Origin of the sequence: Pseudomonas sp. PSPC2-3 (assembly GCF_049898265.1) — a bacterium.
GTDB lineage: Bacteria > Pseudomonadota > Gammaproteobacteria > Pseudomonadales > Pseudomonadaceae > Aquipseudomonas > Aquipseudomonas veronii.
On the sequence record NZ_JAFCXJ010000002.1, the window covers coordinates 1 to 114,940 of the forward strand.

Consider the following 114,940-nt stretch of genomic DNA (forward strand, 5'->3'; position numbering starts at 1 on the left):
GGGACGACTAACCCGTTCCCATGGATGAGCGAGATCATGGACTTGAAGAAAGAGAAGAATTTCTTTGAGACCCGTGTGATCGAGTACCAGACTGGCGGTGCGTTGAGCTGGGATTGATTGAAAAAAACGGCCCCTTCAGGGGCCGTGTTGTTTCACCTGTCGATGTTTTTTTATGCCCAATCAAACCATCAAGACCCCCTGCGTCGGCCTGTGCTCCACCGTTTACGGTGATCTGGTCTGCCGCGGGTGCAAGCGTTATCACCATGAAGTCATCCAGTGGAATGGCTACAACGCCGAGGAAAAACAGGCGGTGTGGCTGCGCCTTGAGCAACTGCTGGTGCAGGTGATGGCCTCCAAGCTGGACGTGTTCGACCCACAGCGCCTGCGCCAGCAACTGGAAAGCCGCAAGATTCGCTTTATGCCGCACCAGTCGCCGTACTGCTGGGCCTACCAGTTGATTGCCCGGGGTGCGCGGGTGATTACCAGGCTGGACGCATATGGCCTGGTGTTGCTGCCGGAATTTCGCGAGCACAGCCTGGCGGATTTGCGCGATGGAATTGATCGCGAGTTTTTCCTGCTGTCCGAGGCGCATTACCAGCGGTATATCGCCCCCGTGTTCTTGAAAGAGGCCTTTGGGCCAGCCCTGATCGCCACGCTCTAAATGTGGGAGGGGGCTTGCTCCCGATAGCAGTGTGTCAGTCAGCTTATATGTCACTGACCCGGCGCAATCGGGGGCAAGCCCCCTCCCACATTTAGGTCCAGGACGCTGCACGCTCCGCCTGGAGGCCATAGCGTTCAATCGCCTGCTGGCATACCTGCCGATCCAGACTGCCCTGCTCCGCCAATGCCGTCAGCGCGGCCAGCACGAGGTGATGGCGATCGACCTCAAAAAAATCCCGCAACGCCGCCCGTGTATCACTGCGCCCGAAACCGTCGGTGCCGAGTACGGTGTAGGGGGAATCCAGGTACGAAGCAATCATCTGCGGCACCGCCCGCACGTAGTCCGACACCGCAACCACCGGGGCGCCCTTGGGCAAGCAATCATTCACATGACTGACGCGCTGGATCGCCTGCGGATGCAAGCGATTCCAACGCTCCACCTCCCGCGCCTGCCGTGCCAGTTCGCTGAAGCTGGTCACGCTGTAGACCTCACTCGCCACCTGCCAATCGTCCGCCAATAGCTGCGCAGCCGCCTGGGCTTCACGCACCAGCGTACCCGAACCGAGCAGGCGCACCTGGGCGTCAGGCGCGCCCTGCAAGCAGTACATACCTTTGATGATCGCCGCTTCCACCCCCTCGGGCAGGCTCGGCTGCGGGTAGTTTTCGTTCATCAGGGTCACGTAGTAGAACTCGTCGACATCATGCTCCAGCATCTGGCGCATGCCATGGTCGAGGATCACCGCGAACTCCCCGGCAAACGCCGGGTCGTAGGCACGGCAGTTGGGGACGCTGGCGGCGCTCAGGTGGCTGCTGCCGTCCTGATGCTGCAGGCCCTCGCCGCCGAGGGTGGTGCGGCCGGCAGTGGCGCCCAGCAGGAAGCCACGGGCGCGCTGGTCGGCGGCGGCCCAGATCAGGTCGCCCACGCGCTGAAAGCCGAACATCGAGTAATAGATGTAGAACGGCAACATGCGCAGGCCATGCACCGAATAGCTGGTGGCCGCCGCGACCCAGGAGCTGATGGCGCTGGCTTCGCTGATGCCCTCTTCGAGGATCTGCCCGTCGGTAGCTTCGCGGTAGCTGAGGATCGAGCCGATATCTTCCGGCTCGTAGCGTTGGCCGACGCTGGAGTAGATGCCGATCTGCTTGAACAGGTTGGCCATGCCGAAGGTACGCGCCTCGTCGGCGACGATCGGCACGATGCGTGGCCCCAGGTGCTTGTCCTTGAGCAGGTTGGTGAGCATACGCACGAAGGCCATGGTGGTGGACATCTCCTTACCCGCGGCAGCCGTGGCGAAGCCGGCGTAACCGGCCAGAGGCGGCACACTGACCGGCGCGGCGGCCTGGCAACGACTGGGCACGTAGCCGCCCAGGGCGTTGCGCCGTTGATGCAGATAGCGCAACTCCAGGCTGTCAGCGGCCGGTTTGAAGAAACTCAACGACTCGGTCTGCTCATCCGTCAGCGGCAACTGGAAACGATCGCGGAAGGCGATCAGCGCCTCGCGATCGAGTTTCTTCTGCTGGTGGGTGGTCATCTTGCCCTGCCCGGCTTCGCCCATGCCAAAGCCTTTTTTGGTCTGGGCCAGGATCACCGTGGGCTTGCCCTTGACCCGCCGCGCCGCGTGGTAGGCGGCGTGGATCTTGACCATGTCGTGGCCGCCGCGCTTGAGGCGGTCGATCTGTTCATCGCTCATGCCCTCGACCAGCCTGGCCAGGGACGCGCTCTGGCCGAAGAAGTGCTCGCGGTTGTAGGCGCCGTCCTTGGCGGCGAAGGTCTGGAACTGCCCGTCCACGGTCTGCGACAGCGTATTGACCAGGGCGCCGTCGCTGTCCTTGGCGAGCAAGGCGTCCCAGTCCGAGCCCCACACCAGCTTGATCACGTTCCAGCCGGCGCCGCCGAACAACGCCTCCAGTTCATCGATGATCCGCCCATTGCCACGCACCGGGCCGTCGAGGCGTTGCAGGTTGCAGTTGACCACCCAGGTCAGGTTGTCCAGGCCTTCGCGAGCGGCCAGGGTCAGGGCCGACATGCTTTCCGGCTCGTCCATTTCGCCGTCGCCGAATACGCCCCAGACGTGGCGCTCGGTGGTGTCCTGCAAGCCGCGGTGCTGCAGGTAGCGCATAAAGCGCGCCTGGAAAATCGAGCTGATCGGGCCGATGCCCATGGAGCCGGTGGGAAATTGCCAGAAGTCCGGCATCAACCACGGGTGCGGGTAACTCGACAAACCGCGCGCGCCGACCTTGGCCCCGCCGATTTCCTGCCGGTAGTGCGCCAGGTCCTGCTCGCTCAGGCGCCCCTCCAGGAACGCCCGCGCATAAATGCCCGGCGCGGAATGCGGCTGGTAGAACACCAGGTCGCCGCCAAAGCCCTCGTGGCGGGCACGGAAAAAGTGATTGAAGCCCACTTCGAACAAATCCGCCGCGCTGGCGTAGCTGGCGATATGACCGCCGAGTTCGCCATACGCCTGGTTGGCGCGCACCACCATGGCCAGGGCGTTCCAGCGCACCAGCGAGGCCAGGCGTTCTTCGGTGGCCAGGTCGCCGGGAAACGCCGGCTGCTGCTCGACGCTGATGCTATTGATATACGGGGTGCCGTGACGGGGTTTCCAGTCGATGTGCGGGGCGCCGCCTTCACGGGCCAGCACGTCGAGGATCTGCCGCGCCCGCGCGGGGCCGGCGTTGGCCACCAGCGAGGCCAGGGCGTCGCGCCACTCGTCCTGTTCGATTTGATCACCGGCGAGCTGATCCGTTGTGGTGTGATTCACTGCGCTCGCAAAACCGTTCATGGGCACCTCCAGGCTTTTTTTCCAGTTTATGTCGATGACTGAGGATTTTTTGCCTGATGTCAGGCGTGCCAAAGCATATTTTGAGCATGAATCGCTGCCAATCAGACGTTTCCCAGCACGTTGTGCTCTAACCCCCCGAAACCTCGCCATTGTGTTTAAAATGCCGCCCGCTCAACGAACGACGCTCAACGATGAACCCCGACGCCCTCGCCACACTGCACGCCCACCTGCTGACCGCCCTGGCCACGCCACCGACCGAAACCCGGCGCCTGTTCCACGGGCGCGGCCGTTGCTGGCCGGGCCTGGAGCAACTGACCGTGGACTGGCTGCAGGGCGTGGTGCTGGTCGCGCTGTTCAAGGAGCCGGAGGCGGCGCACCTGGTCGCGCTGAAACAGCTGCTGGTTCAGTTCGAATGGGCGCAGTCCGGCGCCCACACGGTAGCCCTGCAGCACCGCTACCTGCCGCAAAGCACCACCGAATGGCTGGTGGGCGATGCGATCGATGAGCTGACGATTACCGAAGGCGGCCTGCGCTACCTGATCGACCTCGGTAAAAAACAGAACAGCGGGCTGTTTCTCGACATGCGCTACGGCCGCAACTGGGTGCGCGAACAGGCCAAGGGGCTGCGGGTACTCAACCTGTTCGCCTACACCTGCGGGTTTTCCGTGGCGGCCATCGAGGGCGGTGCCGAGCATGTGGTGAACCTGGACATGGCCCGCGGCGCCCTGAGCCGGGGTCGCGACAACCATCGCCTGAATGGGCATGACCTGAGCCGCGTTACCTTTCTTGGCCACGACTTGTTCAAGTCCTGGGCCAAGGTCATCCACAGCGGCCCCTATGATCTGGTGATCATCGACCCGCCGTCCTTCCAGAAAGGCAGTTTCCTGCTGACCAAGGATTACCAGCGCGTGCTGCGCCGCCTGCCGGATTTGCTCACGCCACAAGGCACGGTGCTGGCGTGCATGAATGACCCGGCGTTCGGCGAGGACTTCCTGATCGACGGCGTGACCCGCGAAGCACCGGGCCTGCGCTTTGTCGAGCGGCTGGAAAACCCGCCGGAATTCCCGGATATCGATCGGCAAAGCGGCTTGAAAGCCTTGGTGTTCCGCCAAGGCTGATGCCGAAACGTCCGACGCTTGCTACGCTAAGCAATCACCGGGGTGGTGAACCTTATCCTCCCCTTCCCGGTCGATACCTGCATCCCCTGGCCAGACTCGACGCTGCCACAGCGTCGGCTGCCCCGTTTCACCCTTTGGAGAACCGCCCGTGATATCGACCCTGCATGTAGCCAGACTGAAAGCCTGGGGCGCCCACGGCTTCACTGCCACCGGAGTGGTGTTGGCCTTCCTGGCCACGCTGGCCTTGCTGGAGAACTCACCCAAGGCGTGCCTGCTGTGGCTGGGCCTGGCACTGGTGGTCGATGGCGTCGACGGTTCCCTGGCCCGCCGCGTGAATGTCAGCACGGTACTGCCCAGCTTTGACGGCTCGGTGCTGGACCTGGTGATCGATTACCTGACCTATGTGTTTATCCCGGCACTGTTTATCTACCGCTATATCGACCTGCCGGACTTTACCCACCTGTTCACGGTGTCGGTGATCCTGGTGTCGTCGCTGTTCTGCTTCTGCAACGTGAACATGAAAAGCAAGGACAACTACTTCGTCGGCTTCCCCGCCGCCTGGAACGTGGTGGCCCTCTGCGTGTATATCATCCAGCCCGACGCGTGGGTGACGTTGCTCACGGTGATTGGCCTGGCGCTGCTGACCGTGACGCCGATGAAGTTCCTGCACCCGTTCCGGGTCAAGCGGTTCATGCCGATCAACATCGCGGTGACCACGCTCTGGTTGCTGTGCAGCTTCTTGATGGTGGTGGATTACCCGAACACCAACCCGTGGACGTTTGGGTTGTGGTCGCTGATGTCGGCGTACTTCCTCGGGATCTGCATCTGGCGCACCGCGCTGGAGTGGCTGGGCACCCACAAATAGCCAGGCCGGCACCGTTTGAATGTGGGAGGAGGCTTGCGCCCTCCCACATTTGGATTTGCGTACATCGGGCAGGTAAGATGGCCGCCTTTCGCATAGCGCCCTGCCAACCATAAGCCCTGCCCATGCCCTTCGAACTCAGCGTAGACCTCACTACCCTCGCCATCCTGGCCGTCGTTGCGTTCATCGCCGGCTTCATCGACGCCATCGCCGGCGGTGGCGGCTTGCTCACCACCCCGGCCCTGCTCACCGCCGGCATGCCGCCCCATTTGGTACTGGGCACCAACAAACTCAGCTCCACCTTCGGCTCGGCCACCGCCAGTTTCACCTTTTACCGACGCAAGCTGTTTCACCCGCGCCAGTGGGTACATGCCATCGTCGGTACGTTTATCGGCGCCCTTGCCGGCGCCATCGTCGCCCACTACCTGCCCGCCGAAACCCTGAACAAGATGCTCCCGGTGATCGTCTTCGGTTGTGGCCTGTACCTGTTGTTCGGCGGCACGCCCAAGGCGCCGCTGGAGGGCGACGCACCGATCAAGAAGAAATGGCAGGCCACCCAAGGCTTCGGCCTGGGCTTCTACGACGGCGTGGCCGGCCCCGGCACCGGCGCGTTCTGGACGGTGAGCACGATGCTGCTGCACCCCATCGACCTGGTCAAAGCCAGCGGCGTGGCGCGCAGCATGAACTTCGTCAGCAACGCGGCGGCGCTGTCGGTGTTTATCATCAACGGTTCGGTGGACTGGATCGTCGGGCTGGCCATGGGCGTGTCGGTGATGGTGGGCGCGTTCTTTGGCGCACGCAGCGCAATCAGCGGCGGCGCCAAATTCATTCGCCCGGTGTTTATCACCGTGGTCCTCGGCCTGACGGTGCGCCTAGCCTGGCAGCACTGGTTCAGCGTGGCCTAAGCGGCGGGCCACGTAGAGGTCGATCAGGTAACGCGCAATCGAGCGTGACGCCGGCAACGGCGGCAAATCGTGGATGTTGAACCACTGCGCGTCCTCGATCTCATCGGCCTGGGGCACGATATCGCCACCGGCGTACTCGGCATGGAAGCCCAGCATCATCGAATGGGGAAACGGCCAGCACTGGCTGCCCACGTACTGGATATTGCGGACTTCCAGCTGCACTTCTTCGTGAACTTCGCGGATCAGGCAGTCTTCGGCCGACTCACCCGGCTCGGCAAACCCAGCCAGCGTGCTGTAGACCCCGGGGACAAAGCGCGGCGACCGCGCCAGCAGGATCTCGTCGCCACGGGTCACCAGCACAATCATGCTCGGCGAGATGCGCGGGTAGCTGCGCAGGTCACAAGCTTCGCAGAACATCGCCCGCTCCCGAGGCACCTGGACCATGGCCTGGCCGCAACTGCCACAAAAACGGTGTTCCCGCGCCCAGGTGCCGATCTGCGCGGCATAGGCCAGCACTTTGTACAGCCGGTGATCGCCTTGCAGCATGAAGCCGCGCAGGCCTTGCCAACTGCATCCAGGCACGTCGCTGGCGGCATTGAGTTCGAGCAGGTACACCGGCTCGCCGTCAAGATGGCCGATACCGTGTTCGGCGAACACCGCCAGGTCCTGGCGCTTGAGCCATTCCCGCGGGAACAGCGCGCCATTGGTGTCGTGTAAAAAACCCTCGCGGCTGCGCGCGACGGCCCAGCCGCCGGGGGTTTGGTTGTCCAGCAGTGTGGTGGTAATCCAGCCTGGGGTCATATCAGTCAATCCACGAATTCGGGTTTCTGCTTGCTCATATGGGCCGCGATGGCCACGCGCAAGTCGTTGGATTGCAACATAGCCGCGTTCCAGGTGGCAACGTATTCCAGACCGTCATTGACTGTATGGTCACGCATGTAGCTGATCATGGCCTTGGTGCCGGTCACGGCAATCGGCGATTTGGCGGCGATTTCCCGGGCGATGTCCAGTACGCCGGCCAACAGGCTTTCCTGATCGGGATACACGCGATTGACCAGGCCGATGCTGCGCGCTTCCTCGGCGCCGAACTGGCGACCGGTGTAGGCCAGCTCGCGCAGCATGCCATCACCGATGATGCGCGGCAGGCGCTGCAGGGTGCCGACGTCGGCCGCCATGCCGATGTCGATTTCCTTGATGGAAAACTGCGCGTCCTCGGCGGCGTAACGCATGTCGCAGGCGCTGATCAGGTCGATGGCGCCACCGATGCAGTAGCCCTGGATCGCGGCCAGCACCGGCTTGCGGCAGGTGTCGACGGCGTTGAACGAGGCTTGCAGTTCGAGGATTTTGCGCCGCAACAGGCGTGCATTACGGCCCACGTCCTTGCCAAAATCATTGGCCACCGAGGCCAGCATCATCAGGTCGATGCCGGACGAAAAATGTTTGCCGGCACCGCTGAGCACCACGGCGCGCACGGCGTCGGTGTCGTCGACCCAGCGGAAGATATCGATGATCTCGGTCCAGAACGCCGCGTTCATGGCGTTGATCTTTTCCGGGCGGTTGATCTGCACATGGGCAACGCTGCCAATGAGCTCGACGACGAAGGCTTGGTATTCGGACATGGCAGTGATCCCTGACTGGCGAGTAATAAGAGCCGAACTATAACAAGGGTGAGCCACGGCGCATCAGCCAAAAACGGGACTGCTAAAATTCATCCGGGACGGGCCGTCGGCCTTGGAAAAGGCTGGATAAAAACCGCCTCAGGCGCCATCCTTCGCGCTTTAAGCCGCTGCCGCAGCGGCGCTCGACGTTTAAAGGATACGCCCCATGCTCACCCAACCTCTGGCCCCCGCCGATTTCGACCTGATCGAAGAAACCCTGCTCAAGTACGGTGACGACCACTCGGTGCTGAACCTCGCCGAACTCGATGGTTACTTCTGCGCACTGGTGTCCAGCCCGGCACCGGTGGATATCGCCGAGTGGTTCCCGGCGATCTGGGGCGGGCAGAACCCGCAGTGGGAAAGTGCCGAAGAAGCCAAGCAGTTCCTCGAACTGTGCGTTCGCCACATGAACGCCCGCGCCGCCCAACTGGCCACCGACGCCAAAGGTTTCCGGGCGCGCTTCGACGACACGGAGCATCAGGGCCAGACCCTGACCCTCGCCGAAGAATGGTGCTTTGGCTATATCCGTGGCGCCGCTATCGGCAACTGGCCTGAACTGCCCGCCGAACAGGCCGCACTGCTGGAGAAAATCTCCTGGTGCGCCGAACAGGACAACTTCGAACTGCCGGCGGACCTCGATGTACAGGCGCATCAGCAGCGCGTCAGCGAGATCGAACCGGCGGCGCGGGCGCTGCATGATTACTCGCTCGCCCAGCGCTAAGCCTCGACAAGCGTGACGTCTATGCCCGATTATTCGGGTCCGCCCGTCGGCCACTCCGTGCCACCTTGCCTTGAATCAGGAGCCTTGTACCTTGAGTTCGCAGAAAACCGTGACCGTTACACCGCCCACTTTCCCCCTCAATGGCAAGGTCGCGCCCCCCGGCTCCAAATCCATTACCAACCGCGCGCTGTTGCTCGCCGCCCTGGCCAAGGGCACCAGCCGCCTCAGCGGCGCGTTGAAGAGCGATGACACCCGGCACATGTCGGTGGCCCTGCGCCAGATGGGCGTGATCATCGACGAGCCGGACGACACCACCTTCGTGGTCACGGGCCAAGGCCAGCTGCAATTGCCTGCGCAGCCGCTGTTCCTCGGCAATGCCGGCACCGCGATGCGTTTTCTCACCGCCGCCGTCGCCACCGTGCAAGGCACCGTGGTGCTGGACGGCGACGACTACATGCGCAAACGCCCGATCGGCCCGCTGCTCGCCACCCTCGGCCAGAACGGCATCCAGGTCGACAGCCCAACCGGTTGCCCGCCGGTTACCGTGCATGGCGTGGGCAAGGTCCAGGCCAAGCGCTTTGAGATCGACGGCGGTCTGTCCAGCCAATACGTATCGGCCTTGCTGATGCTCGCGGCCTGCGGCGCAGCGCCGATTGAAGTGGCGCTGACCGGCAAGGACATCGGCGCCCGCGGCTATGTGGACCTGACCCTCGACTGCATGCGTGCATTCGGCGCGCAGGTCGAGGTGGTCGACGACACCACCTGGCGCGTCGCTCCCAGCGGCTACACCGCCCATGACTACCTGATCGAACCGGACGCCTCCGCCGCCACCTATCTGTGGGCGGCTGAAGTGCTGACCGGCGGGCACATCGATATCGGTGTCGCCGCACACGACTTCACCCAGCCGGACGCCAAGGCCCAGGCGCTGATCGCGCAGTTCCCGAACATGCAGGCCACAGTGGTGGGTTCGCAAATGCAGGACGCGATCCCGACGCTTGCCGTACTGGCCGCGTTCAACAACAGCCCGGTGCGCTTCACCGAACTGGCCAACCTGCGGGTCAAGGAATGTGATCGCGTGCAGGCGCTGCACGACGGCCTCAACCAGATCCGCCCAGGCCTGGCCCGCATCGAAGGCGATGACCTGCTGGTGGCCAGCGATCCGGCACTGGCAGGCACGGCCTGCACTGCACTGATCGACACCCACGCCGATCACCGCATCGCCATGTGTTTCGCCCTGGCCGGGCTGAAGGTCTCGGGTATTCGTATTCAGGACCCGGACTGCGTGGCCAAGACCTATCCTGACTACTGGAAGGCACTGGGCAGCCTGGGTGTCGCCCTGCGCTACTGAGTCCGCGACGTCGAGATGGGGAGGGCTTGATCATGAACATTCGCCAACCCTGCCCGCCCGGCGCCTGTGTCTGTGACCGCGAACAGCTGCTGCAAACCCCAGGCGCCGACCTGCGCATCCTCAACCTGACGCGCCAGGAAGAAAAACGTCTGATCGAACGCCTGGAAGACCTGCAAAGCCTGCAAGACCTCGAACACATGCAGCAGCGCATGTACGCGCTATTGGGTATCCGCGTGCAGATCGCGCCGGGGCACACCGAGGTCAAGAGCATGCGCGGGATTCAGATCGTCATCGACGAACTGCCCGGGCTGTGCCGCAAGACCCGGCAATCGATCCCGGCGGCGATTCGCCGAGGCCTGGAGAAACGACCGGAGATTGCCTACCGGCTGCTGGATGCACATGACCTGCTTGGACTCTAGTCGGTCCTTTCAGTGCATCGCCACCAAGCTGCTGCTCCAGGCCTGAGGCGTGCCGCAACTAACGTAGTTACCAGATGAAATTATCGCCGCCTTTCACGCCATGCCCATTAAGCACGTCTTGGTAAGACATAGTGGGATACTTGATAAGCCTGTCCACTTGCTCGGAGTTCAAATCTTGAACTTCTCTAGGCGATATATTTGGAAACTCTTTCCCATGTGCATCCACCACTTGCTGAAAGTTCATATTGGGATATTTATCGAGCGTATTGTGTTGATCAAAGGTCAAGTTTTGCAGGTCGCCATTCGATAGATTTGGATACGGACTGTCTTGGTTCGCATTGTTTTCCTGCTCTTGTCTCACTTGATCTTGTGTGGGTTTTTCCTGGGATGTGTCAATGGGAGGAGCAATCAGTGCGGATCCAGATGCAGCAGAAATTGAAGTCATTATCAAATCTCCAGTGATTGTGAACGCCTTGATTGGTTGTCCAACGGTTTCTGGTTCCCTGCTCGCAACGAAATCATCCGGCGACCGTCTCGGTTTCGAACAGACCCTGGCCCACTGCCTTGGCGTGATCCAGATGCACCTGCACCTGGCCGCTTTCCGACTCCAGCAGCAACGCTGACGTCAGCACCTGCGCGCCACAGTAATCGAAGATCCCGTAATCGATCTGCGTGTGCATGGCCTTGGCATAACCATGGCGCTCAAACGCGCTTTGATCGGCAGCACCGAGGGCCAGCAGGTGAACCTGCAAGTGCCGCAGTTTCTTCACCACCGGAGTGTCGGGGCCGTAGTCGATCGCCCAGCCGTTGACGAACACGCGGTCGATCCACCCCTTGAGCAGGCCTGGCAGCGACCACCAGTAAATGGGGAACACCAAGACCAGGGCGTCGGCGCGGTCGATGCGGGCTTGTTCGGCGACGACGTCAGCCGGCGGTTCGGCGCGGGTGCGATGTACGCGCTGGTCGGCAGCGTTGTAGCGCGGGTCGAAGCCTTCGGCGGCAAGGTCGGCGATTTCGAACGTATGGCCAGACGCGCTCAGCCCGGCGGCGACTTGCGCGGCGAGGCTGTGGGTGAGGGATTGCGGGTCGTGATGAGCTGCAACGATCAGTGCGTGCATGACAGTGACTCCCATTGGGTTTATGCTGGGCTTAAGTTACCTTTGGTAAGTTACTTTTGGTATATAAGCATGTCAAGCAGTGAATCCCCTGCCCCGCGTCGTCGCCTGTCGCGTGAAGATCGTCTGCGCCAATTGTTGGACGTGGCCTGGCAACTGGTGCGTGAAGAAGGCACCGAAGCCCTGACCCTAGGCCACCTGGCGGAACGAGCGGGCGTGACCAAGCCGGTGGTCTATGACCATTTCGTTACCCGCGCGGGGTTGCTGGCGGCGTTGTATGAGGATTTCGATGGGCGCCAGAATCAGGTGCTTGCCGACGCCCTCGAAGCCAGCAGCCCGACCCTGGAAGATCGCGCGTGGGTGATCGCCTCATCCTATGTCGACTGCGTGTTGTTGCAGGGCCGGGAAATTCCGGGGGTGATCGCCGCGCTGAGCAGCTCACCGGAGTTGGAAAGCCTCAAGCGCAAGTACGAAGCACTCTTTCTCGATAAGTGCCGCGACGTCATGGCCCCCTTCGCGCCGGGCGGCAGCGTGTCCCAGGCGGGGCTGCGGGCCATGCTCGGGGCGGCGGAGGCCTTGTCTCATGCGGCGGCCAGCGGTGAGCTCAGCCGTGAAGAGGCGCAACAGGAGTTGCTGGCGACCATTCTGGCAATGGTCAATCGCGGGGCGCACAGCGCCCGTTGAGAGGCGTTTTTCAGCCTCGCCCCTGCACAAACAAGCGGACCTTGTGCGCCAGTTGATCCAGGTGCCGGTCGCGTTGCTTCTCGGCATCCACCATGGCGCGCTTGCCATGTTTTTGCAGCAGGTAGGTATGAATCTGCCGCACTTCCAATGAGCTATAGATAGCGGCCACATCCAGCACGCCCATCAAGCCATCGGTGGCGTAGGCGCGGGTGTTCATCAGCACCTGCGTGCCGCGCGCGCCGCGCACCTGAAAGCCCATCGCCGCGAAGGCCGGCACTTTGTCCACGGCGCAGGCCAGTTCGGCGTGAGGGTAACGTGCCAGCACCTCTTGCATCATGCCCCGCGCCACGCCCTGGCGCCGGCTGCCTGCCTGTACGGCCATGAACGCCACACCGCAGGCTTCTGGGTCGTCCTTGACCGGCAAGTACAGCAAAAACCCAATGACTTTTTCCGGGTCTTGCGCAGACGTCGCGACGATCAGTTCGACCGCGATCCCCTTCGACCCGTCCAGCGCCTGCAGGTACAAATGCACCTCAAAGCCGATGGCATATTGGTAAATGTTGTAGAGCAGGTTACTCGGCGGCAGCGCGACGCTGCTGATGTCGGTGAGGTTGTCGACCACCATCTGCAGGATCTGGCTGTTGATCGGTTCGGGGCACGGCGTGGTGTAGCGGGTAAGGCTGAACATGCAAATTCCTGGAGTTTCGCGTCAAGGCAGATGGGATTGTACCTGTTGCAGCAGGTTCGGGATCGATAGGCATACCCGCCATGATCTGCATGCCTGGCGGCTCGCATGCACATCGCCCCGGGGACGGGCCGCACTGTCATCGTCCGCACACCTCACGCAAACACCCGCGCAACCAACGATGGGCCAGATCGGCGTCCAACCGTGGGTGCCAGAGCATTGCCACGGTAAACGCGGGTAACGCCACCGGCAGCGCAAAACAGAACAGGTCGCGCCGGTCTGGGGTATAGCGCTCGGGCACCGAGGCAATCAGGTCGGTGTTGCGTGCCAGGGCGATGGCGCTGGAAAAACTGGCGACGATGCTGCCGATCTGCCGCGTCAGGCCCTGGGCTTCGAGGACGTCGTCGATCTGGCCGCGGTCCTGGCCGCGCCGCGATACGTAGAGGTGTCGGCCCTCGGCAAACCGTGCAGCGCTGATCTCGCCTTGGCTCAGGGGATGGCCGCTGCGCACCACGCCGATCAGGCGATCGCGAAACAGCGCCTGGGTCAGCACTTCAGGGCTGGCCGTGGGGTCGACCACGCCGATGTCCAGGTCGACGCTGCCTTCGCGCAGTTGCGCAGTGTCCTTGTTGGTCTTGCTGACGAAGCGCAGGCGCACGCCGGGCGCGTCCTCGGCGAGACGGGCGAGCAACGCCGAACCGAAGCCTTCGACAAACTCCTCGCTGGTTCGCAGGGTGAAGGTGCGGACCACGTGGGCCATCTCCAGCGCCTGTGCCGGGCGCAACACCGCCTGGGCGCCCTGCACCAGTTGGCTGACCTGTTCGCGCAGTGCCAACGCCCGGGGCGTCGGCACCAGGCCACGGCCAGCGCGGACCAGCAACGGGTCGCCGGTGGTCGCACGCAAGCGCGCCAACGCCCGGCTCATGGCCGAAGGGCTCAACCGCAGGCGCTTGGCCGCACGGGCGACACTGCCTTCGGCGAGCAATACATCCAGGGTGATCAGCAAATTGAGATCGGGCATCAGCGCTCCATGGCAGGCGTCATATGCAGGTATTTAGTGCAACTCATGCGTCTTCCGCCATGTTAGGTCACGCCGTAGATTTGCGACAGTTACGTTCATTCAAGGAATCTTCCATGCATACCTCTTCCCGTGGCGGTCTTGTCAGCCTGTGCCTGTCCATGTTGCTGGCCGCCCTTGGCACCAGCATCGCCAATGTCGGCCTGCCCAGCCTCGCGCAGGCCTTCAATGCATCCTTTCACGCGACGCAATGGGTGGTGCTCACCTACCTGCTCGCGATCACGGCAGTCATCGTCAGTGCCGGGCGCCTGGGCGATCGGCTGGGGCGACGGCGGCTGTTGATCGCTGGCTTGCTGCTGTTCGCCTTGGCCGGCGGGTTATGCGGTGTCGCGCCTGGCCTGCGGTGGCTGATTGCGGCGCGCAGCCTGCAAGGTTTGGGCGCGGCGATCATGATGGCGATGACGTTAGCGATGGTCGGCGACACCGTCCCCCAAGCACGCATTGCGCGTGTCATGGGCTTGCTCGGCACGATGTCAGCCGTCGGTACCGCCATGGGCCCCGGCGTGGGCGGCCTGTTGCTCAGTGTGTGGGGGTGGCGCGCGCTGTTTCTGGTGGGGATGCCGCTGGGCTTGCTCGCGGCCGCCCTCGCCTGGCGCTACTTGCCGGTGGATCAGCCACCCGCGCCACTGGTCGGCGGCGGTGGCGTTTGGCGCTTATTGCAGTCGACCTCGTTGCGCGCCGGCCTGGTGATGAGTGCGTTGGTGTCGGCGGTGATCATGGCCACCTTTGTCGTCGGGCCGTTCTACTTGTCCCGAGGGCTTGGGCTCGATCCGGCCGGGATGGGCCTGGCAATGGCCGTCGGCCCTGGTGTCGCGGCGCTCACCGGCATTCCGGCCGGTCGTCTGAGCGAACGCTTTGGCAGCCACGTCATGACACTCGTGGGGCTGGCTGTCTGCGGCAGTGGCGCCCTGTCGCTGTGCCTGGCGTCCGGGCTGGTCACTTATCTTGCCTCATTGATTACGCTGACGGCGGGCTACAGCCTGTTCCAGGCCGCCAACAACACTGCGGTGATGAGCGAAGCCGATGCGGCACGCCGAGGCACGATCTCAGGCCTGCTGAACCTGTCACGCAACCTGGGGCTGATTTTCGGTGCGTCGGCATTGGGCGCGATGTTTGCCTGGACCACTCCCGATGTCACCCACGCCACGCCGCAATCCGTGGCTGACGGTCTGCACGCAACCTTTACCGCGGCATTCGCTTTGATCCTGCTCGCCAGCGCCATGGCATGGCGGCGGCAGCCCGCGCGTCAGTTGGCGTGAGCCGAATATCCTCGCTCATGACGGGTTGATCAGCCTCGCCATGCCGGCGCGGCGGGTGGTGGCGTTTGCCTTGTATGACCAGGGCCGTGAACATCCGGCATTCAAAACCCGAGGAAAAAAGTTCGGACCAACGGGTGCATGGACGCCCCTACATCGCGCATCATGGGCACTTTCAAGTTCAAGGGTAACGTCCATGCGCGTGCTGTCATTGATGATGGGTCTGACGACGCTGGCCGCCAGCCTGGTGTTCTGCGCCAGCGCGATGGCGAATGAAGAAAGTCAGTTGGTGCAACAGATCAACGCTTACCGCAGCCAGGTGCAACGCTGCGGCGACCAAGGTTCCCAGGAACTGCCACCGCTGGCCAGCGATACGCGCCTGGTGCTGCCGGCCAGTAATGTCGGCGACTTGCAGCAGGCCCTGGCCCGCGCGGCGTACCCGATGGTCAACGTGCAGGCAATCAGCCTGTCCGGGCCCAAGGATGCCCAGGCGGCCATGAAAGCCGTGCGCGAGAGTTTCTGCCGCGTGGTGCTGGACCCGCAATTCGTCGACATCGGCGTGAGCAACAGCGGCCAGGACTGGCGCATCGTGCTCGCCCGCCCGCTGCTGTCCAGCGGCCTGGGCGATTGGCAGACCGAAGGCAGGCAATTGCTGAACCTGATCAACGCCGCCCGCACACAACCGCGCCAATGCGGTCCCCAGGCGTTCACCGCGACCACGCCACTGTCGTGGAACGACACCTTGGCCAGTGCCGCCAACAGCCACACACGCAACATGGCCAACGGCAATTTCTTCGACCATCTGGACCACGATGGCCGCACCCCGGGCGACCGTGCCGAGCTGGCCGGGTACAGCGCGAAGAACATCGGCGAAAACATCGCGGCCGGCCTCGACACCCCGCGCAAAGTGGTGGACGGCTGGCTCGCCAGCCCCGGCCATTGCGCCAACCTGATGAACCCGCAATTCCGTGAATTGGGCGCCGCCTACGCCATGGACCCGAAGAGCGATGCAGGCATTTATTGGACAGCGGTGTTCGGAACACAACAGTAAGTGAACACCCGCGATGAGATCTATCCCAGCGGGTGAAGCATCAAAGTGCCATCTCATGGATAATTGCGCTGAACCGGCAGCAATCATTTCTGTCTGTTGCTTATTGGCCTGACGCATCAGGCATCCAAACAGACCGTGGCAAACAAGGTGTTCACCCGATGATGAATTGGCTGCAAAGCAGCAGCGACATGGCCGAGCGGGTACGCCAGCACGACTGGGCCAGTACGCCCCTGGGTCCGCTGGAACACTGGCCGGATGTGCTCAAGACCACCGTGGCGCTGTGCTTTGCTTCAAGTTTCCCCCAAGCCATCGTGTGGGGGCCTCAATTGACGACCCTCTATAACGACGCATTCATTCCGATACTGGGCAATAAACCCTATGCCCTGGGGCGTCCGTTCAGCGAGATCTGGAGCGAGGTCTGGGACGACATCAGCCCCATCGCCGATGCGGCTTTCCAGGGCCATGCGACCTATATCGAAAACTTCCCGCTGGTGATCGAACGCGGCGCGGCGCCGGAACAAGCGTACTTCACGTTCTGCTATAGCCCGATCCGCGACCCGCGGGGCCACGTCGTCGGCATGCTCGACACCGTGACCGAAACCACCGCCACGGTGTTCCTTTCGCGCCGCCTTGCGGTGCTGGATACCATCGGCAGCACGGTCGCCAATGCCACCGATGCCGAAGCCATCATGACCGCCACCACGCACCTGCTGGCGCAGCACCTGCAAGTGTCCATCTGCGCCTACGCCGATATGGACGCCGATGAAGACGGCTTCACCATCCGTGACAACTGCACGGCTCCCGGCTCGCCCAGCATCGTCGGCCACTACCGCCTGCAGGCCTTCGGGCAAACCGCGGTCAAGTGCCTGCGGGCCGGTGAGCCGCTGGTGATCGGCAATAACCGGCTCGAACTGCCCGCACAGGAAGCCGCGGCGTTCCAGGCCCTGGGCATCACCGCCACGATCTGCATACCACTGATCAAACACGGTCGCCTTACGGCCTTGATGGCGGTTCACAGCACAGCAGAGCGGACCTGGTCGCCGTATGACCTGGCGCTGTTGGCCGAAGTCACCGAGCGGTCCTGGGCGCACATCGAACGGGTGCGCGCCGATGCCGCCGTGCGCGAAGGGTTGGCGGCCTTTACCGAATTGAACGCCACCCTCGAGCAGCGTGTGGAAGAACGCACCGCTGCGCTGGCCCAGGCCGAAGCGGCGTTGCGTCAATCGCAGAAACTCGAAGCCATCGGCCAATTGACCGGCGGCGTGGCCCATGACTTCAACAACCTGCTGACCATCATTCGTTCGTCGGTGGACTTTTTGCGTCAGCCCGGGCTGCCCGAAGAACGGCGCCAACGCTACATGCGCGCAGTGTCGGACACCGTCGAGCGCGCCAGCAAGTTGACCAGCCAGTTGCTTGCGTTCGCGCGCCGCCAACCGCTGAACCCGGAAGTCTTCGATGTAGCGCAGCGGGTCAAGGACATTGGCGAGATGCTCGAGAGTGTCACCGGTGCGCGTATTCATGTGCAGGTTCAATTGCCCGAGCGGCCGTGCCATGTCCGGGTCGACTCGAGCCAGTTCGAAACCGCGCTGATCAATATCGCACTCAACGCCCGCGATGCCATGGACGGCCAGGGCACCCTGACCCTGCGCGTGGGCACGGTGGACGCGATGCCGCGCATCCGGGGCGATGCCCAAGCCTGCCAGCCGTTTGTCACGGTGGCCCTGGCCGACACCGGCAGCGGCATTCCGGGGGAAACGTTCGAGCGCATTTTCGAGCCGTTCTTTACCACCAAGGCCGTGGGCAAAGGCACGGGCCTGGGGTTGTCACAGGTGTTCGGCTTCGCCAAGCAGTCCGGTGGCAATGTCGACGTGGCCAGCCGTCTTGGCCAGGGCACGGTGTTTACCCTGTACCTGCCCGAGGTCGAGCCGGAGGACGCCCGCCACGAGCCCTCCCCTAGTGACCCGGCACCGCCCCACGACACGAGCCTGCGCAATATCCTGATCGTGGAAGACAACCTGGACGTAGGCCGTTTCGCCAACCAGATCCTCCAGGACCTCGGTTACCAGACCACTTGGGCGACCGATGCCGAACAGGCGCTGGCGCTGGCCGGTCCGGATGCCGCGGCTTTCGACGCGATTTTCTCCGACGTGGTGATGCCGGGCATGACCGGCGTGGCGATGGCCAAGCTCCTGCGCCAACGTCGCGCCGACCTGCCGGTGGTGCTCACCTCCGGCTACAGCGAAGAACTCGCGGAAAGCGGCTACGAAGGGTTCGAGTTCCTCGCCAAGCCCTACTCCGCCGACCAGGTGGCGCGGGTGCTGGCCAAGGCCATGTTCAAGGACTGAGCCCTACTCCGCCACGACCACTTGATTACGGCCGAGGGCCTTGGCGCGGTACAGCGCCTTGTCGGCGGTGTTCATCAACGCGTGCAGGTCGCCATCCAAGGTGCAGGTCGACGCCACGCCGAGACTGGCGGTCATGCCCTGCACAGGTTCGGAAGCCATGCAGGAGATGGCCTTGATCAACTGCTCAGCGATACCCCGGGCGGTTTCCAGCGAGGTATTGGGCAGCAACACCGCAAACTCCTCGCCCCCCAGGCGACCGTACACATCGGCCTGGCGAAACGACGCGGTGATCACTCCGCCGATCTGCCGCAATACCTGGTCGCCGGCCTGGTGGCCGTAGGTATCGTTGATTTGCTTGAAGTGGTCCATGTCGATCATCAACGCGCACAGCGGCTGCCGGTTGAGACGGCACTGCGCGTACAGCAATTGTGCATGTTCAAAAAACGCGCGACGGTTCATCAGCCCGGTGAGTTCATCGGTCTGTGCGGCGCGCGCGGAAATAGTGTGGGCGCGTTCCATCTGCCTGGTCAGGCGGAAGGCTTTTTCCAGGGCGCCGGACAACTTGCGCGTGGCACTGACCACAAACGAGGAAAACACCAGCACCGCAATCGCCACGCCGACCTGCATCGATGACGGCTGAAACAGCAGCCACAGCGTACACGGCAGCAACACCAGGCCCATGGACACCATGGTCATGTAGCGATAGGCCGAATAGCACGAGACAGCGCTGACGGACATGCCCACGGTAAACAACATCACCAGTACTTGGGACATCCGGTCGTCGCTGGGCATTACCGCAAAGGCACCGGCGCCCCAGATGCTCGCGGACAGTATCAAGGTGAGCCAGTAACGGCGCTCCCAGCGTTCCGGCGTGCGCTCGCTGTGGGGGCTGCGAAACCACTCGAGGAACATTTTCACCCGCAGCAGCGATGACGCCGCCAGCACCGCCAGCCATACCTGCATGACCTGGTGGTCAAAACGGTCCCAACACAGCCAGCAAAGCATCGCCGCCGCGAAATAACTGCCGAAAATGGCGGCAAATGACTGACGAAACAGCTGATGCAAACGGTCGGTTCGCACCTGCCCCTCAATAACGCAATCCTGGTCTTGCTCATGCCCAAGGCCATTCATGAAAACCGCCTGATTCAACTGCCGCGACAAAGGTGCCATTGTGGCACCCTGCCACTAGCGCGGACAATAGACGCCAGCACCTTAGCGCCGTTAACTGTCTTGCGGACGCAAAATCAGCACGCCCAATGGCGGCAGATTCAACGACAGCGATACCGGTTGACCATGATGCGGTTCATCCTCGGTGAAGACCCCTCCGCCATTGCCATAATTCGAACCGGCATACGTGTCCGCATCGCTGTTGATCACCTCGCTCCAACGCCCGGCGAACGGCACGCCGACCTTGTAGGCTTCACGGGGCACCGGGGTGAAGTTGGCCACCACCAGTACCGGCCTGCCGTCCTTGCTCCAGCGCAGCCAGGCGTAGACGCTGTTGATCGCATCGTCGCCGATCAGCCACTGGAAGCCCTGGGGCGCGTCGTCCTGTTCATACAGGGCCGGTTCCTCGCGGTACAGGCGATTCAAGTCACTCACCAGCTTCTGCACCCCACGGTGTTCGGGGTATTGCAGCAGGTACCAGTCCAGTTGCTGGTCGTGGTTCCACTCGCGCCATTGGCCGAACTCGCAGCCCATGAACAGCAGCTTCTTGCCCGGGTGCGTCCACATGAAACTCAGGTAGGCGCGCAGGTTGGCGAATTTCTGCCAGCGGTCGCCGGGCATCTTGTCGATCAGCGAGTGCTTGCCGTGGACCACTTCATCGTGGGAGATCGGCAGGATGAAACGCTCGGACCAGGCATACACCAGGCCAAAACTCAGTTCATTGTGATGGTGGGCGCGGTACACCGGGTCTTGCTGGATGTAATGCAGGGAATCGTTCATCCAGCCCATGTTCCACTTGTAGTTGAAGCCCAGGCCGCCCTGTTGGGTTGGCTGGCTGACGCCCGGCCAGGCCGTGGATTCTTCGGCGATCACCAGCGCGCCGGGGGCTTCGAGGGCGACCACGTCGTTCAAGTGCCGCAGGAAGTCGATGGCTTCGAGGTTCTCGCGGCCGCCATGGCGGTTGGGCACCCATTCGCCGGCCTTGCGCGAATAGTCGCGATACAGCATCGAGGCCACGGCATCGACGCGCAGGCCATCGACGTGGAAGTGTTTGAGCCAATGCAGCGCCGAGGCCAGCATAAAGCCATGTACTTCGGTGCGACCCAGGTTGTAGATCAGTGTGTCCCAATCCTGGTGGAAGCCTTCCAGCGGGTTGGCGTATTCGTACAGCGCCGTGCCATCGAATTGCGCGAGGCCGTGGGCATCGGTGGGAAAATGCGCCGGCACCCAGTCGAGGATCACGCCGATGTCGGCCTGGTGACAGGCATTGACGAACTCGGCGAATGCCTGCGGCGAACCGAAGCGCGCAGTCGGCGCGAACTGGGACAACGCTTGATAGCCCCAGGAACCGCCGAACGGGTGTTCCATGATCGGCATCAGCTCGATATGGGTAAAGCCCAGCTGTTGCACATACGGAATCAGCCGCTCGGCCAGTTCACCCCAGCCGTACTGGCGCGAAACCTCTCCGGCCTCGTCCAGTTCGCACTGCCAGGAGCCCAGGTGCAACTCATAAATCGACAGCGGCGCCGTGGGCTTCTGCTTTTGCGCACGCGCCTGCATCCACGCGTGATCCTGCCAGTCGACCAGCAACGGCGACGCGACTTTCGATGCCGTGTCGGGTGGCATCTGGGTGGCCAGGGCCATCGGGTCGGCCTTGAGCGGCAAAATGCCGTGGGCCCCGAGAATCTCGTATTTGTAGGCCGCGCCCGCTTGCAAGCGTGGGATAAAGATCTCCCACACACCGGCCGGATGGCGCAGGCGCATCGGGTGGCGGCGGCCGTCCCAGATATTGAAGTCACCGACCACCGACACGCGCCGGGCGTTCGGTGCCCACACGGCAAACCGCACGCCCTGCACGCCATCGACCGTGGTCAACTGGGCGCCCAGGCAACTGCTGAGGTCACGGTGATTGCCTTCGGCAAACAGGTACAGGTCCATTTCCCCCAGCAGCAGTTGCTGGAAACTGTAAGGGTCTTCGGTGATCTGTTCGCCACCGGCCCATTGGATCTTCAACAGGTAGGCCTGGCGACTGCTGAAATGCCCGATAAACAGACCCGGCACCTGGGTCGCGTCGAGGCTGCCGATCGGCTCGCCAGTGTCGCGACTCAGCAGCTGGACACTCAAGGCCTCGGGCAGGAACGCACGGACAAACTGGCCGCCCTGCTCGTCATCATGGGGCCCGAGAATCGAGAACGGATCATGGTGTTCGGCGCGCACCAGCGCTTCGACGTCGTTGGACGCCGGCATTGCTGTCAGTTTCGGCTGCAGCGGTTCTTTATTCGTAAAACTCATGACGTCTCCCCACCGCGTACAGATTTCGATCCAGGTATGAGCCCGCTGAGCAAACCGTGCAAACCCTGCAAGGGCACCGGCAGCCAGGTCGGGCGGTTTTCCGCTTCATAAGCCACTTCATACGCGGCCTTTTCCAGGCTGAACAAGGTCAGCGCTGCGTCCTGGCCTTTGGCATCCTGCCAGTCATGCGCCAGTGTAGCCGTCGCCGCGTGATAAGCCTTGATAAATGCCAGGCGCGCCTCAATCAGGTAGCGCTCGGTCACACGCTGGCGCGCCGCGTCCGCTGCGGGTGAGTGGTCCACACCTTGCACATTCAGGGCCATGGCCGCCGCGTAATCAAACGAACGCAGCACGCCGCTGACGTCTTTATACGGGCTGTGCTTGCCGCGCCGTTCGTGCAGCGGCCGCGCCGGTTCCCCTTCAAAGTCGATCAGGTAAGCGTCGCCTTTCACTACCAGCACCTGGCCCAGGTGCAAGTCACCGTGGACGCGAATGCGCAAGCCGCCCAACGTGGCCAGCGCCAACGCCCGGACCTGAGCGCCGATGGCTTTTTTCTGCTCCAACAATTCACTGACCCGCGCCTGATCGGCCGGGTTCAATTGGTTTTGATGCAGTTTGAGCAATTGCAGGGCGCGCTCGATCTGCGCCGCGATGTCCTTGGCCCAGGCCTCGGCATCCTTGGCGGTGGTGACTTCGGCTTGGAAGTCTGGGTTGGCCGTCGGCGCCGCCAGCACGCCGTGCATCTCACCCAGGCGCTGCCCGAGTAAAGCGGCAAAGTCGGCCAGCTCGCCCAAGGCGTTGTAATGCTGCTCCTGTTCGGACATCGCTTCGGCCTGTTCGTCGCGGATCGCGCGCTCCAGGTTGTTCTGGGTCCAGCCCCAGGCGTCGCCCTGGTTGCTCAGGTAGCCCTGGGCAATCATCAACAGGTTGTCCTGGCCCTGGCCGTCACGCCGAATCATCGAACCGAGCAACGGCGAAATGTTCGGGTAACCGGCTGCGGTCAGGTAGGCGCTCATCTCCAGCTCCGGATGGACCCCGGCGCTGACCTTGCGGATCAACTTGAGCACCAGGCTCTCGCCCACCACCACCGAGCTGTTGGACTGCTCGGCGGCCAGGTAGCGCACGGGCGACTCATCGGTCAGCGGCAGCCTGGCCAGCTGCGGCGTGGCTTCAAAGCGCAGCTCGCCCTCGCTGCTGTTCAACACGGTGCCGGCCTGCAAGGCCTGGATCACCGCGCGGATAAAGTGTTCCAGGCTGAACGCATCGGTCACCAACCCCACCTGACGCACGCGCCGCACACGGGCCAGGGCCAGTTGTTGCGGCAAGGCGCTGGTGAACTGGTCTTCGCCGAGAAAGCCGAACGGCAACTGGTAACGGCTGACCTGCCCCCCGGCGCTCACCTCGATTTCGCTGAGCAGCACCGGGTGCTGCAGGTCGCCGAACCGCACGCCGTAGGCGATATGCACGCTGTCGATGGCCGTGTCCTTGCCAGCGAACCAGCGGCGCTTGGGCAGCCAGGCCGGCAGCGAGGTGTGCTCCAGGACGGCGCGACACGGTGCGTCGAGCAGCTCCTCCATGCGTTTTTTCAGAACCAGGGTGGTGAAGTCCGGCATGCTTTGCACCGGTTCCACATGCCAGCTGGGCATCTGGTTTTCCGCCGCCAGCACGAACCAATAGAAGCCATACGGCGCCAGGGTCAGCAGGAAATTCAACTGGCCGATGGGCGGGAACGCATTACCGCCGAGCATCTCCACCGGCACCATGCCAGCGAAGGCCGAGAGGTCCAACTCGGCCGCCTGGGCGCTGCGCGAGACGTTGGCCACGCACAGGATGATCTCGGTGCGGCCGTCGTCCCCGGTGAATTCGCGGGTATAGGCGAGGATGCGCCGGTTGCTCGGCGAGAGCATCTTCAAGCTGCCCCGGCCGAAAGCCTTGGACTGCTTGCGCACCGCGAGCATGCGGCGGGTCCAGTTCAGCAGCGAATGCGGGTCCTGGGCCTGGGTTTCGACGTTGACCGACTGATAGCCGTATTGCGCGTCCATGATCGGCGGCAGCACCAGGCTGGCCGGGTCGGCGCGGGAAAAGCCGCCGTTGCGGTCGATGGACCACTGCATCGGCGTTCGCACGCCGTCGCGGTCGCCCAGGTAGATGTTGTCGCCCATGCCGATTTCATCGCCGTAATACAGGGTCGGCGTGCCCGGCATCGACAACAGCAGGCTGTTGAGCAGTTCGACGCGACGCCGGTCACGCTCCATCAGCGGCGCCAGGCGCCGGCGAATGCCCAGGTTGATCCGCGCGCGACGGTCGGCGGCGTAGTAGTTCCACAGGTAGTCGCGTTCTTTGTCGGTGACCATTTCCAGGGTCAGTTCATCGTGGTTGCGCAGGAAGATCGCCCATTGGCAATTGGCCGGGATTTCCGGGGTCTGGCGCAGGATGTCGGTGATCGGGAAACGGTCCTCCTGGGCCAACGCCATGTACATGCGCGGCATCAGCGGGAAGTGAAAGGCCATGTGGCATTCATCGCCGTCGTCGCCCTTTTTGTCACCGAAGTACATCTGCGTGTCTTCCGGCCACTGGTTGGCTTCGGCCAGCAGCATGCGGTCGGGGTAATGAGCGTCGATCTCGGCGCGGATCTGCTTGAGGACGTCGTGGGTCTCCGGCAGGTTTTCGTTGTTGGTGCCGTCGCGCTCGATCAGGTACGGGATCGCGTCCAGGCGCAGGCCGTCGATGCCCATGTCGAGCCAGAAGCGCATCACCGACAGCACGGCTTTCATCACTTGCGGATTGTCGAAGTTGAGGTCGGGCTGGTGCGAATAGAAACGGTGCCAGAAGTACTGGCCGGCCACCGGGTCCCAGGTCCAGTTGGACTTCTCGGTATCGAGGAAGATGACGCGCGTGCCGTCGTACTTCTGATCGTCGTCGGACCACACGTAGAAGTCCCGCGCCGCCGAACCGGGCTTGGCCTTGCGTGCGCGCTGAAACCACGGGTGCTGGTCGGAGGTGTGGTTGATCACCAGTTCGGTGATCACCCGCAGCCCGCGTTGGTGGGCTTCGGCGATAAAGCGCCGGGCGTCGGCCATGGTCCCGTAGTCGCTGTGCACGCCGCGGTACTCGGCGATGTCATAACCGTCGTCGCGACGTGGCGAGGGGTAGAACGGCAGGAGCCAGATGGTGTTCACACCGAGGTCGGCGATGTAGTCGAGTTTGGCGATCAGCCCGGGAAAGTCACCGATGCCGTCGTTATTGGAGTCGAAATAGGATTTGACGTGAACCTGATAGATCACCGCGTCCTTGTACCACAGCGGGTCTTTGATAAAGGTGGCAGCCTTGGGTTTCTTCGCCATTGGAAACTCCTGAAAACTCGAGGATTCTTGCAGACTGAAGCGGGTCGATGCGCGGGGGCTTGCGCCCGATAGCGGCAGGACAGTCACTTGATCCATTGGCTGGCATAGCGCTTTCGGGAGCTAGCCCCCGCCCACATGTCGCTCCTTAGTACGTGGTGATGCGCCAGATCCCGAACGGCATCTGCGGCTCCAGCCGCATCCATTGGGTCTTGCCGTACCACGTCCAGCGATGGCCGTTCATCAAATCTTCGCCCTGGGTGTGGGCGTCGTCCGGCAGGCCCAGCTCCCACAGCGGCAATTCGAATTGCGCTTCCTGGGCATTGAATGGGTCGAGGTTGACCGCCACCAGGATGAAATTGCTGCCGTCTTCGCTGCGCTTGCCGAAGTACAGGATGTTCTCGTTCCAGGCGTTGTAGAGCGTCAGCCCCAGATGCGTGTGCAATGCCGGGTTTTGCCGGCGGATGCGGTTGAGTTGGGCGATCTCGGCGATGATGTTGCCGGGTGCGGTGAAGTCCCGCGGGCGGATCTCGTATTTTTCCGAGTCCTGGTACTCTTCCTTGCCCGGCACCGGCGCGGCTTCGCACAGTTCGAAGCCGGAATACATGCCCCACAACCCCGAGCCCATGCTCGCCAGCGCGGCGCGGATCAAGAAACCCGGGCGCCCGGACTCATGCAGGAAAGCGGGGTTGATGTCCGGGGTGTTGACGAAGAAGTTCGGCCGGTAGCACTCGCGCCAGGGCGACTCGTTCAATTGCGCCAGGTACTCGCTCAGCTCGGCCTTGGTGTTGCGCCAGGTGAAATAGGTGTAGCTCTGGGAGTAACCGACCTTGCCCAGGCGCGCCATCATCGCCGGGGTGGTGAATGCTTCGGCGAGGAAGATCACCTCCGGGTACTTGGACCGCACATCGCTGATCAGCCATTGCCAGAATGGCAGCGGCTTGGTGTGAGGGTTATCGACGCGGAATGTCTTCACGCCCTCCTCGACCCAAGCGAGCACGATGTCACGCAGTTCAGTCCATAGGCTGGGGATCGCATCGGCGGCGTAGAAATCGACGTTGACGATGTCCTGGTACTTTTTCGGCGGGTTTTCCGCGTATTTGATCGTGCCGTCCGGGCGCCAGTTGAACCAGCCCGGGTGCTGCTTGAGCCACGGGTGGTCCTGGGAGCACTGAATGGCGAAGTCCAGGGCGACTTCCAGGCCATGGTCGGCGGCGGCCTTGACCAGGCGCCGAAAATCATCGCGGCTGCCCAGTTGCGGATGAATCGCGTCGTGGCCGCCCTCCTCGCTGCCGATCGCGTAGGGGCTGCCCGGATCGTGCTGCTCGGCCCTCAAGGCATTGTTTTTGCCTTTACGGTGGCTGCGGCCGATGGGGTGGATCGGCGGGAAGTACAGCACGTCGAACCCCATGTCATGGATCATCGACAGCCGCGAATGCACGTCGAGGAACGTACCGTGACGCGCTGGATGATCGGTGATAGAGCGCGGAAACAGCTCATACCAACTGGCAAACTGCGCACGCTCGCGCTCCACGTCGAGCGGGTACGCGGGACTGATGCTCAAATAGGCGCGGTGATCAGCCCGGGTCATCAGGTACGCACTGTCTTCGTGCAGGAACAGCGCAACCTGCTCGGTTTCCAGCAGGCCAGAGAGCTCGTGGTGCAAGCGCATCAGGCGCTCGCGCAGCTCACTGTCACTGCGCTCGGCGGCCAGCAGCACCAGGCTGCGGCCTTCCTGCAACTCAAGGCTGACCGGCACGCCAGCCTCATGTTTCTTGCGCAGTTCGTAGCAGAAGCTGGCAAAGGTATCGATCCAGGCTTCGATGCAATATTCATGGGGCCCTTGGGCGGTGACGGTAAACGCGCCCTCCCAACCGTCGTTGCCGATATCGGCCATGACCTCGCTGTGCCAGCTTTCATCGTGCAAGGCGCGCCAGCGGATCAGCACCGCAAGCGTGTCGTGGCCGTCGGCGAACACCTTACTGGTGACATTGATGCGTTGGCCCACCACGGCCTTGACCGCAAATTCGCCGCCGTCGATCACCGGCATGGTGCTTTCAATCGCTATGCGAGGCAGCAATAACGCCTGGGACAGCGGCAATACACAATCGTCTGGAGTCAGTGTTTCAGCAGTCATCGAGCATCTTCCCCTTACGCCCTGTGGACGCTCTTTGCTTGATCCGAATTCTGATACGGCACCGCTCTCCCTGAGCGGGACCACATAAGGTCCGAGCCCGGGGCCGGGTGAAAAGTTCAGGTGGATGTGCCGCCATCGACGGGGGGGAATCAATTCCCCCGGGCGGCTGTCCACCGATAGAGCAAAGCACAAAGGAGGCCACACCGATGAATATCCCGATTCCCGCGCAAACGCCCGATCCGAATATCGACAAGCCGACCCTGCCGCCCACCGAACCGGCCGCGCCGCCTGAGGAGGAACCGCCGCAAGACCCGCCCGTGCGGGTGGAGGAACCCTCAGCCCAATGCTATCCCCTCACCATCACCAGACGATGACAAGGAGTTCACCATGCCTGTACGTATCGAAAACCAGATCTGCTACTTCACGGTCGATGACAACGGCCAGGAACAAAGCCTGCCGGCGTCCCAGGTCACCGTCAGTACCGACAGCGAAAAATCCATGTCTTTTGTGGCGCTGAACGACGACCGGATCTACATCACCGAGGTCGAGGCCGACGCGCTGACCGTCGCCGGCGCCCAGGATGGGCGCAAACACCTGAAGGCCAGCGACAGTGATTCGGTGATTTGATTGATCTGTATCAGCACACGCTGAATCGAGCTGCGCCCCAGGCGCCACGGGGTGCAGCACATTGTCGCAGCAGGGCCTTTGCAGCGCATCTGATCCGCTTTTTATCGCCACACCTGAGTCTGTTATGCAAACAGCACGACGAGCATAGTTCACCGGCCTGATGGAGGCTGATGAGCAAACGACCATGAGCGAAATGATCCCCGTCCGAACCGTGGAAATCCACGAGCCTGCGCACCCGAAGAAGGTGACGGCCAAATCCAGCGATAACCAGATCCATACCCGTAGCTTCACCGGCCTGTACCGCACCTTGCGCGTGGCCGGTGCAGGCTTTCTGTTCCTGGCGTTTTTCGGCACGGTGTGGCTGAACTGGGGCGGTCGCCAGGCCGTACTGTGGGACCTGGCCGAAAGCAAGTTCCACATATTCGGCGCCACGTTCTGGCCGCAGGACTTCATCCTGCTGTCGGCGCTGTTGATCATCTGCGCCTTCGGCCTGTTTGCGATCACCGTGTTCGCCGGCCGGGTGTGGTGCGGCTACACCTGCCCGCAAAGCTCGTTCACCTGGCTGTTCATGTGGTGCGAAAAAGTCACCGAAGGCGAGCGCAACCAGCGTATCAAGCTGCAAGCGGCACCCTGGAGCCTGAACAAACTGGCACGGCGCTCGGCCAAACATACGCTGTGGCTGAGTATCAGCGTGCTGACCGGGTTGACCTTTGTCGGTTACTTCACACCCATTCGCCCGCTGGCCAGCGAACTGCTGACCTGGCAGATGGGCGGCGTGAGCCTGTTCTGGGTGGTGTTTTTCACCGCCGCCACTTACCTCAACGCCGGCTGGCTGCGCGAAGCGGTATGCATGCACATGTGCCCGTATGCGCGGTTCCAGAGCGTGATGTTCGACAAAGACACGCTGACCATCTCCTACGATGCGGCCCGTGGCGAACACCGCGGCCCGCGCAAGCGTGAAGCCAAACCGGCGGACGTCGGCCTCGGCGACTGCATCGATTGCCAATTGTGCGTGCAAGTGTGCCCCACCGGCATCGATATCCGCGACGGCCTGCAAATGGAATGCATCGGCTGCGCGGCGTGCATCGATGCCTGCGACTCGATCATGGACAAAATGGGGTACGCCCGCGGCCTGGTGAGCTACACCAGCGAACATCAACTGCAAGGCGGCAAGACCCACCTGCTCAGACCACGCCTGATCGGCTACAGTGCGGTGCTGCTGGTGATGATCGCGGCGTTGGTCGTGGCACTGGTGCAACGGCCGATGGTGTCGCTGGACGTGACCAAGGACCGCGGTATGTTCCGCGAAAACAGCCAGGGCCTGATCGAAAACATCTACAGCCTCAAGGTCATCAACAAGACCCAGCAACCCCAGGACTACCGCCTGGAACTGGTGGATGGCGAAGGCTTCCAGCTGCAAGGCAAGACCCAGATCAGCCTGGCCCCGGGGGAAATCAGCGACGTGCCGGTGTCGGTGGCGTTGCTGGCGGACAAGCCGGCGAGCAGTTCGCAGATCCTGCGCTTCAAGGTCACCGACGTCGACGAACCATGGGTCTACAGCGCTGCCGACAGCCGTTTCGTGGCACCGTTGAACCGCTGAGGGTTGGCCGGCATAAGAGATCAAATGTGGCAGCCGCTAAGCCGGCGGCCACATTTCGCCCTGCGTACATCTTGAGAAGATTAATTTGGCTACCATGAAACGCTACGAAAAATTCGCCGACGACATCGCAGAACTGATCCGCTCCGGCGTGCTCGGCCCTGGCCAGCGAGTGCCTTCGGTGCGCTATGCCAGCCAGACCTACGGCGTCAGCCCGTCCACGGTGTTCCAGGCGTACTACCTGCTGGAACGCCGCGGCCTGATCCGGGCACGACCGCGTTCCGGCTACTTCGTCAACACCCATGCGCCCAGCCCGTTCTCCGAACCGGTGGTGAGTGAACACGTGCATGAGTCCACCGAAGTCGATGTGAGCGAATTGGTGTTCTCGGTACTCGAGTCCATCAAAGACCCGAATACCGTGCCGTTCGGCTCGGCCTTCCCCAGCCCGATGCTGTTCCCGCTGCCCCGCCTGGCCCGCTCCCTGGCCAGCGCCGCCCGTGAGATGGACCCGCGCCTGGTGGTCACCGACATGTCGCCGGGCAACCCGCAACTGCGCCGGCAGATTGCCCTGCGTTATATGGTCGGCGGCCTGATGTTGCCGATGGAAGAGCTGCTGATCACCAACGGCGCCCTCGAAGCCCTGAACCTGTGCCTGCAGGCCGTCACCGAGCCGGGCGATCTGGTGGCCATTGAAGCACCGGCGTTTTATGCCTGCCTGCAAGTGCTCGAACGCCTGAAACTCAAAGCGGTGGAAATCCCCGTGCATCCGCGTGACGGCATCGACCTCAACGCCCTGGCGCAAAGCCTGGAGCGCTACCCGATCAAAGCCTGTTGGACCATGACCAGTTTCCAGAACCCCATGGGCGCCACGCTGCCGGAAGCGAAGAAACAGGAATTGGTGGAGCTGCTGCGCCGCCATCAGGTGCCGTTGATCGAGGACGACGTCTACGCAGAGTTGTACTACGGACAACAGGCACCGAAACCCGCCAAGGCCTTCGACACCGAGGGCCTGGTGATGCACTGCGGCTCCTTCGCCAAGAGCCTCGCACCGGGTTATCGCATTGGCTGGGTGGCGGCCGGGCGCTATGCGCAGAAGGTCGAGCGTTTGAAGCTGATGACCTCGTTGTGCCCGTCGATGCCCGCCCAGGCGGCGATTGCCGACTACCTGCAACATGGCGGCTATGACCGGCACTTGCGCAAATTGCGCTACGCCCTGGAAGAACAGCAAAGCGCCATGCTTGCGGCCATCGCCCGGTATTTTCCGGCGCAGACGCGGGTCAGCCAGCCGGCCGGCGGGTATTTCCTCTGGCTGGAATTGCCGGAGCAGACGGATTCATTGAAGTTGTTCCAGATGGCCTTGGCCCAGGGCATCAGTATCGCGCCGGGGCCGATTTTTTCGGCGACCCAGCGTTTCAGGAACTGTATCCGCCTGAACTACGGCAGCCCGTGGTCGGAAGCATCGGAAAAAGCGATGGAGACGTTGGGACGCATTGTGCGCTCGTTTTGACGCGGAACCAGATCGACGCACGTACCACACAGGACACTCACTATTCCTGGTTCGAACCGGAGGTTTCCTATGAGCGTTTCTGTCCCCCCAAGGCCTGCACCCCTGCCCATCCCGCCCAACTACATGCGTGCCGTCGAACAAAAGCAGGTTCGCGGGATGTACGCTCCGCTGGACCGACCGGCCGGCGACCTGCGCTCGGCACAGCAGATCATCGACCAGAGCCCGGTCATGACGCACTTCCTGCAAGGCCGCGACAGTTACGCGATCGCTGATGATCTTAAGCAGCAGGTCGGTGACTGGACCCCATCCAACGCAGACCCGGATGCGCGTGCTGACGCGGCTTACAACCTGGAAAAAGTGCTGCAGTTTCTCGACAACCTTGACGACCGCACCTTGAATGGCAGCCATGCCCGCAACGGGCGTATCGACGGTTTCTTCAACGACGGCTACAGCACGCTGGAAAACTCCGAAGCCAGCCGGCTCAAGGCGTTTTCCTTTAAAGGCTATGAAGTGCTGCGCCATCTGCCGAGCTGAAGGCCGAGGGCCTCAACGACCGCCGCCCAGGTCAACGAACGTCCCGGTGGCATAGGACGCCTTGTCCGACAACAACCAGACAATCGCCTCCGCCACCTCGTCCGGCCGGCCGCCACGGGCCATGGGAATCCCGGACTCCAGCTTACTGACCCGGTCCGGATCACCGCTCAGGGCATGGAAGTCGGTGTAGATATAGCCGGGGCGCACCGCGTTGACACGAATGCCCTCGCCCGCCACTTCCTTCGCCAACCCGATGGTAAAGCTGTCCAGCGCGCCCTTGGAGGCGGCGTAGTCGACATATTCACCCGGCGAACCGAGGCGCGCCGCCACCGACGACACATTGACGATGCTGCCGCCCTGCCCGCCATGCCGGGGCGACATACGCAGCACCGCGTGCTTGGCGCACAGAATCGGGCCGAGCACGTTGGTCTTCATGATCTTCAGAATGCGGAACTCGGACATTTCATCGACACGGGATTTATGCCCCACAGTGCCGGCATTGTTGACCAGTGCCGTCACCCGCCCCAACTCGTTGTCAACACGATGGAACAGCGCGATCACCTCATCCTCGATGCTCACATCGGCGCGCACCGCAATGGCCTGGGCACCCAGCGCGCGGACCTGGTCGAGCACGCGATGAGCGGCCTCTTCGTCCGACTGGAAGTTGATGCAAATGCGATAGCCCTGGCGAGCCGCCAGCAATGCCGTCGCGGCGCCAATCCCACGACCGCCCCCGGTGATGATGAGGACTTTGTCCATGCCTACGCTCTCCTGAATCAACCAAATGTTTAGAGTTGGCCCCAAGAATACCCGTCAAGCACGCTGCTTGTCAGGCGCCAGCGCTGCTTGTGCACGCAGGATGTCGGCCATGAAGCCATCCGCCGGTAACGGATGCCCGAGCAAATAGCCCTGCAACGCGTTGCACCCCAGGCGGGTGAGGAAGCTCTGCTGGACATCGGTTTCCACCCCTTCGGCGACAATCCGCAGCCCAAGAGCCTGGCCCAGGGCGACGATGGCCGAGACAATGGCGGCGTCGTCGCCGTCGTGTTCCAAGTCTCGCACAAAGCCACGGTCGATCTTCAGTTCGTTGGCCGGCAGGCGCTTGAGGTACATCAGGCTGGAATAGCCGGTGCCGAAGTCATCGATGGACAGATCGACCCCCATTTCCGACAGCTGCTGCAACACCGTCATGCTCGCATCGGCATCGCTCATGGCGGTGGTTTCGGTAATCTCCAGCGTCAGGCTGTTGGCCGGCAACTGGTGGCGATCCAACGCGGCGGCGACACTCTTGACCAGGCCGGCGTGGCAAAACTGCAACGCCGACAGGTTCACCGCGATTCGCCAGTCTTCATAACCCTGGGCGTACCACACGCGCATCTGACGGCAGGCTTCGTCGAGCACCCACTCGCCAATCGGAATGATCAGCCCGGTCTTTTCCGCCAGCTCGATAAAGGCCGCCGGCAGCAACAAGCCCTCTTGCGGATGCTCCCAGCGCAGCAAGGCTTCGGCGCCTATCGGGGCACCGCTGACGGCGTCGAACTTGGGCTGGTAGTACAAGCGGAACTGCTGCTGCTCGACTGCGTTGCGCAAGTCCTGCAACAACTGCAGTTGCTTGCGCGCGTTAGAGTTCATCGACACATCGAAGAAGCTGTAGCCATTCTTGCCCATGCCCTTGGCGTGGTACATCGCGGCGTCGGCGTTCATCAGCAGTTCCTGGGGCGTACTGCCGTTGCCCGGGAACATCGCGATACCCACGCTGGCTGAAATTTTCAGCACGTGTTCGGCCACCTGGAACGCGCGATTGATCAGCACCACCTGGCGTTCGGCAAGGCCCAGGGCATCATTGGGCTGCGTCAGTTGCACCAGCAGCACAAACTCATCTCCGCCGATGCGCGCCAGGGTGTCCTGGCTGCGCAGATCTTCACGCAGGCGCTGGCTGACTTCGCGCAACAACTGGTCGCCCATGTGATGGCCGAAGGCATCGTTGACCGGCTTGAAGCCGTCCAGGTCGATAAACATCAGGGCCAGGCAACCGCCCTGCTCTTTCACCGCCTGCATGGCTTGCTGAATCCGGTCGGCGAGCAGGGTGCGATTGGGCAGGCCGGTCAGGGTGTCGTGCAGGGCCAGGTGGGTCAGTTCCTGATTGGCCAACGTCAGCGAGTCGGCCAGCACCGCGGTACGCGCCTCCAGGCGCGCGTCGAGCAACGACGTGAGCAGCGCGATAACCAGCACGGCCAGGCTGGTGACCAACACCAGGTTATCCAGGCCCTTGCCGCTCAAGCCGGTCAGCGCGGCGCCGCAGAAACTGTCGTCGGCAAAACGCGCCGCCGCCATGCCGGTGTAGTGCATGCCGACGATGGCCACGCCCATCACCACGGCGGCGCCACCGCGCGCCAGACGCACATAAGGCGTGTTGCGCCGCAGATTGAAGGCGATCCACAGTGCCGCGCCAGACGCCGCCACCGCGATCAGCAACGAGGCGCCAAACAACGCGGGGTCGTAATCGATGCCCGGCAGCATCCGCATCGCGGCCATGCCGGTGTAATGCATGCTGCTGATGCCGGCGCCCATGATCAGCGCGCCAAACCCCAGTTGCCACATAGGCAGGCGCTGCTGGCTGACCAGCCACAAGGCAAAGCCGCAGGACAACACCGCGATCAACAGCGACAACGCGGTAATGTCCAGGTCAAAACCCAGGGCAAACGGCAGCCTGAGCGCCAACATGCCGATAAAGTGCATGGACCACACGCCCACGCCCATGGCCAATGCCCCGCCCAGCATCCACAAGTAGATGGCGCGACCCTTGGCCGTGGCAATGCGACCGGAGAGGTCGAGCGCGGTGTAGGAAGCAAGCACCGCGACGAACAGGGAGATCACGACCAGAGAGGGAGAATAACTACCGATGAGCATGGAACTTCTCGAGAGCGACGGGTTGTAAACACCCGCCCCGGGTGGCAAAGCCGCGGATTGTAGCGAGAATAATTATTGAACAGGCGATTAATTATAATAGGACCAGCACCGGCATTTTGAGGTCAATCTGCCCATTCAAAAAGGCCCGGACTTCACTCCTTTTCCGCCACTTGAGTCTGCCCATCCCAACCACCGCCCAACGCGGCGATCAGTTGCACACTGGCCACCAATCGCGTCTGCAGCAAGGTCAGCACGGTGCGTTCGTTACTCAGCGCCGTTGCCTGCACGGTGACCACATCCAGGTAAGCGATCAGCCCCGCTTTGTATTGGTTCTGGGTCAGGCGCAGCGATTCGCGAGCGGCCTCCAGGGCTTCGTTGCTGACCACGGCTTCGTCTTCCAGCACCTTGAGCTGGACCATATAGTTTTCCACTTCACGGAAACCATCCAGCACGGTCTGGCGGTACTTGGCCACGGTTTCATCGTAACTGGCCACGGTGCGGTCGACTTCCGCCGAGCGCTGGCCGCCGTCGAACAGGGTCATCGCCAGTTTCGGCCCGACCGACCAGAAGCGGTTCGGCAGGCTGATCCAGTCTGAATAGGTGCTGCTGGAATAACCGCCAGCCAGGCTCAGGCTCAGGTCCGGGTAATAGGCGGCCTTGGCCACGCCGATATTGGCGTTGGCGGCGATCACCGAGCGTTCGGCCGAGGCGATGTCCGGGCGCCGTTCGAGCAATTGCGACGGCAGGCTCACCGGAATCTGCGGCAAGGCCGGAATGTCCTTGCTCACAGCCAGGTTGAAGTTGGCCGGTGCCTCGCCGATCAACACGGCGATGGCGTTTTCCAGCTGGGCACGCTGCCAGATCAGGTCGATCAGGCTGGCCTGGGTGGACTTGAGCTGGGTTTGCGCCTGGGCCACGGCTTCCTTGCCGGAGACGCCGGCGCGGTATTGGTTTTCGGTCATCTGCAGGGAGCGCTGGTAGGTGTCCAGCGTGGCTTGCAGCAACCGGGTTTGCTCATCCATGACGCGCAGTTGCAGGTAGCTTTGCACCAACTCCGACTGCTGGCTCAAGCGCATCGCGGCCAGGTCCGCCGAGCTGGCTTCGGCGCTGGCCTCTTTGGCTTCCAGGCCCCGGCGCAACTTGCCCCAGACATCGGCTTCCCAGCTCACGCCCAACTGCGCGTTGAGGGTGTCGCGGATGCCGCTGCTGGAACTGCTGAGGCTGGCGTTGCTGCTGCCGGTGCCCTGGCTGGCGCGGGTTTTCCCGACGCTCAGGTCCACCGTCGGGTAAAACGCCCCACGGGAACTGCGCACCAGCGCCTGGGCCTGGCGGAAGCGCGCTTCGGCCTGGGCGACGGTCTGGTTGGCGTTGTTCAGCCGGACCACGAGGTCATTGAGCTGACGGTCGCCGTACAGCTCCCACCAGGCGCCACGGGCCAGCGCATCGCTCGGCGTAGCCTGGCGCCAGCCCTGGGCTTGCTTGAACTGCGCCGGCTCGATGACCTCCGGGCGCGTGTAGTCGGGGCCGACGGCGCAAGCGCTGAGCAACACCCCGCAGAGCACCAGGCTGGCGACGCGGGAACCACGGGGCATGGCCAATGTGGCGAAAATTGAATCGGTCATAGCGCAGTGTCCAGGGCAGCATCGGTACGCACGCCGCGCCAAGCGTTGAAACGATGGCGCGCGCGGTCGAGATAAAGGTAAACCACCGGGGTGGTGTAAAGGGTCAGGATCTGGCTGAAGACCAGCCCGCCGATAATGGTCAGGCCCAGGGGCTGGCGCATTTCCGCACCTTCGGCCCTGCCGAGCAACAACGGCAAGGCACCGAGAATCGCCGCCAGCGTGGTCATCAGGATCGGCCGCAGACGCAACAGGCAGGCGCTGCGAATCGAATCCAGCGGGCTCAGGCCATCATTGCGCTCCAGTTGCAGCGCCAGGTCGATCATCAGGATCGCGTTTTTCTTCACCACCCCGATCAACAGGAATAAGCCGAGCAAGGAGATCAGGCTGAACTCGCCGCCCAGCAGGTAGATGGAGAGCAAGGCTCCGACGCCGGCCGACGGCAAGGTCGAGAGGATCGTCAGCGGGTGGATATAACTTTCATACAGAATACCCAACACCAGGTACACCGCCACCAGCGCGCCGAGAATCATGAACGGCTGGCCCTTCTGGGTCGCCGCAAAGGCATCGGCGGTGCCGGCCATCTTGGCGATGACGTCCTCCGGCAAGCCCACCTTGGCAATCGCCCGCTCGATGGCCGCAGTGCCCTGCTCCACCGTCACGCCGGGGGCTATGTCGAAGGCGATGTTTTCCGAGGCGAACTGGCCTTCGTGGCTGACCCGGTCGTCCGCCAGGCTGTTCTCATAATGGGCAATGGTCGACAACGGCACCCGCGCGCCTGTGGAGGTGATCACCTGCATCTGGTTCAGGGTGATCGGGTCCTGGGCGTATTTCGGGTTGACCTCCATCACCACCTGATACTGGTTGAGGCTGTCATAGATCGTGGAGATCTGCCGCTGGCTGTAGGCGTTGTTCAGCACCGCGGTGACCATGTTCATGTCGATACCCAGGCGCTTGGCCTGGTCGCGGTCGACGACCAGCGTCACCTGGGCCGCGCCCCGGCCTTCGCGGGCGTCGATGGCGGTGAGTTCGGGTAACGCACGCAGTGCGGCCACGACCTTCGGGTACCACAGGCGCAGCGCAGACAGATCACCGCTTTGCAGGATGTAGGAATACTGCGCACTGGTCTGGTCACGCCCGCCACCGAATTGCAGGTCCTGGTCAGCCATCAGGAACAGCCGCCCGCCCGGCACCAGGGGCACGTTCTTGCGCAGACGCTCGATCACCGCCTGGGCGGAGACCTTGCGTTCGCTGATGGGCTTGAGTCGAACCAGCATCACCGCGTTGTTGGTGCCGCTGTTGCCGCCGATGAAACCGGCCACGCTGAGCACCGCCGGGTCTTGCAACACGGCCTTGCGGAAAATCTCCATCTTCGGCTGCATCACGCTGAACGACAGCCCGTCGTCGCCGCGCACAAAGCCGATCAATTGCCCGGTGTCCTGCTGGGGCATGAAGGTTTTCGGCACCACCACATACAGCGCGATATTCACCCCCACCGTGATCAGCAAGCTGAGCAAGGTCAGGCGCCGATGGCGCAGCACCCAGTCCAGGCTGGTGGCGTAGGCCGAGACCATGCGGTCGTTGACCTTCTGGCTCCAACGCTGCAAACCGGTCAGTTGGCCTTTGATATGAGGCTTGAGCCAACGCGCGCAGAGCATCGGCGTGAGGGTCAGCGAGACCACCAGCGACACGATGATCGCCGCCGACAAGGTGATGGAAAACTCACGGAACAGGCTGGTGACGATCCCGCCCATGAACAGGATGGACAGGAACACCGCCACCAGCGACACGTTCATCGACAGCAAGGTAAAGCCGACTTCCTTGGCGCCCAGGTACGCCGCCTTCATCGGCGGCACGCCTTCGTCGATATGCCGGGAAATGTTCTCCAGCACCACGATGGCATCGTCCACCACCAGGCCGGTGGCGAGGATCAGCGCCATCAGCGAGAAGTTGTTCAGCGAGAAACCGAACAGATACATCACCGCGAAGGTGCCGACCAGCGACACCGGCACCGCCAGGGTTGGAATCAGCGACGCTCGGAAGTTACCGAGGAACAGGTAGACCACCAGGATCACCAGCCCAACGGCAATCAGCAAGGTCATCTCGGCCTCGTGCAGGGTAGCGGTGATCACCGGCGAGCGATCCATCGCCAGGCTCAGCTTGACGCTGGACGGCAGCACCGCCTGCAATGCCGGCAACTGCGCCTTGATCTGCCGGACGGTCTCGATGATGTTGGCACCGGACTGGCGGTTGATCACCAGCAGCACGGCCGAATCGTTGTTGAAGAAGCCGCTGTTGTAGCGGTCTTCCACACCGTCGCTGATCTTCGCCACATCGCCCAGGCGCAGGGCCGCGCCGTTCTGGTAGCGGATCAGCAGCGGTTCATAGTCCTTGGCTTTTTCCAGCTGGTCGTTGGCCTGGATCTGCCAGTTGCGCTCGGCGTCTTCCAGGGAACCCTTGGGCCGACGCTGGTTGGCGTTGGCGATGGTGTTGCGCACATCGTCGAGGGCCACGCCGTACTGGTCGAGGGCCTTGGGTTCGAGTTCGATCCGCACCGCCGGCAGGGAACTGCCGCCGATCTGCACTTCACCCACGCCCGGCACCTGGGACAGGCTTTGCGACAGGATGGTCGACGCCAGGTCGTACAGCTGGCCCTTCTGCAATACGTCCGAGGTCAGCGACAGCACCATGATCGGCGCCTGCGACGGGTTGATCTTCTTGTAGGTCGGCATGCTGCGCATACCGCTGGGCAGCAGGTTGCGCGAAGCGTTGATCGCCGCCTGCACTTCCCGCGCCGCGCCGTTGATATCACGGTCGGAATCGAACGCCAGGATCACCCGGGTCGAACCCTGGCTCGACGAACTGCTCATGGTGGTAATACCGGCAATCGCGCCGAACGAGCGCTCCAGCGGCGTGGCCACGGTGGACGCCATCACCTCGGGGCTGGCGCCGGGCAGGCTGGCCGACACCACGATCACCGGGAAGTCGATCTGCGGCAGCGGCGACACCGGCAGCAGATTGAAGCTGACACCGCCCAGCAACATGATCGCCAGGCTCAACAGCATGGTCGCGACCGGGCGGCGAATGAAAGGTCCGGACAGGTTCATGACTCAACCGGCTCCAGGCGTTGCGGCTCTTTGCGCCAGCGCCGCCCCAGGCGATCGAAGTACAGGTAGATCACCGGCGTGGTGAACAGGGTCAATACCTGGCTCACCAGCAAACCGCCGACCATCACCAGGCCCAGGGGTTGACGCAGCTCCGCACCGGAACCGGTGGCCAGCATCAATGGCACCGCGCCGAACAGCGCGGCCAGGGTGGTCATCAGGATCGGCCGGAAGCGCAACAGCGCCGCCTGATAGATCGCGGTCTGCGGGTCAAGGCCCTGGTTGCGTTCGGCGTCGAGGGCGAAGTCGATCATCATGATCGCGTTCTTCTTGACGATACCGATCAGCAAAATGATGCCGATGATCGCGATCATGCCCAGGTCATTGCCGCTGAGCAGCAACGCCAGCAACGCCCCCACCGCCGCCGAAGGCAGGGTCGAGAGGATGGTAACCGGGTGGATGTAGCTCTCGTAGAGCACGCCGAGCACGATGTACATGGTGACCACCGCCGCCAGGATCAGCAGCAAGGTGCTCGACAGCGAGGCTTCGAACGCCTGGGCCGCGCCCTGGAACTGGGTCTGCACGCCGACCGGCATGCCGATATCTTTCTGGGTCTGGTTGATCAACTCCACGCCCTTGCCCAGTGCGACGCCAGGGGCCAGGTTGAACGACATCATCACCGCCGGGAACTGGCCGATATGCGCAATCGCCAACTGCGCCTGGCGCTGTTCCACATGGGCCAGGCTCGACAGCCGCACCTGGCCACCGTCGGTGGTCTTGACGTGGATCTGGTTCAGCGCATCCGGCCCCAGGGTCTCGCCCGACTGGGCCTGCAACACCACGCGGTATTGGCTGGCCTGGGTGTAGATGGTGGAAATCTGCCGCTGACCGAAGGCGTCGTACAGCGCATCGGTGATGGTCGACACGTTGACGCCCAGGCGCGAGGCCGCATCGCGGTCGATCACCAGGTACACCTGCAGGCCCTTGTCCTGCAGGTCGCTGGCGACGTCGGTGAGCTGCGGCAACTGGCTCAAGGCATGGACCAGCTTTTCACTCCACAACGCCAGCAGTTCGGCATCGGGTGACGACATGCTGAACTGGTACTGGGTGCGGCTGACGCGGTCTTCGATGGTCAGATCCTGCACCGGCTGCATGTACAGGCGGATGCCCACCAGTTTGTCGATTTGCGGCTGCAGGCGGGTGATCACCTGGGCCGCGCTCAAGTTCCGCTGCCCATGGGCCTTGAGGTTGATCAGCAAGCGACCGCTGTTGAGGGTGGCGTTGTCGCCATCCACACCGATGTAGGACGACAGGCTTTCCACCGCCGGGTCGGCCAGGATGATCTTCGCCAACTCCTGCTGGCGCTGGCTCATGGCCGCGAAGGAAATCGACTGCGGCGCTTCGGAAATGCCCTGGATCACCCCGGTGTCCTGCACCGGGAAAAAGCCCTTGGGCACCACCAGGTACAGCACCACGGTGAGGCCCAGGGTGGCGATGGCCACCAGCAACGTCAGCGGCTGGTGCTTGAGCACCCACTGCAACTTGCGCCCGTAGGCCGCGATCAACCAATCGATCCAGGCGCCGCTGGCCTTGTAGAAACGGCTCTGTTCTGCTTCCTCGGGCTCACGCTTGAGCAGGCGCGCGCACATCATCGGCGTCAGGGTCAGGGACACCACCAGGGAAATCAGGATCGCCACCGCCAGGGTGATGGCGAACTCGCGGAACAGCCGCCCGACCACATCGCCCATGAACAGCAACGGAATCAATACGGCGATCAGCGACAGGGTCAGGGAAATCAGGGTGAAGCCGATCTGTTTGGCGCCCTTGAGCGCGGCGGCCAGCGGGGTTTCACCTTCCTCGATATAACGCGAGATGTTCTCCAGCATCACGATCGCATCGTCGACCACGAAGCCAGTGGCGATGGTCAGGGCCATCAGCGTCAGGTTGTTGATCGAGAAACCCGCCAGGTACATCACGCCAAAGGTACCCACCAGTGACAGTGGCACGGCGATGGACGGGATGATCGTCGCGCTGACGCGGCGCAGGAACAGGAAGGTCACCATCACCACCAGGGCAATCGCGATCAGCAATTCGTGCTGCACGTCGGTGACCGAGGCGCGGATGGTCTGGGTACGGTCGGTCAGCACCGTCACATCCAGGCCGGCCGGCAGGTTATCGGTGATGCTCGGCAGCAGGGCCTTGATACGGTCGACTACCTCGATCACGTTGGCACCGGGCTGGCGCTGGATATTCAGCAGCACGGCCTGGTTTTCGTTGGCCCAGGCGGCGAGGCGTTCGTTTTCGGCGCCGTCGACGATCTGCGCGACGTCCTTCAGACGCAGCGGCGCGCCATTTTTGTAGGCCAGGATCAATTCGGCGTATTGCTGCGGCGACACCAGTTGGTCGTTGGCGTCGAGCATCGACACGCGGGTCGGCCCGTCGAAGTTGCCCTTGGGCTGGTTGACGTTGGACGCGGTAATCAGCGTGCGTACATCCGACAGGTTCAAGCCGTTGGCCGCCAGGGCCTCGGGGTTGACCTTGATACGCACGGCCTGGCGCTGGCCACCGGCAATGCTGACCATGCCGACGCCGCTGATCTGCGCGATCTTTTGCGCCATGCGTGTGTCGACCAGGTCATTGAGCTTGGGCAGCAGCATGGTCTTGGAGGTAATCGCCAGGGTCAGCACCGGGGTATCCGCCGGGTTGACCTTGTTGTACACCGGCGGCGCCGGCAAGTCCTTGGGCAGCAGGTTGGTCGCGGCGTTGATCGCGGCCTGCACCTGTTGCTCGGCGACATCCATATTGATATCGAGGTTGAAGCGCAGGGTCAGCACCGAGGCCCCGCCGGAGCTGGTGGAGGCCATCTGGGTCAAGCCGGGCATTTGCCCGAACTGGCGCTCCAGGGGCGCGGTGACTGCGCTGGTCATCACATCCGGGCTGGCGCCGGGGTACAGGGTCATCACCCGGATGGTCGGGTAGTCCACCTGGGGCAAGGCCGAGACCGGCAACAAGCGGTACGAGATGATCCCTGCCAGGACAATCGCCAGCATGCTCAGCGTGGTAGCGACCGGGCGAAGGATAAACAGCCGCGACAGGTTCATGAACCGACCTTTTGCGCCTTGCCGGCGTCAGCGCCGGTCTCCCCTTTGGCCGCGGGCTTGCCTTGCAGGTGCTCGGTCGGCGTGGTCGGGACTTGGCTGCTGTCGTTGACCACTTCGACTTCACTGCCGTCCTTCAGGCGGTCGGTGCCTTCCAGCACCACGCGATCGCCGGCGACCAGGCCTTGCTTGATCACGGTGTTGTCGCCATCGCTATCGCCGACCACCAGGGGCTGGACCTTGACCTTCTTGTCGCCGTCGAGCTTGTAGACAAAGGTGCCGGCGTTGCCGAACTGGATGGCGGCGGACGGTGCCAGTACGACGTTGTGCAGGGTGTCGGCGAGCAGATGCACGTTGACGAACTGATTGGGGAACAGCGCCTGGTCTTTGTTATCGAAGCGCGCCTTGAACTTCAAGGTGCCGGTGGTGACGTCGATCTGGTTATCCAGGCTCTGCAGCACGCCGGTGGCTTGGCGCTTGGCGTCGCCGCGGTCCCAGGCTTCCACCGGCAGCTTGTTGCCGGCGTGGTAACGGGCGAGCACGGTTTCCAGGCTGTTCTCCGGCAGAGTGAAGGCCACGCTGATCGGCTGGGTCTGAGTGATCACCGCCAGCGCCGTGGTGTCGTTGGCGGCCACCAGGTTACCGACGTCGAGCTGACGCAGGCCGACGCGCCCGGTGATCGGCGCGCGGATCTTGGTGAATTCGAGGTTGAGCTTGGCGTCATCGACCGCGCCCTGGTTGGTCTTGACCGTGCCCTGGTATTGCAGGACCAGCGCTTCGGCGGTGTCCAGGGTTTGCTTGGCGATACTGTCCTGGGCATACAAGCCGCGATAACGCTCGACATCGACCTGGGCGTTTTTCAACTGGGCCTGGTTCTGCATCAGCGTGCCCTGGGCCTGGAGCAAGGCGTTCTGGTAACTGCGCGGGTCGATTTCCGCCAGCAGGTCGCCGGCCTTGACCATCTGCCCTTCTTCAAAGGCGATCTTCACCAACTCGCCGCCCACCCGGCTGCGTACATTAATAGTGTTGAGCGCGGTGACCGTCCCCAATGCCTTGTAGTACACCGGGAACTCCCCCAGCACCGCCGGCGCCACGCGCACCGGCACCGGGCCGGTGGAGCCGCCGAAACCAGGGCGCGCCATGCCCGTTTTACCGGTGCGGCCGGCTGGCGCTTCTGGATGGGGCGCGCCGGTGGGCCAGAATTTCCAGCACAGGCCGGCGATAACCAGCAGCACGAGCAGGCCGAACAGCCAGCGACGGGAGTTGCGGGGGGAGGATTGCATGGAGTGATCAACCATTGGGCGCGAGGGCTTCTTCTTTGGGAGGCTGAAAGATAAGCACTGGGGCGCGTTAAGAAAAGCGCCTTTACCGGCTATTTACCTTGGGCTTACAACTTTTAACTTTTGAGCTTAGTCCACCGGCTATTTCGCTAAACATCTGACCAGCAAATAAAAACGGCCTGGACTAGGCCAGGCCGCAATTATGTACCGCGCAGTGTTACTGCATAACGACAGTAATGCGCAGAAACAGTTACTTCAAAACAGCCAGGGCTGCTTCGTAGTTTGGCTCTTGGCCGATTTCAGGGACCAGTTCGCTGTGCAGCACATTGTCGTTTTCATCCAGCACAACGACGGCACGGGCGGTCAGAGCCCGGAGCGGGCCGTCAGCAATCGAAACGCCGTAGTCAACGGCGAAATCAGCGTTGCGGAAGTCCGACAGGCTCTGCACGTTGTCCAGGCCTTCGGTGCCGCAAAAACGCTTCTGGGCAAACGGCAGGTCGGAGGAGATGCACAGCACCACGGTGTTGGCCACTTTGTCGGCCTGGGCGTTGAACGTGCGTACCGACGTGGCACAGGTCGGGGTGTCGACGCTTGGGAAGATGTTCAACACTTTACGCTTGCCGGCAAAGGTGGCCAGGGTCACGTCCGACAGATCGCCGGCGGTCAGGGTGAAGTCTGGCGCCTTGGAGCCGGTTTGCGGCAGTTCGCCTTCAACTTGGACGGGGTTACCACGAAGGGTGACTTGAGCCATGAACGGAATCCTTATGCTGGGTTTGGTTAAACGAATTCGAGAGGCGGAAGTTAACCACAAAGTGCCGTGGCGACCTACCGCCAGACACAAATTGTCATGTCTCGCCGGGCACGCGGGCGGTTGTGGTTTAATTGCGCGGTTTTCGTCCCCGCTCAAGGAATCTGTTGTTGATGAATCAGCCCGCCACCAAAGTCCTGGTCATTGGTTATGTCTGGCCGGAACCGCGCTCCTCGGCTGCCGGCGGGCATATGATGCAGATTCTCGAAACTTTTCTTACACAAGGTTGGGATATTACCTTCAGCAGCCCGGCGACCATCGGCGAGCACAAAGCCGACTTGCCGGCACTCGGTATCACCGAGTGCGCCATCGAACTCAATAACAGCAGTTTCGACGACTTTATCCGCGAACTGGCCCCGGACATCGTGCTGTTCGACCGCTTCATGATGGAAGAACAGTTCGGCTGGCGCGTCGAGAAGCACTGCCCCGCAGCGTTGCGGGTGCTGGAAACCTCCGACCTGCAAAGCCTGCGCGACGCACGCCAGCAGCGGCTCAAGGACGACCTCAAGGCGCAACCGGGCAACGATGACTTCAGCGCCTTGTTCGCACCGGGCCTGGAAGACGAGTTCCAGCGCATGGCCGACACCGACCTGGCCAAGCGCGAGATCGCGGCCATCTATCGCTGCGACATCAGCCTGATGATCTCCGACGTGGAAATCCGCCTGCTCACCGAGCACTTCAAGGTGCCCGCCGCCCTGCTCCACTGGTGCCCATTGATGCTCGAGCCGCCAACCGAAGCATTCGCCCCCTTTGACGAGCGCGCGCACTTCCTCAGCATCGGCAACTTCCGTCACGCGCCGAACTGGGATGCCGTGCTCTGGATGAAGAACAGTGTGTGGCCGTTGATCCGCCAGCAACTGCCAGGCGCCCAGTTGCATATCTACGGTGCCTACACCCCGCCCAAGGCGACGGCCCTGCACAACGCGGCCCAGGGGTTTCATGTGATGAACTGGGCCGAGGATGCCCTGCAAGTGATGACAGCGGCGCGCATCTGCCTGGCGCCGTTGCGCTTCGGTGCGGGGATCAAGGGCAAGCTGGTGGATGCCATGCTCTGCGGCACGCCGAATATCACCACACCGGTCGGCGCCGAAGCCATGGGCGACGAGCAACCGTGGCCGGGGGCAATCGCCCACAGCGCCATGGCGTTGGCCGATGCCGCCGTGAGCCTTTACCAAGACCGCGAACGCTGGACCCAGGCCCAGGAGCACGGGCGCCAACTCCTGGCCCGCCGGTATGACCAAAACATCCACGGCCCCGCGTTGGTGGAATGCCTGGAACAGTGCCGCAACGACCTCGCCGCCCACCGCCGAAATAATTTCACCGGCGGCATGCTGCGCCACCATGCCCACAAAAGTACGCAATACATGTCGCAGTGGATCGAGGCAAAAAACCGTAACCTTTAGCGCATCGGGAGCGTGAATATCGTAACTTCGACGTGCCGCCGCTGCGCGGCACGTCACTCGGGGCAGCCCTAAACCTTAACGTCCCCAAACATACCTCACCTCATCCAGCGACACGCCACCACGGACCAGCGTGCGACGGCTGCCAGGCTCTTCTCTTCCGCCGAGCCCCTGATAAAAGCGAACAGCTCTTTCGTTTGCAGATAAAACCCATAAGGTAATATTTTTATAACCTTGATCAAACAAACGGTTTAAACCTGACTCCCACAATTTGGCACCGATTCCTTTACCCCAATACGCTGCCAAAATATAGATAGCCATGACCTCTCCCGACTCCGCTGCGGGCTTGTCTTCATCACGGCAACGGCCCACTGAAATCCAACCGACAACGTTTCCATCCACCTCTGAAACTAAAACGTCAGAGTCTTTGCTTTCGATTGCCTGAGCCCAATAAGCCTCCCTTTTTGGCAATGTCGCAGTCAGCGAGGCCAAAAAATCAGCCGGCATCAGATTCGCATAAGCGTGTTGCCAGCTACTGACATGAACATCAGCAATGCTCTTCGCGTCCTTGGGCAGTGCATCACGAATCATAACCAACTCCTTGTTCGTGTTCTGTTTCAGATAAAACGCTTCTTTGCTCCTAGCGACCATGCCCTCTCGATTAGCACGACGCCTGCTCGTAAACGCTTTTGTTAATAGCACAGGCCAGTGAAATATATTAAGTCGCCGATAACCCAAAACGGCCTTCAGGGATGCTCCAACCAACTTGCCGCTGGCAGCGACAGCACACAAGGGGGCATTATTGCGAAGCACAACCACAATAAAGCGACGGCAGCATGACCCGAGCAACGCGAATCACCGACCCTTCCTACGAGCTGATGGACGATCACAACGGTCTGTCCATCATCTATCGCCAGCACGGTTTCCCTTGCCCGTTGGTGCGCTGGCATTTCCATAAGGAATACGAGCTGCACCTGATCGTCGCCAGTTCCGGCAAGGTGTTCATCGGCGACTACATCGGCAACTTCTACCCGGAAAGCCTGTTCCTTACCGGCCCCAACCTGCCTCACAACTGGATCAGCCAGGTCGAGGAAGACGAAGTGGTGCCCAAGCGCGACATGCTGGTGAATTTCACCGATGAGCTGCTTGAGAACGGCAGTCACATTTTTACTGAGCTCAAGACCCTCGCGCCGCTACTGGAGCGGGCGCAGTCCGGCATCGAGTTTCGCTGCAAGAAGACCATCGCCCAGGCCATGACGCTCATGCAACGCATCGAGGACGCCCAGGGCATGGCGCGCCTGGGGCACTTCTTTATCCTGCTGGACGTGTTGAGCGCGTGTGAGGACTACCAACTGCTGTCCGGCGTGACCACGCCGCAACTGGCCGACGAACACAGCATCGACCGCACCAACCGGGCGGTGGACTACATCTTTGCGCATTACGCACGGGAGTTGTCACTGGAGGAAGTGGCCGATTACCTGGGGATGAAACCGACGTATTTCTCGCGGGTGTTCAAGCAGGCCACCGGGCGCACGTTTATCGAATTCGTCAATCGCCTGCGCATCAGCAAGTCCTGCGAACTGCTGGCCGATGGCGACAAAGCCGTCACCGATGTGTGCTTCGAGTCGGGGTTCAACAACATTTCCAACTTCAATCGCCGCTTCCAGCAACTTAAAGGCATGACGCCTTCCCACTACCGGCGCCTGGCGGTGCAGCGGCTCACCGAACAGAACCTGGCTTAATCGTTTCGGCTTTTGGTGAGCGAGTACAAAAAAGTATCAGTCCCAGTGCGCCCAAGGATTTGTCACACCCCCCATTTGAGGGCTGTAATCAACGCACACTCTTCCTGGCTCCGCGTGGGAAGACACAACAACAATAACTGTCCTTCTGCAGCCCCTGGGCGCAGAAAAGGAGTGCGCGATGAAGTTCACAGCAAAAACACTGCTTGCCTGTTCTTGCATGACGGCATGCATGACCCTCAGCGCCGTCAGCCTTGGCGCGCAAACCCTGACCATTGCCACCGTCAACAACAGCGACATGATCCGCATGCAAAAGCTCTCGAAGACCTTCGAGGCCGAGCACCCGGACATCAAGTTGAATTGGGTGGTGCTCGAAGAAAACGTCCTGCGCCAACGCCTGACCACCGACATCGCCACCCAGGGCGGGCAGTTCGACGTGTTGACCATCGGCATGTACGAAGCCGCACTCTGGGGCGCCAAGGGCTGGCTGGAACCGATGAAGGACCTACCGGCGTCCTACGACCTCGACGATGTGTTCCCTTCTGTGCGTGACGGTTTGTCCGTCAAGGGTTCGCTGTACGCCCTACCGTTCTATGCCGAAAGTTCGATCACCTATTACCGCACCGACCTGTTCAAGGACGCCGGGCTGAGCATGCCCGAGCACCCGACCTGGACGCAGATCGGCGAATACGCGGCAAAGCTCACCGACAAAACCAAAGAACAATACGGCCTGTGCCTGCGCGGCAAAGCCGGTTGGGGTGAAAACATGGCGCTGATCACCACCCTGGCCAACGGCTATGGCGCGCGCTGGTTCGACGAAAAATGGCAGCCTGAATTCAATGGCCCCGAATGGAAGGACGCGCTGAACTTCTACGTCGACAACATGAAGAAATCCGGCCCGCCGGGCGCTTCGAGCAACGGTTTCAACGAAAACCTCGCCCTGTTCAACAGCGGCAAGTGCGCGATCTGGGTCGACGCCAGCGTGGCCGGCTCGTTCGTCACCGACAAGACCCAAAGCAAGGTGGCGGACCACGTCGGCTTCACCTTCGCGCCCCACGAGAAGACTGACAAAGGCACCTCGTGGCTGTACTCCTGGAGCCTGGCGATCCCGACCAGCTCCAAAGCCAAGGACGCCGCCAAGCTGTTCACCAGTTGGGCGACTTCCAAGGAATACGGCGCCCTGGTTGCCAAGACCGACGGCATCGCCAACGTCCCACCAGGGACGCGCAAGTCGACCTACAGCGACGCGTACATGCAGGCCGCGCCGTTCGCCAAGGTCACCCTGGAATCGCTGAAAGTCGCCGACCCGACCCAGCCGACGCTCAAGCCGGTGCCGTATATCGGTATCCAACTGGTGACCATTCCTGAGTTCCAGGCGATCGGTACCCAGGTCGGCAAGTTCTTCTCGGGTGCGCTGACCGGTCAGCAAACCGTGGATCAAGCCTTGAGCGCCGCGCAGACCACCACCGAGCGTGAAATGAAGCGGGCCGGTTATCCCAAATAACCCCCGATTCTGTAGGAGCGAGCTTGCTCGCGAAAAAGGTACATCCGACGCCGACATGCGCCTGAAATACCTTCGCGAGCAAGCTCGCTCCTACAGGAGTTTTGCGCACCTGCCTCTAATCGGTCTTGATCACCATGAATACAACACGCAAAAGCCGCCTGGCCAACCCCGGCTGGTTTCTCGTCAGCCCCTCGGTAGCCTTGCTGCTACTGTGGATGATCGTGCCGCTGGGCATGACCCTGTACTTTTCGCTGATCCGCTACAACCTGCTCTACCCCGGCGAAAACCAGTTCGTGGGGCTGGAGAACTTCACCTACTTCATCACCGATTCGGGCTTCCTGCCCGGCGCCACCAATACCCTGTTGCTGGTGGGCAGCGTGCTGCTGATCAGCGTGGTGTTCGGCGTATTGATCAGCGCCCTGCTGGAGGCCAGTGAGTTCTTCGGCCGCGGCCTGGTGCGGGTGTTGTTGATCTCGCCGTTCTTCATCATGCCCACCGTCGGTGCGCTGATCTGGAAGAACCTGATTTTCCACCCGGTGTCGGGGATTCTCGCCGCCGTGTGGAAGCTGTTCGGCGCGCAGCCGGTGGATTGGCTGGCGCATTACCCACTGCTGTCGATCATCATCATCGTCTCGTGGCAATGGCTGCCCTTCGCGATCCTGCTGCTGATGACCGCCATGCAGTCCCTCGACCAGGAACAAAAGGAAGCCGCACGCCTGGACGGTGCCGGCGCCATCGCGATCTTCTGGCACCTGACCCTGCCGCACCTGGCGCGCCCGATTGCCGTGGTGGTGATGATCGAAACGATCTTCCTGCTCTCGGTATTCGCCGAAATCTTCACCACCACCAACGGCGGCCCCGGCTACGCCTCGACCAACCTCGCCTACCTGATCTACAACCAGGCGCTGGTGCAGTTCGATGTGGGCATGGCCTCGGCCGGCGGCTTGATTGCCGTGGTCATCGCCAACATCGCGGCGATCATCCTGGTGCGGATGATCGGCAAAAACCTGACTGACAAGCCTTGAGGGCCGCGCCATGACGCTTCAACAATCCCGCCGCCTGCAAAGCCTGCTGCTCGGCACCCTGGCCTGGGCCATCGCGATCCTGATCTTCTTCCCGATCTTCTGGATGGTGCTGACCAGCTTCAAGACCGAGATCGACGCGTTCGCCACGCCGCCGCAGTTCATCTTCACGCCGACGCTGGAGAACTACCTGCACATCAACGAACGCAGCAATTACTTCAGCTACGCGTGGAACTCGGTGCTGATTTCGTTCAGCGCCACCGCCTTGTGCCTGCTGATCTCGGTGCCGGCGGCCTACTCCATGGCGTTCTACGAGACCCAACGCACCAAGGGCACCCTGCTGTGGATGCTGTCGACCAAGATGCTGCCACCGGTGGGCGTATTGATGCCGATCTACCTGCTGGCCAAGAGCTTTGGCCTGCTGGATACGCGTATCGCGCTGATCATCATCTACACCCTGATCAACCTGCCGATCGTGGTGTGGATGGTTTACACCTACTTCAAGGACATCCCCAAAGACATCCTCGAAGCCGCCCGCCTGGACGGCGCCACCCTGTGGCAGGAGATGGTCCGCGTGCTGCTGCCGATCGCCAAGGGCGGGCTGGCGTCCACGGTGCTGCTGTCGCTGATCCTGTGCTGGAACGAGGCGTTCTGGTCGCTGAACCTGACCTCGTCGACTGCCGCGCCGCTGACCGCGCTGATCGCCTCCTACTCCAGTCCCGAAGGCTTGTTCTGGGCCAAATTGTCGGCCGTGTCGACCCTGGCCTGCGCGCCGATCCTGATTTTTGGCTGGATCAGCCAGAAACAGCTGGTGCGCGGGTTGTCCTTCGGCGCCGTGAAATAACGACTTCTCTCTAACAAAAACGAATTCAGAAGCGGAGGCCCATCCCATGGCCAACCTGAAAATCAAGAATCTGCAAAAAGGCTTCGAAGGCTTTTCCATCATCAAGGGCATCGACCTGGAAGTGAACGACAAGGAGTTCGTGGTCTTCGTCGGCCCGTCGGGTTGCGGTAAATCCACGCTGCTGCGGCTGATCGCCGGCCTGGAAGAAGTCAGCGAAGGCACCATTGAGCTCGATGGCCGCGACATCACCGAAGTCACCCCGGCCAAGCGCGACCTGGCGATGGTGTTCCAGACCTACGCGCTGTACCCGCACATGAGCGTGCGCAAGAACATGTCGTTTGCCCTCGACCTGGCCGGCGTCGACAAAAAGCTGGTGGAGAGCAAAGTCAGCGAAGCGGCGCGCATCCTCGAACTGGGCCCACTGCTGGAGCGCAAGCCCAAGCAGCTGTCCGGCGGCCAACGCCAGCGCGTGGCGATCGGCCGGGCGATTGTGCGCAACCCGAAGATCTTCCTGTTCGACGAACCGCTGTCCAACCTCGACGCTGCGCTGCGCGTGCAGATGCGCCTGGAACTGGCGCGCCTGCATAAAGAGCTGCAAGCAACCATGATCTACGTGACCCACGACCAGGTCGAAGCCATGACCCTGGCCGACAAAGTGGTGGTGCTCAACAGCGGCCGCATCGAGCAGGTCGGCTCGCCACTGGAGCTGTATCACCAGCCGGCCAACCTGTTTGTCGCGGGCTTTCTCGGCACGCCGAAAATGGGCTTCCTCAAGGGCAAGGTCACGCGGGTCGAGGGCCAGGGCTGCGACGTGCAACTGGACGCCGGCAGCTTGATCAGCCTGCCGCTGAGCGGCGCCACCTTGAGCGTGGGCAGCGCGGTGACCCTGGGCATTCGCCCGGAACACCTGGAGATCGCCGCACCGGGCCAGGCCGGCCTGACCGTCACCGCCGACGTCGGCGAGCGCCTGGGCAGCGACACCTTCTGCCACGTCATCACCGCCAACGGCGAGCCGCTGACCATGCGGATTCGCGGCGACATGGCGAGCCAGTATGGCGAGACGCTGCACCTGCACCTGGACCCGGCGCACTGCCATCTGTTCGACACCGACGGCGTGGCCGTCACCCGACCACTGCGCGCCGCCGCCTGATTTCGCGAGAGTTATGATGAAACTGAATAAACACAACCTCACCCAATTGGCGCCGGAAGTGAAAATCCCGACCTACGCCATTGCCGATACCCGCCAGGGCATCGCCCATATCGGCGTCGGCGGTTTCCACCGCGCGCACCAGGCGTATTACACCGATGCGCTGATGAATACCGGCGAGGGCCTGGACTGGAGCATTTGCGGCATCGGCCTGCGCAGCGAGGACCGCAAGGCCCGCGACGACCTGGCCGGCCAGGACTACCTGTTCACCCTGTATGAACTGGGCGACAGCGACGACACCGAAGTGCGCGTGATCGGCTCGATCAGCGACATGCTGCTGGCCGAGGACGGCGCCCAGGGGCTGATCGACAAACTGGCCAGCCCGCACATCCGCATCGTCTCGCTGACCATCACCGAAGGCGGCTACTGCATCGACGACAGCAACGGCGAGTTCATGGCCCACCTGCCGCAGATCCAGCACGACCTGGCACACCCGCAGGCGCCGAAAACCGTGTTCGGCTTTATCTGCGCCGCACTGACCCAACGTCGCGCCGCCGGCACGCCGGCATTTACCGTGATGTCCTGCGATAACCTGCCGCACAACGGCGCCGTCACGCGCAAGGCCCTGCTGGCCTTCGCCGCCCTGCACGACGCCGAACTGCATGACTGGATCCAGGCCAACGTGACGTTCCCCAACGCCATGGTCGACCGCATCACGCCGATGACCAGTACCGCGCATCGCCTGCAATTGCACGATGAGCACGGCATCGACGATGCCTGGCCGGTGGTGTGCGAGCCGTTTGTGCAATGGGTGCTGGAAGACCGCTTCGTCAACGGCCGCCCGGCCTGGGAAAAGGTCGGCGTGCAGTTCACCGATGACGTGACGCCCTATGAAGAAATGAAGATCGGCCTGCTCAACGGCAGTCACCTGGCCCTGACTTACCTGGGGTTTCTCAAGGGGTATCGGTTCGTTCACGAGACCATGAATGACCCGTTGTTCGTCGCGTACATGCGCGCCTACATGGACCTGGACGTCACGCCGAACCTGGCGCCGGTGCCGGGCATCGACCTCACGCAGTACAAGCAGACCCTGGTCGATCGCTTCTCCAACCAGGCGATTGCCGACCAGTTGGAGCGCGTGTGTTCCGATGGCTCGTCGAAGTTTCCCAAGTTCACCGTGCCAACGATCAACCGCCTGATTGCCGATGGGCGTGAGACCGAGCGCGCAGCGTTGGTGGTGGCCGCGTGGGCGTTGTACCTCAAGGGTGTCGACGAGACTGGCGTGGTCTACAAAATCCCCGACCCGCGCGCCGAGTTTTGCCAGGGACTGGTGAGTGACGATGCGCGAATCAGTCAGCGCCTGCTCGGCGTGGAGGAGATTTTCGGCACAGCTATTCCCAAGTCGGCTGAGTTTGTGGCAGCGTTCGAGCGGTGCTATGCGAGCCTGCGCGACAACGGCGTCACAAAAACACTGCAGCAACTCCTGAAGAAACCGGCTTAAACCTGTGGGAGGGGGCTCGCCCCCGATAGCGGTGGGTCAGTAAAGAACATTTACACTGAAACACCGCCATCAGGGGCAAGCCCCCTCCCACATTTGAAGCGCATTTACAATCCAACAACAATGCTGAGCAAACCCTCATGACCCAGCAAAACCTGTTCCTCGGCATCGACTGCGGCACCCAAGGCACCAAAGCCATCGTCCTCGACGCCTCCAGCGGCAAGGTGCTGGGCCTGGGCGCCGCGGCACACACACTGATCAGCGGCGCCAACGGCCGGCGCGAGCAGCACACCCAGGAGTGGCTGGACGCCTTTACCGAAGCCACCCACCGCGCCCTGCAACAGGCCGGCGTGGACGGCCAGGATATCCTCGGCATCGGCGTGTCCGGCCAGCAACACGGCCTGGTGTTGCTCGATGACAGCGGCCAGGTGCTGCGCCCGGCCAAGCTGTGGTGCGACACCGAAACCGCCGCCGAAAACGAGCGCCTGTTGCAATACCTGGGGGGCGAAAGCGCTTCGCTGGAGCGTCTCGGCGTCGCGATCGCGCCGGGTTACACCGTGTCCAAACTGCTGTGGACCCGCGAGCAGCACCCCGAGGTGTTCGCGCGCATCGCGCATATCCTGCTGCCCCACGACTACCTCAACTACTGGCTCACCGGCCGCGCCGTCGCGGAATACGGCGATGCCTCGGGCACCGGCTACTTCAACGTGCGCAGCCGTACCTGGGACGTGGCGCTGCTCCAGCACATCGACCCCAGCGGCCGCCTGCAGGCAGCCTTGCCGACGCTGATCGAAGCCGACCAAGCCGTCGGCACGATCCTGCCGGCCATCGCCGAACGCCTGGGCATCAACCCCGACGCCATCGTGTCCAGCGGCGGCGGCGACAACATGATGGGCGCCATCGGCACCGGCAACATCGCCCCCGGCGTGATCACCATGAGCCTGGGTTCATCGGGCACCGTGTATGCCTTCGCCGACCAGCCCAACGTCAGCCCCCAGGCGTCGGTCGCGACCTTCTGTTCCTCCAGCGGCGGCTGGTTGCCGTTGATCTGCACGATGAACCTGACCAACGCGACCGGGGTGATTCGCGAACTGTTCGACCTCGACCTCGACGCCTTCAACGCCCTGGTCGAGCAGGCGCCGATCGGTGCCGACGGCGTGAGCATGCTGCCGTTCCTCAATGGCGAACGCGTGCCCGCCCTGCCCCACGCCACCGGCAGCCTGCATGGCTTGACCATGACCAACCTGACCCGCGCCAACCTGTGTCGCGCGGTGGTCGAGGGCACCACCTTCGGCTTGCGTTACGGCCTTGATCTGTTGCGCCAGACCGGCCTGCACAGCCAGAGCATCCGCCTGATCGGCGGCGGCTCGAAAAGCCCGGTGTGGCGGCAGATGGTTGCCGATATCATGCACACCGAAGTGATCTGCACCGAACAAAGCGAAGCGGCGGCCCTGGGCGCGGCGATCCAGGCGGCGTGGAGCCAGTCCGGCGAGTCCCTGGCCAGCCTGTGCGAAAAATGCGTGAGCGTCGACCCGGCCAGCCGGACCCTGCCGGTGGCCGACAATGTCAGCGCCTATCAACACGCCTACGAGCGCTATCAACAGCACGTGGCAACCCTTTAAGAGCGAACGACTATGTATCTGGTGTGCGGTGAAGCGCTGTTTGATTTTTTCAGCGAGGACGATCCCAGCGGGCAAGCCTCCAAACTCAATTACAAGGCGATTGCCGGTGGTTCGCCGTTCAACGTCGCCGTCGGTTTACGCCGGCTCGGCATCGAGGCCGCGCTGTTCGGCGGCGTGTCCACCGACTTCCTCGGGCAGCGCTTGTTGCAGGTGCTCAGGGACGAAGGCGTCAACCCGCAGTTCCTGGTGGAATTCGCCGCGCCGACCACCCTGGCGATGGTCGCCGTGGGCGCCGATGGCTCCCCGCAATACAGCTTTCGCGGCGAAGGCTGCGCCGACCGCCAATTGACGCGCGCACACCTGCCAACCCTAGGCGATGAGGTTCGCGGGCTGCATGTAGGTTCGTTCTCCCTGGTGGTGCAACCGATTGGCGACACCCTGCTGGCCCTGGTCCAGCGCGAAAGCGGCAAGCGCTTGATCAGCCTCGACCCCAACGTGCGGCTCAACCCGCAACCGGATATCCAGCTGTGGCGCGAGCGCGTGGCCGAACTGGTCAAGTACGCCGACCTGATCAAGGTCAGCGATGAAGACCTGCACCTGCTCTACCCCGACCAATCGCCGGAAAGCGTGCTTGAGGGCTGGTTGCAACACCGCTGCCAGTTGGTCTTCCTCACTCGCGGCGGTAACGGCGCCAGCGTGTTCAGCCGCCAGCACGGACACTGGTCGCAACCGGCGGTGAAGGTGGTGATGGCCGATACCGTGGGTGCCGGGGACACCTTCCAGGCGGCGTTGATTGCCTGGCTGACCGAGCAGCAACTGGATTCGGTAGAGGGCCTGCAGCAACTGACCCGCGCCCAGATCGACGCGATGCTGGGCTTTGCGATCCGTGCGGCCGCCATGACCTGCGGCAAAACGGGCCCGGACCTGCCCTATCGGCAACAGTTGGGGTGAACAAACGATCACAGGCTGCGGCATTCAGCATGGATTGACGGGTAGCAACAGCATCGGGCCTGGTATTTACCAGGCCCGCAGATCGGTGAAAGCAACGCTCGCTATCTAGTAGTGGCCGCGCCCTGCTGCTCTTTGCAGTGCAGGCCCCTGCGATTGCTTGAGGTCTTCGCGCAACCCGGTGATCAGGTTGCAAATGGCTCGACTGCTGTCGAGTTTGTCAGCATTGATGCCTTTGACTTCCAGATCCACCCGGTCACGGTCACGATCGTCATAGACCTTGATCGTCAACGAGGCATCTTCAGCTTTGGTGCATTCGCACCGTTTAGGCAGGAAACTTCCTTCAATGATACTGCGAAGTTCTAATTCCGAAAGCATGGTCAACCTCTCCTTTCTTGAGACTGCCAATCGATTGTTATAAGTCTTGCAGGCACTCGCCCGCCACGTCCTGCCAACCCTGGAAGACGTTTACAATCAATAAGCCTACTCGGCAAAATCCGTTCTCGTTGTAACCTTTCCTCATAAGCAGTACCCAGTCTTGTATAACTTTGTTCAACTCAAATTCACTCGACGAACATCATCGCCGAACAGCTTCGATTAAACGTTTAACCCTGGGCTTTGCGTTAACCGGCACTGTGTGCTGCGGCTCTTTCAGCAACATGTCGCAAACTATCAAAGTTGATATTGGCCCCTGAGTTGACCGCCACCAGCGTCTGCCCGCGCACGCGGTGTTGCCCCACATAACGGCGAATGCCCGCCACAGCCAAGGCGCCGGACGGCTCGACGATGGAACGCGTATCGTCGTAGATCAGCTTGATGGCGCTGCACAGTTCATCGTTGCTGACCGTGATGACGTCATCCACCCAATCCCGGCAGATCTCAAAGCCATAGGCGCCGATCTGCGCCACTGCCGTGCCATCGGCAAACCCGTCCACACTGGGCAGCACCACGCGTTCACCGGCGCGCAAGGCTGCCAACAGGCAACTCGAGCCTTCGGCTTCGACGCCGACGATGCGTACCTCGGGCCGCAAGTATTTGACGTAGGCGGCGATCCCGCCGATCAGGCCGCCACCGCCCACCGGCACGAAGATCGCGTCCAGCGCGCCCTGCTGCTGGCGCAGGATTTCCATGCCCACCGTGCCTTGGCCGGCGATCACGTCCGGATCGTCGAACGGCGAGACAAACGTACAACCGCAGGCTTCGGCCAGTTGCAACGCATGGGCCAGGGCAAACGGAAAGCTCTCACCGTGCAGCACCGCTTGCGCCCCTCGCGAGCGCACACCCAGCACCTTCAACTCCGGCGTGCTGCACGGCATGACGATCGTGGCCTTGATCCCCAATTCCCGCGCCGCCAGCGCTACGCCTTGCGCATGGTTGCCGGCCGATGCGGTGATCACGCCGCAGGCCTTCTGCTCGGCGCTGAGTTGCATCAGCTTGTTGTAGGCGCCACGGATCTTGAAGGAAAAGGTCGGTTGCAGATCTTCGCGCTTGAGCAACACCTGGTTGTCGAGCAACAGCGACAGCGCCGGGGCGACCTGCAAGGGGGTTCGCACGGCCAAATCGTAGACCGGCGCGGCGAGGATCTTTTTGACGTAGTGCTCAAGCAGTCCCGAGACAGCGGTAGATGGGACGGGGCAAGTGCTCATGGGAGTCTCCTGGCTTGGGTAAGGGCACCTGGAGACGGAAAAACAAAACCCGCCTCTAGGGCGGGTTTGGGTGCAGCCGAGCGCTATCCCGCCAAATGAGGAATGGCGGTAATAATAATTGGCTGGCAACGCAGGGTTTGAAATGTCATGTCACGAAATTACCCGGCGGTGGCCGGTCAAGTCAATGGCAAGGGGCCATTTCACTGACGGGGCTTTACGATGGACATACGAAACGTATACGATCCGTATATTCATCTGACACAGTGAAGCACATGGGCATCGTCAAGATCACCGACCAACTGCACGAACAACTACGCCTGGCCAGTGCGGCCATGGACCGTTCCATCAACGCCCAGGCCGAGTTCTGGATCAAGATCGGCCTGCTCGCCGAACTCAACCCGCATTTGCCCTACAACGAGCTGATCAACAAGCTGTTGCTGGACAAGCCGGACCTGATCCGGGGGCGCAGCTGATGATCAAAACCGCCGCACAACTCGCCGTGATGCGCGAATCCGGGCGCCTGCTGGCCCAGGTGTTCAGCATGCTCGACGGTTTTGTCGCCGCCGGACGCTCCACCCTGGAGCTGGACAGCGCCGTCGAAGCCTTCATCCGCCACGAGCTCAAAGCCCGCCCGGCGAGCCTCGGGCAATACGACTACCCCTTCTCCATCAACACCTCGGTCAACGAAGTGGTGTGCCACGGCATGCCCAGCGCCACGCAAGTCCTCAAGGACGGCGACATCGTCAACATCGACATCACCCTGGAAAAAGGCGGCTTTATCGCCGACTCCAGCAAGATGTACATGATCGGTACCGTCTCGCCGAAGGCACGCCGCCTGGTGGAGATGACCTTCGAGGCGATGTGGGCCGGTATCCGCCAGGTCAAGCCCGGCGCCCGCCTGGGCGACATCGGCCATGCGATCCAGCACCATGCGCAGGCCAATGGTTACAGCGTGGTACGCGAATACTGCGGCCACGGCATCGGCCGGCAGATGCATGAAGACCCCCAGATCCTGCACTTCGGCCGCCCCGGCACCGGGCTGGAGCTGCGCGAAGGCATGGTGTTTACCATCGAGCCAATGCTGAACCAGGGCAGCGCCAAGGTGCGCAGCCTGAAGGACGGCTGGACGGTGGTGACCAAGGACAACAGCCTGTCGGCCCAGTGGGAACACACCGTGGCGGTGACGGCGGACGGGTTCGAGGTGCTGACCCTGCAAGCCACGTCCTGAGCCGGTCCCCCCAGGGATGGGGGGGTCACCTCCCATTCGCGCCGCCTGCAATCCGCTTGAGCCCCAGCACCATCAACCCCGCGCCCAAGCTCATCGCCAACAAAAACAGCGGGTACGACACCCACCACGGCGTACCCGCCGTCATCATGCTGAACTCCGACATGCCGCCAATGCTGGCGATCAGGTTGAGCGGCAGAAACACCACGTTGATCAACGTCAGCTTGCGCAACAGGTTGTTCATGCTGTTGTTCATCAGGTTGCCGCGCGCGTCGATCAGCCCGGAGAACACGTTGGAATAAATCTCCGCCTGTTTGTAGCACTGGTGGTTCTCGATGATCAGGTCGTCGATCAGGCCGAGAATCTCGGCGCTGAAATGCTCCTTCTCGCCGTGGTTGCGCAGCCGCGACAGCACGGCGCCATTGCTGTGCAGCGCGTTGATGTAATAGATCAGGCTTTCGCTGAGGTTGAACATCTGCATCAGATGATGGTTGCTCATGGACGCGTTGAACTGTTGCTGCAGCTCCCGCGCGACCAGCTTGATCACTTTGAGGTGGCCGAGGTAGTGGTGAATGTTGTTGAGCAGCAGGTCGAGCAGCACATCCAGCGGTGTGTGCAATGGGCGGCGGGCGCCGAGCCCGGACAGCGGGGTTTCATCGGTGGCGATCACCAACAGCCGGCCAGGTGAAAACAGCAGGCCGCAGGACGACACCTCAAACACCAGGGTGCCCCCGCCGGAGTAGTTCTCCGGGCGCTTCCAGATCAGAAACAGATTGTCGGGGTGAAATTCGATGCGTGAGACTTCATCCGGGTCGAGCGCCGAGGCCAGGGCATGCTCGTCCAGTTTGTGGTGCTCAAGCAGCCAGTTGCGCTCGGCATGGTCAGGGTTGCTGAACAACATGATCGGGGCCTCGTCACTGTCCCCGCTGCGCAACTTTCCATTGATCAATTCAAAGCGCTGGATCATCGCGACTCACCAGACCTGGCCCTGACGCTTCAACTCCAGGCGTCGGACGAATTCCTCCAGCACCAGGCCATACAAGTCGTCCTGCAAGTAGGCATCTTCGATACCGGCATCCAGGTTGGGGTTGTCGTTGACCTCGATCACCACCACTTTGTCCCCCGATTGCTTGAGGTCCACGCCGTAGAGGCCGTCGCCGATCAGGTTGGCGGTCTTCACCGCCAGCTCCACCACGGCCTTGGGCGCCTCGTGGACCGCCAGGGTGCGGCATTCGCCGTTGATGTCCGCGCCGATGGCCTTGTGGTTGTAGATCTGCCAATGGCCCTTGGACATGAAGTATTGGCAGGCAAAGATCGGCTTGCGGTTGAGTACGCCAATGCGCCAGTCGTACTCGGTGTAGAAAAACTCCTGGGCCAACAGCAGCACCGAATGCTCGAACAGTTCGGCGGTGGCCTTGAGCAACGCTTCCTGGCTTTCGACCTTGATCACCCCGCGGGAGAAACAGCCGTCGGGGATTTTCAGCACCAGGGGGAAGCCGAGGCGTTCGCCGACCCGTTCGAAGTCTTCCGGTCGTTCCTTGTAGAGAATCTCGGTGGCCGGCATGCCCAGTTGATGGCTGTTGAGCAGGTCGGTGAGGTAGACCTTGTTGGTACAGCGCAGGATCGACGCGGGGTCGTCCATCACCACCAGGCCTTCGCTTTCGGCTTTCTTGGCGAAACGGTAGGTATGGTTGTCGACGCTGGTGGTCTCGCGGATCAACAAGGCGTCGTATTCGGCCAGGCGCGCGTAGTCCTTGCGCTCGATCAGCTCCACATCGATACCCAAACCCTTGCCGACCCTGATGAAATTTTCCAGGGCCCTGGCGTTGGACGGCGGCAATTGCTCCTGGGGATCATGCAGGATCGCCAGGTCATAGCGGGCCAATCGGCGTGAGCGCGGCTGACGCCAGATCTTGCGGCTGAAGTTGTCGAGGGCGTGGGCGAATTGGTCTTCCTGGTCATCGCGCAACTTGTGCAAGATGCCAGACTTGACCCCTTCGATATGCCAGCCGTTATTCTTTTTGAACTCAACTAACAAGATCGGACACGGGAACGCTTCAAACAGTTGGCGGGCCAACTCCTGCAACGGTTCTATATTGGTTCGACCAAAATAAAGTGTCAGCGTAAAGCCTTCGGTATTGCTGTAAAGATGATGACTCAAGGCTTTATCGAGGGTTTTATCCAGGTCGTCCAGGGCCAGCCCGTACAGTGACTTCTTGGTCAGTTCACTGATGGTCCGCACCGATGGAATCACCTTGTGCCCGCGAGCCTCGGCCAACAGTGAGCAGTAGTAACCGTGCCCCAGGTACTTGTAGCCGCGACACAGGTTGATCACCTGCACACGCTTGCCGGTCTCGCTTTCGCGGGTTTGTTCGAGATATTCCTGGGCCGTGACGATGTCTTCGCTGGGGAAGTAGGAGGCCCAGTCTTCCTTGCGTTCGACAATGATCACCACTTGGCTCGTGCCTCTGGGCGGAGCAGAAAAATAACCTTTGGAAGTTATTGTCGCCGCGACTGTTTGCTCGGATACTTCACGCCAATGACTTTGTACCGCCGACATAATATTTGATCCGCTTTAGAGAACTCGACCTTTTCTATTAAGCACGATCTTTTAGAGAAGTCCCGTTTCATTACGCAACTTTTACGGCGGTCATATGGCTCTTTTCTTTCGCGTTGCAACCCCCAGCGATGTGCCGACATTGGTGGCACTGGAACAGCACTGTTTCACCACCGATCGACTGTCGCCGCGCAGTTTTCACTGGATGATCAGCCGCGCCCATGGCGAGTTGCTGGTGGCTGAACAGGACGGCCAATTGCTCGGGTATGCGCTGGTGTTGTTCCATCGCGGCACGTCCCTGGCGCGGCTGTACTCGATTGCCATCGCCGAACACGCGCGCGGCCTCGGCCTGGGCAAGCAGTTGCTGAGTCGCATCGAGGCCTGCGCGGTGGAGCACGACTGTGCGTACCTGCGCCTCGAAGTGCGCAGCGACAACCCCGGCGCCCTCGCCCTGTATGAACGCAACGGCTACCGGCGCTTTGCGCTGATCAACGATTACTACGAAGACCACGCTCCCGCCCTGCGCCTGGAAAAACGCATCGTCCAGCACCAGGACGCGCGCGTGGAGCGTGTGCCGTATTACCCGCAAACCACCGACTTCACCTGTGGCGCCGCCTGCCTGCTGATGGCCATGGGCGCGTTGGTGCCGGAGCGCGTCGCCACACGCCGCGAAGAACTGCAAATCTGGCGTGAAGCGACCACCGTGTTCATGACCGCCGGCCATGGCGGTTGCAGCCCTCAAGGCCTGGCGCTGGCCGCCTGGCGTCGGGGCTTTCGTGTGCGGATGCAGGTGAATGTACGCGGGCCGTTGTTTCTCGACGGCGTGCGCGATCAACATAAAAAGGACGTCATGCGTTTAGTGCATGACGCCTTCGAGGAAGAGTTGGCCACCAGCACGGTCGAGCAAGTGCTCGGCGGCGCGCTGGATCTGCCCAGGGTACTGCGCGACGGCGGGCAGCCGTTGGTGCTGATCAGCAGCTATCGGCTGACCCGCTCCAAGTCGCCGCACTGGGTGATGGTCACCGACTGCGACGACGACTTCGTCTACTTGCACGACCCGGATGTGGACCACAGCCAGCACCGCCAGCCCCTGGACTGCCAGCACCTGCCGGTCAGCCACGCGGAGTTCGAGCGCATGTGCCGGTTCGGCAACAACAAATTGCGCGCGGCGGTGGTGCTGTTCAAGCCACCGGCTTGATCGAGGCGGTGAGCAGCGGCAATACGCGACCGCGTACCTTAGAAAGCCAGCTTATAACCGATGCTCATCAACATGATCGCCAGACACGGGCGCAGCACGCCGTCCGGGACTTTACCGGCCATGTGGCTACCGATGTAGATACCCGGCAGCGACCCCATCAGCAAAAAGCCCAGCAGGTGCCAATCCATATTGCCCATGCCGGCGTGGCCCAGGCCCGCTACCAGCGTCAGGGGTACGGCGTGGGCGATCTCGGTGCCGACCAGGCGCCGCGTGGCGAGGAATGGGTAAAGGATAAACAGCGCCACGGTGCCGAGGGCTCCGGCGCCGATGGAGGTCAGTGCCACCATGGTGCCGAGGACCGCCCCCGTGACCACCGTCAGCGCGTTCAGGTTGCGCGGGTGCATGTGGTAATCGTCGCCGGCATGGCGCTGGGCGAAGGCCAACAGGCGATGCTTGAACAGAATCGCCAGGGCGGTCAGCAGCAACACCACGCCGAGCGCCTGTTTGATCACCGCGTTCATCGCGCTGGGGTCGGTGTGCAGGCTGGCGAGGAACCACAGGGTCAGCAGCACCGCGGGCACGCTGCCCAAGGTGAGCCAGCCGGTGATGGTCCAGTCGATATTCTTGTTTTTGCCATGCACCAGCACCCCACCGGACTTGGTGATGGCGGCGTACAACAAGTCGGTGCCCACGGCGGTGGCCGGGTTAATGCCGAACCACAGCAGGATCGGGGTCATCAAGGAGCCCCCGCCGACACCGGTCATGCCGACGATAAAACCAACGATCAGGCCTGCAACTACGAAACCAACGTTACCCACATCCATCACAGCTACCTGCGGCCTTGTAAAATTCTGGCCGCAGGATAGCGATTTTTCTTATAACCACTTATATCAATATGATCTGACTTTATGCCTTTTACGTCAGTCGTTGGCAAACGTAGGCCTGGGTCTGATAGGGAAAGGCCACGGTATCGCGGCCTTTCAACGCCGGGTGAGTGGCGATCAGGTTGCGTAATTGCGCGGTGACCTCGGCTTTTTCAGCGGCGGGCAGTGCCGCGATAAAGCTGACGGAGAGGAAGCGATCCATGATCACTTCCTGCGGACTGCCGACGTGGTTGTAGGGAAAACAGGTCATCTCGGGGGCGGAAAAATACTCGCCGGTGAACGCCTCGCGCCATTTTCCGCTGTGAAAGCGCGGCGTATCGCCCTCGTAAGGCGTGATGATCGCGGTGATCGCTGCCACCCAGTCCACCGATTCATCCCGCACATTCCACACCAGCCCCAGACGCCCGTCGGGCTTGAGCACGCGGTGAATTTCCGCCAACGCAGCCTGGGTGGAGAACCAGTGGAAGGACTGGGCGCAGACCAGCGCATCGGCGCAGGCGGACGCCAGGGGGATGGATTCAGCGGTGCCGTTGACCAAGCGCACATCCGGCAACAACCTGGCCAATTGCGCAGCCATCGCCTGCACGGGTTCGACGGCAATCAGCGTCGGCGCCAGGGCGTTCAGCAGGCGCGTGAACTTGCCGGTGCCGGCACCCAGGTCGATCACCGTCGACTGCGCGTCGATGCGCAGTACGTCAGCCAGCCAGCCCGTGAGTTGCCGCGGATAGTTCGGTCGGCCCTGGGCGTAAGTGACGGCCTGGGTCGAAAAACCCTGTTGCGCAGACGTGTGAACACCGGTCATTGCCAATCTCTCCTCGGGTAAAGCGGGGACACAGTGTGCGCCTTCCCACCCGGTTTTTCTAATCCGTCACACTCGGCAACCACACACGAAACCGCGCACCGCCGAGCGGTGAAGCCTGCGCGGTCAGGGTGCCGCCCTGGGCTTCGAGGGCGCGCCGGCTGATCGCCAGGCCCAGGCCAAACCCGCCCGTGGAGCGGTCGCGGCTGCGGTCCAGGCGATAGAACGGCTCGAAGATACGTTCGCGCTGGTCCGGCGGAATACCGATGCCATCATCGTCCACGCAGATTTCGCAGCCCGTGGGACATACCTTGACCCCCACCTGGATGCGTTTGTCGCAGTAGCGCGTGGCATTGCGCAGCAGGTTTTGCAGGGCGCGGGCGGTCAGGCGCGGGTCGAGGCTGAAGCGCTCGACGCTGCAGTCGAGCGCCACGTCGATCACAATCTCGGGGTGCTCCAGTTCGTCGTCGACGCTGCCCAGCACGCTGTCGACAAACTCGTCGAGCACCACCTCGACCCGCTCCGGCAGCTGCGCAGGGTTTTGTAGGCGGCTATAGGAGAGCAACTCCAGCACCAGCTCATCCAGCTCACGGATATGCGCCACCAGGCTTTGCAGGCGCTCGCGGCTGGCCTGGGGCAGGTCTTCGGACAACGCCAGGGCCAGGCCGAAATCCAGGCGCGTCAGGGGGGTGCGCAGTTCGTGGGAGACCGCGTTGAGCAAGTCACGCTGCTGGTTCAACAGGTGTTCGATATCGTCGGCCATGGTGTCGAACACCGTCGCCAGGCTGCCGATATTGGAACTTGGCGGAATGCGCGTGCGTTCGCCAAAATTCCCCTTGCCCAACTGCGTGGCAGTGCTTTTCAGGCGCTCCAGGTCGCGCCAGTGCGGGCGCAGCCATACCAGTAGGCAGGCGAGCAGCGCGGCACCGATCAGTACGTTCATCGACCAGTACAGCAGGTTCATGTCCAGCGAGTCCGGCGGGATCGTCAGCTTGACCGCAAACTGCGGGTTGATCGGTGAGCTGACCTCGGCCATCCACCCCCACTCGCCCAGTCGGATCACCGGCTTGCCTTGGGCCAGCAGCTGCTCTTCTTCGGGGGTGTAGCGCGCGTCCTGGTGCAACAGCAGTTCGACCTTGAGCGGCGCGAAGTCACGGCCCAGTTGCTCGGTGACCTGGGACCAGCGCTCCACCGGCGCCCGCTGGTATTGCTTGACGATGAGTTTCTGCAGGCCGCGGGACTGTTCGACGTTGTAGTCCACGTAGCGGTGCTCGAACACCTGGATCACCAGCTTGGGAATCAGGAAGATCGCCGCGCTGTAGGTGACGATCGTGATCAGATAGAGACGCAGCAGCACACGAAACATGACTCAGCATTCCCACTCGGATCGGCTGAACAGATAGCCTTTGCCCCACACCGTCTTGATCTTGCGCGCTTCCCCGGCGTGGTCGTCGAACTTGCGGCGCAGCTTGGAGATGGCCACGTCCACCGAGCGGTCGGTGCCGTTGAACTCGATCCCGCGCAGGCGTTGCAGGATCTGATCGCGGCTGAGCACTTCACCGGCATGCCGCGCCAGCACCACCAGCAGGTTGTATTCGCCGCTGGACAACTCCACCGCCTGCTCGCGCCAGGTCGCGGTGCGTTCCGACAGGTCGATGCACAGGTTGCCGATGACGATCTGGTCGTTGGCCACCTGCGGTTCGGACAAGCTGCTGCGGCGCAACAGCGTGCGGACCCGGGCCAGTAGCACGCGGGGCTCGCAGGGTTTGGTGACGTAGTCGTCGGCGCCCATTTCCAGGCCCAGCACCTGGTCGTGGCTGTCATCGCGGGCGGTCAGCATCAGGATCGGCAGGCCCGCCGAATCGGCGCGCAGCAAACGGCACACCTGCAGGCCGTCGAGGCCGGGCAGCATCAGGTCGAGGATCACCAGGTCTGGCGGGTTGAGCCGCGCGCGTTCGCGAACGATGGTCGCCCCGGCTCAGCACGCTGACGTGGTAGCCATTGCGCTCCAGGTAGCTGGCAATCAGCTCGGAGAGCGCGGCGTCGTCTTCGACCAGGAGGATGTTGGGCATGGTGTTTCCAAATAATGCAGTTATGGGTCTTACACAAATCCCATGTGGGGGGGGACTTGCGCCCTGCCACATTTGATCTTCAGTGTTTGCAAGGTTGTGCAAGGATATACGTCCGCGGCCGAACGTGGGCTGCACCTTACATTTCTTCACAGACGACCTACACAGCTTCACAGCAGCGCAGTGCCGGCGACATTAGGATGCACCAGTCAATATTGGGATAAGAGCATGTCGAAGAATCTGTTTGCGCCGTTTTGCTTGCTGGCCCTGACACTCGCCCTGAGTGCGTGTGACGAGTCGTCCGCCGAAGCACCGGAAATGCCCCTGGCCACAGTCCGCATCGAAACCCTCGAGGCCAAACCCCTGTCCATCAGCAGTGAACTGAGCGGGCGCATTGCCGCGCCGCGCATTGCCGAAGTGCGCGCGCGGGTCGCCGGGGTGGTGATGCAGCGGGTGTTCAAGGAAGGCCATGACGTGAAACAGGGCGACGTGCTGTTTCGCATCGACCCAGCCCCGTTCAAGGCCGACCTGGACAGTGCTCAGGCCAACCTGAGCAAGGCCGAGGCCAATGCGTTCCAGGCGCGCCTGCAAGAACAGCGCTACAGCCAGTTGGTCGAAGGCAACGCCATCAGCGGCCAGGACTACGACAACGCCCGCGCCGCCCTGCGCCAGACCAACGCCGAGGTCGCCGCGAACAAGGCCGCCGTCGAACGGGCCAAACTGAACCTGGGCTACGCCACCGTCACCGCGCCGATTTCCGGGCGCATCGGGCGTGCGCTGGTGACCGAAGGCGCGCTGGTCGGCCAGAACGAGGCCACGCCGCTGGCGATCATCCAGCAATTGGACCCGATCCACGCCGACCTGACCCAGTCCACCCGTGAGTTGAACGAGCTGCGCCGCGCCTTCCGCGCCGGCAGCCTGAAACAGGTCGGCCAGGACCAGGCCAAGGCCACGCTGATCCAGGACGACGGCAGCCTGTATCCGCTGCCGGGCAAATTGCTCTTCGCCGAGATCAGCGTCGACCCCGGCACCGGGCAGATCATCCTGCGCAGCGAGTTCCCCAACCCGGACCTCGACCTGCTGCCCGGCAGTTTCGTGCGCGTGCGCCTGGAACAGGCGGTCGACCGCCAAGGCATCAGCGTGCCGCAACGCGCGATCACCCGCGACAGCGCCGGCATCCCGATGGTGCTGTTGTTGGACGCCGAACAAACCGTGAGTTTGCAACCGGTGGAATTGGGCGCGGTGATCGATGACCGCTGGGTCGTCAGCGCCGGGCTCAAGGCCGGTGACCGCATCGTCGTCGAGGGCGTGCAACACGCGCGTCCCGGTGAAAAAGTTCAAGTGGATGACAGCCCGCCACCGCCCGCCCAGGCTTCCGGCCAATAAGGATCTTTGACCATGCCGCAGTTCTTTATTGACCGCCCGATCTTCGCCTGGGTGGTCGCCCTGTTTATCCTGCTGGCCGGCGCGCTCGCCATCCCGCAGTTGCCGGTGGCCCAGTACCCCAACGTCGCGCCGCCGAAAGTGGAAATCCACGCGGTGTATCCCGGCGCTTCGGCGCAGACCCTGGATGAAAGCGTGGTCAGCCTGATCGAGCAAGAGCTCAATGGCGCCGATCACCTGCTGTATTTCGAATCCCAGAGCAGCCTCGGCTCGGCCACCATCACCGCGACTTTCCAGCCGGGCACCAACCCGGAGATGGCCCAGGTCGATGTGCAGAACCGCCTCAAGGCCGTGGAATCGCGCTTGCCCCAGGCGGTGACCCAGCAGGGTTTACAGGTGGAGAAAGTCTCCGCCGGCTTCCTGCTGCTGGTGACCCTGACCTCCAGCGACGGCAAGCTCGATGACGTGGCGCTCAGCGACTACCTGGCGCGCAACGTGATGAACGAACTCAAGCGCCTCGACGGGGTGGGCAAGGCCCAGCTGTATGGCGCCGAGCGGGCCATGCGGGTGTGGATCGACCCGCAGAAGCTGATCGGTTTCAACCTGACCCCGGCCGACGTGAATGCCGCGATCAGCGCGCAGAACGCCCAGGTTTCCGCCGGCAGCATCGGCGACTTGCCGGGCACCAAGACCCAGGAAATCACCGCGGCAATCCTGGTCAAGGGCCAGTTGTCCACGCCGGCCGAGTTCGCCGACATCGTGCTCAAGGCCAACCCCGACGGTTCCACCGTGCGTATCGGCGATGTGGCGCGGGTGGAAGTCGGCAGCCAGGAATACCAGTTTTCCACACGCCTGAACGGCAAGCCGTCCACCGCCGTCAGTGTGCAACTGTCGCCGGGCGCCAATGCGCTGAGCACCGCGAACCGGGTGCGGGCGAAGATGGATGAGCTGTCGCGCTACTTCCCGGCCAATGTCGAATACAAGATCCCGTATGACACCTCGCCGTTCGTCAAAGTCTCGATCACCAAGGTGGTCTACACCCTGCTCGAAGCGATGGCGCTGGTGTTCGCGGTGATGTTCCTGTTCCTGCAGAACGTGCGCTACACGCTGATCCCGACCCTGGTGGTGCCGATTGCGTTGATGGGCACCTTCGCCACCATGCTGTTGCTCGGGTTCTCGATCAACGTGCTGACCATGTTCGGCATGGTACTGGCCATCGGTATCCTGGTGGACGATGCGATCGTGGTGGTGGAGAACGTCGAGCGGATCATGGTCAGCGAGGGCCTGTCGCCCAAAGAGGCCACGCGCAAGGCCATGGGCCAGATCACCGGGGCCATCATCGGCATTACGTTGGTGTTGGTGGCGGTGTTTCTGCCGATGGCGTTCATGCCAGGCTCGGTGGGGGTGATCTACCAGCAGTTTTCGCTGTCGATGGCCACCTCGATCCTGTTCTCGGCGTTCCTCGCCCTGACCTTGACCCCGGCACTTTGCGCGACCCTGCTCAAGCCGATCGCCAAGGATGAGCACCACGCCAAGGGCGGGTTCTTCGGCTGGTTCAACCGGCGTTTCGAACGGCTCACCGACCGCTACGAAGGCTGGGTGGCGTATGCCCTCAAGCGCAGCGGCCGTTACCTGTTGATCTACCTGGTGCTGCTGGTGGGCCTGGGGCTGATGTTCAGTCGCCTGCCCTCCTCGTTCCTGCCGGTGGAAGACCAGGGTTACACCATCATCGATATCCAGTTGCCGCCGGGCGCGAGCAAGAACCGCACGGTGCAGGTGGCCGAACAGATCGAAGCGCACAACGCCGAAGAGCCCGGGGTTGGTGACACCACCATGATCATGGGCTTCAGTTTCTCCGGCTCCGGGCAGAACGCGGCGCTGGCGTTCACCACGCTCAAGGATTGGTCGCAACGCAGCAGCGACGATTCGGCCGCCGCGATTGCCGACCGCGCCAACATGGCGTTCACCGAACTGAAAGACGCGATTGCCTATGCGATCCTGCCTCCACCGGTGGACGGCCTCGGCACCAGCAGCGGTTTCGAGTTCCGCTTGCAGGACCGTGGCGGCGTCGGCCACGCGGCGTTGATGGCGGCGCGTACCGAACTGCTGGACGCTGCGGGAAAAAGCCCGATCCTGGCCAACGTGCGTGAAAGCGCCCTGGCCGAAGCGCCGCAAGTGCAACTGCAGGTCGACCGCAAGCAGGCCAACGCGCTGGGCGTGTCCTTCGCCGATGTGGGCAATGTACTGTCGTCGGCCATCGGTTCGGCCTACATCAATGACTTCCCCAACCAGGGCCGCATGCAGCGCGTGGTGGTGCAGGCCGAAGGCGACCAACGCAGCCAGGTCGCGGATCTGTTGAAGATCAACGTGCGCAACAAGGCCGGCGAGATGGTGCCGCTGTCGGCGTTCGTCGCAGCCAAGTGGACCCAGGGACCGACGCAGTTGACCCGTTACAACGGCTACCCGGCCATCGCCATTTCCGGAGAAGCGGCACCGGGGCACAGCACGGGCGAGGCGATGGAAGAAATCCAGCGCCTGGTCAACCAACTGCCGGCGGGCCTGGGCCAGGAATGGACCGGCCTGTCGTTGCAGGAACGCCTGTCCGGCTCCCAGGCGCCGCTGTTGCTGGGCCTGTCGCTGCTGATTGTGTTCCTGTGCCTGGCCGCCCTGTATGAAAGCTGGTCGATCCCGACATCGGTGCTGCTGGTGGTGCCGCTGGGCGTGCTCGGCGCGGTGTTGGCCGTGACCTTGCGCGGCATGCCCAACGATGTGTTCTTCAAGGTCGGGCTGATCACCATCATCGGCCTGTCGGCGAAGAACGCGATCCTGATCATCGAGTTCGCCAAGGACCTGTACGAGCAGGGCGAAGACTTGCTCGACGCGACCTTGAAGGCCGCGCGGCTGCGCTTGCGGCCGATCATCATGACCTCGCTGGCGTTCATCCTCGGCGTGGTGCCCCTGGCGATTGCCACCGGCGCCAGTTCGGCGAGCCAGCAAGCGATCGGTACGGGGGTGATCGGCGGGATGATCACTGCGACGCTGGCGGTAGTGTTTGTGCCGGTGTTCTTTGTGGTCGTCATGAAGCTGGTGCGCAAGCGTCCATAACCCGCGCAAAAATGCGCTATGGTGCTCACAACCGCCCTTGTTGTGAGCACCCATGCCCTTCCTCGCCCGCACCCACCCTCGCCTCTCTTGCGCCGCCGTCCTGGGCCTTGCCGTTGGCATCCTGGTACCCGCCGATACACTCGTGAGCAAAATCCTGATCGGCTGGAATGCCGGCGTCTGGATCTACCTGGTGCTGATGCTGTGGCTGACCATCCGCGCCAAGGCCGAAGACGTCAAACGCATCGCCGAGATCGAGGATGAAAACGCCGGCCTGGTGCTGTTCACGGTGTGCATCGCAGCCATCGCCAGCCTGGCCACCATCACCTTCGAACTGGTCGGCAGCAAGGACCTGAGCACCGCCGAGCGGCTGTTGCACTACGGTTTTACCGGCCTGACGGTCATCGGCTCATGGTTGTTGATCGGGGTGATCTTCAGCGTTCACTACGCCCGGCTCTATTACACCTGGGCCGGCAAAGAGCCGGCGCTGCGCTTTGCCGAGGGGTTGTTGACCCCCAACTATTGGGACTTCCTGTACTTTTCCTTCACCATCGGCGTCGCCGTGCAAACGTCGGACGTGGGCGTTGCCACCCGCAGCATGCGCAAGGTGGTACTGGGACAATCGCTGATCGGGTTTCTGTTCAACACGGCGATCCTCGGCTTTTCGATCAATATTGCCGCGGGACTGTTCAATTGATGCTGCACAAACCTTCTAGACGCCCACGACTCGATGGGCGCTAGATAGCATCGTCTATTCCGCCTCGGTGTTGTGATGGCCGCGCACAATTGGATCGATCTGTCCCAGGACGCCGACACTGGCATCGAGACCCTGCGCGCGCATTTCGAAGGCCATGCCTACGATCCCCATTGGCACGACAGCTACCTGATCGGCGTGACCGAACAAGGCGTGCAGCAATTCAACTGCCGCCGCACGCGCCACAACAGCGTGCCCGGCCAGGTGTTCCTGGTGGAACCCGGCGAGTTGCATGACGGCGACGCGCCCACGGCCGACGGTTTTACCTACCACATGCTCTACCTCGACCCGCAGTGGTTGACGCGGGAAGTGAGCGCGGTCTTCGAAGAGGCTCCCGTCAACAGCCAGCTGAGTTTTGCCGCGACCTTGACCAACGACCCGCGCCTGGCCCTCGCCACCAGCCAAGCCTTTCGCACCCTGCACAGCGGCGAGTTGCGCATCGTGCGACAACGGGCCATGGACCAGTTGCTCGAACGCCTCACCGGCCAGCTCCACTGGCGCAGCCGTTACCGTGACGACCCACGCCTGCCGCTGGTCGCCCACAAAGCCCGGGAATACCTGCATGCCCACCTGCATCACGATGTAGGCATGGATGCCCTGGCGCTGGCCTGCGGCGTCGACCGCTTCCGCCTGACCCGTGCGTTCAAGAGCGCGTTTGGCCTGCCGCCCCATGCTTATCTGGTGCAACTGCGCCTGGCCCGCGCGCGGCACTTGCTGGCCAAGGGTGAACAACCGGCCGATGTGGCGATCGCCCTGGGTTTTGCCGATCAGAGCCACCTGGGCCGCTGGTTCGTGCGCGCCTATGGCCTGACACCGGCGGCCTACCGCAAGCGCTGCTCAAATCTTCCAGACAGGTGATACGCGGGCTTGTGAAGATCGACGCCATCAATGGGTCTATCGGAGTCGTCCCCCATGCTGTCCACGCTGTTGCCTTTCATGCTGTTTGCCTTCGTCGCCTCAATTACCCCCGGCCCGACCAATATCCTGGTACTGAGCAACAGCGCCCGTTTCGGTTTCAGGGCCACGCTGCCAATCATCCTGGGCGCCTGCGCCGGCGCGGCGCTGCTCGTGCTGGTGGTGGGCTCGGGGTTTGGCCGATCCTTGGTGCAGCTACCCAAGGTACAAACCGCCATGCAATGGATCGGCATTGCCTGGCTGAATTACCTGGCCTGGCAGATTTTCAGCGCCCCCACCCGGACCATCGAAGCGGATACACGCCAAAAACCCCTGAGCCCGATCGGCGCCGCCAGCCTGCAATTGATCAACCCGAAAAGCTGGATGATGGCACTGGCCGTAGTCAGCGTTTTTACCGGCAATGGTGCGGAGCGCCAAAACCAGGTGGTGTACCTCTCCCTGGCGTTTTTCCTGATATCGATCCCCTGCCTGGGCACCTGGGCGCTGTTGGGTGCCGGATCCGCACGGGTGTTGCATTCGACCAGCGCCATGCAGCGTTTCAACCGCGGTATGGCCTTGCTGCTGTTGGCGGCGGCTTGGTTAAGTGTGCTGGCCTGAACACACCGGCTATCTGGCTTTGTCCTACAACTTCTTGACGGCTTTCGTACTTTAGTGGTTTCCTGAAACCGGTTTCAGTCATTCCAATAAAAATAGAAGGTCGATGACCGTGAACAGTTTCTCTGCCGCCCAGCGCAGCCGCGTGACCATGCTCGACGTCGCCCAGCGCGCCGGCGTGTCCAAAGCCAGCGTGTCGCGCTTCATCGGCGACGATCGCGCCCTGCTCTCCGATGCCATCGCCCTGCGCATCGAGCACGCCATCGCCGAACTCGGCTACCGCCCCAACCAGATGGCCCGTGGCTTGAAACGCGGGCGCACGCGCCTGATCGGTATGCTGGTGGCCGATATCCGCAACCCCTATTCCATCGCCGTGATGCACGGTGTCGAAACCGCCTGCCGCCAGCACGGCTACAGCCTGGTGGTGTGCAACACCGACCGCGATGACGAGCAGGAACGCCAGCACCTGGCGGCGCTACGCTCGTACAACATCGAAGGGCTGATCGTGAACACCCTCGGCCACCACCTCGAACAACTGCTGGAACTGCAACGGGAAATGCCCCTGGTGCTGGTGGACCGCAAGGTCGCACCGTTGCGCAGCGACCTGGTGGGTTTGGATAACCCGGCCGCGGTACGCATGGCGCTGGAACACCTTGAGCAACAGGGCTACCGCGAGATAGTGCTGGTCAGCGAGGCCACCGATGGCACCAGTTCGCGCCTGGAGCGCCTTGACAGTTTCACCGCCGAGATTGCCCGCCGCCCGGCGTTGAGCGGCACGGTGCTGGAACTGGACGGCGCGCTGGAAAAGCGCCTGCGCGCCTTTCTGGCCAAGCCCGGCGCCAAAGCCGTGTTCTGCGCCAACGGCATCGCCGCCCTCGCTTGCACCCGCGCGCTCAAGGCGCTGGAGTGCGACCTGTTCGCGGACGTCGGCCTGATCGCCCTGGATGACCTGGACTGGTACCCGCTGGTGGGCACCGGCATCACCGCCCTCGCCCAACCGACGCAGGCGATTGGCGCCAGTGCCTTCGACTGCCTGCTCAAGCGCCTGCGCGGCGATACGGCGCCGGCCCGCACCCTGGATTTCCTGCCCGAACTGATCGTTCGCGGTTCCACCCAACCCACCTCGTAGCCGCTGTCGAGCCCTCGCGGGCGTCAATTCAATAGGTTGCGCATAAAAATGAAACCGGTTTCAGAGGTACACAATCATGCATGAATACCCCGTCTCCATCAGCCTTTCCAGCTACGGCGCCGACCTCGTCCGCCAGCAGGGCCAATTGAGTTTCGTCGCCCTGCTGGCGGCGGCCGGTGCCCGGCGCATCGAGTGGCGCGAAGAGCTGCTGACCATTGAACAACCGGCACAACTGGCCCGGGCGGCGGCCGAACAAGGCCTGGAGTGCGTGTTCTCTTCGCCGCTGGAACTGTGGGTCGCCGGCCGCGCCCAGCCGAATGCCGAGCTCGCCGCCACCCTTGATCGCGCCCAGGCCTTTGGTGCGCGCTGGCTGAAAGTCTCCCTCGGCTACTTCACCGACACCAACGACCTGCACAGCCTGCACGCCCTGCTCAACCGCCACCCGGTCAAGTTGCTGGTGGAAAACGACCAGACCCTGCATGGCGGCCGCATCGAACCGCTGCAACGTTTCTTCAGCGAAGTCGAGCGCCTTGGCCTGCCGGTGAAGATGACGTTCGATATCGGTAACTGGCACTGGCAGGACCAGTCCGCGCTCACCGCCGCGCGCCTGCTCGGCCGGCATGTCGACTACCTGCACTGCAAGGCCGTGGCGCGTCGCGCGGACGGCAAGCTGGTGGCACTGCCGCCCGGCGCCACCGACCTGCATCTGTGGGAACAACTGCTGGGCCACATGACTCAAGGTATTACCCGGGCGGTGGAATTCCCGCTGCAAGGCGACGACCTGGTCGAAGTCACCGCCCAGCAGGTCGCCACCCTCGCCCTGCTTGGCCAACCCCGTGCGGAGTACGCCCATGTCTGAGATCGATATCCTGTCGTTCGGCGAAACCATGGCGATGTTTGTCGCCGAACAGAGCGGCGACCTGGCCCAGGTGGGCCACTTCCACAAACGCATCGCCGGGGCCGACAGCAATGTCGCCATCGGCCTGTCGCGCCTGGGCTTCAACGTCGCCTGGCTGAGCCGGGTGGGCAACGACTCCCTGGGCCGCTTTGTGCTCGACACGCTCAAGCAACAAGGCCTGGATTGCCGGCACGTGGCGGTCGACCCGCTGCACCCCACCGGTTTTCAGCTCAAGTCCCGCGAAGAAGCCGGCGATGATCCCCAGGTCGAGTACTTCCGCAAGGGCTCGGCGGCCAGTCACTTATCCATCGCAGCCATCAGCCCGGCGCTGCTGCAGGCGCGCCACCTGCACGCCACCGGCATCCCGCCGGCCTTGTCCAAGGCCACCGGCGAGTTGTCCCGCGAGCTGATGACGCAAATGCGCAAGGCCGGGCGCAGCGTGTCGTTCGACCCGAACCTGCGCCCGGCGCTGTGGCCCAGCCAGCAGCAGATGATCCGCGAGATCAACGCCCTCGCAGGCTTGGCCGATTGGGTCTTGCCGGGCTTGAGCGAAGGTCGCCTGCTTACCGGTTTCGACGACCCGGCGGACATCGCCGCGTTTTACCTGGACCAGGGCGCCGAAGCCGTGGCCATCAAGCTCGGCCCGGACGGCGCGTATTACCGCACCCAACTGGACCAAGGCTTTGTCGCCGCCGTGAGCGTGGACAAAGTGGTCGACACCGTCGGCGCCGGTGATGGCTTTGCCGTCGGCATGATCAGCGCCCTGCTGGAAAACCTCAGCTTCCCCGAGGCGGTACACCGCGGCAACTGGATCGGCAGCCGTGCCGTGCAGAGCCGCGGCGATATGGAAGGCTTACCCACACGCACGGAGCTGCCGACCCGATCCGTTGCTTGACCCACTCCCTGTTGCCACAACTACAACAAGCTCAGGAGCAACCCCATGGATACCTTGAAACTCGCCACCCGCCGTTGGTGGTACATCATGCCCATCGTCTTTATCACCTACAGCCTGGCGTACCTGGACCGCGCCAACTACGGTTTCGCCGCCGCCAGCGGCATGGCTGAAGACCTGATGATCACACCCGGCATGTCGTCCCTGCTCGGCGCACTGTTCTTCCTCGGTTACTTTTTCTTCCAGGTGCCGGGCGCGATCTACGCGCAAAAGCGCAGCGTGAAGAAGTTGATTTTCGTCAGCCTGATCCTCTGGGGCGGCCTGGCCACCCTGACCGGCGTGGTGTCCAACGCCTACATGCTGGTCGCCATTCGCTTCATGCTCGGCGTGGTCGAAGCGGCGGTGATGCCGGCGATGCTGGTGTACCTGTGCCACTGGTTCACCCGTGCCGAACGCTCGCGGGCCAATACGTTCCTGATCCTCGGCAACCCGGTGACCATGCTGTGGATGTCGGTGGTGTCCGGCTACCTGGTGCAGCATTTCAGCTGGCGTTGGATGTTCATCGTCGAAGGCCTGCCGGCGGTGCTGTGGGCGTTTATCTGGTGGCGCCTGGCCGATGAGCGGCCCAAGGATGCCCAGTGGCTGAGCGACAGCGAAAAGCACCAGTTGGAAACCGCCCTCGCCGCCGAACAGGTGGGGATCAAAGCGGTGAAGAACTACGCCGAAGCGTTTCGCTCGCCCAAGGTGATCATCCTCGCGCTGCAGTTCTTCTGCTGGAGCATCGGCGTGTACGGCTTTGTGCTGTGGCTGCCGTCGATCCTCAAGGCCGGCTTGCAGATGGACATGGTCGAGGCCGGCTGGTTGTCGGCGCTGCCGTACCTGGCGGCGGTGATCGGCATGCTGGTGGTGTCGTGGGGTTCGGACAAGCTGCAAAAACGTAAGCGGTTTGTGTGGCCGCCGTTGTTGATCGCCTCTATCGCTTTCTATGCGTCCTACGTGCTCGGCGCCGAACATTTCTGGTGGTCCTACACCCTGCTGGTGATTGCCGGCGCGTGCATGTATGCGCCCTATGGACCGTTTTTCGCGATTGTCCCGGAGATCCTGCCGGCCAACGTCGCCGGCGGCGCCATGGCGTTGATCAACAGCATGGGCGCGCTCGGTTCGTTCGGCGGTTCGTACCTGGTGGGTTACCTCAATAGCAGTACCGGTTCCCCCGGCGCCTCTTACCTGCTGATGAGCGGCGCGTTGATGGTCTCGGTGGTGCTGACGATTTTCCTCAAACCCGGCGCCAGCGACCGCGAGCGCGCGCCGTTGCAGTCCCTCGAATTAAAGGTGAAGACCTGATGAAAAAGTCTGTCGTTCTGTACAAAAAACTCTCCGCGCCGCTGATGGCCCGGCTGCATGAGCACGCCGAGGTCACGCTGATCGACGCGCTCGACCCGCCCGGCCTGGCCAAACTGCGCGACGCCCTCCCCGGCGCCCATGGGTTGCTGGGCGCGAGCCTGCGCCTGGACGCCGCGTTGCTGGACCTGGCACCGCAACTGGAGGCGGTGGCCAGCGTGTCCGTCGGCGTCGACAACTACGACATCGAGTACCTGACCCGGCGCGGCATCCTGCTCAGCAACACGCCCGATGTGCTGACCGAAACCACCGCCGACACCGGTTTCGCGCTGATCCTCGCCACCGCACGCCGGGTGGTCGAACTGGCCGATATGGTGCGTGCCGGCCAGTGGCACAAGAACATCGGCCCGGCGCATTTCGGCAGCGACGTGCATGGCAAGACCCTGGGCATCATCGGCATGGGCCGCATTGGTGAAGCGCTGGCCCAGCGCGGGCATTTCGGCTTCGGCATGCCGGTGCTCTACCACAGTCACTCGCCCAAGCCACTGGTGGAAGAACGGTTCGGCGCGCAGTACCGTCGCCTGAACGACTTGCTGCAACAAGCAGACTTCGTCTGCCTGACACTGCCGCTCACCGCCGAAACCGAGCGGTTGATCGGCGCGCAAGAATTCGCCCTGATGGGCCCGGAGACGATCTTTATCAATATCTCCCGCGGCAAGGTGGTGGATGAAGCCGCGCTGGTCGAGGCCTTGCAGCAGCGCACGATTCGCGCGGCGGGGCTGGATGTGTTCGAGCGCGAGCCGCTGCCCCACGACTCGCCGTTGCTGCGCTTGAACAATGTGGTGGCCACGCCGCATATCGGCTCGGCGACCCATGAGACGCGGGAAGCGATGGCCGAGTGCGCGGTGGATAATCTGCTCGCGGCGCTCGCCGGTCAGAAGCCGAAAAACCTGGTGAATCCAGGCGCCTGGATGCAATAGCTTCTGACACAACACAGAGCAAATGTGGGAGGGAGCTTGCTCCCGATGGCGCTGGATCAGTCAGTAGATGAGTTGACTGACCCATTGCTATCGGGAGCAAGCTCCCTCCCACATTGGGATTGCATTGCAAAGTGGCTCAGATAACGAACCTGGCCACCATCGCATTCAAATCCACCGCCAGGCGCGACAGCTCATGGCTGGCCGCGCTGGTCTGGTTGGCGCCCGCCGCCGACTGGGTCGCCAGGTCACGGATGTTGACCAGGTTGCGGTCTACTTCACGGGACACCTGGGCCTGTTCTTCCGAGGCGCTGGCGATCACCAGGTTGCGCTCGTTGATCAGGCTGATCGACTGAGTGATCTGCTCCAGAGCCACGCCGGCCGCGCGGGCCATTTCCAGGGTGTTATGGGTGCGCTGGTTGCTCTGTTGCATGGATTGCACGGCTTCACCGGTGCCGTTCTGGATACCGGCGACCATTTTCTCGATTTCCTGGGTCGACTGCGCGGTGCGATGGGCCAGGGCCCGCACCTCGTCGGCCACCACCGCGAAGCCGCGCCCGGCTTCACCGGCGCGGGCGGCTTCGATCGCCGCGTTGAGCGCCAGCAGGTTGGTCTGCTCGGCAATCGCCCGAATCACGTCGAGGACCTTGCCGATGTCGCGCCCCTGAGTGGCCAGACCTTCGATCAGCAACGAGGTGTTTTGCACATCCTGGGTCATGGTCTGGATCGCGCCGACGGTCTCAACCACCCGGTCGCGGCCTTCCCGTGCCGCCTGGTTGGACTGCGTGGAGGCTTCGGAGGTGGACACGGCGTTCCGCGCCACCTCTTCCACGGCAGCGGTCATCTCATTGACGGCCGTGGCGGCCTGGTCGATTTCGTTGTTTTGTTGCTGCAAGCCTTTGGAGGCTTCTTCGGTGACGGCGCTCAACTCTTCCGCCGCCGAGGCCAATTGCGTGGCCGAACCGGCGATGTGCTGGATGGTCTGGCGCAAGTTGGTTTGCATGGCCGACAATGCACTGATCAAGCGCGCCGGTTCATCCTTGCCATCGTCTTCAATGACTTTGCTCAAGTCGCCGCCGGCAATGGTTTGCGCCACTTCCACGGCTTTGCGCAGCGGCGTGACGATGCTGCGGGTCAGCAACCAGGCCAGCAGTACCGTGAGCAAGGCGGCGGCTATGGCCACCACGACGATCCCGCTGATAGCGCTGTCATAGCTGCGTCCGGCCTGCTCGTTGGCCTGCTTGGCGCCAGCGGAGTTGAGGGCGATCAGCTTGTTCAACTGCTCGCCCATCTGATCGGTGCCGTTCTTGATCCGGGTATTGATCAAGTCGCGCATCTCATCGACCTTGTTTTGCTGGGACAGGGCCAGCATCTCGGCCTGGGCCGTCAGGTAGTTGTCCAAGGTGCCGACAAACGTCTTGTACAGGGCCGCTTCCTCAGGCACGGAAGGTAACGCTGAGTAACCGGCCTGGGCGGTTCTTACCTTGTCGATCAGTGCGGCGATGCGCGTTTGCGCCTCTTGCAACGCGGCCGGTTCACGGTTGACCAGCACGCGAAACGACAAGATACGCATGCGCAACACGTTTTCCGTGAGGCTGCCCAAGTAGGCCACGCTGGGCAGTTGGTTGCTGCTCATATCCACCGACGCCTGACGGATCAGCGTCATGCGGTTGACTGCAAACACTCCCAATACAACCACCAACAACGCAATGAATGCGAAACCGAGAGACGCTCGAGGGGCAATATTCAGATGACGAAGAGACATAGAGGTATTCTCAAGAAGGAGTGTCTGCGCGCATCCCTGCAGCGGATTGATCAGCTGGCGTCAACACGCTGCTCTGACCTTGGTCACCACTTGTTGTCATTGTTGGGTGGGCCTATAAAAGATATCGGCAGGCCCAGCGGTTTTCGCAGGGCCTCCATAAATATTTTTTTACACTTCTGACGATCTCCGGTTTCTGGCATCCTGCGCCTCCATTTTCTGTCCAGAGCCCGCATTTTGTCTGACGCTCAAGCCCCGCGCCCGCGCTATAAATCCGACCTGATCTATGGCCTGGAAGACCGTCCGCACTTCTCTGCCGCAATGTTTGCCGCCTTGCAGCATGTGTTGGCGAGCTTTGTCGGCATCATCACCCCTACGCTGATCGTCGGCGGCGTGCTGGGCCTGGAAAGCGAGGTGCCGTACCTGGTGAGCATGGCCTTGTTCGTGTCGGGGCTCGGCACTTTTGTGCAGGCGCGCACGTTCGGCCCGATCGGTTCGGGGTTGTTGTGCCTGCAGGGCACCAGTTTTTCGTTTATCAGCGTGATTCTCAGTGCCGGGTTCATGGTCAAGGCCCGGGGTGGCGGCACCGATGAGATTCTCTCGACAATCTTCGGCATCTGTTTTTTTGCGGCGTTTATCGAAGTCGTGCTCAGCCAGTTCATCGGCAAGTTGCGCAAGCTGATCACCCCGGTGGTGACCGGCACCATCATTACCCTGATGGGCCTGTCGCTGATCAAGGTGGCGGTCACCGACATGGCCGGTGGCTTCGGCGCCGACAACCTCGGCGCCGCGAGCAATATGGGGCTGGCCGCGCTGGTGCTGCTCACCATCGTGGTACTCAACCGCTTCAACAACCCGTTCCTGCGCCTGGGTTCGATCGTGATCGGCCTGACCCTGGGCTTCATCGTGGCCTGGTGGCTGGGCCGTGTGGATATGGCGGCCTTGCCCCAGGTGCCGTTGATCAGCGTGCCGGTGCCGTTCAAGTACGGCTTCTCGTTCGACTGGGTGGCGTTTATCCCGGTGGCGGTGATCTTCCTGATTTCGCCTCTGGAGGCCGCCGGTGATCTGACGGCCAACTCGATGATTTCCCAACAGCCGGTCAAGGGGCCGCTGTACATCAAGCGCATCAAGTCCGGCCTGCTGGCGGACGGCCTCAACTCGGCGATGGCCGCGACCTTCAACAGCCTGCCGATGGTGACGTTCGCCCAGAACAACGGCGTGATCCAACTCACCGGCGTAGCCAGCCGTTATGTGGCGTACTTCATTGCCGGCCTGCTGGTGCTGCTGGGGCTGTTCCCGATGATCGGCGCGGTGCTGCAACTGATGCCCAAGCCGGTATTGGGCGGCGCGACGCTGATCATGTTCGGCACCGTCGCCGTGGCGGGGATCAAGATCCTCGCCGAAGCCGGCCTGCACCGCCGCAATATGCTGATCGTGGCGATCTCCCTGGGCATGGGCCTGGGTGTCGCCGCCGTGCCGGAAGTGTTGCGCGACCTGCCCAAGGCGCTGCACAACATCTTCGAATCGCCGATCACCGTAGGCGCGTTCTGTGCAATCCTGCTGAACATTTTCCTGCCGGAAGAGTTCTTAGAACTGGAAGAAGATGAATTTGATCCGGAGTCCTCAACCCTCAAAGTGATGCAAGACCCGGACGTCACGCACTAGGAGCACCTTCGTATGCGTAAGCTCATGGTTCTATCGATACTGCTGCTGACCTTGAGCGCTTGCGCCCTGTTCCCCAATCGCGACCCGGTCACTATCAACGTGGTGGGCATCGAGCCGCTGCAAAGCCAGGACCTGGAAGTGCGCTTCGCCGTGAAGCTGCGGGTGCAGAACCCCAATGAAACGGCAATCGACTACAACGGCGTGGCCCTGGACCTGGAGGTCAATGGCCGGCCGCTGGCGTCGGGGGTGAGTGATCAGCGCGGAAGCATCCCACGCTTTTCCGAGACGGTTCTGATGGTGCCGGTCAGCGTTTCAGCGTTTTCCGTGTTGCGGCAAACCCTCGGCCTGAGCCAGACCCAGAGTTTGAACAACCTGCCCTACGTATTGCGCGGCAAATTGGCCGGCGGGCTGTTCGGCACCATGCGGTTTGTCGATCGTGGAACACTGGACCTGCCGAATACCGCCACTTGGTAACCCCCCATGCAACCGACCTTGGTCACCCAACGCCTGATTCTGCGCCCGCTGACGCTCGACGATGCCGAGGGCATCCAGCAACAGTTCCCCCATTGGGAAGTGGTGCGTTATCTCAATGCCCTGGTGCCGTGGCCCTACCCGGCTGACGGCGCGCGTCACTACCTGGAACACATCGCGTTGCCCGCCATGGCACGGGGCGAGGAATGGCATTGGGCGATCCGCCTGCAAAGCGCGCCGACGAAGGTGAGTTTGTCGAAGGCATTTTTCCACGGGACATCTGGGAAATGACCCGTGAAGAGTGGCTGGATCGCCGCTCTTTCAAGCGATAGACATCAACCGGTGGGAGTAGGCTGACTCCCACCGGTTTTACCGCACTCAGTCCGTGATGTAGCGCACGCCCGGCTTGGCCCGCTCATCGACCACCAGCTCGAAAACATCCGGCCGGGCGTAATGCCCCACCACGTCATAGTCATACCGTGCGCGCACCAGATCGTCGGTATTGATCTGCGCGCTCAAGAGCCCGGCTTCACCCAGCAGCGGCCCAGCCAGGATGTCGCCCATGGGGCCGACAATCACACTGCCGCCTGCAATCAACGGACGATCTGAAGGCCAGTTGGCCACCTCAACGCCCAGCGCTGCGGGCGATGCCTGCACCTGGCACGCACTGACCACAAAACAGCGGCTCTCGTGGGCAATGTGGCGCATGCTCACCTGCCACATCTCGCGCTCATCCACCGTGGGCGCACACCATACCTGCACACCCTTGGCGTACATCGCCGTTCGCAGCAGGGGCATCATGTTTTCCCAGCACACCGCGCCGCCGATGCGCCCGACCGCCGCGTCGATCACCGGCAGTGTGGAACCATCGCCCTTGCCCCAGATCAGCCGCTCGGTGCCGGTGGGCATCAGCTTGCGGTGCTTGGCCACCAGGCCGTGCGCCGGCTCGAAGTACAGCATGGTGCAATACAAGGTGCTGGCGCTGCGCTCGATCACGCCCAGGACCAGGCTGGCACCGGTGCGCGCCGACAAACCGGCCAACGCTTCGGTTTCGGCGCCGGGCACGTCGATGGCGTTGGCAAAATATCGCGCAAAGGCTTCGCGACCTTCGGGCAGGCGATAACCGAGTTGCGTGCCGAAGCCTTCGCCTTTGGGATAACCGCCCAGCAGCGCCTCGGGCATCACCACCAATTGCGCGCCACTGCGCAGGATCGGCTCTTCATAGGCCAGGATTTGCGCCAGGGTGTCAGCCTTGCCGCCGGGCAAGGAACCGATTTGCAAGGCGGCCACAATAGAAACAGGCATCAGGATCACTCCGAACAATGAGGGGTTGCCCATTCTCCAGCCAGCCCGGATCATGAATAAAGCCCACCTCAGTGCTGAATGATATGAGCCAGATAAATATCACCCAAGTCGACCTCAACCTGCTGAAAACCTTCGAAGCCCTGCACGACGAATCCAGCGCCAGCCGCGCAGCGTTGCGCCTGGGCGTCACCCAATCGGCAATCAGCGCGGGCCTGCGGCGTTTGCGCGAGGTGTATGGCGACCAACTGTTCGTGCGAACCGGCCGTGGCCTGGCGCCGACCTTGCGGGCCAACCAGTTGAAGCCGGTGATCAGTGAGGCGTTGGACCGCTGCCGACAGAGCCTGGCAATGACCCACCCGGACACCCAGCAGTATCAGGGACGCTCCGTGGTGCTGGGTTTATCCGACGACTTCGAGATTGCCTACGGCCGCCGCCTGATGGCGGAAATTGCCCAGCGGTTGCCGAAATTGCGTGTGATTTTCCGTCAGACCCACAGCCAGATCGTCGCCGCCGCCCTGCTCGACCGCAGCCTCGACCTGGCGATTACCGCCGGCGGCTTTGCCGAACGCCGCCTAAGCCGGCAGGTGCTGGGAGAAGGTGATTACCGCTGCCTGGTCGACCCGCACAGTCTGGCGCCAGGCCAGCAATGCATCGACCTGCACGCGTTCGTTAGCCGCGAGCATGTGCTGGTGTCATCCGGCGGGTTTATCGGGATCACCGATGAAGGGCTGGCGGCACAAGGGCTGAGCCGCCAGGTGTGTGCCTCCACCAGCCACTTCGCCGCGTTGCCGTTTCTGCTCAAGGGCAGCCAGGCGGTGGCGACCATTCCCGGGCACGCCGCCGAAGCCATCGCTGGTATGACTGGCTTGCAGGTTCTGCCGTGCCCGCTGGCGCTGCCGCGCTACCCGGTGGAACTGGGCTGGCGCACTCAGGCTCAGCTTGATCCGATGTTGCTGAAAGTGCGCGAGGCGATTGTCGCCAGCTTTACTTCGCCGCCGCCATCAGCTTGTTGACTTCGCTGCGCACCATGTTGGAGAACTCCGGCGGCGACATGCCGTCGAGTTCCGCGCGAACCCATTCGGCCCACTTGCCCTTGCGTTTGGCGCGCTCGCCGAACAGGCGCGCGGCTTCGCCCTTGGCCTTGCCCAGGTTGCTTTGCCACAGGTCGTAGAGACGGGACTTTTCATCTTCCAGCTCGGCGCGTTCGGCGAGGGTCTTGTTGGCGAGATTGAAGCTCATGTTGAATTTCCTGCTGCACAAATAGGTGACATCTTACACTGTAGGTCTAAGTTTCCTGATTCGGATTTCGCATACCCACGCCGGCCGGCAAAAAACTGCAACTTTTGCCGCCGCCCGACACTCCATTGTTCACTGTCACATTTACCTGCAAGGAGTCACACAATGGCCCGTAAATCTGCCGCCCAAGTCGTCGAAGATCAAATCAAGGATCAAGCGTTCAGCGAACTGACTGCACTGATCGAAGAGTCGGACAAACTGCTCAAAAACAGTGCTTCCCTGGTCGGCGAAGAAGGCGAAACGCTGCGCGAGCAGGTCGCTATCAAGCTCAAGCAAGCGCTCGATTCGGTGTCCAATGTGCGCGAGCGCAGCAAGCCGGTGGTGGATGCCACCGAAACCTACATCGGCGGTCACCCGTGGCAGACCGTGGCGATCTCGGCAGGCTTTGGCCTGGTGGTCGGCCTGCTGCTCGGTCGTCGCAACTAATACTGTAGGCCTTGCGTAGCCACTGCCGAACCCTGGCGAGGTAGCGGCTACGCGGGTTTTCAGACGGCCCACTCACGTAGTTGATTCAACGCCTGCGCGTCCACTTCAATGCCTGCCGCCAACGACTTCGCCCGCGTGCGATGACGTCGATCCCCCGGCAACCGCCGCAACCCCACCGCGTGCATCTGCCGCACCAGTTCCTGGCTGCGCTCGGCGAAGTTTTGCCCGGCGGTTTTGCTCGGGTCGATCAGGATCAACAACTGGCCGGTCCACGGCGTGCGGGCGCCAGGGTGATCGGCCCAGTTGAACTCAAACGAGAAGTTGCCGCCGGTCAGGGCCGCGGCCAGCAACTCGACCATCATCGACAGCGCCGAGCCCTTGTGCCCGCCGAACGGCAACAACGCACCGCCTTCGAGGATGGCCTTGGGGTCCTGGGTCGGCTGGCCCAGGCTGTCGACGCCCATGCCCGGCGGCAGGCGCTCGCCGTTGCGCGCAGCAATCTGCACGTCACCATGGGCGATGGCGCTGGTGGCCAGGTCGAACACAATCGGCGCGCCGTCCGCCCGTGGCGCGGCAAACGCGATCGGGTTGGTACCGAACAGCGGGCGATCGGCGCCATGGGGCACCACGCAGGTCATGCTGTTGACCACGCTCAGCGCCACCAGGCCTTGCTCGGCGAAGGGTTCGACATCCGGCCACAGCGCGGCGAAGTGATGGGAGTTGTGTATCGCCAGCAACGCAATACCGGCGCTGCGGGCCTTGTCCACCAGCAACGCACGGGCCGCCGCCAACGCCGGTTGGGCGAAGCCATTCGCGGCGTCGACCCGCACGAAGCCGGAAGCGACATCCGTGACCACCGGCGTGGCCTTGCCATCGACCCAGCCGCTCTCCAGCGTGCTGATATATCCGGGCATCCGAAAGATGCCATGGCTGTGGGCGCCGTCGCGCTCGGCGCTGGCGCAATTGTGCGCGAGGATCTGCGCCACTTGCGGCGACGTGCCGTGCTTCACAAACACCGCGTGCAGCAACCCCACCAGGTCGTTGAAACCGATGAACGCTGAAGAATCGTCAACTCTCGGGGACTGGGCAGACATCTGTAGCTCCGATTTTGTAATTGGAAGAGACAACAAGAATCCAGACCGACGATTAAACAACGCCTCCCGTGCCTGCTGTCAACGGGCGCTTGAGTTATCTACTGCCTGACGCGCTTCGCCGTCCATTACGGTGTGTCGCAACTCCGTCACCAGCCTGTTTGGGCGTGCCCCAACGAGAATAAAAGTTCAATTGATGCGCAATTGCCATGAAGGCTGTTCTCGCCCCCGGTCTCGGGAGGTTAGAATGTGGGAAATCAGGATGAATTAATGACCGAAAAGTCTGCTTTAGAAGCCGAATATGACGCCATCACCGACGCCGCCGCGCATTGGTGCATGCGCTTGCATGCAAGTGATTGCACGGCGGACGAACGACAGGCCTTTCAACAATGGCACGATGCTCATCCGCTGCATGCCTTCGAATACGCGGCGATGCTGGAAATCTGGGACGTGGCCGATCACTTGCCACGCCATGCGCCGCTCGTAGCGCCGTTCAGACCGCGTCGCCGGCTGCGCGATTACGCGGTGGCTGCCGCAGTGTGCTTGGCCGCGCTGCCCCTGGCGGCGTTCACTGGCTGGGAAGCGGGCTGGTTGCCGACTGCCTATGAACGGTTCGAGGCCAGCAATGGCCTGCGCCAGGTCACCCTGGCCGATGGCAGCCAGGTTGAGCTCAACCTAGGCACCGAACTGGTCTACGCCGATTACAAGGACCAGCGCCGGGTCACACTGAGCAAGGGCGAGGCGTTTTTCAAGGTCAGCCATGACAGCACCCATCCGTTTGTCGTCAAGGCCGGTGAAGGACAGGTGCGCGTGACCGGCACCCAATTCAACGTGTGGAAATACGAAAATCAGGTGCGGGTGATGCTGCTCGAAGGCTCGGTGCAGATTTCCAGCGACCCGGCACACGGCAGCGTGCCGCTGACTCCAGGCATGCAAGCCAGCTATCAACCAGGCGATGCCACCCCAAGCGTGCGCCCGATCAACCCCAACGACAGCGCCCTCGCCTGGCGCCAGGGCAAATTGGTCCTGGACAACCTGGCCCTGGCCGACGCGTTACCGTTGATCAACCGCTACCTGAACAAACCGGTGATGCTGGCCGATATCGGCACCGGAACAATCCGCATCGGCGGCATCTATAACATCAGCGAGGTCAACAACCTCGTCCCCTCCCTGCCCAAGGTTTTGCCGGTCTACCTGACCCAGAACCAGGATGGCAATCCCGTCCTCAACTCCATCCCACGTAAAGCGCCCAAGGGCTGAGGCTTCTGCCTGTCCCTGCGGGCCTGATTGCGCCCGCAGTGTCCATTTTTGAAACACCTCCCTGCCCTGAACGGCCCGACCGGCGCGAACTCCCGGTTTTGTTACACGAAGTGTTACAGCGCTGATACAGGCTCCCGAACTCACCGCCTGCGCGCCAGGCGTATCGGAAATTGCCGGCCGGCGTCGGCCAGCTGTATCAACGCTGAAACAGTATGGCCATCACTTAGCCTGCTAAGTTTCATAACTATTTGATTAACAATAATAAATTGAAAGCGGCACGCCTTCTGCTCTATCCCTTACAGCGCTGTTTAGGGTCAGCGCGGTGAATAAGGAATACTGCCGTGGATACGCATAATCCAGGCTCATTGAGCCTCCTGCTGATCAGCTGTGTACTGAGTACCGGCGTGAGCCTTCCAGTGCTCGCGGCAGGTGATGGTGTGATCGTCGTTCAACGTCAGGTCCAACCTTACGCGATAGGCCGGACACGCGGCACAGACCCCTACCCCACCACGGTCAATACCAATCCGTCGGCAACCGTCAACAGCGAACTCAGCGACAACGACATCGCCGGTGTGAGCAGTGGCGCCAGCATCACTCGCAGCATCATGCCCAATGGCGACCTGGCCGGCTTGACCAACACCAATAGCATCGGCCTGGGCGCTGGCAGCGCAGCCGGCCATGGCGGCAGCGGTATCGCCGGTACGGTCAACGGCGCGGTATCCCGCGGCCTGGCCCCGGTGAGCAATATCGGCGGCATGATCGGGGGGGCAATGAAATGAAGGCTTCCTGGATGCTCCTCGCGGTACTGGGCTGCACGGCGGCAATGGCCGACAGCAGCAACAACGCGACGATTGATAACTCTGCCAAGCAATACAACGGCGTCGTGACGCTCAACCAGGCCGCAGGCGACCAGCAACAACTGAGCAACAACGTCGCGATCGCGGTGGGCCACAACGCCCAGGCGAACATCGCCATCACCCAAAAAATCAGCGGCGCTGCCGCAGACCGCGCCATGGATGCCAAAGCGGCGATCCACGGCACCTCCTTCAGCAATGGCAACGGTGTACTGAGTGTCAACCAGTCGGCCGGGGCCCAGAACCAGATGATCAATGCCGTGCGAATCAGCATCAACGCTGGCCCGCAGAGCATCGACGACAGTGTCATGTCGCAACAGAACGTTGCACTTGCAACAGACTCAGGGTTGAACCCTATCACTGGCAGCCGCCAGGTCGTTACCAGCGACCAGGCCTTCACCGGCAGCCGTGGAGTGGTACAGGTCAACCAGAGCGCCGGGGTGGGGAACCGAGTGGCTAACACCCTGAATGTACGACTCAACTGATGGAGCTGAGTCGCCAGCTACACCGTACCAACACTTAACCAACTAAATAGAAGCAAGGAGATACACCATGAAACCTACAATGGCTCTTAAACCACTGGCTTTCGCTCTCGCTGCTCTCATGGCTGTTGCTGCTCAAGCGGGTCAGACTCATCATCATCCACAACCACCAACCGTCGCTGCCGCGGCCGCCAATGACGGTCAAAGCAACCATGGCAACGTGGTGATCAATGACAAAACCCAAAACAACGCGTCGGCCAACAGCTCCTACAACCACAGCAGCGGCGTAGCCAACGGCAACGTTCTCAGCGGTGACAACAACCAAGGCAAAAACGACGTAGTCGTTCAGTCTGCCGATGCTGATTTCGTGTTCGCCGCCGTGAACTCCGCACAGTCGAACACCGGTAACCTGGTGATCAACAGCGGCACCAAAAACAATGCCTCCCTCAACGATAGCGGTAACAACGCTTCGGGCATCATTCAGTTGAACGCCGCCGCGGGCACTTCCAACCAAGCCAGCAACAGCACTGTCGTTCAGTCGAACAAAGACGGTTCTGGCGGCCTCGCAACCGTCAATGGCGTGCAGGAAGTATCCAGCAACCTGACGCTCAACATCAGCAGCGGCCACAGCTGGAGCGCCAAACCCGTTGTCAACAACGCCAGCGTGAACAACTCGATGAACTACAGCTCTGGGGTGTCGAACTCCAACGTTCTGTCGGGCAGCAACAACCAAGGTCAGAACAACGTAGTGGTCCAATCCACCACTCGCTTCTGATCCAGATCGGGCCTTGGCAACAAGGCCCTTTTTATTTCCAGTGTCCAACAGGTCATACGATCATGCGCCTCGTCGCCTTCTGCCTGCTGTTAGCACTCACCGGCCCAACCTGGGCAGGGCAAATGGCCGTGGTCATGCCCGGCGGTGGGTTGATCTACAAAAAGGTCGAGAGCATCCGCGAGCGCAAGTTCGCCAACCTGGTGGAACAGAAAACCGATTTCAGCTGCGGGGCCGCCGCACTGGCGACCATCCTGCGCCAAGCCTATTGGATGGACGTGGATGAAGATCACGTCATCAAGGGCATGCTGGCCAGCGCCGACCAGGATCTGGTGCGTACCCAGGGCTTCTCCATGCTCGACATGAAGCACTACCTGGAAAGCATCAACATGCGCGCCAGGGGCTACCGGATCACTCCGGAAGTGCTGATCACGGTCAAAGTGCCGGTCGTCGTGCTGCTTGATATTCGCGGCTACAAGCACTTCGTGGTGCTGCAGCGCGCCGACAAAGACTGGGTGTATATCGGCGATCCCGTGCTGGGTCACAAGCGTTATGCCAAGGACGATTTCATCAAGGGCTGGAACGGCATCGTATTCGCCGTATTGGGTGAAGGCTACGACAAGGCCAACGTCTTGCTCGACCCACCCACGCCACTGACTGCCAAGAACAAGCTGAACGAGTTCAGCCCGGTGCGCGACAGCGAATTGATGGACTTCGGTTTTATCCAGAGCGACTTCTTCTAGATAGAAGCGCAATAAGGGGTAGGAAGCTCCAGGAGCAAACGATGAATACTCTCCGTTGGCTGACAGTCATGTGCCTGGCAGCCTCAGCACCTGTTTATGCTTCATCGGCGTTCAAGCCGATTGAACTCAAGGATTCGGAAATGGCCGAGTTGCGCGGCCGCTATGTGATGCCGGGGCGGATTGTCAGCTTTGGCATTGTGATGAGCAGTACCTGGACCAACGCCGCCGGTGCCACCGTGACCGGCACTGCCAACATGCAAGTCAACTCCACCACCATCACGCCGCAATTTTACGTGCAGATTACCGGCAGCGATGGCAACGGCACGACCCAGCAGCCTACCGGCACCGGCACCGTCGTCGGCGGCTCCGGCCTCGGCACCGGCCAGGGCGTGGTTCAAAGCGTCCGCACAGCGGGTGATGGCAACACAGCCACCAACGGCGTTGACATCAACGTCACCAAAGACGGCTTGACTCCGGCCAACTATGTCCAGTCAGGCCAGGCGTTACTGGCCGGCCAGCCGATTACCGGCAGCACTGCCGCTGGCCAGGTCACGGTGAGCGCCAAGAACGGCGGCCTGCAGATGGCGCTGCTGGCCAGCAACAATCAAGGCAACGTCGTGCAGCAAATTGGCGGCGGCAACGTCCTGCAAGGCACGGTCATCCAAGGGAACAGCAACTTCGTGAACAATCTGACCCAACTCAATGTGGTGCTGGGAAACAGTGGTCTGAACAATATCACGCAAAATCTTAACCTAGATCAACTCAAAGGCCTTCGCCCTTCCGGTTATTGAACTACGCTGAGCCACGACACTTACGCATTAGGAATGGGACGGCTTATTTCATGCATCGATCGTTATCGTTACGTGCCGTGATTTGTTTGAGTACGCTCCTGCCGGCGTCCGCGCTATATGCCGCACCGGACACCGATATTGAAACCTTGAAACAGGAACTTCTGGAGCTCAAGCAACGTTATGAAGTGCAGCAAAAAGCACTGGCAGTATTGGAGCAACGCGTTCGACAGGTAGAAGACCAACCCGCAACACCCGCCCCTAGACGCTTGGTCAAGTCGCCTGCCGACTTGAGAAAAGGCGGCACCACCGTGGCAGGCAACACGCCTGGGGTGGGCGCGGCGGCAGCATCGGGCGGCGCCGGCGGTGGCAGTTCCTATGGGCAAAGCCTGAAGGATGACTCGGCGCCGGCACAAAGCGTGAGCAACTTGTACAACGAGGCCAGTGGCTTCTTCGGCAATGGCAAGTTCAGCTTTGAAACCGGCGTCACCTATGCGCGCTATGACGCACGCCAGTTATCCCTTAACGGCTTTCTGGCGCTGGATTCGATCTTCCTCGGCAATATCAACCTGGACCGGATCAAGTCCGACAGCTGGACCGTGGACCTGACCGGGCGCTACAACCTGGACAACCGTTGGCAGTTCGACGTGAATGTGCCAGTGGTGTATCGCGAGTCGACCTACCAGTCCGGCGGTGCGGGCGGCAGCGCCAACACCACCTCGGAAGGCTCGGTTACCCGCGACCCGACCATCGGCGACGTGAACTTCGGCATTGCGTATAAATTCCTCGACGAGAGCGCCAGCCTGCCGGATGCGGTGGTGTCGTTACGGGTCAAGGCCCCTACCGGCAAAGATCCTTATGGCATCAAGCTGATCGAATCGCCGACCAACACCAACCTCGCCGTGCCGGAAACCCTGCCGACCGGTAACGGCGTGTGGTCGGTGACGCCAGGTATCTCCCTGGTCAAGACCTTCGACCCGGCGGTGCTGTTCGGCTCGCTGTCCTACACCCATAACTTCGAAGACTCGTTCAGCGACATCAGCCCCAACGTCAACCAGAAAATCCCCGGCAAGGTCAGTCTGGGCGACAGCTTCCAGTTAGGGGTCGGTGTCGCCTTCGCCCTCAACGAGAAAATGAGTATGTCGTTCTCGGTGTCCGACCTCGTGCAACGCAAGAGCAAGGTCAAGCAAAGCGGCGGGGATTGGCAATCGGTGGTCTCCAGCGATGCCAACGCCGGTTACTTCAACGTGGGCATGACCATCGCGGCGTCGGATAACCTGACGATCGTGCCGAACCTGGCCATTGGCATGACGGATGATGCGCCGGACTTCACCTTCAGCCTGAAATTCCCGTACTACTTCTAAACCGCGCACAGGGAAAAGCCCCGCAACGATAAGGGTCGTTGCGGGGCTTTTCGGTTTACCCGCCCTAGCGGATCTGGTGTTTGTGCAACAACCGGTAGAACGTCGGCCGGGAAATCCCCAGCACACGGGCCGCGACACTCAGGTTGTCGCTGTGCCGGTTGAGCACATCGCACAGCGCCTGGCGTTCGGCGCGGTGTTTATAGTCTTCCAGTGTAGCCATCGGCGACGAAATTGCCTGCTGACTCTGCAAACCCAGATCAACGGCTTCGATTTGCCGCCCTTCGGCCAGCACCAGCCCTCGGCGCACGCGGTTGGCCTGCTCACGCACATTGCCCGGCCAAGGGTGGTGCCCCATGGCCACCAGGGCGTCTTCGCTGAAGCTGCGGGGGCGGCGCCCGGTTTCCTGGCTGTAGAAGCGCGCAAAGTGGTTGGCCAGCATAGCGACGTCACCGTGGCGCTCGCGCAACGGCGCCGTGACCACTTGCAACACATTCAAACGGTAATACAAGTCTTCACGAAACGTACCCTTCGCCACAGCGGCTTCCAGGTCGACGTGGGTCGCCGCCAGCACCCGCACATCCACCGGGATTGGCTGGCTCCCGCCGACGCGTTCGATCTGTTTTTCCTGCAGGAATCGCAGCAGGTTGGCCTGCAGCTCCATCGGCAAATCGCCGATCTCATCAAGAAACAACGTGCCGCCATTGGCCGCTTCAATCCGCCCGACCTTACGCTGGTGGGCGCCGGTAAACGCGCCCTTTTCGTGGCCAAACAGTTCGGATTGGATCAGGTGTTCCGGGATCGCGCCGCAGTTGATCGCGACAAATGGCTTGGCATGGCGCTGGGATTGGCGGTGCAGGGTTTTGGCCACCAGCTCTTTGCCGGTGCCGCTGTCGCCGCGGATCAGGACCGGGGACTCGGTGGGCGCCAATTTGGACAATAACTTGCGCAGCTCGCGGATCGGTCGGCTGTCGCCCAGCAGTTCATGTTCGGGCTCGTCCACCGCGGTGTAGCCCTTGCCCCGCAGCCGTGCCATGCCAAAGGCGCGGCCGAGGGTGACCTGCACCCTGGACACATCGAACGGCAAGGTATGGAAGTCAAAAAACCATTCGCAGACAAAATCGCCGACGTTCTGCAAGCGCAACACTTCTTGGGTGAGCACCGCGATCCACTCGGTGCCGCTGCGGCTGATCAGTTCCTTGACGGCTTCGGGCCGCTCCAGGTGATACGGCTGCAAGCGCAGCAAGCCGACATCGCAGGATCGCTCCCCCACGGCCGCCAACGTACAACTGTCCACCTCCCACCCCGCCGCACGCAAACCCGGTAACAACTCATAGCAGTCATCACAGGGGTCGACCACGAGCAAGCGGCGCTGCACAGGTGTAACAATCATGACTATTCCTTGGCGCCAGAATTGCTAAAGTTATTTATAAACAAAGGTTTGTGACGCCCGGGAGTTACAGTATCAAAATCTTGACAGTTGCCTTGTATCGTTTTGCTATATGTCTTGGCAAAAAGCCACTCGACCGTCACATCCCAGCAAAAAAGTTGTACCTGCCGAATCGCGTATTCAGCTTTCAAAACAGCCGCTTACATGACGCCAATCACGGAAAGTTGAAAATTGTTGCTCTAACATGTGACCCGTACCCCGCCATCGCGCATCAGTACAAGTAACTCGCCGCACGGTCAGCCCAGCCGACGGCACTCACTTGATTGGGCATTTAGAGAGAAGACCCACATGAACGCCCCGCTCCGCATCAACGAAGCTCTTTTGATCGCAGACCGTGCTTTCCAACCCTTCCAGTGCGTGGCCTGGCACGATGGCAACGGTGCCCTCAGCCTGAGCGTCATCGACCGCACCAATACCCGCATCGGCACTAAACAACTGTCGTCGAGCGCGTATACCGATCCGGCACAACTGGAAGATTTGTTGTTGCAGGCGCGCGCCGAGCTCGATAAAGATGGCTACCAGTTGCAGTCCTGGGCCATGCCGAAGTAATCCGAAACTGCAACTTGCGAGCACTGTGTTGTAAAAGACAGGGCTCGCAAGTTCAGTATTAAACGCCGATGGTCTAACTTGGCGTATCGAACACTTTGTGTGGCACCTTGAGAATAAACCGCTCGATCGCTTGCGCCGCACCGTCCTCGAGATTGCTGCCGGTGACCACATCGGCCTGGCGCTTGACGGGCTCTTCAGCCTGCCCCATGGCAATCGACAATCCGGCCACATGAAACATTGCCGGGTCGTTGCCACCATCGCCGATCACTGCGGTCTGTGCCAACGGCACTCCGAGGTGCGCGGCCAAGGCTTTCAAGGCCTCGCCTTTGTTGGCTTTCATGGCGGTCACATCCAGGTAGATCGGTTGCGAACGCGAGACCTGGGCCAAGCCCTGCACCTTGGGCTGCAATTGCGCTTCCAGCTCCATCAATAATTGCGTGTTGCGACTGGCGGCGACGATCTTGTCGACCCGATCCAGGTACGGTTCAAAACTCTCCACCACCAGCGGCCCATAACCCAAGCCCGCGGTTTCAACCGCCACCATGGGCCCAGGCGGATCGCGCCGCAGCCATTCACCATCGGCAAACAGCCAGACTTCCACGTCCGGCTCGCCGGAAAACAGCGCCAATGCCACCAGCGCCGCCTCCGCCGGCAGTCGGTGCGCGACCAGCACGCTGCCGTCAGGGTTGACCAGTGTGCCGCCATTGAAACCCGCCACCGGCACGTCGATGCCAAACGCTTCGACCATGTGCATCATGGCCTTGGGCGGACGCCCGCTGGCCAGGCTGAATAACACGCCGGCTTCACGCAAGGCGCGAACCGTTGAAAGGGTGCGTTGGGTCGGGGTGTGATCCGGGCGCAACAAAGTGCCGTCCATATCACTCAACACAAACCGGATGGGATGCTTCGCAGTATCACTCATCCGAGCGAGTGCCAGGCACGGCCATCGCGGGCCAGCAACGCATCGGCCGCCGCCGGACCATCTTCACCGGCCTTGTAGGCCTGGATCCCGTCGTCTTCCTTCCACGCATCGAGAAACGGCTGCACCGCACGCCAGCCGTTTTCGATGTTGTCGGCGCGCTGGAACAGGGTCTGGTCGCCGGTCATGCAGTCGTAGATCAAGGTTTCGTAACCCGTCGACGGCTGCATTTCGAAGAAGTCTTCGTAGGCAAACCCCAACTCAATGTTGGCCATGTCCAAGGTCGGCCCAGGCCTTTTCGCCAGCAGGTCGAACCACATGCCTTCGTTGGGCTGGATCTGGATCTTGAGGAACGTGGGCCGCAGCTCATTCACTTCGGTGTCGCGGAACTGCGCATAAGGCGCCGGCTTGAAGCAGATCACGATCTCGGTATCGCGAATGCTCATGCGTTTGCCGGTGCGCAGGTAGAACGGCACACCCACCCAGCGCCAGTTGTCGATCATCACTTTCAGGGCGACAAACGTTTCGGTGCTGCTGTCGGGCGCGACGTTGGCTTCGTCGCGATAACCGGGAACCGGCTTGCCACCAATCTCTCCGGCGCTGTACTGGCCACGCACCGAATTGGCCCGCGCATCCTCTGCGGACCAAGGGCGCACGGCACCGATCACCTTGGCCTTTTCACCCCTCACAGCGTCGGCGCCAAACGCCGCTGGCGGTTCCATGGCGACCATTGCCAGCAGCTGGAACAGGTGATTGGGCACCATGTCACGCAGGGTGCCGGTTTTTTCGAAGAAATTGCCCCGGGTTTCCACGCCGACGGTTTCGGCGGCGGTGATCTGTACGTGGTCGATGTAATGGTTGTTCCAGAACGCCTCGAACAGCACGTTGGAGAAACGGCTGATCAGGATGTTCTGTACCGTTTCCTTGCCCAGGTAATGGTCGATGCGATAGATCTGCTTCTCGCTCATCACTTTGAGCAAACAGGCGTTCAAGGCTTCGGCGGTGGCCAGGTCGGAACCGAACGGCTTTTCGATCACCACGCGGCGGAAGTGATCGTCGCTCTCCGTCAACAAACCGGCACTGCCCAGGCGCTGCACCACGTCACTGAAGAAGCGCGGCGCGGTGGCCAGGTAGAACACCGCATTGCCGGTGCCGCTGTCGGCGATTTTTTCGGCGATGTCCGCGTAGGTGCTGTCGTCGAGGAAATCACCCTCGACGTAGCTGATACCTTTGGCCAACTGCGCCCACAGCTGTGGGTCCAGTGCGTTGTCAGCATTGCCCTTGACCTTGCTCGCGGCTTCGGTGCGAATGAAGTCCTCGAGTTTCTTGGCAAAGTCGGCATCGCTGATGGCGTTGTGATCAACGCCGACAATGCGCAAGCCATTGCCCAGCAGCCCGTCACGACTCAGGTTGTACAGCGCCGGCATAAGCAGGCGCTTGACCAGGTCGCCGTGGGCACCAAACAGAAACAGCGTGGTGGGAGGAGCGGGTTCGGCCTTGGGTTTCTTGCCGTTGGCGGTCATTTTTTGGACGTCTCCACGTGACCACCGAAGCCAAAGCGCATGGCAGACAACATCTTGTCACCGTAGGTGCTCTGCTGGCGCGAGCGGAAACGCGCAAACAACGACGTGGACAGCACCGGCACCGGCACGGCTTGTTCCATGGCGGCTTCGATGGTCCAACGGCCTTCGCCGCTGTCGGCAACCGAGCCGGAGTAGCCCTCGAGTTTCGGGTCGGTGGCCAGGGCGTCGGCGGTCAGGTCCAGCAGCCAGGACGACACCACGCTGCCACGACGCCAGACTTCGGCGATATCGGCAACATTCAGGTCGAAACGTTGGTCTTCGGCGAGGTTTTCCGAGTTTTTGGTCTTGAGGATGTCAAAGCCTTCGGCAAACGCCTGCATCATCCCGTACTCGATACCGTTGTGAATCATCTTCACGAAGTGCCCCGAACCTGCAGGGCCGGCATGAATGTAACCGTGCTCGGCGCGGGGGTCTGCGGCGGCCGAGCGGTCCTTGGTACGCGGGATGGAACCCAGGCCCGGCGCCAGGCTGGCGAAGATCGGATCAAGGCGCTGTACAGTCGCGGCGTCGCCGCCGATCATCATGCAGTAGCCACGCTCCAGGCCCCAGACGCCGCCCGAGGTGCCGACGTCGACGTAGTGCAGGCCTTTTTCCGACAGGGCCTTGGCACGACGCACGTCGTCCTTGTAGTTGGTGTTGCCGCCGTCGATGATCACGTCACCGTGGTCCAGCAGGTCGCTCAGTTCATTGATGGTGTTTTCGGTGGGGTCGCCTGCCGGCAACATCACCCACACAGCGCGGGGCTTCTGCAGCCCGGCGACCAGCGCCTTCAAATCGGCAACGCCGGTGGCGCCCTCTTCGCTCAGGCCTTTGACAAATGCTTCGTTACGGTCGTAAACAACGGTGGTATGCCCATTGAGCATCAGGCGCCGCGCAATATTACCGCCCATGCGGCCTAGTCCAATAATCCCCAGTTGCATGTGCTGATGCTCCTAACTACTAAAAAATGTGTGACATAGTTTATAGCGCAATGAGGCTAATGAGGGTTAGTTCAGAGCGGATCGGTATAGTTTCATGAGAAAAAGTAGCCAGCATTTCACCATTACCGCCGCAAAAGTCACACGACCGCCAAAAATAAAAAAGTTCCCTTGATACATAAAAGAATTCAGAATTGCTTCCGACTGATGCCCAGAATCCCCAATCATGCGTTCTGGCACCGCGATCTACCGGCTATTTGCGAGGTAAGCAATGAGCACAGCACAGATGACCCGCCCGCCACAGACCCTCTACGTCAGCATCCGTCGCGACGAGTTGCGCCAATTGAAGGCCGAACGCGACCAACTGCAACAGGAAGTCTTGCGCCTGCGCTCGCACCTGCAAGGCCAGCTGGATCAGCCTTCCAGCACACAGCCCGCCCTCTGCTGAGCGGTTTTGTAAGGTAACTCCTACAAAAAACTCACAAAGTTTTCACATCTCCTTCACGATACTCGCGCCCGAAGGGCCGCCTTACACAAGGGCGGCCTCTGCTGCGTGCGTCCCTGCGCGTCAGCTGAAAAATTATCGGGTTGGAGCGCTGGATGGCGATGTTCAAACGCAGCACTACGTCTGCGAAAGGTTTTGATTGGGCCGGCCTGGGTTGGCTGTTCCTGTTCTTCTGGTACTTCTCGGGTATTACCCAACTGCTGATTCAACTGACCGGCACTTCCGGTTTCAGTGGCTTTCGCCAAGCCTTCTTCATGAGTGCGCTGTGGTTGGCGCCGATGTTGTTATTCCCGCGCCGTACTCGCCTGCTGGCCGCCTTGATCGGAGTGGTGCTGTGGGCTTGCTCCATGGCCAGCCTGGGTTATTTCTTCATCTATCAGCAGGAATTCTCCCAGAGCGTCATCTTCATCATGTTCGAGTCGAACATTTCTGAAGCGGGCGAATACGCCACCCAATATTTCGCCTGGTGGATCGTGCTGGCATTCATTGCCCACACCGCCTTCGCCATCTTCCTGTGGACGCGCTTGCGCCCGGTTTACCTGCCTCGCGGCCAGTCGATACTGGCAGCGGTAGCCATTGTGCTGGCCGTCGTCGGCTACCCGTTGGTCAAGCAGATCGCCACGAGCGAAACCATGGAACTGGCCATCGACCGCTTCGAAACCCGCATCGAGCCGGCCGTGCCGTGGCAGATGATCGTCGCCTACCGCCGCTACACCGAGCAACTGGACAACATGCAAGGCATGCTGACCAGCGCCAGCCAGATCCCGCCGTTGAAAAACCTCAAGGACAGCATGGCCGGCCAGCCTTCGACCCTGGTGCTGGTGATCGGCGAGTCCACCAACCGCCAACGCATGAGCCTCTATGGCTACCCGCGCAATACCACACCGGAGCTGGACAAGCTGCGTGACCAGTTGGCCGTGTTCGACAACGTCATCACCCCGCGCCCCTACACCATTGAAGCGCTGCAACAGGTGCTGACCTTCGCCGACGAAGAGAACCCGGACCTGTACCTCAAGACGCCGTCGATTGTCAGCGTGATGAAACAGGCCGGTTACAAGACCTTCTGGATCACCAACCAGCAGACCATGACCAAGCGCAACACCATGCTCACGACCTTTTCCGAACAGGCCGACGAGCAGGTCTACCTGAACAACAACCGCAACCAGAACGCCCGCCAATACGACGGTGACGTCCTGGCGCCCTTCGCCAAGGCCCTGACCGACCCCGCCGAGCGCAAGCTCATCGTGGTCCACCTGCTGGGCACGCACATGAGCTACCAGTACCGCTATCCGCCAACCTTCGAGAAGTTCACCGATCGCCAGGGTGTTCCGGACGCTATCACCGATGCCCAGTTGCCGATCTACAACAGCTACGACAACGCGGTGCTGTACAACGACTTCGTGGTGTCGAGCCTGATCAAGGACTACGCCAAGACCGACCCCAACGGTTTCCTGCTGTACCTGTCGGACCACGGTGAAGACGTATTCGACTCCGCCGGCCACACCACCCTGGGCCGCAACGAAGGCAAGCCGACGGCGCCGATGTACACCATCCCGTTCATGGCCTACGCCTCACCGAAATGGCGCGAAACCCACGACTGGAAATTTGCCGGCGACCTGCAACGGCCCTACAGCAGCTCGCAGCTGATCCACACCTGGGCCGACTTGGCCGGCCTGAATTTCGATGAGCTGGACCACAGTAAAAGCCTGGTCAGCGACAGCTTCAAACCGCGCCCGTTGTTGATCGGCAACCCCTATGAGCGCCAGCAGAAAGCGCTGATCGACTTTAGCCTGATCAAACCGAAGACGGCCGAAAACGCCGACGTGGTGCTCAAGTAAATACCGCCTTGTAACAGAACGATAACAATCATTCTCGTTTACACCTAAAGTTCCACGCCTCCTTTCGTCTTTGAGCCAAGGCCTTTTCATACTGAGAAGGCCGCAAAGACGACAAGGAGTCTTCCGCGATGTTCGCGCCCTTTACCCGTTCCATGACCGTTACCCTCGGCCTGTTCAGCCTGGCGCTGAGCCCGGAACTGCTGGCTGAAACCGACCCCGAACAGACACCCGCCACCGCGCTGGAGCTGGGCAGCACCCACATCAGCGCCGAAGGCCTGGGTGCCAATACCGAGCACACCGGGGCCTATACCACCGGCTCGATGAGTACCGCCACCCGGCTGAACCTGTCGATCAAGGAAACGCCTCAATCCATTTCGGTGGTCACCCGCCAACAGATGGACGATTTCAATCTCAATACCCTGACCGACGCTTTGCGCCAGACCACCGGCGTGACGGTCCAGCATCTGGATTCGGACCGGGCCGGGTATTCCTCCAGGGGTTATTCGATCAATAACTTCCAGGTGGACGGCATGCTCAATACGTTCGGGCGCATGAAGTCCGACTCGGACACCATCATCTACGACCGTATCGAAGTAGTACGCGGCGCCACTGGCCTGACAACCGGTGCCGGCGACCCCTCGGCGACCGTCAACATGATCCGCAAGCGCCCGACTGCGCAATGGCAAGCCAAGACCGGCGTCAGCGGCGCCAGCCATGACAACTACTACAGCTACCTGGATGTGGGCGGCCCGCTGGCCTTTGACGGACGGCTGCGCGGGCGCACGGTGATGGCTTACCGTGACAGCCAATCCTTTCGCGACAACTACGCGCTGCAACGGGAAGTCGGCTACGGCATTCTGGAGGCCGACCTGACGGACGACACCGTGGTAGCCGTCGGCTTCGACTACCAGAACAAGCACGTGCAAGGCAGCTCCTGGGGCACCCTGCCCTACTGGAACAGCGACGGCAGCAAGGCCCGCCTGTCGCGCTCGGCCAACCTCGCGGCCGACTGGAGCTCCTGGCCCCTGAAGGACAAGACCACCTTCGCCTCCATCGATCACACACTGGCGACGGACTGGCGCCTGAAAGCCGCCTACACCCATCGGCAAAGCGATACCGACGGCAAGGTATATTACGGCGGCGCCGGTTTTCCGAATGCCGATGGCAGCGGCATGACGGCCTGGACCAACCAGATGGTCGGCACCTCGAAAATGGATGTGGTCGACTTCAACCTGGCGGGCACCTACGCGCTGTTGGGGCGCGAGCATGCGTTGATGCTGGGTTATGGCGAATCCGAGCAGCGCGACACGTCACCCTTCCAACGTTTTTCAACGCCCCAAGGCTACGAGACCATCGAAGACTGGAAGCACATGGGCGGCATCGGCAAATTCCCCGACCGCACCACCGGCCTCAAGGGCGAACATAGCAGCAAAAAACAAAAGGCCGGCTACCTCGCCACACGCTTGAGCTTGACCGACACGCTGCATGCGGTACTGGGCAGCCGCTATGGCAGCTGGGAAATCGAAAGCGCCTCGCCCACGTACAACCTCGACAATCAATTGACCGCCTCAAGCAAATCCAGCCAGACCCACACAGACATGTGGACACCTTACGCGGGCCTGCTCTACGACCTGACGCCGGAATACACGGTGTACGCCAGCTACACCGACATCTTCAACCCGCAGGACGAGCGCAACGCCAGCAAGCAGTACCTCGAACCAGTGGTCGGCAGTAACTACGAAATCGGCCTCAAGGGCAGCCTGCTCAACGAACGTTTGAACCTGGCCACCGCGTATTTCTGGAGCACCCAGGATAACGTCGCCGAACTCGACAATGCGGCCCCGCCGGACCCGATCACCCGCGAGCAGTTCTACAAATCCGGTGGCAAGGGCAACAAGGTGCAGGGCTTTGAAGTGGAGGTGTCCGGCGAAGTCATGCCGGACTGGAACCTCACGGCGGGCTACACCTACACCCATTCGCTCAACGGCGATAAACAACGCAACAACACTGGCCAGCCGATGAATATGCTGAAGGTGTCGACAGCCTATCGTTTACCGGGCGAATGGCGCGGGTTGACGGTGGGCGGCGCGGTGAACTGGCAGAGCGACTTCTACGACTTCGCCGAGCGGCCGATCGGCGGCCGGGACCAAGAGGGTTACCTGCTCACCGAATCCACCAAGATCACCCAACAGGCCTATACCGTGGTCAACCTGATGTCGCGCTACCAGTTCGACGAGCATGTTTCGGCTTCGGTTAATGTCAATAATCTATTCGATGAAAAATATTATGAACGCGTCGGCTTTTATAATGGCGTGTACTGGGGCGACCCGCGCTCGATAACCTTGGCACTCGACTGGAAACTCTAACCAGCCTCCGCCGAAGTTAACAACATTGTTAACTTCGGGAGTTCCCCACGTTAATACCCACTTAATAAGCTGCCCGCACAATCGCCCCATGAATCTGATCAAGGACCGAGCGGATACCGACCACACTGAATGGGAACACCTTGATGAAACCCTCGATTTTTATGCTTGCCGGCCTGCTGACCCTGACTTCCGCGGCGGCTTTTGCAGAAGGCGGCTCGGAGCGCTCGAAGGAGTTCTACAATAACTTCACCTTCACGCAGCAGAAATTCCACGGCAGCAATGAACAAACTGCCTCCGCTGACGGTAAAACTTTAAAGCGCGACACAGCTGATCAATCCAGCACCGAGGCACAACCTAAAAGTTAAGTTAACTTTTATTTAACTCGCATCACCCTGTGCCAATCCGCTCTGTTGGCAAAGGTTAACTTGGCGCCATTCAATGGCGCCTTTTTTTGCCTGTGCCTTATTACAGTGGTTTGTTCCAGAACAACATACGCCCATGGGCCGGATCAAATACCGAGTCGTCAAAACCGAACTTGCGGTACGCCGACTGCGCCACAGCATTGCCCTCGAGCACTTCCAAGGTGATCTTGCAGCAGCCACGCTGACGGGCGATTTCCTCGACCTTCTGCAGCATTTTCTGGCTCAGCCCCAGGCCCCGGAACCGATTCATCACGGCGACATCGTGGACATTGACCAGCGGACGACAGGCGAAGGTGGAAAACCCTTCAAAGCAATTGACCAATCCCGCAGGCTCGCCGCCCACGAATGCCAGGACACTGAACGCATGCGGGCGCTTGGCCAGTTCAGCCGGCAGTTGTTGCAACAGGTCGGCGGGCAGGCTGTGGCCGCCCCCCATTGGGTCTTCAGCGTAATGATTGAGCAGCAGGGCAATGGCCTCGGCATGCACAGGATTAGTGTAGCTGGCTTGCAGCACCAGGATTTCAGGGGTATCCATTTCCGTCCTCGATAACGACAAACAAGGGAATCAGTTCCCTTTGAGGAGGACGATTGTAAGCGTGGAGCAGGCGCTAGATGAAGGAGATTAACTACAAATAGCTGCCAGAAGGCGCGAAGGTTACCCACATCAAAAGCAGCCATAGGACTTGCACCAGGCTTTTTCCTACCCCCCAAAGCGCTGCAATTGCATTTCCTGCAAGCGACTCAAGGTTCGTCGGAAAGGGAATTCCAGATAGCCTTCGGTGTAGAGGCTTTCCAACGGCACTTTAGCCTCGATGAACAGCGGCACCTTGCGGTCGTAGCATTCATCCACCAGGGCGATAAAGCGCCGCACGCTGTCATCGTGTACTGACAACTCGGGCAATTCGCGATCACCGGCCGCTACTCGCTGGACACCGTCCTCGGTGCCTCGGGCAATCCGTCCCGGTCGCTTTTGTGCACTCAGGTTGGGGACCTCACCCAACAGGATCGCCTTGAAACGATCACACAGCAGCATGAAATCCATCGCTGCCAAAGGTTGCTCGCACAGGTCGGCATACCGGCACCACAACACCGTGTCGCTGGCCTGCACCGCCACGATGCAGCGATGACCGACACTGATCGGGCCATGGCGCACCGCTTGGCCTTCGCTCAATTGCTCGAACACCGCCGCCAGCGCATCCGGCTGATCGACCCAATAACGTTGCACGCCGACACCCGGGTGCAAGCGATGGTCTTCACCACCGTCCACCGCCACCACTTGCATGTGCTGCTTGATCGCCGCAATGCCCGGCAGGAAACGCTCGCGATTGAAGCCACCGGCGTAAAGCTGTTCGGGCGGTTGATTGGAGGTGCAGACCATCACCACGCCTTCTTCGAACATCACCTGGAACAAACGGCCAAGGATAATTGCATCACCGATGTCACTGACGAACAACTCGTCAAAACACAGCACGCGTACCTCTTGGGCCAGCTCACGGGCCAGCGCTTGCAACGGGTCATGGGTGCCGGTGAGCTGGAACGAACGCTGGTGTACCCAACCCATGAAGTGATGGAAATGCTGGCGCCGCGCCGGCACGCGCAGGCTCAGGTAAAACTGGTCCATCAGCCAGGTTTTACCCCGGCCCACCGGGCCCCAGAGGTAAACCCCGAGAATCGGCGAGCGCCCTTGGTGCAAGGCTTGGTGGCAGGTCTGCAGGGCATCCACCGCACGGCGCTGGGCATCGTCGGCGACGAAGCCCAGTTGGGTGGTGGCGTATTGATAAGCGGCGAGCGGCGAGTCGAAAGTCATGCGCGCCATTATGACTTACAAGGAGATATCCAACCGTGAAATCTTGCCCTGTTCGTTCAAGCGAAAGGTGTAGCGCAGCTCCAGCGGGCTGCCGGGGAAGTTGCCGGAAACCACATTGCTGACCAATACCTTGCCGGTGCGATGCTGCACGTTGAGCACTTCGACCCTGGGCTGATAACGCTGCGCGGTGTCTTCCATCCAACGTGCGATGGCGGCGGTGCCGACCTGATGCGCGCCCTCATCGAACACGTTGGCGTCGTCAGCAAAACAATGGGCGACGGCCGAAGTGTCGCAGGCATTGGTTGCCGCAATGTAGGCGGCGATGGCCGGGGCCAGATCAGCGTGGGACATGGCACAGCTCCTTTGTGATGATTTATGACGCCATGCTAAACCAGGGCTGTGTCAGTTTTTGTCAGGAGTGAACGGCGAGGAATGCTGCTGCTCCATCAACTTGCGCCAGCCCCGCAACCAATCACTGCGGCGCCCCGGATAGCGCTCGCCGCGGGACTCAGCGGCAGCCACGCGATCGGTGCGAAAGGTGCGATACGCGTCTCGCAGTTCGCACCAGGCCACGATCACCCGCACCTCATTGAGAAAACCCAGCGCCAGGGGCCAGATCAGCCGCTGGCTCTGGGTCTGGCTCGCGTCGGCGTAATCGATGTGCAGCTTGGCCTGGTTGCGAATGGCTTCGCGAAACACATTGAGCGGTACGCGGTTTTCCGGGTAGCCGAACCCTGGCGGGCCAGGTAGCAGCGTCGGGTTGCGTAACGCTTCCTGGGCGGCGGGGTCCAGCACGTCGGCAATTTTTGCCAAGGCGTTGGCCGCGGCATGGCTCAAGACATCGTCGCCACGCTGATCCACATAGCGCAGACCAAGCACGATGGCTTCGGTTTCCTCGGCATTGAGCATCAAGGGCGGTAAAAACAGCCCGCTGCGCAACACATACCCAACTCCGGCCTCGCCAAAAATAGGCGCGCCCAGCGCGGTCAATTCGGCGATGTCGCGATACAGCGTGCGCTCGGACACCTCCAACTGCGCCGCCAGTACGGCAGCGGTCACCGGACGCTTCTTGCCCCGCAGAGCCTGGAGCAAAGTCAGTAGACGAGTGGTACGCGACACGTTGAGCCCATCAAAAAAAGAAAGTGGCACAGCTTATCAGAGCACCCTGTCAGAAAATGTCAGCAGCCGTTCGGCCGCCGATTATCCGGGACGAAAAAAAACGGCCTGTCGGCCGTTTTTTTAATTGCGTGGTTTACGCAAGGCTCTTGCTGACCACCTCGAACACATCGCTCGACAGCTCACCGGAAGCTCGAATACGCTCCAGTTCCGCCTTCATCAGCGCCTGCCGCGCGCTGTCGTATTTGCGCCAGCGGGTCAACGGCGCCAATTGGCGCGAGGCGATCTGCGGGTTGAAACCGTTCAACTGAATTACCAGGTCCGCCAGGAAACGATAGCCCGAGCCGTCCGCGGCGTGGAAGTTGATCAAGTTCTGCCCGGCAAACGCGCCCACCAGTGCACGCACTTTGTTCGGGTTCTTGATGGTGAACGCCGGATGTTCCATCAACGCCTTGACCCGCGCCAGCCCACCCGGCAACACGCTGCCAGCCTGCACGCTGAACCACTGGTCCATGACCAGCGGGTTGTCCTTGAAGTTCTCGGCAAACACTGCCAAGGCCTTGGCTTTTTCCGCCTCGAACGGCGAATTCACCAACACCGCCAACGCGGTCAGGCGTTCAGTCATGTTGTCGCTGGTGTCGAACTGGTCCAACGTTGCCGCCAGCACTTGCGGCTTGCCGCTGAGCATCAGGTACGACAGCGCAATGTTCTGCAAGGCACGCCGGGCAAAGTGCTCGGCAGCCGCTACATACGGGGTTTGCTTGGAGAGTTCGCGGTTGGCCTGGTAGCGCAGCCACAAGCCGTCGAACAACTGGTCGGCCAGTTGCTTGCGGGCGAATTCACGGGCGGCATGAATGGCGTCGACGTCGGCCACTTCGCTGATTTCCGTCAGGTAGGCCTCACCCGGCAACGAGAGCATTTCGGCGACCATCGCCTGGTCCAGGCTTTCGTCGCTCAATACCGTGCGCAGAGCGTCGATCAGGCGCTGATCCAGCTTCAGCGGCTGACCCGCCTGGTACTGGCCAATCAGCTCCTGCAACACCTGCACCGACAGTTGCTGGCCGGCATCCCAGCGATTGAACCCGTCGCTGTCGTGCTGCATCAGGAACATCAACTGATCACGGGTGTACGCGAAGCTCAGTTTCACCGGCGCCGAGAAACCGCGCAGCAGCGAAGGCAGCGGCTGTTCGTTGATATCGACGAAGGTAAAGGTCTGCTCGGCCTCGGTCACCGAAATCACGCGGGACGTACCGGCAGCACTTGCCTCACCGGCCAGGCGCAACGCGACAGCGGCGCCCTTGCCGTCCAGCAGGCCCAATGCCACTGGAATCACGAACGGCAGCTTTTCCACTTTGTCCGGGGTTTCCGGGCAGCTTTGGCGGAAAGTCAGGCTGTAGGTTTTGGCCGCAGCATCGTAGGAATCACTCACCGCCAAGCGCGGCGTACCGGCCTGGCTGTACCAGCGCTTGAACTGGCTGAGGTCGGCACCGTTGGCGTCTTCCATGGCCTTGATGAAGTCGTCGCAGGTCACGGCCTGACCGTCATGACGCTCGAAATAGAGGTCGCTGCCTTTGCGGAAGCCTTCGGCGCCGAGCAAGGTGTGGATCATACCGACCACTTCCGAGCCCTTTTCGTACACGGTCAGGGTATAGAAGTTGGAGATCTCGATAAAACTTTCCGGGCGCACGGCATGGGCCATCGGGCCGGCGTCTTCGGCGAACTGATGAGTGCGCAGGTACGCCACATCCTGAATGCGCTTGACCGTGGCTGAGTTCATGTCCGCAGAGAAGCCCGAGTCGCGGAACACGGTGAAGCCTTCCTTGAGCGACAGTTGGAACCAGTCGCGGCAGGTCACGCGGTTGCCCGACCAGTTGTGGAAGTATTCATGCGCGACGATAGCCTCAACCCGCTGATGCGCGGCATCGGTGGCGGTTTCGGCGCGGGCCAGCACGGCGCTGGAGTTGAAGATGTTGAGGCCCTTGTTCTCCATGGCACCCATGTTGAAGTCGTTGACCGCGACGATCATGAAGATGTCGAGATCGTACTCGCGGCCGTAGGTTTCTTCATCCCAGCGCATGGATTTTTTCAGGCTGGTCATGGCGTGCTGGCACTTGTCGATATTTTCCGGCTCGACATAGATACGCAGCGCCACGGAACGGTTGGTCATGGTGGTGAAGCAGTCTTCGACACACCACAAATCACCGGCCACCAGCGCGAACAGGTACGCCGGCTTCTTGAACGGGTCCTCCCAGGTCGCCCAGTGGCGGCCGTCTTCGCCAGGACCGCTGGCAATCGGGTTGCCGTTGGACAGCAGCACCGGGTAGCTGTGTTGCTCGGCGATCACGGTGGTGGTGAAGGTACTCATCACATCCGGACGGTCGAGGTAGTAAGTGATCTTGCGGAACCCTTCGGCCTCGCACTGGGTGCAGAACATGCCGCCGGACTTGTACAAGCCTTCGAGGGCCGTGTTGGTTTCGGGGTGGATCTTGACGCTGGTGTCGAGGGTGAAGGTCTCACTCGTGGGCTGCACGGTCAGGTGGCTGTCGGTCAACTGGTAGTCAGCGTCCGTCAATTCCCGGTCAGCCAGGTTCACGCTCAACAGTTCGAGCTGCTGACCGTCCAGCACCAGCGGCGGCAAGCCGGCGCCACGTGCGGGGTTACGGCGCATCACCAGTTGCGCGTGGACCAGGCTGTGGTCCTCGAACAACTCGAAGGTCAGGTGCGTCTCGTCGATCAGGTAGTCCGGCGCCTGATAGTCCTTCAGGTAAATCATCTTCGGTTGTTCGGTACGCATGGGTGGCATCCTTTTACTGATGCACGGCGAGCTGGTAGGCCGTGTACTTGCGAATATTGATGACCCCGGTGTCGAAGATCAGGTATTGGCCCTTGATCCCCAGCAGCGTGCCTTCGGCAATCGGGTTCTTGTCCAGGTTGAAGCTGACGATCTTGGTCGGATACTGCTCGATCGGGTAACGGATTTCGATCGGTTCAATGTCGGCAATCGTTTGGATGGCTTGTAGGCCAAAGCGTTCCTGCAAACTCGCCAGGCCCTCGGCGCAAGACGCGAACAACTCATCGCGCACCTGCTTGAGGTCAACCGATTGTGCATCGCCCTTGAGCAAGGCCCGCCAGTTGGTCTTGTCGGCGACCTGGCTGCGGAACAGGTCTTCGACGAAACCGGACTGCTGGCGCGTGGACACACGCACGATCGGCAGCGCCTGGCTGGCGCCCTGGTCAAGCCAACGCGTGGGCAATTGGGTGGCGCGGGTGATGCCGACCTTGATCCCCGACGAATTGGCCAGGTAGACCACATGGTCGGTCATGCAGAACTGCTCGCCCCACGCCGGATCACGGCAGGTGCCGGCGGCGTAATGACAACGCTCGGGACTCATGATGCACAGGTCGCACTGAGCCAGCTTGGTCATGCACGGGTAGCAATAACCCTGGCTGAAGCTGGTCTTGGTCTTGCGGCCGCAATGGCTGCAATGGATCGCACCCAGGTACTCCAGGCGCACATGGGTACCGATCAACGGGTTGACCGGCACCTCGGTATCGCCCAGACGAAACGCATATTGAACGGTCGGCTCACCGAGTTGCGCCGACATTTTGCTGACTGCACCGCGACCGATTTCAATCAATGGATCGCGTCCGACTTGAACAGGATGTTCGGCACCGTGGTCGACTTCGATTCACACTCCTGCGTTCCCATGTAGCCGGTGCGCTGGTCTTCCGGCAGGTTCTGGATCTCCCAGGCGATCATCGCTTGCAGCGACAGCTCCCGCTGCTCGGCGGTGAGCTTGCGGCCATCGGACCATTTGCCGATTTCCACGGCGAGCTTGAGGCTCCGGTAGATGTCCGGGGTGATGTTTTCGATCATTTCAGCAAAAGAGGACATTCAGGCTCTTCCTTAACGAATAGTGGATTTGCGACGACTGTATAAACCGCCCAACAAGCCGGTCAGGCAACCGATGGCCAGGCCGCCGACATGGGCGGCATTGGCGATTTCGCCGAAACCGATCATCGAGACCAGCCCCGACAGGCACAGCACCAACCACACCAGCATCATCACCAGCACCCCACGGGGCAGGCGATAAGCCGGGTTGGGCGAGATGAGTTGATAGATCCAGCAATGCCCCAGCAGCCCATACAAGACGCCGGACAAGCCACCAAACAGGCCGGGGCCGCCATACAGGTATTGAGCGAAATTGGAGGCCAGGCTGAACAACAGCGTCAGCCCCAGCAGGTTGATACTGCCCTGGCGCGCTTCAATACGCCGCCCCAGCTCCCAGTACCACATGCCATTCATGGCCAGGTGCAGGATGCCGAAGTGGATCAGCATCGGCGTGACCAGCCGCCACCACTGGCCCGAGGCCAAGGTGTCGGCCAGCGGCGTGAACTGGATGTACTCACCCATCACCCGGAACGGCAGGAAGGTCAGCCAGCTCATCGCTTGCAGGTTTTCACCGAGCAAGGTCACCGCGCCGACGATCAGGCTCGCCAGCAACACCAGCGCTGTCACCGGGCTATGGCGCACTTGCTGAACAAACCCCGGACGCGTGACCGCCGTCTGCTCCGGAATATCCAGTTGCTGGTCCGGATCGCCGGCCGGAAAACGTTGATACAAGACGCGCACGTCGTCGCTGATGGTCTCGGGCACCCACAACACCTGCTCGCCCGCTTCTTCACTGACGCGATGGGGCACCTGCATGCGTTGCAGCAGTTTGACGAAACCGCCCAGGTCGACGCTCAGCGGCAAGCGTAATACGGGCACGGCACTCATGTAATCACCTCGGGGCGCTCAACGTCGACCCATACGAATTTATGCGGATCGAGGCGGGTTTCCTGATCCAGTCGGTACGCCACCAGCTTGCCGTACAGCACCGCGCTGTAGTCCAGGCAGGCCAGGTTCGGACGGATCGGCGCCGGTTTGCCGCTGCGCCAGTAATGCCCGACGAACAGCACAGGCTCGTCGACGCCGTAGCGCAGCAGGGAGTTTTTTTCAGAGGACGACAACGGTGTGCGCGCCACGGGTTCCGGCAATGCATCGGGCTGGAACACGATGTCGCCGTAGGTTTTCGGGTCTTCTTCCCAGAACTTGGTGCGGAAGAACGAGCGTGTCAGGCCGTCGCCGCCGGTCAGGGTCAAACCGTCCGGCAGACGCATGTCGGTGCCGCGCAACAGGCGATCAAAGGCATTGCAGGCGAAGCTGCCCGGCACGGCGGCGGCCTGCAGGAAATGCTGATCGATACAGCCATCGGGAAAAGTCGCGCGCAGCGGCTGGATAAACCCGTCATCCCAGCACGCATGCACCACGCGGAAACGCCCGGCGTCGACGAACAGCGGCATGTCATAGAACCAGCCGAGGAAGTCGTGCCAATCGGCCGGGTGGTCCTCGAATTGGGTCAGGGTCTCGTGGATCAAGCGCTCATGCCGCGGGGTGTGCTCGCGCACGAACTGCTTGCCGCTGCCCGGTGGCGCGGGCGTGGCCCAGCCCAGGGCGTTGAACTCGTGGTTGCCCATGATGCACAGCGCCTGCCCGGCCTCGGTCATGTCGTGGACAATGTGCAGCGCCTCGCGAATCCGCGGGCCACGGTCGATGATATCGCCGAGGAACACCGCCATGCGCGACGGGTGGCGCCAGGTGCCAGCGTGCTTGTGGTAGCCCAACTGGTCGAGCAGGTGCTCAAGGGTGTGGGCGCAACCATGCACATCACCAATCAGGTCGTAGCTACGCGCGGGATCGAGCATCAGTCGCCTCCACCCCCCAAGCGGCTGCCCCAGCCCAACTTGGTGCGGCACACTTCATAGTAATTGTGGTCCAGCGGGTGGATCAGCCGCAGCTTCTGCGCTTTTTTACTCACGGTGATGGTGTCACCGGGGGCGCAGGTGAAATGGTTCTGCCCGTCGCAGGAGACTTGCGGGTAAATCTGCATGTCTTTGGAAACCACGATTTTCAACTCACTGTTGCCATCGACCACAATCGGCCGGCTGGACAACATATGGGGGTACATCGGCACGATCACAATGGCGTCGAGCTTGGGGTGCATGATCGGGCCGCCCGCCGACAGCGCATAAGCGGTGGAGCCGGTGGGCGTGGCGACGATCAGGCCATCGGCCTTTTGACTGCACACGAACTGGCCGTCGATATACAGCTCGAATTCGATCATCCGCGTGGATTTGCCGGGGTGCAGCACGACATCGTTGAGGGCGTCGCCCTGGCCGATGGCTTCGCCGTGGCGGCGCACTTCAGCTTGCAGCAGGAAGCGGTTCTCCACCAGGTAATGGCCGTCGAGCACCTTGGCCACTTCGACTTCCAGCTCATCGGGACGAATATCGGTCAGGAACCCCAGGCTACCACGGTTGATCCCCAGCACCGGCACGTTATGCCGCGCGAGCGCCCGTGCGGCGCCCAGCAGGCTGCCGTCGCCGCCGACCACAATCACCATGTCACAGACTTCACCGAGCATCTTGCGCGACGAGGTTTGCAGGCCATGACCCGGGAGGATTTCGGCGATGGTGTCTTCGAGGATCACATGCAGGTGGCGCTCGAGCAGAAACTTTTTCAGCCGGCGGACGGTGTCCAACACCTGGGTACTGCCCAGGCGACCGATAATGCCGATATTGCGAAATTGCTCCATGGGGCTCCTGCGGGATTGGGGTGTGGCAAAAAAGAACGATTATGGGCGAAAGGCCGCGTCAGGCAAAATCCTTTGTCGCCGTGAAGCCTTGATGACAACGCTTCTCAGCCACCCTCCCCTGTGTAAAAGGCTATGCTCGGACCATGACCGTGTTCCCCGACTTGCACAACCTGCCCCGCCAACTGCGCCATCCCGAGGTGCGCGACCTGGCGTGGGTGATGCTCGCCCCGCCGATGCTCGCGCAAACGCCGTGGCCGCAACGCCATCCGCTGGCCGGCAGCGACTGGGTACAGGCGCCCGACCGTCTCGAACACTGGCTGCGGCAATTGGACCAGGACAGCACCCCCCTACAGCATTGGCTGAACCTGGCGCGCACCCGACGCCTGGGCCTCTACTACGAACGCCTGTGGCAGTTCGCCGTGCAGCATGCGCCGGGAGTGGAACTGCTGGCAGCCAACCTGCCGATCCGCCGCGCCGGGCATACCCTGGGCGAACTGGACATGCTGCTGCGCGACCGCGAGGGCGTGCATCACCTGGAACTGGCGATCAAACTCTACCTCGGCCCGCAGGACGGCAATGGCCAGGACACCGCGCAGTGGCTGGGGCCGGGCTGTCATGATCGGCTGGATCGCAAGCTGGCGCACCTGGCCCAGCATCAGTTGCCGATTTCGGCACGACCGGAGAGCCGCGAGGTGTTGGCCGCGCTGGGTATCGCGCAGTTCGATGCACACTTGTGGCTCGGCGGCTATTTGCTTTACCCCTGGCCTGGCCAGGCTGAACCGCCCTATGGCGCTCACCCGCAGCATTTGCGTGGGCGCTGGCTGCATCAGCGTGATTGGCGGGACTTTGTCAGCGCCAGCGCGCCCGGCCGCTGGCAGCCCTTGCCCCGACATGCGTGGCTGGCGCCAGCGCATTACCAGGCAGAAGCGGTGTGGAGCGAAGAACAGATGCTGGAATGGCTGGCGGACCTGGCACCGATGGCACCGGCTCAGTTGCTGGTGCGACTGGTTCAGAACGGCGAGGAGTGGGAGGAAGCCGAGCGGTTGTTTCTAGTGGCGGATCTTTGGCCGAATGTACCGGGCACTCCCTGACCTGCAAGGAGCGGTCTCACCGACTCGAAGGCTCAGCCCTCATTGAGAAATATCTGTTGCGGCAACCTGAAATCACGCAGCTTGAGCAACGCCAGCGGCCCCGCATCCAGTTCGGTGCGCAGGTGCCACGTCAGGTTCAGGCCGTCGGGCGCCTTGAGGGCCAGGCGGTAGCGGCTGTTGCCGTCGTCCAGTGGCGTGACCTGGGCGTTTTCCAGCAGGCGGATCAGGCCCCAGGGGCCGGGGTAGTCGCCAAATAGCCGCTCGCCGGCATGTACGCTGGTCCAGCTGAGGCTCACGCCGGGATAGTCGCTGCGCCCCGGCCAGTTGAAACGCTGCCAGCTTTCTTTCTGGTTGAAGTACTGGTGCCGGTCGCCGTTGAGGATGAAGGTGGTTTGCACCACGTCGCGCACGGGTTTGCCTTGCAGTTCAAAGCTCAGCCCCATGCCGCCTTCGGTGTAGAGCACATCGGCCAGTTCGCTCAGTTGATTGATCGCGCCCAGAAACTGCGGGTTGAAGCGCAGGCCTTGGCTGTGGCGCGGATCGGCTACCCAACGGCTACCTTCCTTGCGCAGCACGCCGCTCAATTGCTGCTGTAAAAACTGTGCGATGCGCCCGGAGTCCGCGCGGATCATCTGCCCCAACATCGGCAACGACGCATCGCTGGTGG

Annotated in this window: 101 protein-coding genes and 2 pseudogenes (1 of these 103 cut by a window edge); 57 read left to right on the forward strand and 46 right to left on the reverse strand. The window is 61.9% G+C overall.

All coding sequences use genetic code 11. From position 1 onward, the window contains the following. Positions 1-117: hypothetical protein (locus ACP7E3_RS03950; RefSeq protein ID WP_235369420.1), on the forward strand; the 117-nt coding region annotated here is incomplete at its 5' end. A gap of 55 nt (positions 118-172) precedes the next feature. Beyond that, positions 173-661, forward strand: a complete 489-nt coding sequence (locus ACP7E3_RS03955; RefSeq protein WP_017848468.1) for a DUF1289 domain-containing protein — start codon at positions 173-175, stop codon at positions 659-661. Between the two features lie 91 nt (positions 662-752). Here ACP7E3_RS03955 and mdeB read toward each other — a convergent pair whose 3' ends face one another. Next, entirely contained in the window at positions 753-3,443 is a 2,691-nt protein-coding gene (gene mdeB, locus ACP7E3_RS03960) for an alpha-ketoglutarate dehydrogenase (protein WP_426122342.1), read from the reverse strand. Between the two features lie 191 nt (positions 3,444-3,634). Between mdeB and ACP7E3_RS03965 the strand changes: the two genes are divergently transcribed. The 3 genes from ACP7E3_RS03965 to ACP7E3_RS03975 all read left to right on the forward strand — a co-directional run bounded on the left by ACP7E3_RS03965 (position 3,635) and on the right by ACP7E3_RS03975 (position 6,328). Next, positions 3,635-4,561: a class I SAM-dependent methyltransferase gene (locus tag ACP7E3_RS03965; RefSeq protein ID WP_057005261.1), complete on the forward strand. Its 927-nt coding sequence runs from the start codon at positions 3,635-3,637 to the stop codon at positions 4,559-4,561. Between the two features lie 148 nt (positions 4,562-4,709). Continuing rightward, positions 4,710-5,426 (forward strand): phosphatidylcholine synthase, encoded by a 717-nt coding sequence (gene pcsA, locus ACP7E3_RS03970; protein WP_017848465.1) that lies wholly within the window; start codon positions 4,710-4,712, stop codon positions 5,424-5,426. A gap of 122 nt (positions 5,427-5,548) precedes the next feature. Then, positions 5,549-6,328, forward strand: coding sequence for a TSUP family transporter (locus tag ACP7E3_RS03975; protein ID WP_046383211.1), 780 nt, complete (start codon positions 5,549-5,551; stop codon positions 6,326-6,328). Here the strand turns inward: ACP7E3_RS03975 and nudC are convergent. Together nudC and ACP7E3_RS03985 are read right to left on the reverse strand one after the other, a co-directional pair. Beyond that, positions 6,296-7,129, reverse strand: coding sequence for an NAD(+) diphosphatase (nudC, locus tag ACP7E3_RS03980; protein WP_017848463.1), 834 nt, complete (start codon positions 7,127-7,129; stop codon positions 6,296-6,298). The two genes, ACP7E3_RS03975 and nudC, sit on opposite strands and share 33 nt — an antisense overlap. Before the next feature lie 5 nt (positions 7,130-7,134). Continuing rightward, positions 7,135-7,947 carry a crotonase/enoyl-CoA hydratase family protein gene (locus tag ACP7E3_RS03985; RefSeq protein WP_017848462.1) on the reverse strand — a complete coding sequence of 271 codons (813 nt, stop codon included), beginning with the start codon at positions 7,945-7,947 and terminating at the stop codon, positions 7,135-7,137. A 205-nt stretch (positions 7,948-8,152) separates the two neighbouring features. On the opposite strand from ACP7E3_RS03985, the gene ACP7E3_RS03990 reads away from it, so the two are divergent. The 3 genes from ACP7E3_RS03990 to ACP7E3_RS04000 all read left to right on the forward strand — a co-directional run bounded on the left by ACP7E3_RS03990 (position 8,153) and on the right by ACP7E3_RS04000 (position 10,474). Beyond that, positions 8,153-8,707, forward strand: a complete 555-nt coding sequence (locus ACP7E3_RS03990) for a UPF0149 family protein (RefSeq protein ID WP_017848461.1) — start codon at positions 8,153-8,155, stop codon at positions 8,705-8,707. A 91-nt stretch (positions 8,708-8,798) separates the two neighbouring features. Further along, a complete protein-coding gene (aroA, locus tag ACP7E3_RS03995; RefSeq protein WP_017848460.1) occupies positions 8,799-10,055 on the forward strand; it encodes a 3-phosphoshikimate 1-carboxyvinyltransferase in 1,257 nt (418 codons plus the stop codon). A 32-nt stretch (positions 10,056-10,087) separates the two neighbouring features. After that, positions 10,088-10,474 carry a hypothetical protein gene (locus tag ACP7E3_RS04000; protein WP_017848459.1) on the forward strand — a complete coding sequence of 129 codons (387 nt, stop codon included), beginning with the start codon at positions 10,088-10,090 and terminating at the stop codon, positions 10,472-10,474. Positions 10,475-10,541: 67 nt separating this feature from the next. Here ACP7E3_RS04000 and ACP7E3_RS04005 read toward each other — a convergent pair whose 3' ends face one another. Further along, the gene (locus tag ACP7E3_RS04005; RefSeq protein ID WP_126589031.1) at positions 10,542-10,919 is read right to left on the reverse strand and encodes a hypothetical protein; all 378 of its coding nucleotides are present in this window, start codon (positions 10,917-10,919) and stop codon (positions 10,542-10,544) included. A 73-nt stretch (positions 10,920-10,992) separates the two neighbouring features. Beyond that, positions 10,993-11,592, reverse strand: coding sequence for an NAD(P)H-dependent oxidoreductase (locus tag ACP7E3_RS04010; RefSeq protein ID WP_426122346.1), 600 nt, complete (start codon positions 11,590-11,592; stop codon positions 10,993-10,995). 69 nt (positions 11,593-11,661) lie between these two features. On the opposite strand from ACP7E3_RS04010, the gene ACP7E3_RS04015 reads away from it, so the two are divergent. Further along, positions 11,662-12,273 (forward strand): TetR/AcrR family transcriptional regulator, encoded by a 612-nt coding sequence (locus ACP7E3_RS04015; protein WP_046483623.1) that lies wholly within the window; start codon positions 11,662-11,664, stop codon positions 12,271-12,273. Positions 12,274-12,283: 10 nt separating this feature from the next. Here the strand turns inward: ACP7E3_RS04015 and ACP7E3_RS04020 are convergent, their stop codons facing one another. Together ACP7E3_RS04020 and ACP7E3_RS04025 are read right to left on the reverse strand one after the other, a co-directional pair. Continuing rightward, positions 12,284-12,961: a GNAT family N-acetyltransferase gene (locus ACP7E3_RS04020; protein WP_046383207.1), complete on the reverse strand. Its 678-nt coding sequence runs from the start codon at positions 12,959-12,961 to the stop codon at positions 12,284-12,286. A gap of 136 nt (positions 12,962-13,097) precedes the next feature. After that, positions 13,098-13,979 carry a LysR family transcriptional regulator gene (locus ACP7E3_RS04025; protein ID WP_169882001.1) on the reverse strand — a complete coding sequence of 294 codons (882 nt, stop codon included), beginning with the start codon at positions 13,977-13,979 and terminating at the stop codon, positions 13,098-13,100. A 113-nt stretch (positions 13,980-14,092) separates the two neighbouring features. On the opposite strand from ACP7E3_RS04025, the gene ACP7E3_RS04030 reads away from it, so the two are divergent. The 3 genes from ACP7E3_RS04030 (at position 14,093) to ACP7E3_RS04040 (ending at position 18,688) form a co-directional block, all read left to right on the forward strand. Next, the gene (locus ACP7E3_RS04030; protein ID WP_108526613.1) at positions 14,093-15,295 is read left to right on the forward strand and encodes an MFS transporter; all 1,203 of its coding nucleotides are present in this window, start codon (positions 14,093-14,095) and stop codon (positions 15,293-15,295) included. A 193-nt stretch (positions 15,296-15,488) separates the two neighbouring features. After that, positions 15,489-16,343 carry a CAP domain-containing protein gene (locus tag ACP7E3_RS04035; protein WP_104903071.1) on the forward strand — a complete coding sequence of 285 codons (855 nt, stop codon included), beginning with the start codon at positions 15,489-15,491 and terminating at the stop codon, positions 16,341-16,343. Between the two features lie 158 nt (positions 16,344-16,501). Beyond that, entirely contained in the window at positions 16,502-18,688 is a 2,187-nt protein-coding gene (locus ACP7E3_RS04040) for a GAF domain-containing protein (RefSeq protein WP_426122351.1), read from the forward strand. A gap of 3 nt (positions 18,689-18,691) precedes the next feature. Here ACP7E3_RS04040 and ACP7E3_RS04045 read toward each other — a convergent pair whose 3' ends face one another. The 4 genes from ACP7E3_RS04045 to ACP7E3_RS04060 all read right to left on the reverse strand — a co-directional run bounded on the left by ACP7E3_RS04045 (position 18,692) and on the right by ACP7E3_RS04060 (position 27,625). After that, complete coding sequence (locus ACP7E3_RS04045) at positions 18,692-19,858, reverse strand: GGDEF domain-containing protein (protein ID WP_057005257.1); 1,167 nt, start codon at positions 19,856-19,858, stop codon at positions 18,692-18,694. Positions 19,859-19,909: 51 nt separating this feature from the next. After that, positions 19,910-22,147, reverse strand: coding sequence for a 1,4-alpha-glucan branching protein GlgB (gene glgB / locus ACP7E3_RS04050; RefSeq protein ID WP_426122354.1), 2,238 nt, complete (start codon positions 22,145-22,147; stop codon positions 19,910-19,912). Then, entirely contained in the window at positions 22,144-25,491 is a 3,348-nt protein-coding gene (treS, locus tag ACP7E3_RS04055; protein ID WP_169882003.1) for a maltose alpha-D-glucosyltransferase, read from the reverse strand. Before treS ends, glgB begins: the two co-directional genes overlap by 4 nt. A 145-nt stretch (positions 25,492-25,636) precedes the next feature. Next, on the reverse strand, positions 25,637-27,625 hold the full coding sequence (locus ACP7E3_RS04060) for an alpha-1,4-glucan--maltose-1-phosphate maltosyltransferase (RefSeq protein ID WP_046383200.1): 1,989 nt from the start codon (positions 27,623-27,625) through the stop codon (positions 25,637-25,639). Between the two features lie 206 nt (positions 27,626-27,831). Between ACP7E3_RS04060 and ACP7E3_RS04065 the strand changes: the two genes are divergently transcribed. From ACP7E3_RS04065 to ACP7E3_RS04085, 5 genes are all read left to right on the forward strand, one after another. Then, the gene (locus ACP7E3_RS04065) at positions 27,832-27,999 is read left to right on the forward strand and encodes a hypothetical protein (RefSeq protein WP_164887046.1); all 168 of its coding nucleotides are present in this window, start codon (positions 27,832-27,834) and stop codon (positions 27,997-27,999) included. A 13-nt stretch (positions 28,000-28,012) separates the two neighbouring features. After that, a complete protein-coding gene (locus ACP7E3_RS04070) occupies positions 28,013-28,252 on the forward strand; it encodes a DUF3203 family protein (RefSeq protein ID WP_017848445.1) in 240 nt (79 codons plus the stop codon). 184 nt (positions 28,253-28,436) lie between these two features. Beyond that, a complete protein-coding gene (gene ccoG, locus ACP7E3_RS04075) occupies positions 28,437-29,852 on the forward strand; it encodes a cytochrome c oxidase accessory protein CcoG (protein WP_046383199.1) in 1,416 nt (471 codons plus the stop codon). 94 nt (positions 29,853-29,946) lie between these two features. Beyond that, complete coding sequence (mapR, locus tag ACP7E3_RS04080; protein WP_017848443.1) at positions 29,947-31,356, forward strand: GntR family transcriptional regulator MpaR; 1,410 nt, start codon at positions 29,947-29,949, stop codon at positions 31,354-31,356. A gap of 69 nt (positions 31,357-31,425) precedes the next feature. Further along, the gene (locus ACP7E3_RS04085; protein WP_426122357.1) at positions 31,426-31,890 is read left to right on the forward strand and encodes a hypothetical protein; all 465 of its coding nucleotides are present in this window, start codon (positions 31,426-31,428) and stop codon (positions 31,888-31,890) included. Between the two features lie 12 nt (positions 31,891-31,902). Here ACP7E3_RS04085 and ACP7E3_RS04090 read toward each other — a convergent pair whose 3' ends face one another. The 7 genes from ACP7E3_RS04090 to tpx form a co-directional block, all read right to left on the reverse strand. Continuing rightward, entirely contained in the window at positions 31,903-32,649 is a 747-nt protein-coding gene (locus ACP7E3_RS04090) for an SDR family oxidoreductase (RefSeq protein WP_017848441.1), read from the reverse strand. Between the two features lie 54 nt (positions 32,650-32,703). Next, complete coding sequence (locus ACP7E3_RS04095) at positions 32,704-34,800, reverse strand: putative bifunctional diguanylate cyclase/phosphodiesterase (protein WP_046383197.1); 2,097 nt, start codon at positions 34,798-34,800, stop codon at positions 32,704-32,706. 152 nt (positions 34,801-34,952) lie between these two features. Beyond that, entirely contained in the window at positions 34,953-36,422 is a 1,470-nt protein-coding gene (locus tag ACP7E3_RS04100) for an efflux transporter outer membrane subunit (RefSeq protein WP_017848439.1), read from the reverse strand. Continuing rightward, the gene (locus ACP7E3_RS04105; RefSeq protein ID WP_046383196.1) at positions 36,419-39,526 is read right to left on the reverse strand and encodes an efflux RND transporter permease subunit; all 3,108 of its coding nucleotides are present in this window, start codon (positions 39,524-39,526) and stop codon (positions 36,419-36,421) included. Before ACP7E3_RS04105 ends, ACP7E3_RS04100 begins: the two co-directional genes overlap by 4 nt. Further along, positions 39,523-42,624: an MdtB/MuxB family multidrug efflux RND transporter permease subunit gene (locus ACP7E3_RS04110; protein ID WP_102618160.1), complete on the reverse strand. Its 3,102-nt coding sequence runs from the start codon at positions 42,622-42,624 to the stop codon at positions 39,523-39,525. Before ACP7E3_RS04110 ends, ACP7E3_RS04105 begins: the two co-directional genes overlap by 4 nt. After that, positions 42,621-43,919, reverse strand: coding sequence for an MdtA/MuxA family multidrug efflux RND transporter periplasmic adaptor subunit (locus ACP7E3_RS04115; RefSeq protein ID WP_046383194.1), 1,299 nt, complete (start codon positions 43,917-43,919; stop codon positions 42,621-42,623). Before ACP7E3_RS04115 ends, ACP7E3_RS04110 begins: the two co-directional genes overlap by 4 nt. Positions 43,920-44,151: 232 nt before the next feature. Further along, positions 44,152-44,652 (reverse strand): thiol peroxidase, encoded by a 501-nt coding sequence (gene tpx / locus ACP7E3_RS04120; protein ID WP_017848435.1) that lies wholly within the window; start codon positions 44,650-44,652, stop codon positions 44,152-44,154. A gap of 170 nt (positions 44,653-44,822) precedes the next feature. Here tpx and ACP7E3_RS04125 point away from each other — a divergent pair, with 170 nt between their 5' ends. Then, positions 44,823-46,112, forward strand: coding sequence for a glycosyltransferase (locus ACP7E3_RS04125; RefSeq protein ID WP_079443657.1), 1,290 nt, complete (start codon positions 44,823-44,825; stop codon positions 46,110-46,112). A gap of 75 nt (positions 46,113-46,187) precedes the next feature. Here ACP7E3_RS04125 and ACP7E3_RS04130 read toward each other — a convergent pair whose 3' ends face one another. Further along, complete coding sequence (locus tag ACP7E3_RS04130; protein ID WP_026140209.1) at positions 46,188-46,700, reverse strand: GNAT family N-acetyltransferase; 513 nt, start codon at positions 46,698-46,700, stop codon at positions 46,188-46,190. 245 nt (positions 46,701-46,945) lie between these two features. On the opposite strand from ACP7E3_RS04130, the gene ACP7E3_RS04135 reads away from it, so the two are divergent. The 8 genes from ACP7E3_RS04135 to ACP7E3_RS04170 all read left to right on the forward strand — a co-directional run bounded on the left by ACP7E3_RS04135 (position 46,946) and on the right by ACP7E3_RS04170 (position 56,436). Then, positions 46,946-47,851 carry an AraC family transcriptional regulator gene (locus ACP7E3_RS04135; protein ID WP_017848432.1) on the forward strand — a complete coding sequence of 302 codons (906 nt, stop codon included), beginning with the start codon at positions 46,946-46,948 and terminating at the stop codon, positions 47,849-47,851. Positions 47,852-48,029: 178 nt separating this feature from the next. Beyond that, positions 48,030-49,352, forward strand: coding sequence for an ABC transporter substrate-binding protein (locus tag ACP7E3_RS04140; RefSeq protein WP_046383192.1), 1,323 nt, complete (start codon positions 48,030-48,032; stop codon positions 49,350-49,352). 134 nt (positions 49,353-49,486) lie between these two features. Continuing rightward, positions 49,487-50,377, forward strand: a complete 891-nt coding sequence (locus tag ACP7E3_RS04145; protein WP_046385260.1) for a carbohydrate ABC transporter permease — start codon at positions 49,487-49,489, stop codon at positions 50,375-50,377. Between the two features lie 10 nt (positions 50,378-50,387). After that, positions 50,388-51,218, forward strand: coding sequence for a carbohydrate ABC transporter permease (locus ACP7E3_RS04150; protein WP_012723930.1), 831 nt, complete (start codon positions 50,388-50,390; stop codon positions 51,216-51,218). Positions 51,219-51,264: 46 nt separating this feature from the next. Further along, positions 51,265-52,368 (forward strand): ABC transporter ATP-binding protein, encoded by a 1,104-nt coding sequence (locus tag ACP7E3_RS04155; RefSeq protein WP_046383191.1) that lies wholly within the window; start codon positions 51,265-51,267, stop codon positions 52,366-52,368. A gap of 16 nt (positions 52,369-52,384) precedes the next feature. Beyond that, the gene (locus tag ACP7E3_RS04160) at positions 52,385-53,866 is read left to right on the forward strand and encodes a mannitol dehydrogenase family protein (RefSeq protein ID WP_372812583.1); all 1,482 of its coding nucleotides are present in this window, start codon (positions 52,385-52,387) and stop codon (positions 53,864-53,866) included. A 137-nt stretch (positions 53,867-54,003) separates the two neighbouring features. Continuing rightward, complete coding sequence (gene xylB / locus ACP7E3_RS04165; RefSeq protein WP_046383189.1) at positions 54,004-55,485, forward strand: xylulokinase; 1,482 nt, start codon at positions 54,004-54,006, stop codon at positions 55,483-55,485. A gap of 12 nt (positions 55,486-55,497) precedes the next feature. Continuing rightward, complete coding sequence (locus ACP7E3_RS04170; protein ID WP_046383188.1) at positions 55,498-56,436, forward strand: carbohydrate kinase family protein; 939 nt, start codon at positions 55,498-55,500, stop codon at positions 56,434-56,436. 105 nt (positions 56,437-56,541) lie between these two features. Here the strand turns inward: ACP7E3_RS04170 and ACP7E3_RS04175 are convergent, their stop codons facing one another. Further along, the gene (locus tag ACP7E3_RS04175) at positions 56,542-56,811 is read right to left on the reverse strand and encodes a DUF1652 domain-containing protein (RefSeq protein ID WP_017848424.1); all 270 of its coding nucleotides are present in this window, start codon (positions 56,809-56,811) and stop codon (positions 56,542-56,544) included. A 245-nt stretch (positions 56,812-57,056) separates the two neighbouring features. Beyond that, entirely contained in the window at positions 57,057-58,079 is a 1,023-nt protein-coding gene (gene ilvA, locus ACP7E3_RS04180) for a threonine ammonia-lyase, biosynthetic (protein WP_079443655.1), read from the reverse strand. A gap of 272 nt (positions 58,080-58,351) precedes the next feature. Here ilvA and ACP7E3_RS04185 point away from each other — a divergent pair, with 272 nt between their 5' ends. Next, positions 58,352-58,552 (forward strand): ParD-like family protein, encoded by a 201-nt coding sequence (locus ACP7E3_RS04185; RefSeq protein ID WP_003190946.1) that lies wholly within the window; start codon positions 58,352-58,354, stop codon positions 58,550-58,552. Continuing rightward, on the forward strand, positions 58,552-59,307 hold the full coding sequence (gene map, locus ACP7E3_RS04190) for a type I methionyl aminopeptidase (RefSeq protein WP_046383187.1): 756 nt from the start codon (positions 58,552-58,554) through the stop codon (positions 59,305-59,307). The genes ACP7E3_RS04185 and map overlap by 1 nt, the downstream gene beginning before the upstream one ends. Before the next feature lie 25 nt (positions 59,308-59,332). On the opposite strand, the gene ACP7E3_RS04195 is transcribed toward map, so the two are convergent. After that, positions 59,333-60,271, reverse strand: coding sequence for a magnesium transporter CorA family protein (locus ACP7E3_RS04195; RefSeq protein ID WP_169882009.1), 939 nt, complete (start codon positions 60,269-60,271; stop codon positions 59,333-59,335). A gap of 6 nt (positions 60,272-60,277) precedes the next feature. Further along, positions 60,278-61,864 (reverse strand): RimK family protein, encoded by a 1,587-nt coding sequence (locus ACP7E3_RS04200; protein WP_108526598.1) that lies wholly within the window; start codon positions 61,862-61,864, stop codon positions 60,278-60,280. A 94-nt stretch (positions 61,865-61,958) separates the two neighbouring features. Here ACP7E3_RS04200 and ACP7E3_RS04205 point away from each other — a divergent pair, with 94 nt between their 5' ends. Next, positions 61,959-63,059, forward strand: a complete 1,101-nt coding sequence (locus ACP7E3_RS04205; RefSeq protein WP_046383184.1) for a GNAT family N-acetyltransferase/peptidase C39 family protein — start codon at positions 61,959-61,961, stop codon at positions 63,057-63,059. 38 nt (positions 63,060-63,097) lie between these two features. Here the strand turns inward: ACP7E3_RS04205 and ACP7E3_RS04210 are convergent, their stop codons facing one another. The 4 genes and pseudogenes from ACP7E3_RS04210 to ACP7E3_RS04225 form a co-directional block, all read right to left on the reverse strand. Next, entirely contained in the window at positions 63,098-63,883 is a 786-nt protein-coding gene (locus ACP7E3_RS04210; protein ID WP_046383183.1) for a sulfite exporter TauE/SafE family protein, read from the reverse strand. 91 nt (positions 63,884-63,974) lie between these two features. After that, a complete protein-coding gene (locus ACP7E3_RS04215) occupies positions 63,975-64,745 on the reverse strand; it encodes a class I SAM-dependent methyltransferase (protein ID WP_017848417.1) in 771 nt (256 codons plus the stop codon). 58 nt (positions 64,746-64,803) lie between these two features. Continuing rightward, positions 64,804-66,108: an ATP-binding protein gene (locus ACP7E3_RS04220; RefSeq protein WP_046383182.1), complete on the reverse strand. Its 1,305-nt coding sequence runs from the start codon at positions 66,106-66,108 to the stop codon at positions 64,804-64,806. A 3-nt stretch (positions 66,109-66,111) separates the two neighbouring features. Next, positions 66,112-66,814: pseudogene (locus tag ACP7E3_RS04225) on the reverse strand (response regulator). Positions 66,815-67,039: 225 nt separating this feature from the next. Here ACP7E3_RS04225 and ACP7E3_RS04230 point away from each other — a divergent pair. From ACP7E3_RS04230 to ACP7E3_RS04275, 10 genes are all read left to right on the forward strand, one after another. Beyond that, positions 67,040-68,197 carry an efflux RND transporter periplasmic adaptor subunit gene (locus ACP7E3_RS04230; RefSeq protein WP_046383181.1) on the forward strand — a complete coding sequence of 386 codons (1,158 nt, stop codon included), beginning with the start codon at positions 67,040-67,042 and terminating at the stop codon, positions 68,195-68,197. A gap of 12 nt (positions 68,198-68,209) precedes the next feature. Further along, entirely contained in the window at positions 68,210-71,299 is a 3,090-nt protein-coding gene (locus tag ACP7E3_RS04235) for an efflux RND transporter permease subunit (RefSeq protein ID WP_057005244.1), read from the forward strand. A gap of 52 nt (positions 71,300-71,351) precedes the next feature. Then, positions 71,352-71,993: a DUF1345 domain-containing protein gene (locus tag ACP7E3_RS04240; protein ID WP_017848412.1), complete on the forward strand. Its 642-nt coding sequence runs from the start codon at positions 71,352-71,354 to the stop codon at positions 71,991-71,993. Between the two features lie 75 nt (positions 71,994-72,068). Next, on the forward strand, positions 72,069-72,908 hold the full coding sequence (locus ACP7E3_RS04245) for an AraC family transcriptional regulator (RefSeq protein WP_108526594.1): 840 nt from the start codon (positions 72,069-72,071) through the stop codon (positions 72,906-72,908). Between the two features lie 54 nt (positions 72,909-72,962). After that, positions 72,963-73,562, forward strand: a complete 600-nt coding sequence (locus ACP7E3_RS04250) for a LysE family translocator (RefSeq protein ID WP_426122368.1) — start codon at positions 72,963-72,965, stop codon at positions 73,560-73,562. A gap of 109 nt (positions 73,563-73,671) precedes the next feature. Next, positions 73,672-74,688, forward strand: coding sequence for a LacI family DNA-binding transcriptional regulator (locus ACP7E3_RS04255; protein WP_108526620.1), 1,017 nt, complete (start codon positions 73,672-73,674; stop codon positions 74,686-74,688). Between the two features lie 76 nt (positions 74,689-74,764). Further along, entirely contained in the window at positions 74,765-75,547 is a 783-nt protein-coding gene (locus tag ACP7E3_RS04260; RefSeq protein ID WP_057005239.1) for a sugar phosphate isomerase/epimerase family protein, read from the forward strand. After that, positions 75,540-76,481 (forward strand): sugar kinase, encoded by a 942-nt coding sequence (locus ACP7E3_RS04265; RefSeq protein ID WP_046383172.1) that lies wholly within the window; start codon positions 75,540-75,542, stop codon positions 76,479-76,481. The genes ACP7E3_RS04260 and ACP7E3_RS04265 overlap by 8 nt, the downstream gene beginning before the upstream one ends. Positions 76,482-76,526: 45 nt before the next feature. Continuing rightward, positions 76,527-77,822, forward strand: a complete 1,296-nt coding sequence (locus tag ACP7E3_RS04270; protein WP_128192512.1) for an MFS transporter — start codon at positions 76,527-76,529, stop codon at positions 77,820-77,822. After that, the gene (locus tag ACP7E3_RS04275) at positions 77,822-78,799 is read left to right on the forward strand and encodes an NAD(P)-dependent oxidoreductase (RefSeq protein ID WP_426122372.1); all 978 of its coding nucleotides are present in this window, start codon (positions 77,822-77,824) and stop codon (positions 78,797-78,799) included. Before ACP7E3_RS04270 ends, ACP7E3_RS04275 begins: the two co-directional genes overlap by 1 nt. Positions 78,800-78,935: 136 nt before the next feature. Here the strand turns inward: ACP7E3_RS04275 and ACP7E3_RS04280 are convergent, their stop codons facing one another. Continuing rightward, positions 78,936-80,561 (reverse strand): methyl-accepting chemotaxis protein, encoded by a 1,626-nt coding sequence (locus tag ACP7E3_RS04280; protein ID WP_411220195.1) that lies wholly within the window; start codon positions 80,559-80,561, stop codon positions 78,936-78,938. A 234-nt stretch (positions 80,562-80,795) separates the two neighbouring features. Between ACP7E3_RS04280 and ACP7E3_RS04285 the strand changes: the two genes are divergently transcribed. The 3 genes and pseudogenes from ACP7E3_RS04285 to ACP7E3_RS04295 all read left to right on the forward strand — a co-directional run. After that, positions 80,796-82,223 (forward strand): nucleobase:cation symporter-2 family protein, encoded by a 1,428-nt coding sequence (locus tag ACP7E3_RS04285; protein WP_046383168.1) that lies wholly within the window; start codon positions 80,796-80,798, stop codon positions 82,221-82,223. Between the two features lie 12 nt (positions 82,224-82,235). Then, on the forward strand, positions 82,236-82,697 hold the full coding sequence (locus ACP7E3_RS04290) for an LEA type 2 family protein (protein ID WP_017848402.1): 462 nt from the start codon (positions 82,236-82,238) through the stop codon (positions 82,695-82,697). A 6-nt stretch (positions 82,698-82,703) separates the two neighbouring features. Beyond that, a pseudogene (locus tag ACP7E3_RS04295) lies at positions 82,704-82,934 on the forward strand (GNAT family N-acetyltransferase); the annotation flags it as partial. 138 nt (positions 82,935-83,072) lie between these two features. On the opposite strand, the gene ACP7E3_RS04300 reads toward ACP7E3_RS04295, so the two are convergent. Next, on the reverse strand, positions 83,073-83,999 hold the full coding sequence (locus ACP7E3_RS04300; RefSeq protein WP_026140204.1) for a carbon-nitrogen hydrolase family protein: 927 nt from the start codon (positions 83,997-83,999) through the stop codon (positions 83,073-83,075). Between the two features lie 83 nt (positions 84,000-84,082). Here ACP7E3_RS04300 and ACP7E3_RS04305 point away from each other — a divergent pair, with 83 nt between their 5' ends. Then, on the forward strand, positions 84,083-85,012 hold the full coding sequence (locus ACP7E3_RS04305; protein WP_079443641.1) for a LysR family transcriptional regulator: 930 nt from the start codon (positions 84,083-84,085) through the stop codon (positions 85,010-85,012). Here the strand turns inward: ACP7E3_RS04305 and ACP7E3_RS04310 are convergent. Then, positions 84,984-85,238: a hypothetical protein gene (locus ACP7E3_RS04310; protein ID WP_017848398.1), complete on the reverse strand. Its 255-nt coding sequence runs from the start codon at positions 85,236-85,238 to the stop codon at positions 84,984-84,986. The genes ACP7E3_RS04305 and ACP7E3_RS04310 overlap by 29 nt on opposite strands. A gap of 162 nt (positions 85,239-85,400) precedes the next feature. On the opposite strand from ACP7E3_RS04310, the gene ACP7E3_RS04315 reads away from it, so the two are divergent. Further along, entirely contained in the window at positions 85,401-85,721 is a 321-nt protein-coding gene (locus ACP7E3_RS04315; protein WP_017848397.1) for a DUF883 family protein, read from the forward strand. Between the two features lie 59 nt (positions 85,722-85,780). Here ACP7E3_RS04315 and ACP7E3_RS04320 read toward each other — a convergent pair whose 3' ends face one another. After that, entirely contained in the window at positions 85,781-86,815 is a 1,035-nt protein-coding gene (locus tag ACP7E3_RS04320) for an Ldh family oxidoreductase (protein ID WP_057005237.1), read from the reverse strand. 267 nt (positions 86,816-87,082) lie between these two features. Here ACP7E3_RS04320 and ACP7E3_RS04325 point away from each other — a divergent pair, with 267 nt between their 5' ends. The 7 genes from ACP7E3_RS04325 to ACP7E3_RS04355 all read left to right on the forward strand — a co-directional run bounded on the left by ACP7E3_RS04325 (position 87,083) and on the right by ACP7E3_RS04355 (position 93,075). Next, positions 87,083-88,072 (forward strand): FecR family protein, encoded by a 990-nt coding sequence (locus ACP7E3_RS04325; RefSeq protein WP_046383165.1) that lies wholly within the window; start codon positions 87,083-87,085, stop codon positions 88,070-88,072. Between the two features lie 341 nt (positions 88,073-88,413). Then, on the forward strand, positions 88,414-88,851 hold the full coding sequence (locus ACP7E3_RS04330; RefSeq protein WP_108526586.1) for a hypothetical protein: 438 nt from the start codon (positions 88,414-88,416) through the stop codon (positions 88,849-88,851). Beyond that, on the forward strand, positions 88,848-89,411 hold the full coding sequence (locus ACP7E3_RS04335; RefSeq protein ID WP_057005235.1) for a hypothetical protein: 564 nt from the start codon (positions 88,848-88,850) through the stop codon (positions 89,409-89,411). The genes ACP7E3_RS04330 and ACP7E3_RS04335 overlap by 4 nt, the downstream gene beginning before the upstream one ends. Before the next feature lie 67 nt (positions 89,412-89,478). Continuing rightward, entirely contained in the window at positions 89,479-90,183 is a 705-nt protein-coding gene (locus ACP7E3_RS04340) for a heme utilization protein (protein WP_108526584.1), read from the forward strand. 62 nt (positions 90,184-90,245) lie between these two features. Continuing rightward, positions 90,246-90,923, forward strand: coding sequence for a C39 family peptidase (locus ACP7E3_RS04345; RefSeq protein WP_126589046.1), 678 nt, complete (start codon positions 90,246-90,248; stop codon positions 90,921-90,923). A gap of 41 nt (positions 90,924-90,964) precedes the next feature. After that, positions 90,965-91,714, forward strand: coding sequence for a hypothetical protein (locus ACP7E3_RS04350; RefSeq protein ID WP_057005232.1), 750 nt, complete (start codon positions 90,965-90,967; stop codon positions 91,712-91,714). Positions 91,715-91,764: 50 nt separating this feature from the next. Further along, complete coding sequence (locus ACP7E3_RS04355) at positions 91,765-93,075, forward strand: hypothetical protein (RefSeq protein ID WP_057005231.1); 1,311 nt, start codon at positions 91,765-91,767, stop codon at positions 93,073-93,075. Positions 93,076-93,139: 64 nt separating this feature from the next. On the opposite strand, the gene ACP7E3_RS04360 is transcribed toward ACP7E3_RS04355, so the two are convergent. After that, the gene (locus tag ACP7E3_RS04360; protein ID WP_426122378.1) at positions 93,140-94,465 is read right to left on the reverse strand and encodes a sigma 54-interacting transcriptional regulator; all 1,326 of its coding nucleotides are present in this window, start codon (positions 94,463-94,465) and stop codon (positions 93,140-93,142) included. Positions 94,466-94,810: 345 nt separating this feature from the next. Between ACP7E3_RS04360 and ACP7E3_RS04365 the strand changes: the two genes are divergently transcribed. Further along, entirely contained in the window at positions 94,811-95,071 is a 261-nt protein-coding gene (locus ACP7E3_RS04365) for a hypothetical protein (RefSeq protein ID WP_017848387.1), read from the forward strand. A gap of 73 nt (positions 95,072-95,144) precedes the next feature. Here ACP7E3_RS04365 and ACP7E3_RS04370 read toward each other — a convergent pair whose 3' ends face one another. The 3 genes from ACP7E3_RS04370 to gnd are packed head-to-tail and all read right to left on the reverse strand — an operon-like array spanning position 95,145 to position 98,493. After that, the gene (locus tag ACP7E3_RS04370) at positions 95,145-95,993 is read right to left on the reverse strand and encodes a Cof-type HAD-IIB family hydrolase (RefSeq protein ID WP_057005230.1); all 849 of its coding nucleotides are present in this window, start codon (positions 95,991-95,993) and stop codon (positions 95,145-95,147) included. After that, positions 95,990-97,513 (reverse strand): glucose-6-phosphate dehydrogenase, encoded by a 1,524-nt coding sequence (zwf, locus tag ACP7E3_RS04375; protein ID WP_017848385.1) that lies wholly within the window; start codon positions 97,511-97,513, stop codon positions 95,990-95,992. Before zwf ends, ACP7E3_RS04370 begins: the two co-directional genes overlap by 4 nt. Next, the gene (gene gnd / locus ACP7E3_RS04380; RefSeq protein WP_017848384.1) at positions 97,510-98,493 is read right to left on the reverse strand and encodes a phosphogluconate dehydrogenase (NAD(+)-dependent, decarboxylating); all 984 of its coding nucleotides are present in this window, start codon (positions 98,491-98,493) and stop codon (positions 97,510-97,512) included. Before gnd ends, zwf begins: the two co-directional genes overlap by 4 nt. 268 nt (positions 98,494-98,761) lie before the next feature. On the opposite strand from gnd, the gene ACP7E3_RS04385 reads away from it, so the two are divergent. The 4 genes from ACP7E3_RS04385 (at position 98,762) to ACP7E3_RS04400 (ending at position 103,564) form a co-directional block, all read left to right on the forward strand. Further along, positions 98,762-98,938, forward strand: coding sequence for a DUF6026 family protein (locus tag ACP7E3_RS04385; RefSeq protein WP_155678519.1), 177 nt, complete (start codon positions 98,762-98,764; stop codon positions 98,936-98,938). 152 nt (positions 98,939-99,090) lie between these two features. Then, positions 99,091-100,833, forward strand: coding sequence for a phosphoethanolamine transferase CptA (locus ACP7E3_RS04390; protein ID WP_079443636.1), 1,743 nt, complete (start codon positions 99,091-99,093; stop codon positions 100,831-100,833). A gap of 128 nt (positions 100,834-100,961) precedes the next feature. Next, positions 100,962-103,199 (forward strand): TonB-dependent siderophore receptor, encoded by a 2,238-nt coding sequence (locus ACP7E3_RS04395; RefSeq protein ID WP_046383158.1) that lies wholly within the window; start codon positions 100,962-100,964, stop codon positions 103,197-103,199. A gap of 143 nt (positions 103,200-103,342) precedes the next feature. Continuing rightward, on the forward strand, positions 103,343-103,564 hold the full coding sequence (locus ACP7E3_RS04400; protein ID WP_046383157.1) for a hypothetical protein: 222 nt from the start codon (positions 103,343-103,345) through the stop codon (positions 103,562-103,564). A 100-nt stretch (positions 103,565-103,664) separates the two neighbouring features. Here ACP7E3_RS04400 and ACP7E3_RS04405 read toward each other — a convergent pair whose 3' ends face one another. The 10 genes from ACP7E3_RS04405 to ACP7E3_RS04450 all read right to left on the reverse strand — a co-directional run bounded on the left by ACP7E3_RS04405 (position 103,665) and on the right by ACP7E3_RS04450 (position 113,182). Next, positions 103,665-104,156: a GNAT family N-acetyltransferase gene (locus tag ACP7E3_RS04405; RefSeq protein ID WP_017848379.1), complete on the reverse strand. Its 492-nt coding sequence runs from the start codon at positions 104,154-104,156 to the stop codon at positions 103,665-103,667. A 165-nt stretch (positions 104,157-104,321) separates the two neighbouring features. Beyond that, positions 104,322-105,428 (reverse strand): cell division protein ZapE, encoded by a 1,107-nt coding sequence (gene zapE, locus ACP7E3_RS04410; RefSeq protein ID WP_046483725.1) that lies wholly within the window; start codon positions 105,426-105,428, stop codon positions 104,322-104,324. 15 nt (positions 105,429-105,443) lie between these two features. Beyond that, positions 105,444-105,779, reverse strand: coding sequence for a nuclear transport factor 2 family protein (locus ACP7E3_RS04415; RefSeq protein WP_017848377.1), 336 nt, complete (start codon positions 105,777-105,779; stop codon positions 105,444-105,446). 51 nt (positions 105,780-105,830) lie between these two features. After that, positions 105,831-106,547: a helix-turn-helix transcriptional regulator gene (locus ACP7E3_RS04420; protein ID WP_026140198.1), complete on the reverse strand. Its 717-nt coding sequence runs from the start codon at positions 106,545-106,547 to the stop codon at positions 105,831-105,833. A 133-nt stretch (positions 106,548-106,680) separates the two neighbouring features. Beyond that, on the reverse strand, positions 106,681-109,338 hold the full coding sequence (pepN, locus tag ACP7E3_RS04425) for an aminopeptidase N (RefSeq protein ID WP_411220191.1): 2,658 nt from the start codon (positions 109,336-109,338) through the stop codon (positions 106,681-106,683). Positions 109,339-109,351: 13 nt separating this feature from the next. Continuing rightward, positions 109,352-110,182, reverse strand: a complete 831-nt coding sequence (locus ACP7E3_RS04430; RefSeq protein ID WP_017848374.1) for a DUF2797 domain-containing protein — start codon at positions 110,180-110,182, stop codon at positions 109,352-109,354. Further along, positions 110,179-110,439 carry a YeaC family protein gene (locus tag ACP7E3_RS04435; protein WP_017848373.1) on the reverse strand — a complete coding sequence of 87 codons (261 nt, stop codon included), beginning with the start codon at positions 110,437-110,439 and terminating at the stop codon, positions 110,179-110,181. Before ACP7E3_RS04435 ends, ACP7E3_RS04430 begins: the two co-directional genes overlap by 4 nt. Before the next feature lie 12 nt (positions 110,440-110,451). Continuing rightward, positions 110,452-111,324 carry a rhomboid family intramembrane serine protease gene (locus ACP7E3_RS04440; protein ID WP_261753494.1) on the reverse strand — a complete coding sequence of 291 codons (873 nt, stop codon included), beginning with the start codon at positions 111,322-111,324 and terminating at the stop codon, positions 110,452-110,454. After that, positions 111,321-112,292, reverse strand: a complete 972-nt coding sequence (locus tag ACP7E3_RS04445; RefSeq protein WP_046383153.1) for a metallophosphoesterase — start codon at positions 112,290-112,292, stop codon at positions 111,321-111,323. The genes ACP7E3_RS04440 and ACP7E3_RS04445 overlap by 4 nt, the downstream gene beginning before the upstream one ends. Then, on the reverse strand, positions 112,292-113,182 hold the full coding sequence (locus ACP7E3_RS04450; RefSeq protein WP_003217892.1) for an NAD(+) kinase: 891 nt from the start codon (positions 113,180-113,182) through the stop codon (positions 112,292-112,294). Before ACP7E3_RS04450 ends, ACP7E3_RS04445 begins: the two co-directional genes overlap by 1 nt. A 143-nt stretch (positions 113,183-113,325) precedes the next feature. Here ACP7E3_RS04450 and ACP7E3_RS04455 point away from each other — a divergent pair, with 143 nt between their 5' ends. Further along, complete coding sequence (locus ACP7E3_RS04455; protein ID WP_017848370.1) at positions 113,326-114,273, forward strand: DUF1853 family protein; 948 nt, start codon at positions 113,326-113,328, stop codon at positions 114,271-114,273. 32 nt (positions 114,274-114,305) lie between these two features. Here ACP7E3_RS04455 and ACP7E3_RS04460 read toward each other — a convergent pair whose 3' ends face one another. Beyond that, positions 114,306-114,940, reverse strand: the final stretch of a protein-coding gene (locus ACP7E3_RS04460; RefSeq protein WP_426122386.1) for an ImcF-related family protein. Its footprint extends 2,677 nt past the window's final position; only the last 635 of its 3,312 coding nucleotides appear in the window; its start codon lies beyond the right edge, outside the window — the gene reads right to left on this strand; it ends in the stop codon at positions 114,306-114,308.

Bases quoted from the DNA above. Each gene is read 5' to 3' on its own strand.
- ACP7E3_RS03955 (WP_017848468.1), top strand. From the start codon at position 173: ATGCCCAATCAAACCATCAAGACCCCCTGCGTCGGCCTGTGCTCCACC.
- mdeB (WP_426122342.1), bottom strand. From the start codon at position 3,443: ATGAACGGTTTTGCGAGCGCAGTGAATCACACCACAACGGATCAGCTC.
- ACP7E3_RS03965 (WP_057005261.1), top strand. From the start codon at position 3,635: ATGAACCCCGACGCCCTCGCCACACTGCACGCCCACCTGCTGACCGCC.
- ACP7E3_RS03975 (WP_046383211.1), top strand. From the start codon at position 5,549: ATGCCCTTCGAACTCAGCGTAGACCTCACTACCCTCGCCATCCTGGCC.
- nudC (WP_017848463.1), bottom strand. From the start codon at position 7,129: ATGACCCCAGGCTGGATTACCACCACACTGCTGGACAACCAAACCCCC.
- ACP7E3_RS03985 (WP_017848462.1), bottom strand. From the start codon at position 7,947: ATGTCCGAATACCAAGCCTTCGTCGTCGAGCTCATTGGCAGCGTTGCC.
- ACP7E3_RS03990 (WP_017848461.1), top strand. From the start codon at position 8,153: ATGCTCACCCAACCTCTGGCCCCCGCCGATTTCGACCTGATCGAAGAA.
- ACP7E3_RS04000 (WP_017848459.1), top strand. From the start codon at position 10,088: ATGAACATTCGCCAACCCTGCCCGCCCGGCGCCTGTGTCTGTGACCGC.
- ACP7E3_RS04005 (WP_126589031.1), bottom strand. From the start codon at position 10,919: ATGACTTCAATTTCTGCTGCATCTGGATCCGCACTGATTGCTCCTCCC.
- ACP7E3_RS04010 (WP_426122346.1), bottom strand. From the start codon at position 11,592: ATGCACGCACTGATCGTTGCAGCTCATCACGACCCGCAATCCCTCACC.
- ACP7E3_RS04015 (WP_046483623.1), top strand. From the start codon at position 11,662: ATGTCAAGCAGTGAATCCCCTGCCCCGCGTCGTCGCCTGTCGCGTGAA.
- ACP7E3_RS04020 (WP_046383207.1), bottom strand. From the start codon at position 12,961: ATGTTCAGCCTTACCCGCTACACCACGCCGTGCCCCGAACCGATCAAC.
- ACP7E3_RS04025 (WP_169882001.1), bottom strand. From the start codon at position 13,979: ATGCCCGATCTCAATTTGCTGATCACCCTGGATGTATTGCTCGCCGAA.
- ACP7E3_RS04030 (WP_108526613.1), top strand. From the start codon at position 14,093: ATGCATACCTCTTCCCGTGGCGGTCTTGTCAGCCTGTGCCTGTCCATG.
- ACP7E3_RS04035 (WP_104903071.1), top strand. From the start codon at position 15,489: ATGCGCGTGCTGTCATTGATGATGGGTCTGACGACGCTGGCCGCCAGC.
- ACP7E3_RS04040 (WP_426122351.1), top strand. From the start codon at position 16,502: ATGATGAATTGGCTGCAAAGCAGCAGCGACATGGCCGAGCGGGTACGC.
- ACP7E3_RS04045 (WP_057005257.1), bottom strand. From the start codon at position 19,858: ATGGCACCTTTGTCGCGGCAGTTGAATCAGGCGGTTTTCATGAATGGC.
- glgB (WP_426122354.1), bottom strand. From the start codon at position 22,147: ATGAGTTTTACGAATAAAGAACCGCTGCAGCCGAAACTGACAGCAATG.
- treS (WP_169882003.1), bottom strand. From the start codon at position 25,491: ATGGCGAAGAAACCCAAGGCTGCCACCTTTATCAAAGACCCGCTGTGG.
- ACP7E3_RS04060 (WP_046383200.1), bottom strand. From the start codon at position 27,625: ATGACTGCTGAAACACTGACTCCAGACGATTGTGTATTGCCGCTGTCC.
- ACP7E3_RS04065 (WP_164887046.1), top strand. From the start codon at position 27,832: ATGAATATCCCGATTCCCGCGCAAACGCCCGATCCGAATATCGACAAG.
- ACP7E3_RS04070 (WP_017848445.1), top strand. From the start codon at position 28,013: ATGCCTGTACGTATCGAAAACCAGATCTGCTACTTCACGGTCGATGAC.
- ccoG (WP_046383199.1), top strand. From the start codon at position 28,437: ATGAGCGAAATGATCCCCGTCCGAACCGTGGAAATCCACGAGCCTGCG.
- mapR (WP_017848443.1), top strand. From the start codon at position 29,947: ATGAAACGCTACGAAAAATTCGCCGACGACATCGCAGAACTGATCCGC.
- ACP7E3_RS04085 (WP_426122357.1), top strand. From the start codon at position 31,426: ATGAGCGTTTCTGTCCCCCCAAGGCCTGCACCCCTGCCCATCCCGCCC.
- ACP7E3_RS04090 (WP_017848441.1), bottom strand. From the start codon at position 32,649: ATGGACAAAGTCCTCATCATCACCGGGGGCGGTCGTGGGATTGGCGCC.
- ACP7E3_RS04095 (WP_046383197.1), bottom strand. From the start codon at position 34,800: ATGCTCATCGGTAGTTATTCTCCCTCTCTGGTCGTGATCTCCCTGTTC.
- ACP7E3_RS04100 (WP_017848439.1), bottom strand. From the start codon at position 36,422: ATGACCGATTCAATTTTCGCCACATTGGCCATGCCCCGTGGTTCCCGC.
- ACP7E3_RS04105 (WP_046383196.1), bottom strand. From the start codon at position 39,526: ATGAACCTGTCCGGACCTTTCATTCGCCGCCCGGTCGCGACCATGCTG.
- ACP7E3_RS04110 (WP_102618160.1), bottom strand. From the start codon at position 42,624: ATGAACCTGTCGCGGCTGTTTATCCTTCGCCCGGTCGCTACCACGCTG.
- ACP7E3_RS04115 (WP_046383194.1), bottom strand. From the start codon at position 43,919: ATGGTTGATCACTCCATGCAATCCTCCCCCCGCAACTCCCGTCGCTGG.
- tpx (WP_017848435.1), bottom strand. From the start codon at position 44,652: ATGGCTCAAGTCACCCTTCGTGGTAACCCCGTCCAAGTTGAAGGCGAA.
- ACP7E3_RS04125 (WP_079443657.1), top strand. From the start codon at position 44,823: ATGAATCAGCCCGCCACCAAAGTCCTGGTCATTGGTTATGTCTGGCCG.
- ACP7E3_RS04130 (WP_026140209.1), bottom strand. From the start codon at position 46,700: ATGATTCGTGATGCACTGCCCAAGGACGCGAAGAGCATTGCTGATGTT.
- ACP7E3_RS04135 (WP_017848432.1), top strand. From the start codon at position 46,946: ATGACCCGAGCAACGCGAATCACCGACCCTTCCTACGAGCTGATGGAC.
- ACP7E3_RS04140 (WP_046383192.1), top strand. From the start codon at position 48,030: ATGAAGTTCACAGCAAAAACACTGCTTGCCTGTTCTTGCATGACGGCA.
- ACP7E3_RS04145 (WP_046385260.1), top strand. From the start codon at position 49,487: ATGAATACAACACGCAAAAGCCGCCTGGCCAACCCCGGCTGGTTTCTC.
- ACP7E3_RS04150 (WP_012723930.1), top strand. From the start codon at position 50,388: ATGACGCTTCAACAATCCCGCCGCCTGCAAAGCCTGCTGCTCGGCACC.
- ACP7E3_RS04155 (WP_046383191.1), top strand. From the start codon at position 51,265: ATGGCCAACCTGAAAATCAAGAATCTGCAAAAAGGCTTCGAAGGCTTT.
- ACP7E3_RS04160 (WP_372812583.1), top strand. From the start codon at position 52,385: ATGAAACTGAATAAACACAACCTCACCCAATTGGCGCCGGAAGTGAAA.
- xylB (WP_046383189.1), top strand. From the start codon at position 54,004: ATGACCCAGCAAAACCTGTTCCTCGGCATCGACTGCGGCACCCAAGGC.
- ACP7E3_RS04170 (WP_046383188.1), top strand. From the start codon at position 55,498: ATGTATCTGGTGTGCGGTGAAGCGCTGTTTGATTTTTTCAGCGAGGAC.
- ACP7E3_RS04175 (WP_017848424.1), bottom strand. From the start codon at position 56,811: ATGCTTTCGGAATTAGAACTTCGCAGTATCATTGAAGGAAGTTTCCTG.
- ilvA (WP_079443655.1), bottom strand. From the start codon at position 58,079: ATGAGCACTTGCCCCGTCCCATCTACCGCTGTCTCGGGACTGCTTGAG.
- ACP7E3_RS04185 (WP_003190946.1), top strand. From the start codon at position 58,352: ATGGGCATCGTCAAGATCACCGACCAACTGCACGAACAACTACGCCTG.
- map (WP_046383187.1), top strand. From the start codon at position 58,552: ATGATCAAAACCGCCGCACAACTCGCCGTGATGCGCGAATCCGGGCGC.
- ACP7E3_RS04195 (WP_169882009.1), bottom strand. From the start codon at position 60,271: ATGATCCAGCGCTTTGAATTGATCAATGGAAAGTTGCGCAGCGGGGAC.
- ACP7E3_RS04200 (WP_108526598.1), bottom strand. From the start codon at position 61,864: ATGTCGGCGGTACAAAGTCATTGGCGTGAAGTATCCGAGCAAACAGTC.
- ACP7E3_RS04205 (WP_046383184.1), top strand. From the start codon at position 61,959: ATGGCTCTTTTCTTTCGCGTTGCAACCCCCAGCGATGTGCCGACATTG.
- ACP7E3_RS04210 (WP_046383183.1), bottom strand. From the start codon at position 63,883: ATGGATGTGGGTAACGTTGGTTTCGTAGTTGCAGGCCTGATCGTTGGT.
- ACP7E3_RS04215 (WP_017848417.1), bottom strand. From the start codon at position 64,745: ATGACCGGTGTTCACACGTCTGCGCAACAGGGTTTTTCGACCCAGGCC.
- ACP7E3_RS04220 (WP_046383182.1), bottom strand. From the start codon at position 66,108: ATGTTTCGTGTGCTGCTGCGTCTCTATCTGATCACGATCGTCACCTAC.
- ACP7E3_RS04230 (WP_046383181.1), top strand. From the start codon at position 67,040: ATGTCGAAGAATCTGTTTGCGCCGTTTTGCTTGCTGGCCCTGACACTC.
- ACP7E3_RS04235 (WP_057005244.1), top strand. From the start codon at position 68,210: ATGCCGCAGTTCTTTATTGACCGCCCGATCTTCGCCTGGGTGGTCGCC.
- ACP7E3_RS04240 (WP_017848412.1), top strand. From the start codon at position 71,352: ATGCCCTTCCTCGCCCGCACCCACCCTCGCCTCTCTTGCGCCGCCGTC.
- ACP7E3_RS04245 (WP_108526594.1), top strand. From the start codon at position 72,069: ATGGCCGCGCACAATTGGATCGATCTGTCCCAGGACGCCGACACTGGC.
- ACP7E3_RS04250 (WP_426122368.1), top strand. From the start codon at position 72,963: ATGCTGTCCACGCTGTTGCCTTTCATGCTGTTTGCCTTCGTCGCCTCA.
- ACP7E3_RS04260 (WP_057005239.1), top strand. From the start codon at position 74,765: ATGCATGAATACCCCGTCTCCATCAGCCTTTCCAGCTACGGCGCCGAC.
- ACP7E3_RS04265 (WP_046383172.1), top strand. From the start codon at position 75,540: ATGTCTGAGATCGATATCCTGTCGTTCGGCGAAACCATGGCGATGTTT.
- ACP7E3_RS04270 (WP_128192512.1), top strand. From the start codon at position 76,527: ATGGATACCTTGAAACTCGCCACCCGCCGTTGGTGGTACATCATGCCC.
- ACP7E3_RS04275 (WP_426122372.1), top strand. From the start codon at position 77,822: ATGAAAAAGTCTGTCGTTCTGTACAAAAAACTCTCCGCGCCGCTGATG.
- ACP7E3_RS04280 (WP_411220195.1), bottom strand. From the start codon at position 80,561: ATGTCTCTTCGTCATCTGAATATTGCCCCTCGAGCGTCTCTCGGTTTC.
- ACP7E3_RS04290 (WP_017848402.1), top strand. From the start codon at position 82,236: ATGCGTAAGCTCATGGTTCTATCGATACTGCTGCTGACCTTGAGCGCT.
- ACP7E3_RS04300 (WP_026140204.1), bottom strand. From the start codon at position 83,999: ATGCCTGTTTCTATTGTGGCCGCCTTGCAAATCGGTTCCTTGCCCGGC.
- ACP7E3_RS04305 (WP_079443641.1), top strand. From the start codon at position 84,083: ATGAGCCAGATAAATATCACCCAAGTCGACCTCAACCTGCTGAAAACC.
- ACP7E3_RS04310 (WP_017848398.1), bottom strand. From the start codon at position 85,238: ATGAGCTTCAATCTCGCCAACAAGACCCTCGCCGAACGCGCCGAGCTG.
- ACP7E3_RS04315 (WP_017848397.1), top strand. From the start codon at position 85,401: ATGGCCCGTAAATCTGCCGCCCAAGTCGTCGAAGATCAAATCAAGGAT.
- ACP7E3_RS04320 (WP_057005237.1), bottom strand. From the start codon at position 86,815: ATGTCTGCCCAGTCCCCGAGAGTTGACGATTCTTCAGCGTTCATCGGT.
- ACP7E3_RS04325 (WP_046383165.1), top strand. From the start codon at position 87,083: ATGACCGAAAAGTCTGCTTTAGAAGCCGAATATGACGCCATCACCGAC.
- ACP7E3_RS04335 (WP_057005235.1), top strand. From the start codon at position 88,848: ATGAAGGCTTCCTGGATGCTCCTCGCGGTACTGGGCTGCACGGCGGCA.
- ACP7E3_RS04340 (WP_108526584.1), top strand. From the start codon at position 89,479: ATGAAACCTACAATGGCTCTTAAACCACTGGCTTTCGCTCTCGCTGCT.
- ACP7E3_RS04345 (WP_126589046.1), top strand. From the start codon at position 90,246: ATGCGCCTCGTCGCCTTCTGCCTGCTGTTAGCACTCACCGGCCCAACC.
- ACP7E3_RS04350 (WP_057005232.1), top strand. From the start codon at position 90,965: ATGAATACTCTCCGTTGGCTGACAGTCATGTGCCTGGCAGCCTCAGCA.
- ACP7E3_RS04355 (WP_057005231.1), top strand. From the start codon at position 91,765: ATGCATCGATCGTTATCGTTACGTGCCGTGATTTGTTTGAGTACGCTC.
- ACP7E3_RS04360 (WP_426122378.1), bottom strand. From the start codon at position 94,465: ATGATTGTTACACCTGTGCAGCGCCGCTTGCTCGTGGTCGACCCCTGT.
- ACP7E3_RS04365 (WP_017848387.1), top strand. From the start codon at position 94,811: ATGAACGCCCCGCTCCGCATCAACGAAGCTCTTTTGATCGCAGACCGT.
- ACP7E3_RS04370 (WP_057005230.1), bottom strand. From the start codon at position 95,993: ATGAGTGATACTGCGAAGCATCCCATCCGGTTTGTGTTGAGTGATATG.
- zwf (WP_017848385.1), bottom strand. From the start codon at position 97,513: ATGACCGCCAACGGCAAGAAACCCAAGGCCGAACCCGCTCCTCCCACC.
- gnd (WP_017848384.1), bottom strand. From the start codon at position 98,493: ATGCAACTGGGGATTATTGGACTAGGCCGCATGGGCGGTAATATTGCG.
- ACP7E3_RS04385 (WP_155678519.1), top strand. From the start codon at position 98,762: ATGAGCACAGCACAGATGACCCGCCCGCCACAGACCCTCTACGTCAGC.
- ACP7E3_RS04390 (WP_079443636.1), top strand. From the start codon at position 99,091: ATGGCGATGTTCAAACGCAGCACTACGTCTGCGAAAGGTTTTGATTGG.
- ACP7E3_RS04395 (WP_046383158.1), top strand. From the start codon at position 100,962: ATGTTCGCGCCCTTTACCCGTTCCATGACCGTTACCCTCGGCCTGTTC.
- ACP7E3_RS04400 (WP_046383157.1), top strand. From the start codon at position 103,343: ATGAAACCCTCGATTTTTATGCTTGCCGGCCTGCTGACCCTGACTTCC.
- ACP7E3_RS04405 (WP_017848379.1), bottom strand. From the start codon at position 104,156: ATGGATACCCCTGAAATCCTGGTGCTGCAAGCCAGCTACACTAATCCT.
- zapE (WP_046483725.1), bottom strand. From the start codon at position 105,428: ATGACTTTCGACTCGCCGCTCGCCGCTTATCAATACGCCACCACCCAA.
- ACP7E3_RS04415 (WP_017848377.1), bottom strand. From the start codon at position 105,779: ATGTCCCACGCTGATCTGGCCCCGGCCATCGCCGCCTACATTGCGGCA.
- pepN (WP_411220191.1), bottom strand. From the start codon at position 109,338: ATGCGTACCGAACAACCGAAGATGATTTACCTGAAGGACTATCAGGCG.
- ACP7E3_RS04435 (WP_017848373.1), bottom strand. From the start codon at position 110,439: ATGTCCTCTTTTGCTGAAATGATCGAAAACATCACCCCGGACATCTAC.
- ACP7E3_RS04440 (WP_261753494.1), bottom strand. From the start codon at position 111,324: ATGAGTGCCGTGCCCGTATTACGCTTGCCGCTGAGCGTCGACCTGGGC.
- ACP7E3_RS04445 (WP_046383153.1), bottom strand. From the start codon at position 112,292: ATGCTCGATCCCGCGCGTAGCTACGACCTGATTGGTGATGTGCATGGT.
- ACP7E3_RS04450 (WP_003217892.1), bottom strand. From the start codon at position 113,182: ATGGAGCAATTTCGCAATATCGGCATTATCGGTCGCCTGGGCAGTACC.
- ACP7E3_RS04455 (WP_017848370.1), top strand. From the start codon at position 113,326: ATGACCGTGTTCCCCGACTTGCACAACCTGCCCCGCCAACTGCGCCAT.